This is a genomic window from Aeromonas sp. SCS5 (genome assembly GCF_001887375.1).
GTDB lineage: Bacteria > Pseudomonadota > Gammaproteobacteria > Enterobacterales > Aeromonadaceae > Aeromonas > Aeromonas jandaei.
Genome location: NZ_LFCS01000012.1, coordinates 1 through 115,343, shown reverse-complemented (window position 1 = coordinate 115,343; position 115,343 = coordinate 1). Strand labels below are relative to the sequence as shown.

Genomic DNA, 115,343 nt, shown 5'->3' with positions numbered 1-115,343 from the left:
TGGTTCGGGTAGTCGGAGCGACCGGTGCCCATGATGAGGTCGCTGCGCACCCCGTGGGCCAGCGCCGGCTTGATCTCCGGGTCCGGGTTGGAGCAGGCGAAGATCACCGGATTGGGCGCCATCAGGGCGACCGCCTCGGCGGGCAGCACATCGGGGCCGGAGACACCGACAAACACATCCGCCCCTTCGATGACATCCATCAGGGTGCGCAGCGGGGTCTCGTTGGCGAAGCGCTGCTTGTACTTGTTGAGATCGCTGCGGCCGGTGTGGATAACACCCTGACGATCCAGCATGAAGATGTTGTGCGCTCTGGCGCCACACTTGATCAGCAGGTCCATGCAGGCGGTGGCGGCAGCCCCCGCCCCCATGCAGACGATGCGGCTGTCGCTGATGAGCTTGCCCTGGATCTCCAGTGCATTGAGCAGACCGGCAGCGGTGACGATGGCGGTACCGTGCTGGTCATCATGGAACACCGGAATATCGCAGCGCTCGATCAGCGCCTGCTCGATCTCGAAACACTCCGGCGCCTTGATATCTTCCAGATTGATGCCGCCGAAGGTATCGGCGATAGCCGCCACCGTGTCGATGAACTGCTGGCTGGTCTCGTGCTTCACCTCGATGTCGATGGCGTCGATGCCGGCGAAGCGTTTGAACAGCAGGGCCTTACCCTCCATCACCGGCTTGGAGGCCAGCGGCCCCAGATTGCCCAGACCCAGAATGGCGGTGCCATTGGAGATGACTGCCACCAGATTGCCTTTGCCGGTATAGCGGTAGGCATCGGCCGGGTTGGCGGCGATCTCGCGCACCGGCTCGGCAACACCCGGGCTGTAGGCCAGCGCCAGATCGCGGGCGGTTTCGGCTGGCTTGGTCAGGGCGATGGCAATTTTGCCCGGTACGGGCTGGGCATGGTAATCGAGTGCTTCTTGACGCAGATCGGACATGGGGGACCCCGATGTGGTTGGTGCAAATGAGGTGCCGGCAGGGGGCACGCAGAAGGGCGGGGATCATAAAAGAAAGCGGTGGGCATGCCCAGCAGATCATGCTGCCATTAGCCAGATCAGACCAGTTCGCTTAGCACCATCCCCTAGCCACAGATACCACTTTAGTTATAGATCCTGCACTGCAGGTGCAAAAAATGGCGGCAAGTTGCCCTGCCGCCGTCATGTGACCCTGCGTGCCGATTACTGACCCGAGTAGACCGGCAGCAGGTTCGCCATCGCGAGGAAGTGGAACAGTGCGGTCGCCAGTCCGAACAGGATCAGCAGCCAGGCCACCAGCTTGCCACCCGGGGTGACGAAATGGGGGGCTGCGCTGCCACCGGCAGCCCGGGCGCGGAACTTCAGCACCAGCAGCGCCGGAATGAGACAGGTCCACACTGTGGCCACCGCGCCGGCATAACCGATGGCCAGCAGGAAGCCGAACGGGAAAAGCAGCGAGAGCAGCAGCGGTGGCAGGAAGGTAACAGCCCAGCTCTTGCAGCGACCGGCACGACTGTTGTCGAACTTGAACAGATCCGCCAGATAGTCGAACACCCCGAGCCCCACCCCGATAAAGGAGGAAAGAATGGCCGCCATGGAGAAGCCGTTGATAGCGCTGGCCACCTGCTCCGACTCGATGACACCGGAGAGCGCCTTCAGCAGCACGTTCACATCGCCGCCCTGGGCAATCACGGGGGCGAACTCCTGACGGGGCAGGTTGCCGAAGATCCCCAGCAGCCAGAGCACATAGAGCGCCAGCGCGATCAGGGTTCCCCCCAGAATCGCCCACTTTGCCTGCCGTTCGTTCTGGTAGTAGGCGCGCAGGGAGGCGACCGAGTGGTGATAGCCAAATGAGGTGAGCGCCACCGGCAGCATCGCCATGGCATAGGGGGCGTAGTGACTCTCGCCACCAGCCAGATCGAGCAGGGTCGGCAGCTTGATATGGCCGAGCAGACCGGTCACGCCGAGGGCGAAGCTGATGATCATGAAGGCGATCAGCACCACAGAGATGCGGTCAACGGCGCGGGTCGAGTGCCAGACCACCAGCGAAAAAACTGCCACGAACAGCACGGAAGCGAGCTTGCTGTCGATCCCCAGAATCCCCTGCAGGATGGCGCCGGAGGAGGTGATGTAGGCGTAGAGCAGAATGCCGCCGACAAAGTAGACCGAGAGATTGTTGAAGAAGTTGAGCCGCTCCCCCAGCAGTTCGCGGGTCACGGTATTGAAGGAGACGCGCATGTCGTGGTGCTGGAAGGCTTCCAGCAGCATCCAGCCGGAGAGGGTCATCATCACCATGGTGACGGTCAGTGCCAACACCGACCAGAGGGTCCAGGCCCCCGCCCCCGAACTCGGCAGACCGAGCATGCCAGCCCCCACGCAGACGCTGGCGATAATGCAGGCGCCCCCCAAAATTGACGGTTTTTTCTTCATAATCCCTTCTTTTTCTGACTGGTTATCTATCCGCGGTAAACAAGACCGCGGCATGATGCCAGCCTTTGCCCGGGGAAGCACCTCAATATGGGCCAAAGGGAGGGCCTGACGTGTACAGCCAGCGCCATCCGAGCGAAGAAAGGAGGCTCAATCCATTACGGGGATCCCGGCTTTCGCCTCCGCCTCTCTGGCGATAGCCTCGGTCATCCCCTGAAAGATGAAGAGGTGGAACGGCAGCATGGCGAGCCAGTAAGCCAGCCCCCAGGCGCCCTGCGGATGCCAGTGAGCGGTGACCCGGATGCGGGTCAACCCGGACTCCTCCGGCAGGATGTTGAACTCCAGCCGGCCGACGCCCGGGGCCTTCATGTTGAACAGCAGATCGAGCCTGCGCCCCTCATCCACCCCGAGGATCTGCCAGGAGTCGAGCATGTCACCCTTCACGAAGCGATCGGGATTGGTGCGACCCCGGATGCGTGCCGGGCCGCCGATCAGGTGATCCATCCATTCGCGCACCACCCACAGCTGGTTCATGTAGAAGTAGCGCTTCTCGCCCCCCAGCCGCTGCAACACCTGCCATACCACCTCGGGGGAGGCGAGACAGATGGCATCGCCGCTGGCAGTACGGTCATAGAAGCCATATTCGGGATGGCGCCAGCGCAGGCCGAGCGGCGTCTCCTGCCCCTGCTGCTCGGCCCCCAGCTTCTGCTCCAGCGCCAGACTCTCCGCCAGTGCCTCGTCGAAGCTGAGCAGGGTCTGTGGCAGCAGGGCACGCAGCGGGCCGTCATCGGCCGGAATATCGTGCTTGAGACCGCCCACCAGCGCCTTGGCCACCGGCTGCGGCACCGAGGTGACAAACTGCAGCCACCAGGCGGAGAGACGCGGACTCAGAAACGGGATGGGAATGATGGGACAGCGTTTGCCGATATGGGCGGCGAACTTCTGCAACTGCTGTTGATAGCTGAGCAGTTCTGGGCCGACCGCATTGAAGATGCGACCATCCACCTCGTCGGCTTCCACCAGCCCACCCAGATAGTGCAGCAGGTTGGACAGCGCAATCGGCGGCGTGCGCGAGCGCACCCATTTGGGCGTCACCATCAGCGGCAGGTTGAACACCAGATCCCGCATCACCTCGAACGCCGCCGAGCCCGGGCCGATGATAATGCCTGCGCGCAGCTCCACCGTCGGTACGCCGGATTCACGAAACAGCTCGCCACAGTGGCGGCGGGAGTTGAGATGGCGACTGTTGCACTGCTCCGGCTGGATTGCCCCGAGATAGATGATGCGGCGCACCCCGGCGGCGCGGGCGGCGGCAGCAAAGTTCTTCACTCCCTGCTGCTCCAGCCGGTGAAAATCGGCCCCCGCCCCCATGGCATGCACCAGATAAAAAACGGTATCGATGCCCGCCAGCGCAGGCAGCAGGGTGATGGGCTTGAGGCTGTCGGCGAGGCGAAACTCGACCCCCTCAGGCAAGCGGCAGGGACGGCGCGCCCCGGCAATCACCCTGTAGCCCAACGTTTGCAGGTGAGGCACCAGATAGGAGCCTATATAGCCCGCCGCCCCCATCACCAGACAGTTTCTCATCCTATCTCCCCTTTCCATTGTCGTCCCGGCCACCGGGCTGGCAACCTGAATGCCCATCATCCAGCCTCACCGTCACTTTGCAACATGGAACTAACAATTCTGCCTGTTAGTCCGATTTGGTGTTAATCCCGGTTCATTCTCTGGTCGATAACTGACCAGATGTATAGCGCCGAGGGCGAAGATATGCGCATCGATCACTACGACCTCCAAGGGGAGGTGCAATACCGGCAGCAACAGGCGCAAGCCCGCAAGGTGCGCAGACTGGGACCGGTCACGCCACAGGCCAATGGCGTCAACGGGACGGCCGCCACACCGTCATCCGGCGAGCAGCGAACTACCCTGATGCAAGCCAGTGCCCTGACGCTGCAAGCCAGCAGCCGGAGCAATACCCAGACTCCCCCGCAGACGACAGCCGCACCAGCCAAAGCGGAGGGGAGTAAATATCAGGAGGAGAACGGCGTTCCCAACGACGGGCTCGACAACCACCAGCGGCTTATCAAGCTGATGATCGAGGCGATGCTGGGCCACGAAATCGAGCTGCCGGATCCGATCAAACCGACCGACCAGAGCGCGGAGGGGGTGAACTCCCCGACGGGCGACGGCAGTCAACCCGCCGCCGAACCGGATCAACTGGTGGAAGTAACCGACAGCCTGCTGCAAAAGGAGCAGCTCAACGTAGTCGCCTCGGCCAGCATAGAGACTCAGGATGGCCAGAGCCTGCAACTTGATCTCGGTTTTGTACTGGACTGGCGCCAGCTCGATATCAGCAAGCGCCGCACTACCCTCAATGCCCTCAAGGATCCGCTGGTGCTCAGTCTGGATGGAAAAATCGCCGGCCTGACCGACGCCCGGGTCAAGTTCGACATTGATCAGGATGGCAAAGAGGATAGCCTGCCGGGCTTGAGTGAAGGCAGCGGCTTTGTGGCGCTGGATCGCAACGGCAACGGCACCATAGACGATGGCGGCGAGCTGTTCGGGGCCCGCTCCGGCAACGGTTTTGGCGAGCTGGCAACCCTGGATGAGGATGGCAACGGGGTGCTGGACGAGCGGGATAGCCAGTTCTCGGCGCTGCAGTTCTGGCAGCCGGAGCAATCCCCCATCGCCCTGGTGGAGCTGGGGATCGGCGCCATCCTGCTCCATCCCCTCGACACCCCCTTCAACCATCTGGGGGAAAGCGGCAATCAGGGGGTGCTGCGCCAGTCCGGTCTCTATGTGACCGAGCAGGGCAAGGGAGGCTGGGTGCAGCAGGTCGACCTGCGGGTCTGACCCCTGCACCCGCATGGCAAACCCGGTCGCTGACGAAGCGCGCCAGCGACCGCTTCACCATCAGCGACAAGAGCCTGACTCAGTTCAGCTCGGTGGGGTCGATGTCGAGGCTCCAGCGTACCCGCTTGGTCTCGGGCCACCCCTCCAGCTCCTTCACCGCCCAATCGAGCAGCTGGGCCAGTGGAGCCCGGTTCGGCCCCTGCACCAGCAACTGCATGCGGAACTTGCCCGCCTTGCGCTCCATAAAACCGCTGATGGGCCCGAGCACCTGAACATGGGGATAGCGGGCGCTGCGCAGGGTATCGGCGAGACGAGCGAGGAACAGCTGCACCTCGTCACGGCCGTTGGCCTCGGCCCGAAACAGTCCCTGATAGCTGAAAGGCGGCAGCCCCAGCAGGCGGCGCTCTTTCAGCGCCGTATCGGCGAAGTGGCCGTAACCGTTCTGGGTCAGATCCTGCAGCAGGGCGTGCTCCGGATGGTGGCTCTGCAGCACCACCAACCCGGGTTTGCTGGCACGACCGGCACGGCCCGCCACCTGGGTGTAGAGCTGGGCCAGCTTCTCGGCGGCGCGAAAATCGGCACTGAATAGCGCGCCATCCACATCCAGCAGTCCGACCAGCGTCACATCCGGGAAATGGTGGCCCTTGGCCAGCATCTGGGTACCGATCAGGATCTTGTACTTGCCCGCCTTGATGTCACCGAGGTGGGTCTCCAACTCCCCCTTGCGACGGGTGTTGTCCCGATCGATACGCACCACCGGATATTGCGGGAACACGGTGCTAAGCAGCTGCTCCAGCTGTTCGGTGCCAACCCCGGAGCCGATCAGCTCGTTGCTGCCGCACTCGGGGCAGTGATGGGGCAGCGGGCGCACGCTGTCGCAGTGGTGGCAGTGCAGCCGTCGCCCGGCCTGATGCCAGGTGTACCAGGCATCGCAGCGCTCGCAGGCGGCGCTCCAGCCACACTGGTGGCAGATCAGGGCCGGGGCATAGCCGCGGCGGTTGAGAAACAGCATCACCTGGTTGCCCGCCGCCAGATGCTCCGCCATCAACTGCTCCAGCTGAGGGGAAAGCCCGGCCTGCAGTCGCACGTTCTTGATATCCAGGATCACCTGACGGGCGGTCTGGGCATTGCCGGCGCGGCGAGTCAGGGTGAGATGGTGATACTTGCCGCTGCGGGCGTTGTGCAATGTCTCCAGCGACGGGGTGGCCGAGCCAAGCAGGATGGGGATCCCGGCACGATGAGCCCGCATCACCGCCAGATCCCGCGCGTGGTAGCGAAAACCGTCCTGCTGCTTGAAGGAGCCGTCGTGCTCCTCGTCGATGATGATGATGCCGAGGTTGTGAAACGGGGTGAACACCGCAGAGCGGGTGCCGATCAGGATGGCAGCGCCGCCGTCGCGGCAGGCAAGCCAGGCATCGAGCCGCTCCCGATCGTTCATGGCCGAGTTCATCGCCACCACCGGCACGTTGAAGCGGCGCCGGAAGCGGTTGATGGTCTGCGGGGTGAGGCCGATCTCCGGCACCATCACCAGCGCCTGCTTGCCCGCCTTGAGCAGCGGCTCGAGGATGCTCAGGTAAACTTCGGTCTTGCCGGAACCTGTGATGCCGTCCAGCAGGAAGGCACCGAACTTGTCGCTCTGGCTGGTAACGGCAGAAACGGCCAGCGCCTGCTCGCCGTTGAGGCGCAGCCCCTCCCCCGGTTCAAAACGGGCAGCCCAGTCGCCGTCGTGACTCGGCTCCAGCGAGCGCTTCTCCAGCAGCCCCTTCTTCTCCAGCGCAGTGAGTGCGGCGCTCTGGATCTCCTCCTGCTTGAGGGCGGAGGGGGTCTGCGGCCCCTTGCGCAGCAGAGCGAGCGCCTGCTGCTGCTTGGCTGCCCGCTTGAGTTCATTGAGATCGATGGCCATGCCGGCCTCGGTGGCAAACCAGAACTCCAGCTCGCGATAGGCGGCCGGCTCCCCCTTGCGCACCAGCACCGGCAGGGCGTGCGGCAGCACCTCTCCCAACGGGTGCTGGTAGTAACTGGCGCTCCAGTTCATCAGCGCCAGAATGTCGGGCCCCAGCACGGGGGCGCTATCCAGCACCCGCTTGATGGGTTTGAGCTTGTTACGCGGCACCTGGCTGTCGGCCGGGTGCTCCACCACCAGCCCGACCAGGGTTTGCGGGCCGAAAGGGATCTCGACCCGACAACCGGGAGCAGGTAACGGCAGGGGGGAGAGATAGTCGAAATGACGGCGTAGCGGCACCGGTACAGCCACACGAACCAGATCCAGCGTTTGGGAAGAATTCACCAGAGGTTGCCTATTTTTTCTGCGAAGCCACTTGCCTGATCTCAGGCATTTCCTATATTATTCGCAGCCTTTGAAACTGTGTTCAACAATCGTGTGGTGTCCGACAAGAGATCGGATGGCGACACGGCCTATTACTTTGAGGTTGTCCATGAAAGCTGGTATCCATCCTGACTACGTAGCCATCACCGCCAAGTGCTCTTGCGGTAACGTCATCAACACTTTCTCTACCATCGGTAAAGATCTGAACCTGGACGTGTGCTCCGAGTGCCACCCGTTCTACACCGGCAAGCAGAAAGAAGTTTCTAGCGGCGGCCGCGTAGACAAGTTCAACAAGCGTTTCGGTGCGATGACTTCCAAGAAGTAATTCTACTTCTGACGAATTCTGAAAAAGACGCCTTATGGGCGTCTTTTTTGTTTCTGTGGTCTTCCAATCATTCACGTTTTTCGCCAGTCAGGCTCAGTGCCCACGCTCGCGCACCCTGCGCAGATAGACATATCCCTCCCCCGGACTCCCCCAGCGCGCCTTGCCCGCCAGATCATAAGCCCGATCCAGCAGTCTGACACTGTTGGGACCAATCCAGACATGCTGCACCAGCGTGCTGGCGCCACCGAAATCGGTAGCGCAGTGACCAACCCGGGTATGACCGGCATATTCACCGGATGGCGTGCGGCTCAACCAGATCTCGCAGCCACGACGCAGAGATAGTTGCTGGGGGGTGAGGCTATCGAGCAATTCCGGGTTGTGCCAGGCGCCGGCAAAGTCGGTGGCCCGCGGCATGGTCAGTTCGGCCATCAGAATGCGTCCGTCAGGACTGGGGGAGAAACGATAGATCCGCTGGCGGAAGGGGCGAACGGCCCGCAGGGTCAGATACTGCTCGGCATAGACCCAGCGATAGCCCTGATAGCCACGCCAGATCTCCACCAGACGCAGTTCAGCGCTGGTAAAGCGATCGTCGTATCGCGCCTGCTCCTGGCTCGAAAAATCACCGCTGAACCAGCTGAGCAGCGGCTCCATGCCGGAAATAGTGGCCCGGGACGATACTCCTGCCGATACCAGACAGGAGCAAAATAGCCCGAATACGGCCACCAGCAACTTTGTCATCGAATCCTTCCGAATCATCATAGTGGCGGCGATTATATGAGCGAAGCTGTTCAATAACAGCCATTACGATCAAATCATTGCCACTCTGGTGAAAAAACCTCGCAAGGATGCCCGCCCGATCACTAAACCCGGTATTTCGCGACCGCCTGATTCAGCAGCTTGGCCTGCTCGTTCAGCCCCTGACTGGATCTGGCATTCTCCGCCGCCATGGCGCTCGACTCCTGCGCAATGTCGCGGATGTTGTTGACGTTGCGATTCACCTCGTTGGCAACCAGGCTCTGCTCCTCGATCGCCGCCGCAATCTGGGTGCTCATATCCATGATGTGGGTAACATCCTGGGTGATCTGCTCCAGCAGCGCCCCCGCCACGTTGGCCTGATCGGAACTGCGACTCCCCTGCTCGCGGCAGGTCGCCATCACCTCGACGATACTGCCGGTCTGCTTCTGCAGCGAGCTGATGATGCCGGCGATCTCCTGAGTCGATTTCTGGGTACGGATGGCAAGGCTGCGCACCTCGTCCGCCACCACCGCAAAACCGCGCCCCTGATCCCCCGCCCGTGCCGCCTCGATCGCCGCGTTGAGGGCCAACAGGTTGGTCTGCTCGGCAATGCCGCGGATCACGTCCAGCACCGAGCCGATAGTCTCGCTCTCTCTTTGCAACTGACCAACCTCGCGGGATGAGTGCTCGAGATTGTCAGCCAGCAGACGGATCTGGTCGACGGTGTTCTCCACCGCACTGCGCCCCTCCATCGCCTTGTTGTTGGTCGCCTGGGCATTGTTGGCGGCCTGCTCGGTATTGCGGGCGATCTCCTCTATGGTGGAACCCATCTCGGTCGAGGCGGTGGCCACCATGTCGGTCTCCTGCAGCTGGCGAGCAGCTCCCTCGCTGGTACGTTTAACGTTGTCCGAGAGGTGATCTGCCGCCTCCGTCAGGGTATGCACGCTCTGCTTCACATCGCCAATCAGGTTGCGGAAGCCGCCCAGCATCACATCGAGGTTACCCGCCAGTTGAGCCATTTCATCGGCCCCCTGCAGCTCGATCTTGAGGCGCAGGTCATTATCCTGGCGAATGCGATTGACGGTATCATTTACCCGGCTAATGGGACGATCGATGCTGCGACCCAGCAGTACGCTCATGACTCCTATCAGTACGATGATCACCCCGCCACACATCAACATCAGGGTATTGAGGCGAGCAGTCTGCTGATCCAGCTCACCGGCGATATGCTGGTCGACGGCAGAGAACACCTGCTCGGTCTGATGAACCAGACCCCGCATCTGGTTGCGCAGCCCTTCATCCTCATTCAGCCCCAGCACCTGCATACCCTGCACCAATGCGACAAAGTCCTCCCGATACTGATTGCTGGCCTGCTCCAGCTTGCCGCGGTCGGCTTCCGGCAAGACGGCCAGACTCTGCTGAAAACTCTTGTGCAGAGTTTGGAAACGGTCGAGATACTGGACATCGGATCGCAGCATGAAGTCTTTCTCCGCCCGTCTCAGCTGCAGTATGGTGATGAGCAACCCCTGCTGATCCAGCTTTTTGAGGCCATCTTCCACTTCATGCACGGCAGTCCGCAGCTTACCATAGAGCCCATCCTCCGGCCCCAGACCAATCTTCTGCTGCTGGGCAACCAGCTCCAGAAACGCCTTGCCGTAAGCCGCCATCTGCTGATCCAGCCTGGCCAGATCGGCATGCACCGCAGCCAGGTTGTCGTCACGGCCCAGGGTCTCGTCCAGCTGGTGGAACTGCGTCATGACCTCATTGAAATGGTTAACGAAGCTCAGATCCTTGCGCAGCAGGAAATCCTTCTCGGCCCGCCGCAAATTGAGCATGGCAATCTCCAGCCCGTCCACATTGCGCTGGGCTTGTGTCAGGCTGCGGGTAACCTGGCTCGAATAGATAAAGAGGCCGCTCAGTACCACCATGGCAATCGCAACCAGTACGGTATTCAGAATCAACTTATGACGGATCAGCACGATGCACCTCTCACCTGTACGGATGAACTGCATTGAGCTTATGCGGAAAACGTTATCCCTGTGGCTGTTCAAGGAATATTCATTGAAATGCCGGTCTCACTCCTTATACTGGATCCACCTGTTTCCAGCCGTGGATTTGACACTATGGAATACAATACTTCAGAACTGTGCGACATCTATCAGGACATGGTGGATGTGCTCGAACCCATGCTTTGCTCCTTCGGCGGCCGTGCCTCTTTCGGCGGCGTCATCACCACCGTCAAGTGCTTCGAATCGAACGGTCTCATCCGTGAACTCGTCAAAGAGAACGGCGTTGGCCGGGTGCTGCTGATCGATGGCGGTGGCTCCATGCGCCGCGCCCTGATCGACAGCGAAATCGCCACCACTGCCGCTGAAAACGAGTGGGAAGGAATTGTCTGCTACGGCTGCGTCCGCGAAGTCGATATCCTCGAAGATCTCGACATCGGCATTCAGGCGCTGGCGGCCATTCCGGTCGGCGCCGACAGCAAGGATGTGGGGGAAACGGATCTGCCGGTCAATTTTGGCGGAGTCACCTTCCTGCCTGACGATCATCTCTACGCCGATACCACAGGGGTGATCCTCTCCCCCGAGGCACTCGACATCGAGTAAGCCACAGACAGAGTGACGACGGGAGCCTTGGCTCCCGTTTTTTATGTCTGTAACTTGCTGAAAAATGACAAAAAAAGAGGGCCAGATAAACTGGCCCTTAACTGGAAGCAATGTGAGCAATGTCGTGCCTTCACAAGAAGTCCATCACGTTGGAACGGATGAGGCCTTTCCCGGAAAACAAGTTAACGATAATCATTCTCATTTAATTGAGCAAGCTTTATTTGCCAATCAGGCAAAAAAATTGGCCACCGTTGAGGGTGGCCAATTTCATCAGGCTTGTCGGACTGCGGATTGCAACCCGGGCAATCCTGCCTCTCCAACCAGCTTGCGACTGAGATAGCGCAACAGCACGCCGTAGAGCGGCACGAACAAACCAAGGCTAATCAGCAGCTTGAACACATAGTCCACGGTCGCGATCTCGACCCAGTGCTCCGCCATGAAGGGGTCGCTCGTGCGCCAGAAGGCCACGCTGAAGAAGGCGATGGTATCGACCATGTTGCCAAACAGGGTGGAAGCAGCTGGCGCCACCCACCAGTGCTTGAGCAGGCGCAGGCGGTTGAATACCACCACGTCCATAAACTGACCCACCAGATAGGCCATAAAGCTGGCCAGCGCGATACGTGCCACAAACAGGTTGAATTCAGCCAGATGGCCAACCCCCTGGAAGCTCCCTTCAAAGAAGAGTACGGAGAGCGCATAGGAGATGGCCAGTGCCGGCAGCATCACAGTCTGGATAATCTTGCGCGCCAGACCGGCACCGAAGATCCGCACCGTCAGGTCGGTCGCCAGAAAGATAAACGGGAAGCTGAACGCACCCCAGGTGGTGTGAAAACCGAAGACGGTGATAGGCAGCTGAACCAGATAGTTGCTGCTGGCAATAACGAGGATATGGAACAACGACAGGCGAACGAGCGCCGTTTGGTACTGCTCAGGGGTCAGATTCATCTTGTGACCTTTTTGGTTAATGGGGTTAGGGAACCCATATCGCCACCATTGGCGATAAGCGAAGCGCGAGATTATACGCCCCGCACGCGATAGTTCAATCTTTATGCTGTCTGGCAAGCCAGAGCAGCGCCTCCCGATCTTCAGGGCGCCCCGCCTCCAACCAGCAGCCGCTGTAGTGCTCAAACTCCAGTCTGAACTGGCTCCCCTCGAAATCCAGCAACCAGCTATGGCGATCGGCACCGACATCCCGCTCCAGTGGATGCAGCTCCCACGCCTGCAGCAGCGCCCCGGCCAAGGCCGGAAAAGTGTCCCAATCGAGAGCGGGACACGCCAGCATGACAACTCCGGCATCGCTATCTATCTGCTTGATCTGCCATCTCATTCCAAATCTCTCAGCTGCTGCAGGAGAGCTCGCCACCGCAATACCATGCCGGTTGTGGGGTAGCGAGATCCTCATATTCGGGTTGCTCATCATAGGGGCGTTGCAAAGCGGCAAACAAGCGCTCGAACGGCTGCATATCGCCCGCCTCGGCAGCATCGATCACCTGCTGGGCCAGCGCATTGCGCAGCACATATTTGGGATTGATGGCATCCATCCGCGCCTTGCGCATGGCATCTTCGCTTTCTTCGCGCACCAGCCGCGCCCGATAGTGCTCCAGCCACTGCTGCCACGCAGTGGGGTCGGCTAATAACACCAACAAGGATGCCGGCCATGTCCCCTCTCCCGTCACCTCACCGAGACGGCGCAGGAACAGGTGGTAATCCACCTTGTGGGCCGCCAGCAAACGGAACAGCTCGCGGAACAGCGCCGGGTCATCCTCCTCCCACACTGCCAGCCCGAGTTTGGCCCGCATCAGTTCGGAGTAGTGCAACATCAGCTGCTGTTCGTACTGGGCCAACGCCACAGCCAGCGCATCACCGTCGACATGCCCCGCCAGCGCCTGCGCCAGCTTTTGCAGATTCCAGTAGCCGACCGCAGGCTGCTGATCCAGCGCGTAACGACCCGCCGGATCCGAGTGGTTGCAGACAAAATCGGGCACATAGGCATCGATAAAGCCGTAGGGGCCGTAATCCAGCGTCAGGCCGAGCAGCGACATGTTGTCGGTGTTCATCACCCCGTGACAGAAGCCCGCCGCCTGCCATTTGGCAATCAGCCGCGCGGTGCGTCGCACCACTTCGGCAAACAGTTCGGCACCACTCTCCTGTTCGGGGAAGTGGTGGCGCAGCAGATAGTCGATGAGTGGCGGGATCTTCTCTCCCTGCCCGCTCCAGGCGAAATACTCGATATGGCCGAAGCGCAGATGGCTGGGGGCGGTGCGCAGCACGGTCGCCCCGGTCTCCACCTGTTCGCGGTAAACGGGCTCCTGGCTGCCCACCAGCACCAGCGCCCGGGTGGTCGGTATGCCAAGGGCATGGAGCGCTTCGGAGGCCAGATATTCGCGAATGCTCGAGCGCAATACGGCGCGGCCGTCACCAAAGCGGGAAAACGGCGTCTTTCCTGCCCCCTTCAGATGGAGATCCCAGCGCAAGCCATCGGGCGCCAGCTGCTCACCCAACAGCAGTGCCCGGCCATCGCCAAGCCTTGGGCTATAGCCGCCGAACTGATGGCCGGCATACACCTGCGCCACCGGCTGCATGCCGGGCAGCAATTTTCCCTCACCACAGCAGGCGATCCACTCAGACTCGCTGACGCCTCCCAACCCCAGCTCATCCAGCAAAGCGCGGTTGAGGTGAAGTAGCCGGGGTTGTTGTAGCGGCTGGGGCACCACAGGTTCACAGGCCCAGGGCAGTTCGCTCGCAAAAGTGTTGATCAGCTTCATGGTTGTGCCATTCATCCCTGAGTATGCTCGTGTCAATCTTTATACTGCCGTCAGCAGGCTGTCCGCCAACCGGCAATCCTCATTTGTTCAATTCAAGGAGAAGAAGATGCAAAAGTGGCTTTATGCCCTGCCCCTGCTGGCTCTGGCCTGGGTTCATCAGGTCAAGGCAGCCGATATCGAAGCGGGCAAGACCAAAGCGGCCGTCTGTGCTGCCTGTCACGGCGTGGAAGGCAAGGCGATAATCCCCAACTACCCCCATCTGGCCGGGCAGAATGCCGCCTATCTGGTGAAACAGCTGAAGGCTTTCAAGGATGGCAGCCGCAAAGAGCCCCTGATGGTTCCCTTTATGGCGCCGCTCACCGATGCGGATATGGAGAATCTGGCGGCCTATTACGCCAGCCTCAAGTAATCTGCTGCACCCGGCTGTCGGGCGCCTCCCCGTTGGCGAAGCATCCATTCGGCCGTGCTTCGCCAAGCTTTCTTACCTTCGGCAATAGTCGATGATCAGGTCCATAAAGGCTTCCCCGAAACGCTCCAGCTTGCGGTGACCGACGCCGTTGACCGCTAGCATTTCCTCCTCGGTCATCGGCATCAGCTGTGCCATCTCCACCAGTGTGGCATCGTTGAATACCACGTAGGGCGGCACCTCTTCATCTTCGGCAATCTGCTTGCGCAGGGCGCGCAGCTCCTTGAACAACCGCTTGTCATAGTTGGCATTGTCGAGCAGACCGTTGCGCTTCTCCTTGCGGCTGGAGATAGGCTGCAAGCGGGGCACTGCCAGCTCCAGCTTCACCTCGCCACGCAGTACCGGACGGGCCGCTTCGGTCAACTGCAGCACCAGATTGCGGGTGATGTTCTGGGTCAGCAGCCCCTTGTGGATCAGCTGGCGGATCACGCTCATCCAGTATTCGTGGCTCTGATCCTTGCCGATGCCGTAGGTCGAGAGCTTGTCGTGGCCGTGATCCTTTATGCGCTGGTTCAGCGACCCGCGCAGCACCTCTACCACATAACCCACCCCGAAATTCTGCCCCACCCGCCAGACGCAGGAGAGCGCCTTCTGGGCATCTTCGGTGCCATCATAACTTTTGGGCGGATCGAGACAGATATCGCAGTTGCCACAGGGCTTGTCGTTGTACTCGCCGAAATAGTTGAGCAGCACCTGACGGCGGCAGGTCTGCGCCTCGGCAAAGGCGGCCATCACGTTGAGCTTGTACTGCTCCACCTGCAACTGCTGGGGGTTCTCGATGTTGTCGAGCAGGCGGCGCACCCGGCCGATATCGGCGGGATCGTAGAGCAGCAGCGCCTCGGCGGGAGTGCCATCGCGCCCGGCGCGACCGGTCTCCTGATAGTAGGATTCGATGTTCTTCGGGATGTCGTAGTGCACCACGAAGCGCACATTGGGCTTGTCGATGCCCATACCGAACGCCACCGTCGCCACCACGATCTCGATGTCGTCCTTGAGGAAGGCATCCTGGGTCTGCTGGCGCTGCTCGAGCGGCAGCCCCGCATGATAGGGCGCCGCCTTGCAGCCGTGGCGGGATAACCGCTCGGCCACCTCCTCCACCCGGTTGCGACTGGAGCAGTAGACGATGCCGCAGTTGCCCTTCTGACTCTGCACGTAACGCAGCAGCTGCTCGGCCGCCTTGAACTTCTCCACCAGGCTGTAGCGGATATTGGGACGATCGAAGCTGGCAGTGTGGATAAAGGGAGCGTTGAGTTCCAACCGGTGCAGCATGTCGCTGCGGGTCGCCTCGTCGGCGGTGGCGGTGAGAGCTACCACCGGCACCTGTGGGAACCACTGTTTTAGCCGCCCCAGCGCCGCATACTCAGGCCGGAAATCGTGGCCCCACTGGGAGACGCAGTGCGCCTCGTCGATGGCGAACAGCCCGAGCGGCAGCTCGGCCAGCCGGTCCATAAACTCGTGCTGCAGCAAGCGCTCGGGGGAGACATAGACCAACTTGATCTCGCCACGACGCATGGCAGCGAAGTTCTGGATCATCTCCTCCCGACTGAGGGCCGAGTTGATGTAGACCGCCGCTACGCCGTTGGCGCGCAGGCTGTCGACCTGATCCTTCATCAGCGAAATAAGGGGAGAGACCACCACCCCGAGCCCGGGCCGCAGCAGTGCCGGGATCTGGTAGCAGAGCGACTTGCCACCACCGGTGGGCTTGAGCACCAGCGCATCGCGCCCCGCGACGATCTGCTCGATAATCTCGAGCTGACCCGGCCGAAACTGCTGATAGCCGAAGACCGCCTGCAGCAGGGCAAGCGGACTCTCTGGCTGAGGATCTGGCAGGGTTTCGGCAATCGCGGTCATGGGCTCTCCTTTGGGGTCGCCATTCTAAAGCAGCCGCCGCCCACAATAAACCTGCCATTGCGACTGTTAAAAAACTGTTGCAGACTGGCTGGAGCTTTTACTCGGCTTTGCAAACAGGGATCGGATTCAAGGAATGAAACAGATGCTCAAGAAGATGGCGCTCAGTGGCATTGCCAACCTGTTCGCCGAAAGGATGCCCTTCAACAAGCTGATCGGCATGCAGGTGACCCACTACGACTTCGACCGGGTGGAGCTGCGCATCAAGATGGAGGAGAAGCTGATCGGCAACCCCTTCCACAACATCCTGCACGGTGGCGTCACAGCAGCTCTACTCGACGTGGCGGGCGGCATGATAGTCGCGGCCTCCTGCATCGACGATCTGGAAGATTTCTCCCCCAGTTATCTCAAGGAGCGATTCTCCCGCCTCGGCACCATAGATCTGCGGGTGGACTATCTGCGACCGGGGCGCGGCAACGAGTTTATCGCCACCGCCCACATCATCCGGGCCGGCAGCAAGGTCGCGGTAGCCCGCATGGAGTTGCACAACGAAGAGGGGACCCATATCGCCTTTGGGACCGGCACCTATCTGGTGGGCTAAACGCCATTAATGCATAAAAAGCACTCTGCTAATCCACTTTTAATCATTAGATTCCCTAACCCCTCTGGCTAAAGCAGGTCCATACTCATAGTCGGGATTGTGTGCAGAGGGAGGATTGCAGGTGATGAGTGCGAAACTGGCCATCAAACCATCCAGAGCCTTGTTGACACAGCTCGAGTCCATGCTCGACGAGGTGCAGACACCCGAGTGCCGCCACTGGTTGGAACAGGAGCTTGAGGGGTATTCTCTCTCCTCACCCCTGCCTTGGTATCGCATCGTCCCCTGTCGGCAACGCGGTCACTTTCTGGACCTGAAGACGGGAAAATATTTGACCTGTCACATCAACAGTCAAACGCTAAGCCAACGCGATCTGGCCCAAATTCAGTTCATTTATGCCCGTGAACCCGCCGCCCACTATTTGCTGCAACGCAATTCCGGTATTGAGCCCTGGCCAGAACAGCTGCTGGAAGATTATCAGGAGCAGTTGATCCCAGGCCACCTATGCCTGCAAGCCTGGCATGAGCCCGTGATTTCATTACGTGAACAACTGATGGAGGGAATCGAACATTTTATTTGTGAGTACCCCAAACACGCGGCCTTGCTGCCCCAACACAGTTTAAAGGCCTTGCGGCATCAGCACTGGCATATCTGAACAAGCGCCTAGCGCGCAAGGAGGGCACCATAGACAAGAACCATAACGAGATTGCCACAATCTAGAGTGCCGGAGTCAGAATAGACTCCACCAACGGGCCACCAAGCGGTGGCCCTTTTAATATCTGTGGTTTTACTTCGGCCCCGCATACAACAAGTGAAATCACTCGGCCAATTGGCAGGTCGGCAGGTCGGCAGGTCGGCAGGTCGGCAGGTCGGCAGGTCGGCAGGTCGGCAGGTCGGCAGGTCGGCAGGTCGGCAGGTCGGCAGGTCGGCAGGTCGGCAGGTCGGCAGGTCGGCAGGTCGGCAGGTCGGCAGGTCGGCAGGTCGGCAGGTCGGCAGGTCGGCAGGTCGGCAGGTCGGCAGGTCGGCAGGTCGGCAGGTCGGCAGGTCGGCAGGTCGGCAGGTCGGCAGGTCGGCAGGTCGGCAGGTCGGCAGGTCGGCAGGTCGGCAGGTCGGCAGGTCGGCAGGTCGGCAGGTCGGCAGGTCGGCAGGTCGGCAGGTCGGCAGGTCGGCAGGTCGGCAGGTCGGCAGGTCGGCAGGTCGGCAGGTAAAGTGAATCGAGAAAACAGGAAAGCGAAATGCAAAAAGGCCGCTCTATTGAGCGGCCTTTTCAAATTTGGTCGGTGTGAGAGGATTCGAACCTCCGACCCCTTCGTCCCGAACGAAGTGCGCTACCAAGCTGCGCTACACACCGATGTCTGCGGGACGGGAATTTACCGAAAGGGCCGACCCGACACAAGCCTTTTTTGCATTTAAAGGGAAAAAAAGTGCCGTTCGCTCAACTATTCAGCACTCTTCGCCCCCGTTTACCGAAATGCAGCCGGATGGTGACATTCCACTAACTCTGCCTCAAGGCAAGCGCAGCGACTCGGGCCCCAGCAGACGACGTTGCCAGTCAGCGACGGTGCCGTGCTCCAGCCAATCCGCCGCATGCTGACGCCAATTGGGTGAGAGGGACGAATTCTCCAGCAGCAACAACAGATCCGCTTCGTTGCGCACCTGATTGAACAGGATATCGGCGGTGCGCTTTACCGTCAGCTCAGGGTAAGGCCTGTCCACCAGCTCCATGGTCGCCTCGGGGGCAACCATCCCCTCCTCCAGCACCCGCAGCAGCCAGCCACAACGGCCGCTCAGCTGCATCACCTGCGACATCTGGCCATAACCGAAACGCTGGTTGAGCTTGAAGCAGGGCGATCTCGGCTGACTTATCTGGATCAGTACCTCACCAAGTCGATAGACATCGCCAATACAGGCCTGCGTCTCGGTCAGACCGAGGCCAGAGAGGTTCTCGCCAAAGGCGGCGGGTTGCCAGGGAGTGCGGGGAGCAGGAAGACCCAACGCAGTTTGCCAGGTCTGCCACCAGGGATAATGGTCAGCTGGATAGAAGTGGAGCGCCCGATCCGGGCCGCCGTGATGACGCTGATCGCTCTGCTCGTCCTCTTCCAGACCGGCAAAGGTACAAAGAACCGGCACGGTCACCGGCTGCTTGTGGATGGCAGAGACAAGGCCGGGCACCAGTTCGGTGCCACGGCCGCTAAAAAGGGAGATCCGCATTCTCATCCTCCGGGTTGACGAGAGAGTGCGGATCTTAACACGAGGTCAGGCAACCGCCTGCATCTGGGTGGTCATGGCGATCTCGGCACGGCGACGCTTCTCTGCCTTGGCCATCAGATACCAGCTGCCAAAGGTAAACAGCGATACCGACAACAGGATCAGACTGGCAACCGCGTTGATCTCCGGTTTCACCCCGAGCCGCACCGCCGAGAAGACCTCCATCGGCAGGGTGGTCGAGCCCGGGCCGGAGACGAAGCTGGCCAGCACCAGATCATCGAGCGACAGGGCAAACGACATCATGCCACCCGCAGCCAGCGAGGGGGCTATCATCGGGATGGTGATCAGGAAGAACACCTTCCACGGTTTGGCCCCCAGATCCATGGCAGCCTCCTCGATGGAGAGATCCAGCTCGCGCAGGCGCGCCGACACCACGATCGCCACATAGGCGGTACAGAAGGTGGTGTGAGCAATCCAGATGGTCAGCATGCCGCGCTCGGCAGGCCAGCCCACCAGCTGGGCCATCGCCACGAACAGCAGCAGCAGCGACAGACCGGTGATCACCTCGGGCATCACCAGCGGCGCCGTCACCATGCCGCCGAACAGGGTGCGGCCACGGAAGTGCGGGATCCGGGTCAGCACGAAAGCCGCCACCGTTCCCAGCGCGACTGCCGCAATCGCGGTATAGAAGGCGATCTCCAGCGAGCGCAGCACCGAGCCGATCAGCTGCTTGTTGTCGAGCAGGCCAAAGTACCACTTGAGCGACCAGCCCCCCCATACCGTCACCAGCTTGGAGGCGTTGAAGGAGTAGATCACCATGATGACCATGGGCAGATAGATAAACAGCAGCCCCAGCCAGAGCATCAGCTTGGCAAAACCAAAACGTCTCATCATGCCTTGCCCTCCAGCTCTTTGGCCTGGTTACGGTTGAACAGGATTATGGGGATGATCAGCACCGCCAGCATCACAACCGCCAACGCGGAGGCTACTGGCCAGTCGCGGTTGTTGAAGAACTCCTGCCACAGCACCTTACCGATCATCAGTGTCTCCGGGCCACCCAGCAGTTCCGGGATAACAAACTCCCCCACCACCGGAATGAACACCAGCATGCAGCCGGCGATGATGCCGTTCTTGGAGAGCGGCACCGTGATCTGCCAGAAACGGGTCAGGTTGCGGGCTCCCAGATCGGATGCGGCCTCCAGCAGGCTCTGGTCATGCTTGACCAGATTGGCGTAGAGCGGCAGCACCATGAATGGCAGGTAGGAGTAAACGATGCCGATATAGACCGCCAGGTTGGTGTTGAGGATCTGCAGCGGCTCGTGGATAAGACCGATGCTCAGCAAGAAGCTGTTGAGCAGGCCGTTGTTGCTGAGGATACCCATCCAGGCGTAGACCCGGATCAAAATCGCGGTCCAGGTCGGCATCATGATGAGCAGCAGCAGAACGGTCTGGGTCTCCTTGTTGGCTCGGGCGATGGAGTAGGCCATCGGATAGCCGATCAGCAAACAGAGGATTGTGCTGATAAAGGCCATCTTGAGCGAACCGAGATAGGCGGCGATATAGAGCTCATCCTCCTGCAACATCAGGTAGTTGCCCATGTTGAGCAGGATGGTGAGCTGGTTGTCGGCCCAGCTCACCACGTCGGTGTACGGCGGGATCGCCACATCCGCTTCGGCAAAGCTGATCTTCAGCACGATGATGAAGGGCAGCAGGAAGAAGAGGAACAGCCAGAAGAAGGGGATGCCGATCACCAGCTGGCGACCCCACACATGCTTCAGTCGTCTCAATGCCTTCATGATTGCAGCACCACGCCGCTGTCATCTTCCCAGTAGAGGAACACCTGGTCATCCCAGGTTGGCCGTTTGCCGTGGCGTTCGGCATTGGCGATGAAAGCCTGAACGATTTTGCCCGAGGGCAGTTCGATGTGATAAACCGAGTGGCCGCCCAGATAGGCGATGTCGTAGACCTTTCCCCTGGTCCAGTTGAAGTCCGGATGCTCGATCTCCGCCGGTTTTTGCAGGCTCATCAGCAGCTTCTCCGGGCGCAGGGCGTAGGTCACCTTCTTGTTTTCGGCACGGGAGCTGATGCCGTGGCCCACATAGATGGGCTGCTCCAGATCGGCGCAGGCGATAATGGCGTGGTCCTGCTCATCCTCCACCAGCAGACCGTCGAACAGGTTGACGTTGCCGATGAACTCGCACACCAGCCGGCTGGCCGGGGTTTCGTAGATATCCATCGGGCTGCCGATCTGCTCGATGCAACCGAGGTGCATGATGGCGATCCGCTCGGCCATGGTCATCGCCTCTTCCTGATCGTGGGTCACCATGACGCAGGTAACCCCGACCCGTTCGATGATCTCGACCAGCTCCAGCTGCATCTGGGAGCGCAGCTTCTTGTCGAGCGCCCCCATGGGTTCATCCAGCAGCAGCAGCTTGGGGCGTTTGGCCAGCGAACGGGCCAGCGCCACCCGCTGGCGCTGGCCACCGGAGAGCTGGTGCGGCTTGCGGCGGGCATACTGGGTCATCTGCACCAGCTTGAGCATCTCCTCCACCCGGGCATCGATCTCCGCCTTGGGCAGGCCATCCTGCTTGAGGCCAAAGGCGATGTTTTGCGCCACCGTCATATGGGGGAACAGGGCGTAGGACTGGAACATCATGTTGATGGGACGCTCGTAGGGCGGCATATCGGTGATATCGACACCATCGAGATAGAGCCGCCCCTCGGTCGGACGTTCGAAACCGGCCAGCATCCGCAACAGGGTCGACTTGCCGGAGCCGGAGCCACCGAGCAGGGCGAAGATCTCCCCCTTGTTGATGTTGAGCGATACGTTATCGACAGCCAGCGTTTCATCGAACTGCTTGCTTACCCGATCAATCTTGACCAGCACTTCTTTACGCTGCTGGCTGCCCTCGAGGGCTTTCTTGTAGGCACTGGAGGCTATCGCCATTACCAAACTCCCCAACGTGATATCGACCTCGCGGCCGATCCATAAAAGCAATTTGGCGCCCCCGAACGGGCACCAAGGTTAGGTTCCGGACTTGACCTTGCTCCAACTCCGGGTCATCAGCCGCTGGATTGCACGAGGATGTTCCTGAGAGACATAGAGTCGTGCCAGCACCGGCTGAGGTGGATAAACAGATTGATCATCGCGCACCTTCTCATCCATGAACGCCGCAGCCCTGGCATTGGGATTCGCATAGCCCACATAGTTGCTGACCTTGGCGATCACCTCGGGCTGGAGGACGTAGTTGATGAGGGCGTGCGCCTCTTTGACATTGGTGGCATCGGCCGGGATCGCCATCATGTCGAACCAGAGATTGCCCCCCTCCTTCGGGATGCTGTAGGCAATCTTCACCCCCTTGCCGGCCTCGTTGGCCCGCGCGGCGGCCTGCAGAATGTCGCCGGAAAAACCCGCCGCCACGCAGATGTCGCCGTTGGCGAGATCACCGATGTACTTGGAGGAGTGGAAGTAGGCGACATAGGGGCGCACCTTGAGCAGCTGCTCTTCGGCCCGCTTGATGTCCGCCGGCTCATGGCTGTTGGGATCGAGCCCCAGATAGTTGAGGGCGGCAGGGATCATCTCGTCGGCAGAGTCGAGAAAGGCGACGCCGCAACGGGAGAGCTTCTCCATGTTTTCCGGTTCGAAAATAACCGCCCAGGAGTCGATCTTGTCGACCCCCAGTACAGCCTTGATCTTGTCGACGTTGTAGCCGATACCGTTGGTACCCCAGAGATAGGGCACGGCGTATTGATGGCCCGGATCCACCTTGTCGAGCTGGCTGAGCAGCACCGGATCCAGGTTGGCCATATTGGGCAGCAGGGATTTGTCCAGCTTCTGGAACGCTCCCGCCTTGATCTGTTTGGCCAGAAAGTTGTTGGAGGGCACCACCAGATCATAACCGGTACGCCCCGTCAGCAACTTCCCCTCCAGGGTCTCGTTGGAGTCGAACACGTCATAGACGGTCTTGATCCCGGTCGCCTGCTGGAAATCGCTGAGGGTGGTCTCGCCGATATAATCAGACCAGTTGTAGAAATGGAGTTCAGTTGCGGCCTGAACGCCACTTGCCAACCCCATGGTCAGGGCAATGGTTGCCAATCTGGTTGTATGCACGGTTTCAGTTCTCCTGTGTTTAGTGGTTGACCGTCTGCGCATCCTCTCGCGCGGCCCATCCCGAAAGATGGCATCACTACCCTCCCGGCCGAACTGCGGACCGGGAGGGGCACTCGTCACTTACTTGCCGGACTTGATCTTGGTCCAGCTGCGCGTCATCACACGCTGCACCTTGGCCGGCAGATCCGGGAAGGTGTAAATCTTCTGCATGGTCTCTTCGCTCGGATAGATACCCGGATCGTTACGGATCTCCGCATTGACCAGCGGGGTCGCCGCCTTGTTGCCGTTCGGGAATTTCACCACGTTGGTGATGTTGGCGATCACCTCGGGCTTCATCAGGTAGTTGATAAAGACGTGGGCGGATTCGACGTTCTGGGCATCGGCCGGGATGGCGATCATGTCAAAGAAGCTGCCCGCCCCCTCTTTCGGGATGGTGTAGGTCAGCGACACGCCGTTGTTGGCCTCCGCCGCCCGCGCCTTCGACTGCTGCAAGTCACCGGAGTAACCGACCGCCACACAGAGGTTGCCGTTGGCCAGATCCGAGATGTACTTGGAGGAGTGGAAATAGGCGGTATAGGGACGGATGGAGAGGAACAGTGCCTCGGCCTGCTTCAGCTCGTCCGGCTTCTGGCTATCCGGCTTGAAGCCCAGATATTGCAGAGCGGCCGGCAGCATTTCGGTCGGCGAGTCGAGGAAGGAGACACCGCACTCCTTCAGCTTGGCCATGTTCTCCGGCTTGAACACCAGATCCCAGGAGTTGACCGGCGCATCGGCCCCCAGCACCGCCTTCACCTTCTCGGGGTTGTAGGCATAGCCGATGGTGCCCCACATATAGGGGATGGAGTACTGGTTGCCCGGATCACTCGGCTCGAGCGCCTTGAGCAGGGCAGGATCCATGTTTTGCCAGTTGGGAAGCTTGGACTTGTCCAGTTTCTGGAACACGCCCGCCTTGATCTGCTTGGCCAGGAAGGGGTTGGACGGCACGACGATGTCATAGCCCGATTTGCCGGCCAGCAACTTGGCCTCCAGCACCTCGTTGCTGTCGAACACGTCATACACCACCTTGATGCCCGTCTCTTTCTGGAAGTTATCCAGGGTATCCGGCGCGATGTAGTCGCTCCAGTTGTAGACGTGCAGCACCTTCTCGTCGGCCATTGCTCCGGCACTTGCCATGACCAGAGCCACAGAGGCAGCGATCACTCCCGTTTTGAAAGACATCATCCTTGTCTCCTAAGCAAATTGTATGCGCATGCCAACCTGCCCGGCCGCACCTCAACCCTTCAGCTTGGCGGCTGTCAGATCCAGACTGAGCCTGGCGAGCTTGACCAATTCATCAACCTGTTCCTCGGTGATGACCAAGGGGGGCGATATGATCATGGTATCGCCTACCGCCCTCATCACCAAGCCATTGTTAAAGCAGAACTCCCGGCAGGTCATCCCCGCATTTGCGTGGGCTGGAAAACGCTGGTTGGTCTGTTTGTCCTGCACTATTTCCAGTGCGGCAACCAGTCCGCGGCCACGGGTTTCCCCTACCAGCGGATGGTCGGCCAGCTCCGCCCAGCGGCGCTGCAAATAGGGGCCGATGTTATCATGGACGCGCTTAACTATGCTCTCCTTTTGCATAAGCTGGATATTGGCAACCGCCACCGCACAGGAGACCGGGTGACCCGAATAGGTGAAGCCGTGGTTGAACTCGCCCCCCTCCTCCACCAGCACCCTGGCGACCCGATCGCTCACCATAACGGCGCCGAGCGGCAGGTAGCCCGAGGTGATCCCCTTGGCCAGACACATCAGATCCGGCTTGATGCCAAACCCCTCGCTGGCAAACCAGTGACCGGTGCGACCGAAGCCGCAGATCACTTCGTCGGCGATGAGCAGAATGCCGTATTGATCGCAGATGCGCTGGATCTCGGGCCAGTAGCTGTCAGGCGGAATGATGACGCCGCCCGCACCCTGGATCGGCTCGCCGATAAAGGCAGCCACCTTGTCCACCCCCAGCTCCAGAATCTTCTGCTCCAGCTGGCGAGCCCGCTCCAGTCCGAATTCGTGGGCACTCATCCCCTGCCCTTCACCGAAGTGATAGGGCTGGTCGATATGGACTATGCCGGGAATGGGCAGGTTGCCCTGCTGATGCATCCCCTTCATGCCGCCCAGACTCGCCCCCGCCACGGTGGAGCCGTGGTAGGCGTTGTGGCGGCTGATGATCACCTGCTTCTCCGGCTGCCCCTTGCTGGCCCAGTAGTGGCGCACCATCCGCAGCACAGTGTCGTTGCACTCGGAGCCGGAGCCGGTAAAGAAGACGTGGTTGAGATGTGACGGCGTCACTTCGGCCAGCAGAGTGGCCAGCTCGATCACCGGCGGGTGCGCAGTCTGGAAAAAGAGGTTGTAGTAGGGAAGCTGCTCCATCTGTCTGGCCGCGGCATCCACCAGCTCCTGCCGGCCATAACCCATGTTGACGCACCAGAGCCCCGCCATGCCGTCCAGAATGCGCTTGCCCTCGGAGTCTTCCAGATAGACGCCACTGGCCTTGGTGATGATACGGCTGCCCTTCTTGTTCAGGGCCTGAAAGTCGGTAAAGGGGTGCAGGTGGTGGCTGGCATCCTGTTGCTGCCACTCACGGGTAGTCTGTTGCATTGTTAGCTCCTCGGTTCCTTCGATTTAGCTGGTTCTGTTCGTCAATCATCAGGAGGGCTGCCACTCCCGCAGTCACGGCCACTTTCGGGCGGCCTGCGGCTGCGGCACGGCTTGCTCCTCGCGTTCTTAATTCGAGCCAAAAACTGTTATCAACCATGCAACCAGAGCGGTGGCGAGCCAACTTTCGCTCACAACCATCCGCGGGGGGAAGCACTCCTCCATCCCGTATTACCGGTTACAGGCAGGGGAGGCAGCCTGCCTCCCCGATTCGGACGATGCGTGGCCGGCACGCATCCGGGTCAGACGTTCAGCAGCAGGAACTCGCGCTCCCAGCGGCTGATCACCCCGAAGTAGGTCTCGTACTCTTTGCGTTTGACCGCTACAAAGGCACGGGTAAAGCGCTCGCCCAGCATCTCCTTGATGGGATCGCACTGCTCCAGATGGCTGAGGGCCTCCTCCAGCGAACGGGGCAGACTGTAGGGCAGCTCGTAGGCGCTCGATTTCATCTCCGGCAGCGGCTCCAGCTTCTCCATCATGCCGAGATAGCCGCACGCCAGAGTGGCGGCCAGCGCCAGATAGGGGTTGGCATCGGCACCGGCGAAGCGGTTCTCCACCCGGCGGGCACTGGGGTCGGAGAAGGGCACTCGCAGGCCGCAGGTGCGGTTTTCCACCCCCCACTGGACGTTGCGCGGCGCGCTCTCGCCGAAGGTGAGGCGGCGGTAGGAGTTGACGTTGGGAGCCAGCAGGGCGGTCACCGCGGGGGTGTACTTCTGCAGACCGGCGATGAAGTGCATGAACAGCTCGGAGTTGCCACCATCAGGGGTACCGAACAGGTTGCGGCCGTTCATATCCTCCAGACTCTGGTGGATGTGCATGGCGGAGCCCGGCTCGTTGCTCATCGGCTTGGCCATGAAGGTAGCGTAGATGCCGTGGCGATGGGCGGCCTCGCGCATGGTGCGCTTGAACAGGAACACCTGATCGGCCAGATCGATGGCATCCCCGTGCAGGAAGTTGATCTCCATCTGGGCGGCGCCGGATTCGTGGATCAGGGTATCCACCTCCAGCTCCTGCGCCTCGCAGTAGTCATACATGTCTTCGAAGATGGGGTCGAATTCGTTGACCGCATCGATACTGAACGACTGGCGGGCGGTCTCCGGGCGACCGTTGCGGCCGACCGGCGGCATCAGCGGATAGTCGGGGTCTTCATTGCGGGTGACCAGATAGAACTCCAGCTCGGGCGCCACCACCGGTTTCCACCCCTGCTTCTCGTAAAATGACAAAACGCGACGCAGCACGGAGCGCGGCGCGATATCGATCAGCTTGCCGTTGACGTCGAAACAGTCGTGGATCACCTGGGCAGTCGGCTCCAGCGCCCAGGGGACAAAGCGGATGGTGTTGGGGTCGGGGTAGAGCTGCATGTCCCGCTCCAGCGGGTCGATCATGCTGTCGTCATCCGGATACTCACCTGTCACTGTCTGGGTGAAGATCACCTCGGGCAGTCGCATGCCCCCTTCGCGCAAAAACTTGTTGGCTGGAATGATCTTGCCCCGGGCGTTGCCGGTGAAATCCGGGAACAGACACTCCACTTCCGTGATGCGATTGCTCTCCATCCAGCCCTTGATACTGTCCATGTTAAACCCCGACTCTACGGTTGCCATTGGCAAGGGTGTCTAATATATGGAACACCCTTGTTATAAAATTGTAATCAACACCACCATAAAAGCCCGCCATGAAGGGCAATGTCAAGGGTGTGTGTTTAAAAAACTATAAATAACGGCGCATATAATGACCAATGCGGCACCAAATACTAAACACTCGTGGCCTCGCCTCTCACCAGTGCAAAGCCGGTGCCAACCGGCCAGAACCAGATGTCAGATCCCGTCAGATCAGCCGCTAAAGAGGCCATTTTTTTGCAAAGGCGCACAATCCGTATCCTATTTGCTTTGCTTGGCTGCTTTTTTTTGGTACAAGGCCCGCCCTGATTTGCACTCTCTTGCATGAAAACGGTGCAAATCGGGATACAAGGGCTTGGTCTGCAGGCAGACAGCCCCCATAAACAGGGATAATTGGGTTAGTAAACTGACTGGTAGTAAATCGTATGTGTGATTTCATGACTGAAGACCAACTGGCCTTTTACAAGGGACAGATCGAGCGCCAGATCCTCGAACTCGAAGATCGCCTCAACTCCCAGGCCAGCCAGGCCATCGCCACCGACACCAACGAGATGGCCGATGAAATTGACCGTGCCAGCATCGAGGAAGCCCGCCGTCTGGAGCTGAACCGCATCGAGCACGACAAGCTGCATCTGCGCAAACTGCGCGGCGCGCTGAAGCGCATCAGCGAAGGGGATTTCGGTTACTGCGAATCTTGCGGCGACGAGATCTCTCTCAAGCGTCTGCATGCCCGTCCGGAGTCCCGTTTCTGCGTCGAGTGCCAGAGCACCAAGGAATTCAACGATACCCACGTGTTCCGCCGCGTCGCCTGATCCCTCTCCGGGAAATCACTCTCCTCTGGCAGCAATAGGCGGTCGGCAGACAAGGGCCAACGCCCGAATCTTGCACACCGCGCCGCAGCAAGAGGGTGAAAAGTTCTGTTAGACTCCGGGCACGTCCCGGACTCTACAGGAGAACAGAGAGTGAAATGGCTCATCAAACTGTGTTTGTGCCTGCCGCTGCTGGCACAAGCACAGGTTCTGACGGTCAAGGTGCCCAGTCGCCCCGTCAACAATCTCGATCAGGAGTACCAGTACAAGCTGCTGGAACTGGCCCTGACCCACTCCGGCACCCCCTTTCGCATCCAGCCCGTCGAGCTCGATCTCAACCAGTTCACCCTCCAGCAGCAGCTGAGCAAGGGCAAGACCATCAATGTTTTCTGGATGGGTACCTCCAGCGCGCTCGAGTCCTCCCTGCTGGCCGTCCCCATTCCGCTGTTTCGCGGGCTGGAAGGGCTGCGCCTCTCCTTCATCCACGCTGATGCCCAGGAGAAGTTCAACCAGATCAATACTCTGGCTGATTTGAGGCAGATGAAAGCGGCGCAAGGAGTCGGCTGGGCCGACAACAAGATTCTGGAAAGTGCCGGCATCCCGACCTACTCCGGTCGCTTCAGCACCCTGTTTCGCCTGATCAACGACGGCGACAAGGTCGATTTCTTTCCACGCGCCATGGTGGAGATCTTCGCCGAGCGCAGCGAGCTGGTGGCGCAATACCCCAACCTCGCCATCGAGCAGCACCTGCTGATCCGCTACCCCTTCGCCCAGTTCTTCTTCGTCAGCCCCGAGTACCCCGAGCTGGCCAAGGCGATCCAGACCGGCCTTGAGCGGGCCTATGCCGACGGCAGCTTCATGCAGTTCTTCCGTGAAAACCCGAAGATCCGCGAAGCGCTGGCCAGCGCCAATCTCGACCAGCGGGTCACCATCCAGCTGCCCAACCCCGATATGACGCCGTTGCTCAAGAGCATTCCGGCACAATATTGGGAATACCCTCCGCAGGGATAAGCTGCCAGCCGCCCCGTCAGGGGCGGTGCTGTTTTTGCCCCTATCAATGCTGATGCAGCCGGACTCCCCGCTTGGGATCGGGCAAGCACTTGTGACAGCCGCTGACGGGCGCAGAGCTGCGCCTATGGCGGGATCTGGCTCGCTATAAGTTAAAATTGGGCCATAAAGGGAAAACCCATAAATTAAATTTATAGCGATGCCAAAGCCCGCCGGGCAGGCGGTCAGCACGGGCCACAGGCCCGCCAGAGCCATCGCCCGACCCACACCATCTCACTTGCCTCCCCCCTTGCCGCTATCTGATCAGAACGCGGCATGAGCCGGCGTTGCCATCTGGCATTGGTCGCGCGCTTCCGCCATCATGCTTGCGATGCCGCGCCCGTTTACCGGGGGTGGCCAGAGCAGCAAAACCAGAGCGTGCGCCAGGGAGGTGCCATGAAGGGAGTCGAAGAGTGGTTTGAGGAGTACGGCCAGAGCCATCGCCATCCGATCAACGTCGCCATCCACAAGCTGGCGGTGCCGGGCATCTATCTCTGCTCGCTGGGGCTGCTCTGGAGCCTGCCTGCCGGGCCGCTGCCAGCGGGGCTCAACTGGGCGGCGGTGGCCGCCATTCCGGTGCTGGCCTTCTACCTGCAGCTGTCGTTTGCCCTGTTCGTCGGGATGGCGGGGCTGACCGCGCTCGGGCTGGCCTTCTGCCACCAGTGGCAGGGGCCGCTGCTGTGGCCCGCGCTGTTTATCTTCATGTTGCTCTGGATAGCCCAGTTTGTCGGCCACAGGATCGAGGGCAAACGCCCCTCCTTCCTTGCCGACCTGCAATTTCTGCTGATAGGCCCCGCCTGGGTGCTTGCCAGCCTCTATCGTCGCCTGGGCATACCCTATTGAGGGATGCCGGGCCAACAGGAGAGACCATGTCATACCGCCACACTCTGAATTCACCTCTGCGCCGCGCCCTGCCCCTGCTGCTGGGCGCCCTGTTCGCCGGCCCGGTGCTGGCCGACAAGGCTGATACCGTCGGCGAGGTGAGCACCGCCTTCAAGCTGTTCGGCCCCAACCACAAGATCCTGGTGGAGGCGTTCGACGATCCCCGCATCGACGGCGTCGCCTGCTATCTGGCGCGCCCCAAGACCGGTGGTGTCAAGGGCGGGCTCGGGCTGGCGGAAGATCCCTCCCACGCCTCCCTCTCGTGCCACCAGATCGGTCCCATCACCCTGCCGGCGAAGCTGAAAGCGGGGGAAGAGGTGTTCGACGTCAGCACCTCGCTGGTGTTCAAGGAGCAGAAGGTGGTGCGCTTTTACGACCAGAAGCGCAATGCGCTGGTTTACCTGACCTACAGCACCAAGCTGGTGGATGGTTCGTACAAGAGTGCAGTCAGCGCCGTACCCATCATGCCGTGGGGGCAATAACCAGCCGGTTTGTCCGGTGATAGTTGACTCGCTTTGTTGTAATTTAACTACAAATCATCTGCGGAGAGCACACCATGAAAGTCGCCGTATTCAGCACCAAGAGCTATGACAAAGAGCATTTCACCCAGGCCAACAGCCGCTTCGGCTTTGAACTGGAGTTCTTCGATGTGCGGCTGGAGGCCAAGACGGCCCGACTGGCCCACGGCTTCCCGGTGGTGTGCCTGTTCGTTAATGACGACGCCGACCGCGAGGTGCTGACCGAGCTGGCGGCCAACGGCACCCAGGTGATCGCCCTGCGCTGTGCCGGTTACAACAACGTGGATCTGGCCGCCGCCAGGGAGCTGGGCATGAAGGTGGTGCGAGTGCCCGCCTACTCCCCCGAGGCAGTGGCCGAGCACGCGGTCGGCATGATGATGTGCCTCAACCGCCGCATCCACAAAGCCTATCAGCGCACCCGCGACGCCAACTTCTCGCTGGAGGGGCTGGTCGGCTTCAACATGCACGGCCGCACCGCCGGCATCATCGGCACCGGCAAGATCGGCATCGCCACCCTGCGTATCCTCAAGGGGTTCGGCATGCGCCTGCTGGTGAACGACCCTTACCAGAATCCGGCTGCCATCGAGCTGGGGGCCGAGTATGTGGATCTCGACACCCTGTTCCGCCAGTCCGACGTCATCAGCCTGCACTGCCCGCTGTTCAAAGAGAACTACCACCTGCTCAATCAGGAGGCGTTCGCCAAGATGAAGGACGGGGTGATGATCATCAACACCAGCCGCGGCGGCCTGCTCGACTCCAACGCCGCCATCGAGTCGCTCAAGACTTCCCGCATCGGCGCGCTGGGGCTGGACGTCTACGAAGAGGAGGAGGATCTCTTCTTCTCCGACAAGTCCAACGAGGTGATCACCGATGATGTGTTCCGCCGCCTGTCAGCCTGCCACAACGTGCTGTTCACCGGTCATCAGGCCTTCCTGACCCGCGAGGCGCTGCACGCCATCGCCGACACCACCCTCGGCAACATTCAGGCTATCGAGAGTCAGGGCCGCAGCGACAACGAGGTCGAGTAACCCCCCGCGCGCTATTGCAGCGCCTCATCTCTGCACGCCGGGTTGTGAGACCCGGCGCCATCGGGTAGGCTAGCTCCCCTTTTTTCCAAGGAGCTGACTGCCCATGTTTATCGGATTTGATTACGGTACCTCCAACTGTGCCGTGGCCGTGATGGAACAGGGCAGCCCGCGGCTGCTCAATCTCGGCCCCTCCCGCTACCTCCCCTCCACCCTGCACGCGCCGCACCGGGATGCCATCGCCGGTCTGCTGGCCGAAGGGCTGGCCGACAGCCAGCAGGCGGCCTATCTCAAGCTGCGCGGCCCCGTGGTGACCCGGGCCCAGGCGGTGCGCCGTCAGATGCGCGAAGAGGGGCTGATCGACGAGCTGAGCTTTGGCTCCGCCGCGCTGGAGCGCTATCTGGAGGAGCCGGACGAGGGCTACTACATCAAGTCGCCGAAATCCTTCCTCGGCGCCTACGGCCTCAAGGCCCCCCAGATTGCCCTGTTCGAAGATATCGTCTGCGCCATGATGCTCCACGTCCGCCAGCAGGCGGAGCAGCAGCTCGGCGCCCCGATCCGTCAGGCGGTGATCGGCCGTCCGGTCAACTTTCAGGGCTTGGCTGGCGAAGAGAGCAACCGTCAGGCCATCGCCATTCTGAGCGAAGCGGCCCGCATCGCCGGCTTCGAGCAGGTGGAGTTTCTCTACGAACCGGTGGCGGCCGGTTTTGAATTCGAGGCCCGCCTCACCGAAGACGCCGTGGTGCTGGTGGTGGATATCGGCGGCGGTACCACCGACTGCTCCATGCTGCGGATGGGCCCGAGCTACCGTGACCGGCTCGATCGCACCGACGATCTGCTCGGCCACAGCGGTCAGCGGATCGGCGGCAACGACTTCGACATCCGCCTGACGGTGGAGGGGATGATGCCGCTACTCGGGATGCACGAGGTGCTCAAAACCGGCAAACCGCTGCCCCACCCGCTGTTCTGGGATGCAGCCGCCATCAACGATGTCAGCGCCCAGAGCCGTTTTTACAGTCTCGATACCGCCCGCCAGCTGCAGGATCTGCAGCTCGACAGCCAGCCCGGCAGCAAGCTGAGCCGCCTTGCCAACCTGCGGGTCCACAAGCTGAGCCACCAGCTGGTCTGGCGCGCCGAGCAGGGCAAGATAGTCCTCTCGGAGCAGGAGAGCAGCCGCCACTCCCTGAGCGAGCTGGAAAAAGGGCTGGAGGCGGAGCTGACCCGCGAGCAGCTGGCCGGTGCCTCGGCCCTGCTGCTGGAGAAGATTGGCGAGCTGATGGATGAGGCGATCGCCGCCGCCGGCGTACAACCCGACCGCATCTTCGTCACCGGCGGTAGCGCCCGCTCGCCGCTGATCGCCAGCTTTATCCGCCAGAAGCTGCCGGCTATCCCGCTCGAGGGGGGTGATGACTTCGGCTCGGTGGCCGCCGGTCTGGCCCGTTATGCCGAGCGGATCTTCGCAGCCAAGTCCTGAATGGGGCCAAATCGCCAGAGTGTTGCCATTTAGAGACACTCTGGCGGCAAAGGGGCGACAGAAGCGGTCGGTCGCCCCAGCTTCCGCCCTGCTACGGGGCAAGCAAACAGGCTATGCTTGCGGCTCCCATCAACCGGAGCCCCGCCATGTCCAGATTGTCACTCCTGCTCATCCCCCTCTTCCTGCTCGCCGGCTGCAGTTCAGCCACCTTTGTCCGGCAGGATCTGCAACATCACCACTGGGTATTGAGCAAGCTGGATGGCGAACCGGTTGCCGCCTTGCGCGACAATCCGCCCGACTTCGAGATCGGCGAGCACTTCACCGTCAACGGCATCGCCGGCTGCAACCGCTACTTCGGCCAGGGCCATATGAAAGGGGACAAGTTCTGGGTCACCAGTCTGGGCAGCACCGAGATGGCCTGCATGCCCCCCCTCAACACCATAGAGCAGGCCGTGTTGACCACGCTGACCGAGGGGGCGACCCTGAGCGGCTCCAGCCAAGACCTGGTACTGCAGGGTAAACAGCACCGTTTGGAATACACCCTGCGCGACTGGGTGCTCTAGGGCTCACAAACCGGCATTACAAACAGGAACATGTTGCCCGGCTGTGGCACAATATGAGGCAGTGTTCGCAATGGAGGCTGCCTCAGCCATGTCGATGGATCGTCTGTTTGACAAGATCAAACAACTCCCCACCATTCCCAAGCTGCTGCACGAGTTGATGCAGAGCTTCAACGACGAGAATGCCCGCATCGACGAGATTGCGGCCAAGATCGCCATGGATCAGGTGATCAGCGTCAAGGTGCTGCGGATGGCCAACTCGGCCGCCCTGCGCCGTGGCAACGAAGTGACCTCCATCGATCAGGCGGTGATCCGCCTCGGCTTCAACCGGTTGCGCTCCATCGTGGTTGCCTCCGGCATCATCGGCAGCTTCAAGGCGCCCCCCAGCTTCGACAAGAACAAGTTCTGGACCGAGACCTTTCAGGTCGCCACCATCGCCAAGACGCTGGCGCAGGAGGCCAGGGTGCTCGACCCCGAGACCGCCTTTACCTGCGCCCTCATCCACAACATCGGCGAGCTGCTGATCCAGAGCACCTTGCCGGAAGAGGCGGAGCTCATCAATCTGGCGATCCAGAAGGGGAGCAGCCGGGTCGAGGCCCAGCGCGAGATGCTGGGCTATGACTATGCCCAGCTCGGTGCCGAACTGGCGCGGCGCTGGAACCTGTCGGAGAGCTTCGTTGACGCCATCTCCCAGCAGCTGGATCCCCTCTCCCACGATCCGGTCAGCAAGGAGGCGGTACTGATCCGTCTGGCAGTCTTCATCTCCTTCGCCTGGAACGCCGGGGTGCCTGCCCAGGCCATCATCGCCCGCTTCCCCAAACCGCTCGCCGACCAGTTGGGACTGGATCCCAAATCGCTGGCCGGCCAGCTCGAAACACTGCATGAACAGGGTAATGCCCTCGCCGATCTTCTGACTCAATAAGCATCATGACCCATCCGTTTCTGTTTCATCCCCAGGTGGCGCCCTGGTTCAAAGAGAGCGCCGATGCCCTGCAACTGACCCTTTTCAGCGAGCTGGATGCCCCCATCCGCGAGGTGTGGCTGCGCCACGAGCCAGACAACGAGGAGTACCTGATCCCGATGACGGCGATCTCGACCCGCGACCGACTGCAGGTATGGCAGGTGAACCTGCCGCTTGGCAAGGGGCAGGATATCCACCTTTACTGCTTCAAGTGCCTCACCGACGAGGAGCAGTGGTGGCTGCACGGCGCTGGCGTCAGTTCCACCATGCCGCCGCGCGAGCAGCATTTTCGCTTCAACAGCCTGCACCAGCCACCGGCCTGGGTGCAGGATCAGGTGTTCTACCAGATCTTCCCCGACCGCTTCTGCAACGGCGATCCGTCCCTCAGCGTCAAGCATCACGAGTACGAGTACCGCGGCAAGGCAGTCATCAGCAAGGCGTGGGGCGAGCCGGTCAGTCGTCACGAAGAGGGGCACGGTGCCTGCGAATTCTATGGCGGCGATCTGGCGGGGATCGATGCCAAGCTGCACTATCTGCAATCCCTCGGGGTGACGGCGCTCTACCTCAACCCCATCTTCGATTCGCCGAGCAACCACAAGTACGACACCCAGGACTACTTCAAGGTGGATGCCCACCTCGGCAGCAACGAGCAGTTCGCCGAGCTGACCCGCAATCTGCACCAGCGCGGCATGAAGATCATTCTCGATGCAGTGGTCAATCACACCTCGACCCAGCACCCCTGGTTCTGCCCGCCACTCGGCGCCCAGAGCAACCCGGATTCGCCGTGGCGCAGCTTCTACACCTTTGACAACGAAGGGGATTACGTCAGCTGGAAGGGCATTCGCAGCCTGCCCAAGCTCGACTTCTCCTGCGAGAAGGTGCAGGACGCCGTCTATCGGGCTGACGACGCCATCCTGCGCTACTGGATGCGCGCCCCCTACCAGATCGACGGCTGGCGTTTCGACGTCATCCACATGCTGGGTGAGCGCGGCACCGCCGAAGGCAACAGCGGCCACGTGCGCGCCATTCGCGGCGCGGTGAAGCAGGAGAACCCGGACGCCTACGTGCTCGGCGAGCACTTCTTCGAGGCGAGCCAGTGGCTGCAGGGGGATCAGGAGGACGGCGCCATGAACTACTACGGCTTCGCCCATCCGATCCGCGCCTTCCTGGCCGGTAAGGACATCGCCTACCACCCCATCAAGATCAGCGCCGAAGAGCTGGATCGCTGGCTCAAGCTGGCGCGGGCCCACATCCCGTTCAAGAACCAGCTGGCCCAGTTCAATCTGCTGGACAGCCACGATACCGCCCGCTTCCTCCACCTGCTGGGCGAGGACAAGCAGCGGATGCGTCTCGCGGCCACCCTGCTGCTCACCTATATCGGCGTGCCCTCCATCTACTACGGCGATGAAGTGGGGCTCTCTGGCGGCAACGACCCTGACTGCCGCCGCTGCTTCCCGTGGGAGACCACCGCCTGGGATCACGTGCTGCACGACCACTATCGCCGGCTGATCCAGATCCGCCGCCAGCGCCCCTCCCTGCGCCGTGGCGATATCCAGACCCTCTATGCCGGCCCCCACAGCTATGTGTTTGCCCGCACCCTGCAAAGCGATCAAGTGGTGGTGGCCTGCAACCGCCACCCGAGCGAGCCGCGCACCATCAGCCTGCCCCTGTGGCAGACCGCGAGCCCCGCCAGCCGCTTCACCGACGCCTTCAACGGCGAGAAGTTCGAAGTGGTGCAGGGGGAGCTGCAGCTGACCATTCCGGCCAACTCGGCCCGGGTGCTGCTCTCCAGTTGAGGGGCGTTATCTCGCCAATAAAAAAACCGGAGCCTGTGGCTCCGGTTTTTTTATATGCCATAGCTGGCCGGCAGTGGCCTTGTGCAGAGCACCTGCGAACCAGGCTGAGCGTCAGTAGTTGATGCTGACGTAGGGCACTTCCGGCACCTGCCACAGCTGTTTGAGATAGACGGTGAGCACGAAGAAGAAGTTGGCCAGCAGGTTGGCGAAGCGGTAGAGGATGGGGTCGAAGCTGACGCCACTCTCCTCGAGGCGCACCAGCAGTCGCACCACCTTCTTGCTGCCACAGCGGCAAAGATGCAGGGTCGGGATCGGCTGCGGCCCTTGCGGCAGCACAAAACCGGTGACCCGACCCCGGCTCGCCTCGTTGTAGTGGTCGTAACGGGCCTTGAGCCACTCAAGGTCTGTATCGAAGATCCCCAGCTTGCCGCGCACCGAACCGTTGAGGTTGTAAATGAGGCGCTGCAACGCCGCGAGATCCACCAACATGGGCGCAATATCGGCATCCGGCGCAAGGTGTGACAGCACGGCACCGACCTGGCAGCAGAGCTCGTCGGTGGCGATTTCAAAATCACACTTGAGCGAGGTTTCGAAGATGAAGGGGTAGCAAAGCTCGCGCTTGTCTCGGGGCTTTTTCGGGTTCATTGGCTGGTCGCATCGGGAAAAAGGCCAGTTTGCCAGCCCCCGCAGGAGCTGGCAAACGGCCGGTCAGGAGTTAATCAATCCCGATGGCAAGCACTCAGGCACTCTTGCCGCTGCTGGCAGGGTCGGTCGCGGGCTGGAACTGGCTCAGCATCCGCAATGCCTGCAGCATGCGTTCGTTGAAGCTGGTGAAGCTGCTGACCTGCGCCGGATCAGTCTGACCACGCGCAGCCAGCACGGCCGGGGTCAGCGCCTGCTGCTGGGACTCCGGCAGCACGGCATCGGCCTGCTTCTGCACCTCGTCCAGCTTGGGCAGATAATCGGCAAACGGCTTGAGCAGATCCTGCAGGGAGCTGGCTCCCTGATAGGTCTGGCTCAGCTTGACGCTCTGCTTGAGCTTGAGCGAATAGGACGCCAGCTGGGTGTCATCCAGCTTCAGGTCGCCCGCCTTCTTCAGCACATCGTCCAGATTACCGGAGAAAAAGTCGCCGGCCAGACCGTCGATCCCCTTGACCAGCTTGCCGATGGAGTCCATCTCCTCCTTGCTGAGATCACCCTCCAGCGAAAAGCTGAAGCTCTGGCTCGATTTGAGACTGAACTGGCTGCCGCTGTCGCTCTTCTGGGAGCGGGTCTGCCAGTTGTCGTTAAAGCGCAGCACCACCTTGTCGCCATCCTTGGTCTGGATCTCCAGCGAACCCTGCTGGCGACTGGCCATCTCGGCCTGCCCCATATCGGTAGTGGAGACCTTGCCAAAGAACTCCTTCTCGAACTCGTCGAGCCCTTTCTGGATCAGCTTGTAGCTCTGATCCATGCCGGTCTTGATATCGCCGTTGTCAGCCCAGTCACCCAGCAGCTTGCGCGCGTCACCAAAGCCCTTGTCCACCCCTTTGCGGGCCTGCTCCATCATGCCGGTCAGGGCATCATCCGACTTGCCGTCGGCGCGGGCCGCACCCAGCCGTCCGGTGACAAACTGCAGCACGTTGTCCGCCACCGACTGGAAGTCGAACAGGGTATCCGGGGTAACCTCTTCCGGCTGCTCCTGGGTCTTGGGCGCCTGATAACTCTGCCCGTTGATCTCCAGCGCAAACTGCAGCGCCTGCTGGATCAGCACCTGTGCCCATTTCGGGGGCTTGTGCAAGGAGACCTCATCCTCGCGGTTGAGCTGTTTTGACTCCGCCTGTTGCGGCGATTTGGGAGAAACACCCACTCCCTTGGGTTGGGCTGCGCCCACGCCGTCGATATGCATAATGTGTCCTCCCACCATGCCTGTAGATCCGGTATCGGCCTGACTGAACACTTCTTGACCACAAAATGCTGGACAATCTGCGGCTGGCTTTTAAAATCGGGCCCCTTTGGGTGGTCTGTTGCCATCCCGCGATTTCGACCCGGCCCGGCCGGTGTGCACATGAGGTATCTATGACCCAGTCCCAACAGCCTTCTGCGGATGCTCCGGCGCCAAGAACCCCGGCCGACTATCAGGCCCAGCTCGATGAGAAGAGCGCGCGCCTCACCGGGCTGTTTGCCAGCTTCAACCCTCCCGCGCTGGAGGTGCACAGCTCACCGGCGGAGTACTACCGGATGCGCGCCGAATTTCGCATCTGGCACGAGGGGGACGACCTCTTCCACTGCATGTATGCCCCGGCGACCAAAGAGATTATCCGGGTCGACCACTTCCCCACTGCCAGCCGCCTCATCAACCAGCTGATGCCGGTGCTGCTGGAGGGGCTGCGCCCCCATCAGGTGCTGCGCCGCAAGCTGTTCCAGATTGACTACCTCTCCACCCAGTCCGGCCAGATCATCGTCAGCCTGCTCTACCATCGCAAGCTGGAAAACGAGTGGCAGCAGGCCGCCGAGGCGCTGCAGGCCGATCTGCGCGCCAAAGGTTTCGAACTGCAGCTGATTGGCCGCGCCCACAAGCAGAAGATTTGTCTGGGCGATGATTTTGTCATCGAGCAGCTCAACGTGGCCGATCGCCAGCTCATCTACAAGCAGGTGGAGAACAGCTTCACCCAGCCCAACGCCGCCATCAACGAGCAGATGCTGGGCTGGGCGCTGGAAGTCACCAAGGGGAGCGAAGGGGATCTGCTGGAGCTCTACTGCGGCAACGGCAACTTCTCCATTGCGCTGGCGCAGAACTTCCGCAAGGTGCTGGCCACCGAGATCGCCAAGCCGAGCGTGGACTCCGCCCAGTTCAATATCGCGGCCAACGGCGTCGACAACCTGATCATCCTGCGCATGTCGGCCGAGGAGTTCACTATGGCGATGCGCGGCGAGCGGGAGTTCAACCGCCTCAAGGGGGTCGATCTCGGCGCTTACCAGTGCAACACCATCTTCGTCGACCCGCCCCGCGCCGGTCTCGACGATGCCACCGTCAAGCTGGTGCAGGAGTACGACAACATCCTCTACATCTCCTGCAACCCCGAGACTCTGCAAGCCAACATGGCCGTGCTGGGCGAAACCCACGAGATCGCCCGCTTCGCCCTGTTCGACCAGTTCCCCTGGACCCATCACATGGAAGCCGGGGTCTATCTGCGCCGCAAGGCTGGTTGATTCCAAGGGATAAAAAAAACAGGGCCGGATGGCCCTGTTTTTTTATGGCGTATCCGGCCATTACCGCAGCCGGAAGTGGCTCACTATCTCCCTGAGCCGGTCGTAGGTCTGCTGCATCGAACCTGAACTGGCGACCGTCGCCTCCCCGTTGTGGGTCAGCTGGCGGATCACCTCGGCGATGGCGCTCATGTTGCGGTTGATCTCCTCCGCCACTGCGCTCTGCTGTTCGGCCGCCGTGGCGATGTGACTGATGAGATCGTTGATCTCCACCACCTCTCCCGCCATCAGATCCAGCGATTCGTTGACCCTGGTAGTGTTCTCGGCCGCCCCCTGACAGCTCTGCTTGGTGTTCTCCATCGCCTCCACCACGGTGCGGCTGCCCCGTTGCAGGCTGGCCAGCATGGTCTGGATCTCCGCCGTGCTCTGCTGGGTGCGGGCGGCAAGGGAGCGTACCTCGTCGGCCACCACCGCAAAGCCACGCCCCTGCTCGCCGGCACGAGCCGCCTCGATAGCAGCGTTGAGGGCCAACAGGTTGGTCTGCTCGGCAATGCTGCCGATCACCCCCAGCACGGAGCCTATCTGCTGCACATCCTGCTGCATCGCCTCGATGGAGCGGGCCGTCTCCTCCACCTCGTCCACCAGCGCCATCACGCTGGCCATCGCCTGATCCACCACTTGCCGGGACTGGCTCGCCAGTTGCTGGCTCTGGCCGGTGAGTTGGGCGGTGCTGGCTGCACTTTCCGACACCGAGACTGCGGTGCGGCTCATCTCGTTGATGGCAGTCACCACCTGTTCGGTCTCGCGCACATGATCCGCCAGCAGGGACTGGGCTGCGCCAGTCTGGCTGGCCAATCCGGCAATGCCGCTATTGAGCTGACCGCTCGCCTCCTGCACCTCGCCCATCATCTCCTGCAGCCGCTCGATAAAGCGGTTGATGCCGGCTGAAATCTGGCCCAGATCATCGGTACTGGTCACCGCCAGCCGGCGGGTGAGATCACCACTGCCGCGAGAGAGCTCCAGTACCAGATCCCGCAGCGAGAGGATGGGGCGATAAGCCACGTTGAGCGCCAGTATGGCGAGCACCATCACCACCACGGCGACACCGAGCAGCGCCATGATGATCTGGCCGTTGAGTGCCCGGGTCATCGCCTGGATGTAGTCGAGGTCGATGTAGCCGGTCAGGGTCCAGCTGTTGCCGCGAATATCCAGCTGATTGGGGCGCGCTTCGCTCTCCCCCTGCGGTTTGCTGCTGTAGAGCTCATTGCCCTGGCCGTCGGCCAGCGAGAAGTAGCGCCCCTCGCCGCTCATCTTCGCCAGCAGGCTCTTGAACTCGCTCATGTCGAGGTAGTAGAGATAGGCCGAATCGGCACCACGCGGTACCAGTATGGTGACAACCGGCTTGCCATCCACCTGTTGCAGCGGACTAACGGTGATCTGGTTGTTGGCGGCGGGGATCAGCTTGCGCAGCGCATCGACCTTGGCCGTATCGTTGATGACACCGCTCACATCGAAGGCCATGTCGCCGATCACCTTGACGATGTTGTGAAAGCCGGTCTCTTGCAGGGTCTTCTTGACGTTGGTCACCCCGAAGTTGAGGTTGGCTGCCAGCAGGATTTTTTGATTGATGTCGCTGGCCAGCTTCTCTTTGACCAGAGTGATCTGTTCATTGATGTTCTTGGTCGCCTGGGTGCGGATGTAGGCGCTGATGAAGTGATTGACGCTGAACCAGGCGGTACCGATGGTGACCAGAATGGCCAGCAGCAACAGGACGTAAATCTTGACCTTGAATGGCATGGGATCCCTCCAGAAGAGAGGGCTGGCACTGCCAACCCTCCCTGCCAATCGTTATTTCTTCTTGGCGTACTTCATGGAGTCCAATGCCACCGCCAGAATGATGATGCCGCCCTTGATGATGAACTGCCAGTAAGGGCTGACGCCGATATAGGTCAAACCATAGTTGATCAGGGTGAAGATAAGTACGCCGGTGATCACACCTGCGACAGTTCCCACCCCGCCGGCAAACGACACCCCGCCCACCACGCAGGCGGCGATGGCGTCCAGCTCGTACATGAAGCCGAGGTTGTTGGTGGCACTACCGATCCGGCCCGCTTCCAGCATGCCGCCGAAGGCGTAGAAGACCCCCGCCAACGCATAGATCATCACCAGATTGACTGCCACATTGACGCCGGATACCTTGGCCGCTTCCGGGTTGCCGCCGATGGCGAAGATGTTCTTGCCAAAGCGGGTCTTGTTCCACAGCACCCAGACAAAGACGCTGGCGATGGCCGCGTAGAAGGTGAGGTACGAGAGTTTGAAGCCGCCGATCCGGATAAAGCCCTGGGCGAAGCTGGAGAAGCGGGGGTCAAAACCGGCCACCGGCGAAGCGCCCACCGAGTCAAAGTAGAGGGAGTTGATACCGTAGACGATGATCATGGTCCCCAAGGTGGTGATAAAGGGGGTCACGTTCAGATAGGCGACGATAAGACCGTTGACCAGACCAATCAGGGCACCCACCACGCACACCAGCAGGATCACCGCAGGAATGGGCACCTCCCCCAGCGTCGGGAACACCTTGTTGACGTTGGTCAGCGCCTGCAGCATGGTCGCCGCAATCAGCGCTGCCAGACCGACCTGACGACCGGCCGACAGATCCGTACCCTGGGTGATGATGATGCCTGCCACCCCCAGCGCGATGATGACCCGCACCGAGGACTGGGTCAGGATGTTACTGAAGTTGGTGAGACTCAGGAAGGAGGGTTCCTTGATCACGATGATCATGAGCAGCACCAGCAGCACCACGTAGATGCCGTTCTCCTTGAGCGCCCGCATCAGATTGAAATTTTTAGCCGACTCCATAAATGTCTTCCTGTCTCTAGAGGTACAGAGATGCCAGGCGCAGTATCTCGCTCTGGTCAGTTTCTTTGGTGTTGACGATCCCGGCGACCCGGCCATTGCTCATGACCATGATGCGGTCGGTGATGCCGAGCAGTTCGGGCATTTCAGAGGAGATGATGATGATCCCCTTCTCCTTCTTCGCCAGCTCCAGAATGAGCTGATAGATCTCGAACTTGGCCCCCACGTCGATGCCGCGGGTCGGTTCGTCCAGCATCAGGATCTCCGGCTGGGTCAACAGCCAGCGGCCGATGATCACCTTCTGCTGGTTGCCCCCGGAGAGGGAGCCGATCTGGGTCTGCTGGGTCGGCGTCTTGACCCGCATGGAGTCGATGACCCACTGGGTATCGCTCTTCATCTTGTTGTCGCTGAGCAGCCCCATGGAGCCCTTGTAGTTGTCCATGTTGGCGATCAGGGAGTTGAAGGCGATGTCGAGCCGCGAATAGATACCGGTAGAGCGGCGCTCCTCGGTCACCAGCGCAAAGCCGTTGCGGATCGCTTCGTGGGCGTTGTGGTTGGCCACCTCTTTGCCATGCAGCTTGATGCTGCCCTGGCTGCGATCGCGAATGCCGAACAGGGTCTCGACGATGTCGGTGCGCTTGGCCCCGACCAACCCGGCGACACCGAGGATCTCACCCTTGTGCAGGTTGAAGGTGATGTCCTGAATGGAGGGCTGGTTCTTCGCCGTCAGATGCTCAACCTCGAGGATCACCTCTTTCGGCTGGTTGGTTTTTTCCGGGAAGCGCTGGGTTAGCTCGCGACCGACCATCATGCCGATGATCTGATCCATAGTCATGCCCTTGAGCGGCTGGGTTGCCACCCACTGGCCATCCCGCAATATGGTGATCTCGTCACAGAGCTGGAAGATCTCTTCCATCTTGTGGGAGATGTAGACGATGCCGCACCCCTTGTCCTTCAGCTTGTTGATGATCTTGAAGAGGTGACTCACCTCTTTCTCGGTCAGCGAGGAGGTAGGCTCGTCCATGATGACGATCTTGGCATCGTAGGAGAACGCCTTGGCGATCTCGACCATCTGCATCTGGGAGACGGAGAGGGTCGCCACCTTGACCCGCGGGTCGATGTCGATATCCAGCTCCTCGAAGATGCGTTTGGTGTCTTCGTACATCTTGCCGTGGTCGATGAACCACCCTTTGGTCGGGTAGCGGCCGAGCCACATGTTGTCCATTACCGAGCGCTGCAGCACCAGGTTGAGCTCCTGATGCACCATGGAAACGCCGTTCTCCAGCGCCTCTTTGGAGGAGGTAAAGTTGATCTCCTGCCCCTTGAAGAAGATCTTGCCCTGATCCTTCTCGTAGATGCCGAACAGGCACTTGAGCAGTGTCGATTTTCCCGCTCCGTTCTCGCCCATCAACGCATGCACAGAATGAGGACGGACCCGTAAATTGACATTATCGAGTGCCTTGACGCCAGGAAAGCTCTTACTGACGTCAATCATCTCCAACAGCCATTCTGATTGTTGCTGTGTTGTCATATCAGCCATCACATCTGGTTGAAAAAAGGGCAAGGGGATCTCCCTTGCCCTGGAGGAGGGAATTATTCGAATTGGGACAGGTTGTCTTTATCTACGCCGACGTAGGGAACACGCACGACCTTGTTGACGATGTTCCACTTGGTGCCTTCGCCAGCCGCTTTGCCTTCAGCCAGGTTCTTGGTCAACTCGTAGGTCGCCTTGGCCTGGTTGGCCGCATCGTTCAGCACGGTACCGGCCATGGCACCGCTCTTCACCAGCGCCAGCGCTTCAGGCAGCGCATCGACACCGAATACCGGAATGGCAGTCTTGCCCTGTGCTTTCAGTGACTCGACAGCGCCCATCGCCATGCCGTCGTTGTTGGCAATGACCACTTCGATCTTGTTGGCGTTGGGGCCGGAGATCCAGGCGTCCATCTTGTCCTTGGCCATGGCGGTATCCCACATACCGGTATCCATGTGCAGCTGCTGGGTCTTGATGCCGCCATCGTTCAGGGTCTTGATGACGTAAGTGGTGCGCGCTTCGGCATCCGGGTGGCCCGGCTCCCCTTTCAGCAACACATACTGGATGACGCCATCCTTGTTCAGATCCCAGGCCGGATTGGCTTTCCAGTGTTTGGCAATCAGGTGACCCTGGATGATGCCTGACTCCTTGGAGTCGGTACCTACGTAGTAGGCCTTGTCGTAGCTGGCCAGATCGGCAGCACTCGGTTCCTTGTTGTAGAAGACCACCGGAATATCTTCGCCACGGGCCTTTTCAATCACCACGGGAGCGGCAGCCGGGTCAACCAGGTTGATGGCCAGCGCCTTCACGCCCTTGGCCAGCAGCACGTCGATCTGGTCGTTCTGCTTGGACTGGTCGTTCTGGGAGTCGTTCATCAGCAGCTCAACCCCGGGGTTGGCAGCCGCTTCCTTCTCGATCGCCTTGCGTACCACCGCCATGAAGTTGTCGTCATATTTGTAGACGGTCACCCCGATGCGGGTTTCAGCGTGGGCAGCAGTGGCACCAGCCATCAGGCCCAGCAGCAGGGCAGCAACGGTCGTCATTTTTTTCATTGTGTGTGCTCCGATGTATCTATCCATGAGTTGTAGGGTGGCGAGCTATTGAGCAATCGCCCTTCAATGTAATCAATTTGTTGTCATTTCTTCTGTGATCATGACGACAAAATGAAAACGATTACACTCTGTTACATTGAATCTTTTTCTTATTTTTCAAAAACATAAATTCGAGCGTTAATTTTTGGACTCAATCTATTCCGCAGCATTGAGGCTAGTCGCTAACAGGCTGTTGTCAAAAAGCTCAGCCAAGGGTGCAGTGCCAGCGATAGCGACGGGCAGTCAGCTGATACTCGGGGCGCACGCTCTGGCTCCAGGAGTCATCCCCGCCCACTCCCATGTGAGCACCATCGAGGCAGACCCACAGCCCCTCCTCTGCCACCAGATCGCTCTGGTGACGGGCAGTGGCCAGTTGCTGCTGGCTAAAGCGACTGACGCTGAAATGGAAGGCACCACTCACACACAGTCCACCCAGCTGCAGCTCGCGGGTATCGCAGCGCAAGCCGTTGTCGGTCGGGAAGACGTAAGGGGTGTGCATGGCCTCCAGCGGCAAGCTCCAGCGACCCAGATCGGCGCCCAGCAGGCGATCCGGATAGTTTTCGTGGGGGCCGCGTCCCAGCCACTGAACCTGCTCAACCGGCTGCGCCAGATGGATTAGCAGACCGATCCGCGGCAGCGAAGGCAGCGCCTGCGCCAGCTCGCACTCGATGTCGAGACTCATGGTGCCATCGTCAGCAAAACGGTGGTGCCAATGACTCAGCAGTTGCAACTGCTCCTGATGGAAATAGCCGTGAGTCACCCTCAGCTCACTGCCGCCAATCACCACGCCCAGACAGCGGTGCTGCCACTGCTCGAGGCCACAGACCTGCCAGCGGGCAATCCAGGAGTTGGGGTCGGCGTGATCTGCTTCGCTGGTGCCGATGTCGTTGTCGAGCGGCGCGCGGTAGAAGTGATCCGTGATCGGCGTCAGCAGCTTCTCCTGCCCCGATTTCAGCCAGCTGGTGATGCGGCCGCTCTGCTTATCGAGCCGCCACTGACTGTTAGCAGTGGTGACCAGCCAGCAGTCGGCCTGCTCCACCATAGCCGCAGGTCTGACTGGTGCAGGTAGCGCCAGCGGTGACGGCAGCATGAATTGCTGGCGCGCCACCTCGTGCCCGGCCGCAGACCAGGGGGTGGCATCCGACTGGAAGATGGCCAGATCGAGCCAGGCCAGCGAGCCCGCCGCAAAGGCGGGCAGCGTCCCGGTCAGGGTCAACTCGACCGCCTCTTGCGCTGCCAGCGCGAGAGACACCTCCCCCTCCAGCACCACTTGGCCGTTTTCGCGCAGCTGCCAGCCGAGCCGCTCGTTGTCGGTGCTACGGAACAGGTATTCGCTCTCGATCCGCACTCGCAGCGGGGTGTGCTCAAGCAGAGTGAAGCGGAACGGCTGCTGGGCGCGCTTTGCCTCGAACAGCGCGGGATGGGGAGTGCGATCCGGGAACAGCAGGCCGTTGCAGCAGAACTGGCGATCGTTTTGCACATCGCCGAAGTCACCGCCATAGCCCCAGTAGTGGCGACCATCGGCGGTGTATTTGTCGAGCCCCTGATCGACCCAATCCCAGACAAAGCCCCCCTGCAATCTCGGATGATCGCGAAACGCCTGCCAGTAGTGGCCGTAGCCTCCCAGACTGTTGCCCATGGCATGAGCATATTCGCAGAGGATCAGCGGCCGATGCTCCTCGGGCAGGCCGATCCACTTGGCCAGCGCCCACTTGGGCACCGCCGGGAAGGGTTGATCCTGATGGGTTCTGGCATACATGGGGCAGATGATGTCGGTCGCCGGGGTATCGGCCCCGCCCCCCTCATACTGCACCGGACGGCTCGGGTCGCTGCGCTTGATCCAGCCATACATGGCATCGTGGGCCGGACCGTAACCCGACTCGTTGCCGAGCGACCAGATGATGATGGAGGGGTGGTTGAAATCCCGTGCCACCATGCGGGTCGCCCGCTCCAGAAAGGCGTTGCTCCAGGCGGGATCCCGCGCCAGCCGCCCCATGGGGGTCATGCCGTGGGTCTCCAGATTCGCCTCGTCCACCACATAGAGGCCGAGCCGATCGCAGAGGCGATAGAAGTCGGGATGGTTGGGATAGTGGGAGCAGCGCACCGCGTTGAAGTTGTGCCGCTTCATCAGCAGCAGATCCCGCTCCATGGTGGCGCGATCGATGGCATAGCCTTTGGCGGGGTGGTGTTCGTGACGGTTGGCACCGCGAATAAGCAGCGGCTGACCATTGACCCGCAGCAGGCCGCCACGGACCTCCACTGTCCGAAAGCCCACATCATAGGCTTCGCTCTCGATAGGCTCGCCCTGCTCGTCGAGCAGGGTCAGGGTCAGGCGATAGAGGTGAGGCGTCTCGGCGCTCCACTGGTGCGGCGCAGCCATATCGAGCCACAGCTCGGCGCGATCGTCATATGCCCCTTTTTCATCAATAGGTTGGGTACCGATCGGCTGGCGCAGGGTCGCAACCCGTTCGCTGCCATCATAGAGATTGGCCTCCACCGAGAGGCCAGCCGCATTGGCCACCTGCAGTGCAATCTTGAGGCGGCCATCGCGATAGCAGGCATCCAGCTCGGGGGTGACCCGGATATCCATCAGATGACGGGCCGGCTTGTGCAAAAGGCTGACGGAGCGGAAGATCCCCGACAGCCACCACATATCCTGATCTTCCAGATAGGAGCCGTCGGACCAGCGCAACACCAGCACCGCCAGCCGGTTGTGACCGGCCTGCAGATATGGGGTCAGATCGAATTCGGCGGGAAGGCGACTGTCCTGAGAGTAACCGACCCAGCGACCGTTGCAGAACAGGTGGAAAGCGCTGCTCACCCCGTCGAAGATGATCCGGCTCTGGCCGCTGGCCAGCCAGTCGGCAGGAAGTTCGAACTCGCGGGAGTAGCAACCGGTGGGGTTCTCTGCCGGCACTCGCGGTGGATCGCAGGGAAAGGGGTACTTGATGTTGGTGTAGATGGGGCCATCGGTAAGCGGCCGTGCTGCCGGATAGGCGGCATCCAGCTGCCAGTTGCCCGGCACCGTAATGGGGCAGGCATCCACCAGATCCTGCGTCAGCCAGCTCTCGGGCACCAGCTCGGGAGCGGCAAAGAAGGAGAAGCGCCACTCGCCATCCAGTGAACGGCGTGAGGGTGAAAGGAGATCGTCTCTGGCATCCGCTTCACTGCGCCAGCTGAACATGGGGGTATGGGCAGCCAGACGGCTTACCGAAGTAATCGCCTGAGTCTGCCAATCCTGACGCGCCACTATCTCCCTGAGCATTCCCCTTCTCCCTGATGACTGGAAAACGTATTCCAGTCTAGAGAAGTGTGGCCAGGGGATCGGCGATCTCGCTCACATAGATGTAAACGATTACACTAATTTTGTTAAGTAAAGCGGAGTAAAAACCATTAAAAACAGGTAAAACAATAAAAGCTCGGGAAATGAGCTGCAAACGGCCCCTATCCAGCGCGAACTGGCGCTACCGAGTGACGATTGATCAAGGTCGGTGTATAGATGCGGTTCTGCTGTGCCTCGCTCTCCCCTGCCGCCAGCTGCAACGCCAGCTTGGCTGCCTGGCTCGCCATCAACTCGATGGGGTACCGCATGGTGGAGAGCTTGGGCCTCAGGTATCTGGCGTAGATGATGTCATCGAAGCCCACCACCGAGACCTCCTCCGGCACCCGCAGCCCATTGTCAGCCAGCACAGAGATGGCGCCAGCCGCCATGGCATCGTTATAGGCAACCACGGCGGTCACCTTGAGCCCCTTGGCCAGCAGGTTGAGCATGGCGCGCTCGCCCCCCTCCTCATTCGGCGTGCCGCTCTCGATAAGCTCCGGATCGGCCGCCAGACCAGCCTCTGCCAACCCATCCTGATACCCCTGCAGCCGCAAGGTGGCATCCTCGATGGCGTGATCCGAGCTGATAAAGGCGATGTGGCGGTGGCCCAGCTCGATCAGATGACGGGTTGCGGTTGCTGCCCCCAGCCGGTTGTTGAGGGCGATGCAGCGCCCCTTGATGGCAGGAATATCGCGATTGATAAGCACCATGCCGGGCACCCGCATGGCGTAGTCGCAGAGCTCCTCGTCGCTGAGCGCCTTGCTGTGTACCACCAGCGCCTCGCAACGCTTGCCGATCAGCAGCTCGATCGCCTCGCGCTCCTGACGCGCCTTGTGAAAACCGTTACCCATCAGCAGGTGGAGATTCTGCTCGACGGCCACGCCGGAGACCCCCTTCACCAGAGCCCCGAAGAAGGGATCGGCCACGTCACCCACCACGACGCCCATGGTATCGCAGGTCTGGCTGACCAGCGCCCGCGCGTTGGCGTTGGGGGTATAGCCCAGCTCCGCCATCGCCTTCTGGACAGCAGCGCGGGAGGCGGCACTGGCCTTGGGCGAGTTGTTCATCACCCGTGAAACCGTTGCCACCGATACATTGGCCAAACGGGCGACATCCTTGATGGTACTCATGCTGTTTTCACTTATTTCACTCTGCGACAGATGGACCATTATACCGACCAACCCCATTGAAAACAGGGGATAACGCACGATCTGCCAGAGAAGCGATCACAAAAACAGTGTAATCGTTTACACCGTTTTGCAAGCAAGTTCACAGTTTGTAAGCCAACCCCTCGGCTAGACTGCTTGCAGCGTCATTTTCAGTGGAGAGCAAGATGAAGGTTCTGGTCACCGGCGGCTGCGGATATATCGGCAGCCACACCTCTCTGGCCCTGCAAGCCGCAGGCATGACCCCGGTCGTGGTGGACAACCTCTGCAACAGCAAGCGCAGCGTGTTGACTCGAGTCGCGGCTATCAGCAGCCAGCAACCCGTGTTTTATCAAGGGGATATTCGCGATGCAGCCCTGCTGGACCGGATCTTCGCCGAACAGCAGATCGATGTGGTGATCCACTTTGCCGCCCTCAAGGCAGTCGGCGAGTCGACCCGCATTCCACTGGATTACTACGAGAACAACCTCGGCGGCACCCTCACCCTGCTGCAGGCGATGAAGCGGGCCAGGGTGCACAATCTGGTGTTCAGCTCCTCGGCGACCGTCTACGGCGATCCCGCCACTCTGCCGATCCGTGAGGATTTCCCCCGCAGCGCAACCAACCCCTACGGTCGCTCCAAGCTGATCATCGAGGAGATCCTCGAGGATCTGCAGCTGGCCGAGCCGCAATGGAGCATGACCCTGCTGCGCTACTTCAACCCGGTCGGCGCTCACGAGTCGGGCACTATGGGGGAAGATCCCCAAGGCATTCCCAACAATCTGATGCCCTATATCACTCAGGTCGCCATCGGCCGTCGCGACTGCCTGTCGGTCTTTGGAAACGATTACCCAACTGTTGATGGCACCGGCGTGCGCGACTACATCCACGTGATGGATCTCGCCGAGGGGCACGTCAAGGCACTGCAACACTGCGCCGGCAAGGGTGGCGTGCACACCTACAACCTGGGCACAGGCCAGGGCCAGAGCGTATTGCAGCTGGTCGCCGCCTTCTCCAATGCCTGCGGCAAGCCGCTGCCCTTTCGCATCGAACCGCGCCGCCCGGGCGACATCGCCGCCTGCTGGGCCGATCCGGCCAAAGCCGAGCGCGAGCTGGGCTGGCAGGCAACCCGGGACATAGACGCCATGTGCGCCGACAGCTGGCGCTGGCAGTCCGCCAACCCGAACGGTTACGAGGAGTAGGCCTGCCTGCTCCCTGTTAATAGACGACCTTATTTTTCAATACCTTATTCAGGAGAGATGATGTTCAACCCCGTCGATCATCCCCATCGCCGCTTCAACCCGCTGACCGGCCAGTATGTGCTGGTCTCCCCCCATCGGGCCAAACGCCCCTGGCAGGGACAGGTGGAGAAGGTGAGTCAGGCCCCCAAACAGGCACATGATCCCGACTGCTTCCTCTGCGCAGGCAACACCCGGGTCACCGGCGACATCAACCCCGACTACAAGGGCACCTTCGTCTTTACCAACGACTTCGCCGCCCTGATGCAGGATACCCCGGCCGCCGATAGCGCCAGCGATCCCCTGCTGAAACTGGAAGCCGCCCGCGGCACCAGCCGGGTCATCTGCTTCTCGCCGGATCACGGCAAGACCCTGCCCGAGCTGCCACTGCCCGCCATCGAAGGGGTGATCACCACCTGGATGGATCAGGTCGCCGAGCTGTCAGCCCAGTGGGAATGGGTGCAGGTCTTTGAAAACAAAGGGGCCGTCATGGGCTGCTCCAACCCGCACCCCCACGGCCAGATCTGGGGCAGCGACTTCCTGCCCAACGAGATCGCCCGTGAAGAACAACACCAGCGTGACTGGCTGGCCAAGCATGGCCGCCCCATGCTGCTGGAGTATGTGGAGCGGGAGCTGGCGGATTGCTCGCGCGTCGTGGTGGAGACCGAACACTGGCTCGCCGTAGTTCCCTTCTGGGCCGCCTGGCCGTTCGAAACCCTGCTGCTGCCCAAGGCGCACGTTCCCTCCATGCTCAACCTGACCAAGGCCCTGCAACAGGATCTCGCGGTGGCGCTCAAGGAGCTCACCAGCCGCTACGACAACCTGTTCGAGTGCAGCTTCCCCTACTCCATGGGCTGGCACTTCGCGCCGCCCAAATCGGAGTGCCCCGAAGCGTGGCAGCTACATGCCCACTTCTATCCGCCCCTGCTGCGCTCCGCCACGGTGCGCAAATTCATGGTCGGCTTCGAGATGCTGGCCGAAACCCAGCGCGACCTGACTCCGGAGCAGGCCGCCGAGCGGCTGCGCGCCCTGAGCCCCATTCACTACAACCAGACCAGCCACACCAATGAGGAGGCCCTATGACCCCCAGCCAACGCGTCAGCGCCGTTTTTGCCGAGCAATTTGCCAAAGCGCCCGATCTGCTGGTGCGCGCCCCCGGCCGCGTCAACCTCATCGGTGAACATACCGACTACAACGATGGCTTCGTGCTGCCCTGCGCCATCGACTACGAGACCTGCGTCGCAATCGGCCTGCGCGATGACCGGCAAGTACAGGTGATCGCCGCCGACTACGACAACCAGCGCGACCAGTTCGACCTCGACCAGCCCATCGAGCACCACCCCAGCCAGCGCTGGAGTGACTACATCCGCGGCGTGGTGAAATATTTGCAGGAGCGCGGTTATGCCCTGCGCGGCCTCGATCTGGTGGTCTCCGGCAACGTGCCGCAGGGGGCGGGGCTCTCCTCCTCCGCCTCACTGGAAGTGGCCATTGGTCAGGCCTTCAAGGAGGCGCTGGGGCTCGCCATCAGTCAGGCCGAGATCGCCCTCAACGGTCAGCAGGCGGAGAACCTGTTCGTCGGCTGCAACTGCGGCATCATGGATCAGATGATCTCCGCCAGCGGCAAAACCGACCACGCCCTGCTGCTCGACTGCCGCTCGCTGGAGACCCGCCTCATCCCCATGCCCACCGATCTGGCGGTACTGATCGTCAACTCCAATGTGCGCCGTGGTCTGGTGGACAGCGAATACAACACCCGTCGCCAGCAGTGCGAAGCGGCCGCCCGCCACTACGGAGTCAAGGCACTGCGCGATCTCGATCTGGCGGCTCTCGAAGCGGGCAAGGCCGGACTGGATGAGGTCTGCTACCGCCGTGCCCGCCACGTGGTAGGCGACAATACCCGCACCCTGGCCGCCGCCGATGCGCTGGCGCAAGGGGATCTGGTTCGTCTCGGCGAGCTGATGGCCGATTCACACGCCGCCATGCGCGATGACTTCGAAATCACAGTGCCCGCCATCGACGGTCTGGTGGAGATCATCAAGGCCAGGCTCGGCACCGAAGGCGGCGTACGGATGACTGGCGGCGGCTTCGGCGGCTGCGTGGTCGCCCTGCTGCGCCCCGAGAAGGTGGCCGAGGTGATCGCCGCGGTTGAAGGCGAGTATCCGACCCGCTTCGGCCTCAAGGCTGACTGCTACGTCTGCTCTGCCAGCGCCGGAGCAGGCAAGCTATGAGCAGCGCCATGACGCCATTCGAACTGGAAAACGAGGAGGGGCTGCGCCTGCGCGGCCTCGACTTCGGCGCCACCCTCACCTCCCTCACCCTGCCGGTGGCGGGCAAACGGCGCGAAGTGCTGCTGGGTTGTGCCGACGACACCTATCCCAACCAACAGGTGTGGCTGGGCGCGGTGGCGGGACGTTTTGCCAACCGCATCGGCGGCGCCGAACTGCTACGCGATGGCGAGCGCTGGTCGCTGGATGCCAATCAGGCACCCAACTGCCTGCATGGCGGGCAGGCGGGGTTTCATCGCCAGCAGTGGCACATCAAGGAGCTGGAAGCGGATCGGGTCAAGCTGGCGTTGCTCTCCCGAGCGGGGGATCAGGGCTTTCCCGGCAATCTGCGGGTAACCCTGGAGTACCGGCTGGAGCAGAGCGATCTGGTGGTGGATTTTATCGCCTGCACGGATGCCGCTACGCCGGTCAGCCTCACCAGCCATGCCTACTTCAATCTCGATGACGACCCTGACGGCGGCGATGTGCGTGACCACCTCATCAGCATCAATGCCGACCACTTCCTGCCGACCGACCCAAGCGGTTTGCCGATCGCCATCACCCCGGTGGAGGGGCCATTCGATCTGCGCCAAGAGCGCCTTGTCGGGCTGGATTGGCTGAGCCATCCCCAGCAGCAACAGGCCAAGGGATACGACCACGCCTTTGTGCTCAACGGCCCGGCGCAGGAGTGGGCTGCTCGCGTGGTATCGGGTGACAGACAGCTGGCGATGGAGGTCTACACCAACCAGCCCTCGCTGCAGTTATACAGCGGCAACTGGCTGGCCAATACCCCGAATCGCCAGGGTCTGGCGCACCGGGATCACGACGGCTTCTGTCTGGAGGCGCAGCAACTACCCGACAGTCCGAACCGGCCCGAGCTGGGCGACCCCTGGCTGGTGCCGGGCGAGCGCTATCATCACCAGACTCGCTACCGCTTTATCCGCGACTGACTTAAAGGTTTCATAATTTTTCCGTAGCAGCGCCAGCCACATTCGAGCAAGATAAGCCGCCCCGAGACCCTTCCGGGGCGTTTTTGCATCAACGTAGCAAGGATTCTGTTCGATGACTGACACCTATAGCCTGCTGGTCGCCTTTATTCTGGGCGTTGTCGAGGGGCTGACCGAGTTCCTCCCCGTCTCTTCAACCGGCCACATGATCATCGTCGGCCATCTGCTGGGCTTTGAAGGGCCCAAGGCCGCTACCTTCGAAGTGGTGATCCAGCTTGGTTCGATTCTCGCGGTGGTTGCCGTCTTCTGGCGCCGCCTGTTTGGTTTGATTGGCATCCACTTCGGCCAGAAGCCGGAACCGGGCCACGCCACCCTGTCGCTGATCCACGTCATCCTCGGCATGATGCCCGCCATCGTGGTCGGTCTGGCCATCCACAGCTGGATCAAGGCCAACCTGTTTGGCCCGCAGACCGTGATGTATGCGCTGGTAGCAGGCGGTATCCTGCTGATCATCGCCGAGAAGTTCCGCCCGGCAGTTCGCTCCGAAACCCTGGATGACATCAGCTACAAGCAGGCATTCGGTATCGGCCTGTTCCAGTGTCTGGCGCTGTGGCCCGGCTTCTCACGCTCCGGCGCCACCATCAGCGGCGGCATGCTGATGGGGATCAGCCGCCATGCAGCGGCCGAGTTCTCCTTCATCATGGCGGTACCCATGATGATGGCGGCCAGTACGCTCGATCTCTACAAGAGCCGCGACTTCCTCTCCATGGCCGACTTCCCGATGTTTGCGGTGGGCTTTATCACCGCCTTCGTGGTCGCCATGATCGCCATCAAGAGCTTCCTGGCGCTGATCCGCCGCCTCGACTTCATCCCGTTCGCCATCTACCGCTTTATCGTGGCATTCGCCGTCTACCTGCTGTTTGTCGCCTGACCCGCAGCCAGCAATCAAATGACAAAAGGGACCGCAAGGTCCCTTTTTTATTGTCCAAGCCCCTCAGTAGAGGTGCTGGCTGATGCCATTGAGCAGCCGCGACAACCCCTTGGTGAACTGCACCGGCGCATCCTGCACCGTGTAGCAGAGGCAGCCATCCGGCGTGTGCGGGCTGTGGGCGTGGCTGGCATCGCGCCAGATAAAATCCCCGGCCTGATAGAGGGTGTCGCCATCCTGAATATTGCCCGCCAGCAGCAGGGTCAGTTCATAACCCTGATGGGTGTGCTCGGGGATGCGACCACCCGCATCGATATGGAGCAGGCTGGCGCGAGCCCCCATCTCATCCAGCGGCAAACTCTGCTGACGAATGGCCCCGATATGGCGCCACTTGGGCGAGCGGTAGCGGGCCAGCACCCGCGGCAAGCGGTAAGCGTGACCGGCCACTTCGAGCTCCGCAGGCTGGGCTCTGGGCAGATCGGTAACGGGTGCGGCAACCGGTTCGGGCTGCGCCAGAATATCCGCCAGCATGGCGTCAAACCCGACGTCCAGCGCCATGCCATCGCGGGAGGCCAGCTCGGGCTCTGCCGGCGAGGCAAGATATTGCTGCGCCAGCTCCTCTTCGAATGCCTTCAGTCGGGCAGCACAATCAGGGCAGAGTTCACAGTGGGCGGAGAGTCCCACCGCCAGCGGCAGAGGGAGCTCGTCGGCGGCGAAGGCGCGCAGCATAGGGTCGGTTGGATGGGCTTTAATCATGGCCTTGCTCCACTTGCTCTTTCAATTTCTGTAGCGCCAGCCGGAGGCGGGACTTGATGGTACCGAGCGGCACGCCAAGTCGCTCCGCCAGCTCCTGCTGGGAGAACTCCTGCAGATAGATGCCACGCACCACCTGCTGTTGCGGCTCAGGCAGGGTGCCGAGGTAGTGGGCCATCTGGCGGGTCAGCACCGCATCTTCCCCGCCGCTCAGATGCTCCTCTTCGGCCTGAAACTCCAGCACCGGCCACAGCTCTTCGGCACAGAGATCCTCCTTGCTGGCACGGCGACGGCGCAGCAGATCGAAGCACTGGTTGCGCATCACTGTGTAGATCCAGGTGGTTGGCGCCCCCTTCTCCGGGTGATAGAGACGCGCTTTCTGCCACACCAGCAGCATGGTCTCCTGCACCAGCTCCATGGCGTTGGCCTCGCTGCCGAGATGGCGCAGCCCGTAGCTGCGAATACGCGGCGCAAAGTGTTGGAACAGGCGGGCAAACGCGGCCTTGTCGGCTTGCTCTGCCACCCTGATCAGCAGAGATTTGAGGTCGCCATCCGGGTTATCCATCACGGGTGAAGTCCTGCGTATGGTCGAGTGTGGTTGGCCAGTATATGCCATTGCGCCATCCCTTTGGTGTGCTGTCGAACATGCTGTGGTAATGACTGGTACGGCGCTGCGCCACTGGCGGATCAGCAAGTCAGGAAAAATCAGTGGCTGGCCACCAGCACCCCCTTGAGCAGGGCGATGGCAGGCTGATTGTCGGCAGCGGCCAGCAGCAGCTGCTTATGCTCGGGCGGGATCGGCAGCACCTCCAGCCAGCGCTGGGCCACCCAGTTGCCATCGTCCCAGCGGGGCGCGAGATAGAGGGCGGCATAGTCGGGATAGTCGGCAAACACCTCCCTAAGCGCCTCAGCCAGTGGTTGCTGATCGGGATGGAGCCGCCGGGGTGGCCATGCCGGCAGCGAGGTTACCTCGCCGATGCGCAGGCCATCCTGCTCCTGCCACAGATCCTCTATCTGCACCCGCTCCATACCCTGCACCGTGATCCCCAGCATGCCGTCCGGCAGCCGGTCGAAGTCGATGACCTTGACCCGGGTGGCGATGGGCAGCATGTTGCGCAGGGCATCGGGCTGGCGCCGATCCACCATGCAGAGGGCAAAGCCCGCCTCCCCCGCTTCGGCCACCATCCGCAGATATCTGGGCTCGAAGATCCGCAGCGGCATGATGCCGCCGGGCAGCAGGTGGGCTGATAGGGGAAACAGTGCCAGTCGCATCACAAACTCCTTGCCGGGTTACGACTCTAGGTACGTGCAACAGCCAGCGGGAGATCAGTGTCGGGAAAAACCCTTAACAATCAGGGGAAATAGCCTGGACAAGGCGCTTCGATATGCAGTAGAAATGGATAAGCACCGTAATTTCCGTCCAATATTCTGGAATATGGCGCCAAACGCAGTGAAATATCCGCCCGACAGCGAGCGGCGGGTCATCCCTATAGTTTTCTCGAGCCGATGCGGGTAAAATTCACGCCCTTATATATCAGTCATTTTTCGACGCGCAACCTTGGTGGTCAGTTATGAAAGAGCATATTCATCATCTACTTGAACAAACGGTAGCCAATCTCAAGTCAGCAGGCGTCCTGCCGGCGGACCTGGAAGCCCGCGTGCAAGTAGACCGATGCAAGGAAAAAGCTCACGGTGACCTGGCCACCAACCTGGCCATGCTGCTGGCCAAGCCGGCCCGCAAGAATCCCCGTGAGCTGGCGGCTGCCATCATCGAGCACCTGCCTGCCTCCGACCTGATCGCCAAGGTCGAGATCGCCGGCCCCGGCTTCATCAACTTCTTCTTCGACCAGCGCTGGCTGGCCGGTCAGGTCGAGGCCATGGTGACCTCTGCCAACGCCAACGTGAAGTTGCCGACCCCGCAGACCGTGGTGGTGGACTACTCCGCCCCCAACGTGGCCAAAGAGATGGCCGTGCACCATATCCGCTCCACCGTACTCGGTGACGTAGCCGCTCGTGCGCTGGAGTTCCTCGGCCACAAGGTGGTGCGTGCCAACCACATCGGTGACTGGGGTACCCAGTTCGGCATGCTGATCGCCTATCTGGAGAAGATGGCCAACGAGAACGCCTCCGACATGGAGCTGCGCGACCTGGAAGCCTTCTACACCCAGGCCAAGCGTTGCTACGACGAAGACGAAGCCTTCGCCGAGCGCGCCCGTAACTACGTGGTGAAACTGCAGGGTGGCGACGAGTACTGCCGTACCATGTGGAAGAAGCTGGTCGACATGACCATGGAGCAGAACCAGCGCAACTACGACCGCCTGAATGTCTCCCTGACCAACAAGGACATCATGGGCGAGTCCATGTACAACGACATGCTGCCGGAGATCGTTGCCGACCTGAAAGCCAAGGGGCTGGCGGTCGAGAGCGAAGGTGCCACCGTTGTCTTCCTGGACGAGTTCAAGAACAAGGATGGCGAGGCCATGGGCGTCATCATTCAGAAGAGCGATGGCGGTTTCCTCTACACCACCACCGACATCGCCTGTGCCAAATACCGTTACGAAACTCTGGGCGCCGACCGGGTGATGTACTTCATCGACTCCCGTCAGCACCAGCACCTGATGCAGGCCTGGACCATCACCCGCAAGGCGGGTTATGTGCCGGAATCCGTGCCGCTCGAGCACCACGCCTTCGGCATGATGCTGGGCAAGGATGGTCGTCCCTACAAGACCCGCTCCGGTGGCACCGTCAAGCTGGTTGACCTGCTGAACGAAGCGGAAGAGCGTGCCGCCGCCCTGCTGGAGAGCCGCAACAGCGACCTCTCCGCCGAAGAGAAGGCCGAAGTGGTGCACGCCATCGCCATGGGTGCGGTCAAGTATGCGGATCTCTCCAAGAACCGCACCACCGACTACATCTTCGACTGGGATCTGATGCTCTCCTTTGAAGGCAACACAGCTCCTTACCTGCAATACGCCTACACCCGTATTCAGTCCATCTTCCGCAAGGCCGGCGTCGATGCCGCTACCCTGACCGGCAATGTGACTCTGAACGAGGAAGCGGAAGAGACCCTGGCCCAGAAGCTGATCCAGTTCTCCGACGCGGTCAACGGCGTGGCGGACAAGGGAATGCCGCACCTGCTCTGTACCTATCTGTACGAGCTCTCCGGCAACTTCATGACCTTCTACGAAGCCTGCCCGATCAATAAGGATGGCGTGGACGAAGCGACCCGTCAGAGCCGTCTGCTGCTGTGTGCTGCCACCGCCAAGGTGCTCAAGCTGGGCCTCGGCGTACTGGGTATCTACACCCTGGAGCGCATGTAATAGATGGCGACTCGGGATTATGTCGGCAACCGTCCGCGACGTCGCGCGGGCGGTCGCAACACCAAGAAAGCGGCTCCGCGCCGCTTTCCTGTTATCCCGGCCCTGCTGGCCGGGGCGCTGCTGGCAGGCTTTGGCGGCTTCCTCTACATGATCAATGGCAAGGGCCACGATGCCCCCACCATTGAAGAACAGGTCAAAGCCAACAAGCCAAAACCGCAGAACAACGGGTTGCCTCAGGAGAAGTGGAGCTACATCGAACGGCTTGAGAACAAGCAGGTCGATATCATAGAGCCGCCGACCCAGCCGGGCGTTCTGCCGCCGCCTCCTGCCGATACCATGACCCTGCAGCCGGAGAAGCTGCCGCAGCCGGTGCCGACCGACATTCCCCAGCCGGGAACACCGATCGGCCAGCCCAAGCCCTATCAGCCCAATCCGGCGACCACCCCCTCCACCTCCGGTGCGCCGGTTGCCAGCGCCCAGGAGCAGGTGATCGACCGCAAGGCCGAGCGTGAGCGGATGGAGCGGGAGATCCGTGCCGAGCTGGAGCGTGAGCGAGCCGCTGCCGCCAAAGCGCAACCGGCAGCCCAACAGCCTGCCCAAACCGCAGCTGCCGACAGTGGCCGCTATATGATGCAGTGTGCCGCCCTGCGCTCGCAGGATTCTGCGGAGTCGCTCAAGGCACGCATCGCCTTCACTGCCGGCCTCTCTTCCAGCCTGCAGGTGATCAATGGCGCCAACGGCACCGTCTACAAGGTGATGGTCGGCCCCTTCAACGGCAAGGCCGCCGCCGACGCGGCCAACCGCAAGCTGCAGAGCTCGGGCATCAGTGGCTGCATCCCCAAGAAAGGGTAAGCGCCCGTTTTACCATGAGGGGCCGGGTGGCAACACCCGGCCCCTCTTCTTTGGGCTTCCTTCGCACCCATAGCCCCATCTCGCGCTTATCCCGGCCGATTGCAGGCTTGAAAAGCCGTTTTGCCATCCCCATCTTTTCTCCCATGCACAGTCAGGCCGTCATTCGGCTCAAGCGAGGTAAGTAAAGTGACTACCATAGTTTCAGTTCGCCGCAACGGTCAGGTCGTCATCGGTGGCGATGGCCAGGTTTCTCTTGGCAACACCGTCATGAAGGGCAACGCCCGCAAGGTTCATCGCCTCTACAACGGCAAGGTGCTGGCAGGTTTTGCCGGTGGCACCGCCGACGCCTTCACCCTGCTCGAACGCTTTGAAGCCAAACTGCAGGCCCATCAGGGTAATCTGGAGCGCGCCGCCGTGGCGCTGGCCAAAGATTGGCGCACCGATCGTGCCCTGCGCCGCCTCGAAGCACTGCTGGCCGTCGCCGACGAGCAAAAATCCTTCATCATCACCGGTAACGGTGACGTGGTGCAGCCGGAGCACGATCTCATCGCCATCGGCAGCGGCGGCAACTTCGCCCAGTCCGCGGCCATCGCCCTGCTGGAAAACACCGATCTGGATGCCAGGAGCATCGTCGAGAAGGCGCTCAAGATCGCCGGCGACATCTGCGTCTTCACCAACCAGCACCACACCGTCGAAGTGCTGGACTATTCGGCCAAATAAGCTGGCTACATAGCAACCAATTCTCCAAGGGGTGGGCACTGCCCGCCCCTGATACAGGAACTCCATCATGTCCGAGATGACCCCGAGAGAAATCGTCCACGAACTGGATCGTCACATCATTGGTCAGGCCGATGCCAAGCGTGCGGTGGCCGTCGCCCTGCGCAACCGCTGGCGCCGGATGCAGCTCAACGAAGAGATGCGCCATGAAGTGACCCCGAAGAACATCCTGATGATCGGCCCGACCGGTGTCGGCAAAACCGAGATCGCCCGTCGTCTGGCCAAACTGGCCAACGCCCCCTTCATCAAGGTGGAAGCGACCAAGTTCACCGAAGTGGGCTATGTCGGCAAGGAAGTGGACAGCATCATTCGCGATCTGACCGATGTCGCCATCAAGCTGGTGCGCGAGACCGAGATGGAGAAGATGAAATACCGCGCCGAGGAAGCCGCCGAAGAGCGCATTCTCGATGCGCTGCTGCCCAACCCGCGCAACACCTGGGGCGAGGAAGAGAAAGCCGACAACTCCAACACCCGCCAGATCTTCCGCAAGAAACTGCGCGAAGGTCAGCTGGATGACAAGGAGATCGAGCTGGATCTGGCCGCCTCCCCGATGGGCGTCGAAATCATGACCCCGCCGGGCATGGAAGAGATGGCCAACCAGCTGCAGGGGCTGTTCCAGAATCTGGGCCAGAACCAGAAGAAGAAGCGCAAGATCAAGGTCAAAGAGGCCATGAAGGCGCTGATCGAAGAGGAAGCGGCCAAGCTGGTCAACCCGGAAGAGCTGAAGCAGAAAGCCATCGCTGCGGTCGAGAACAACGGCATCGTCTTCCTCGACGAGATCGACAAGATCTGCAAGCGCGGCGAGAGCTCCGGCCCCGATGTCTCCCGTGAAGGGGTTCAGCGCGACCTGCTGCCGCTGGTCGAGGGCTGCACCGTCAACACCAAGCACGGCATGGTCAAGACCGACCATATCCTGTTTGTCGCCTCCGGTGCCTTCCAGATCGCCAAGCCGTCCGACCTCATCCCCGAGCTGCAGGGTCGTCTGCCGATCCGGGTCGAGCTGACCGCGCTGACTACTGAAGATTTCGAGCGGATCCTGACCGAGCCGAACGCCTCCCTGACCGATCAGTACAAGGCGCTGATGGCCACCGAAGGGGTCAACATCGAGTTCACTCAGGATGGTATCCGCCGTCTGGCCGAAGCGGCCTGGCAGGTCAACGAGCGTACCGAGAACATCGGTGCCCGCCGTCTGCACACCGTGATGGAACGCCTGATGGAAGATATCTCCTACGACGCCTCCGAGAAGTCCGGCGAGACCTTCGTCATCAACACCGACTACGTCAACGCCCACCTCGGCAAGCTGATTGAAGACGAGGATCTGAGCCGCTTTATTCTGTAAGCGCGAGTGATCTGAAAACGCCTCCCTTGTGGAGGCGTTTTTTTTCCATGTCACCTCGTTCATTTCACACTACATCGTCCGGATTCAGGCCCACACCTGCGGCAACCCGTTCAATCCCAAGCCGTTTCCAAACCTCTCCTTGCCAACGCCCGCCGTTTTTTCATCCCCGCTGAAATCTGCTCAAAAAAAGATCTTTCCTATTCTCGGTGACTGATTTATACATACGTATAAATCAGAACAAAATCTGTTCAGCAGGAACCAGAACGATGAATCCAACCCGGCAGAAACTGCTCGATACCGGCCTCGCCATCGCCACCGAGAAGGGGCTGCGCGGCCTGACGGTGCGCGAGCTGGCGGCGGCGGCAGAGGTGAACCTCGGCTCCTTCGTCTACCACTTCGGCAACCGCGACGCCTTTATCGACGAGCTGGTCGAGCTCTGGTATGCCCCCCTCTATGACGAGCTCAAGGCGGTGGCAGCCAAAGGCTCCTACCCCTCTGCCATCGCCATGTTCGAGGCCACCATGGAGGCGCTGATCGGGCTGGTGGCGCGCCAGCGCGGCTTCATCAACCACCTGTTTGGCGATGCGCTGGCAGGTGAAGGGGCGGCCCAGCGCTTTCTGCTCAGCCTGCCGCGCCGTCATCCCCTGCTGCTGATCGAGCAGGTACGGATGGCACAGGCGGAAGGGTCGCTGGTCGCGGGTCACCCGCTCCAGCTGATGATCTTCATCATGGGGTCGGTCGGCCTGCCGCTGGTGATCGCAGGCAGCGGTCGTCAGCTCGGCTGGCTGCCTGAACAGGCCGCCCCCTTTCTCAGCCAGATAGACAGCCCCGAGGCCGCCAGACAGCGGCTGGTATGGGCCCTGAGCGGCCTGCGCCCCACCGACATGAAAGAAGGAGAAGCGGCATGAAACAACGCATCGCGATGGTAGCTCTGCTGCTGGCCGTTCTCAGTGGTTACCTCTGGTTGCAGAGCCATCCTCAAGGAGAAGCGGTATGAAGCAACGCATTGCAATCGTAGCCCTGCTGCTAACCGTTATCGGTGGCTACCTCTGGTGGCAGGGGCGCCCGGCTGACGGCTCCATCCTCTACGGCAACGTCGATATTCGCGACGTCAATCTGGCCTTTCGGGTCGGCGGCCGCGTCGATCAGGTGCTGGTTGATGAGGGGGATAGGGTAAAAGCCGGTCAACTGCTGGCCCGCCTCGATCCGGTTCCCCTCACCCACAGCCGCGACAGCGCCCGCGCCAATCTGGCTGCGCTCACTGCCGCCAACACCTTGATCCACAAAGGCTATCGCAGCGAAGAGACCGATCGCGCCCGGGCCGTACTGGCCGCCGCCGAAGCCGCTGCACTGGAAGCCGACCAGCAGTGGCGCCGCCAGAGCGCATTGGCCGCCACCGGCGCCATCTCCCGCGGTCAGCTCGATACCGCCCGCTCCCAGCGGGATCAGACCCAGGCGCAGGTACGCTCGGCACGCGAACAGCTCGCCCAGCTCGAAACCGGCTACCGCCCGGAGGAAATCGCCCAGTCCGATGCCCAGCTGGAAGGGGCCAAAGCGGTGCTCGCCAGTGCCGAACTGGCGCTGGCAGATGCCAACCTGACCGCCCCCAGCGACGGCATCATCATCAGTCGCGCCATCGAGAACGGCAGCATGGTGCAGAGCGGAGCGACCGCCTTCAACCTCTCCCTGACCGCGCCAGTCTGGGTGCGCGCCTATGTGGAGGAGCCCTGGCTCGGCCACTTCCCGAGCGGCGCCAAAGTGACCCTCACCACCGACTCGCGGCCTGATCAGCCCTATCACGGGGTGGTGGGCTTTGTCTCGCCGACCGCCGAGTTCACCCCGAAATCGGTGGAGACGCCTGACTTGCGCACTCACCTCGTCTACCGGCTGCGCATCGTGGTGCAGGATCCCGACCCGGCCCTGCGCCAGGGGATGCCGGTCACTGTCAGGCTGGCGCCATGAGCTGCGCCATCTCCCTCGAGGGGCTCACCAAACGCTTTGGCGAGCGGGTCGCCCTCAACGCCATCTCGGCCACCATTCCGGCTGGCGGCATCACCGGGCTGGTCGGCCCCGACGGCGCCGGCAAGAGCACTTTGCTACGCCTTCTGGCCGGTCTGCTGATCCCCGAAGCGGGCACCATCCGGGTGCTGGGGCTGGATCCGGTGAGCGAGGGGGATCTGCTGCGTCAGCGCCTCGGCTACATGCCCCAGCAGTTTGGCCTCTACGAGGATCTCAGCGTGCTGGAGAACCTCACCCTCTACGCTGACTTGCGCGGCGTACTGGAGCCCGAACGCACGCCCACCTTCGCGCGGCTGCTCGCCTTCACCGATCTCGCCCGCTTCACCGCACGACCGGCGGGCAAGCTCTCTGGCGGGATGAAGCAGAAGCTCGGGCTGGCCTGCGCTCTGCTCGGCACCCCGGATGTGCTGCTGCTCGACGAACCGGGAGTCGGGGTCGATCCCATCTCCCGCCGCGCCCTCTGGCAGATGGTGCGCGAGCTGGCAAAAGGGGGGATGACGGTGCTCTGGAGTACCGCCTATCTCGATGAGGCGGAGCTGTGCGACCACGTGCTGCTGATGGCGGATGGCGAGGTGCGCACCAGCGGCACGCCGGCCGATCTGATGGGGGTCATGGCCAGCCGCTGCTGGCTGCTGGAGGCGGGGCAACTGGATGGCCGCGAGCGACGCGCTCTGCTGCGCCGGGCACTGGCGCACCCCGCGGTGATGGATGGCGCCGTGGCGGGGGAGCGGGTTCGCCTGCTGCTGCACCCGGGCATGACGCCCCCGCCGCTGGCGGAGCTGCATCTCGCCAACGGCACCTTTCAACCGGCCCTGCCCCGGCTGGAGGATGCCTTTATCGACCTGCTCGGCGGCGGCCCCGGCGGAGAGTCGAGTCTGGCAGCCGGGATGCGCGAAGCGGAACTGCCGCAGGGGGTCTCCCCCGAGGCGGTGATCGAGGCGCGCCACCTCACCAAGCGCTTCGGCGATTTTGCCGCCACCGATGATGTCAGCTTTGCGGTGCGCCGCGGCGAGATCTTCGGCCTGCTCGGCCCCAACGGGGCGGGCAAGTCCACCACCTTCAAGATGGAGTGCGGCCTGCTGCGCCCGAGCGAGGGACAGGCGCTGGTGACCGGCATCGATCTGGCTCACAGCCCCTCGGCGGCGCGCCAGCGCCTCGGCTACATGGCGCAGAAGTTCTCCCTCTACAAGCAGCTCACCGTGGCCCAGAACCTCTCCTTCTTCGCCGGTATCTACGGCCTGTTCGGCCACCACCAGCAGACGCGGATCGATGCCATGGTGACTGCCTTTGCCCTCGCCCCCTGGCTCGATCAGAAGGCGGAATCCCTGCCGCTCGGCCTGCGCCAGCGCTTATCGCTGGCCTGCGCCCTGCTGCACGAGCCGCCGCTGCTGTTTCTCGACGAGCCCACCTCCGGGGTCGATCCGGTGACCCGGCGCGAGTTCTGGTCGCACATCAACGCGCTGGCCGACCACGGCGTCACCGTGCTGGTCACCACCCACTTTATGGACGAGGCGGAGTATTGCGACCGCATTGCCCTCATCTATCGCGGCAAGCTGCTGGCGCTCGGCACTCCGGACGATCTCAAGGGGCTGGCCGCCAAAGAGGCGGCGACTTCTCTGCCAACCGGCTCCTTGCCGACCTGTTCTTTGCCAACAATGGAAGAGGCCTTTATCACCCTGGTCGAGCGGGCCAGCGAGGAGGAAGCATGAGCATCAACCGTCGGCGACTGCTGGCCCTCTGCCGCAAAGAGACGCTGCAAATCGTCCGTGACCCGAGCAGCATCCTCATCGCCTTCATCATGCCGGTGGTACTGCTGGTGGTAATGGGTTACGCCATCAATCTGGATGTGGACCACCTGCGCCTCGGCATCTGGCGTACCGATAGCGGCGCCCCGGCGGTGCGGCTGGAGCAGGCCCTGCGCGGCTCAACCGCGCTGGAGATCCACAGCGGCCCGAGCAGGGAGTCCCTGCTCGCCACTCTGGCCCGTGGCGAGATCCGCGGCCTGCTGGTGATCGATGACGGCTTCTCCCGCGCCATGGCCGGTCAGAGCAATGGCACGCCGCAGGCGCTGCTGCTGACTGACGGCTCCGAGCCCAACACCGCCAACTTCGTCACCAACTATGTGCAGGGGATCTGGCAGGGGTGGCTCGCCGGCGAGGGGGTTGCCATGCCGGTGTCGATAGAGAGCCGCGCCTGGTTCAACCCGGCGCTGGTGAGCCGCAACTTTCTGGTGCCGGGCTCCATTGCGGTGGTGATGACCATCATAGGGGCCCTGCTTACCTCGCTGGTGGTGGCGCGGGAGTGGGAGCGCGGCACCATGGAGGCGCTGCTCGCCACCCCGGTCACCAAGGGGGAGCTGCTGCTCTCCAAGCTGCTGCCCTACTATGGCCTTGGCCTCATTGCCATGCTGCTCTGCCTGCTCTTCTCGGTGGCGGTGATGGCGGTGCCGTGGCGCGGCTCCCTGCTGCAGCTCTTTCTGGTCACCAGCGTCTTTCTCGGCAGCGCCCTCGGGCTCGGGCTGTTCCTCTCCACCGTGATGCGCAGCCAGTTCAACGCCGCGCAGGCAGCGCTGATCGCCGCCTTTCTGCCCGCCGTGATGCTGTCGGGCTTCGTGTTCGAGATCGCCAGCATGCCGCCGCTGCTGCGGGCCATCACTCACCTCATTCCGGCCCGCTACTTCGCGAGCTCCCTGCAGACCCTCTATCAGGCGGGCAGCGTCTTCTCGATCCTGTTGGTCAACGGTTTCTGTCTGCTGCTACTGGCCGGTTTCTGGCTGGTCCTGACCGCCCGCAAGACGCGGCGCACTCTGGAGTAACCCATGCTGATCCGACTCTGGTGGCTGATCCGAAAAGAGCTGCAGGCCCTGATGGGCAATACTCAGGGGCGCTTTCTGCTCATCATGCCGGTGCTGTTGCAAACCGCCCTCTTCCCGTTCGCCGCCACTCTGGAGGTGACCGGCAACACGCTGGCCATCTACAACCAGGATGGCGGTGCCCAGAGCCGCGAGCTGCTGGAGCGCCTCACCCATATGCCCGCCTTTACCACCATCATCCCGGTGCAGGGCGAGGCGGGCATGACCGAGGCCATCACCGGGCAGCAGGCGCTGCTCGGGCTGATTATTCCGGGGGATTTCTCCCGCCGGCTGGCGCGCGGCGAACCGGCCAAGGTGCAGCTGATCATCGACGGCCGCCGCTCCAACGGCGGTCAGGTGGCGGCGGGCTACATCAGTCAGGTGATCGCCCGCTGGCAAAGTGAGGGCAAGGGGCAACCCGAGCTGGCGGTACGCAACCTCTACAACCCCAACGTCGAGTTCCACTGGCATATCCTGCCAGCGCTGGTGGCCATCATCACCACCACCGGCTGTCTGATTGTCACCGCCCTCTCGGTCGCGCGGGAGCGGGAGGAGGGCACCTTCGATCAGCTGCTGGTCTCCCCCCTCACCGCAGGCTGGATCATGGCGGGCAAGGCGGTGCCCGGCATCATGGTGGCGGTGGGACAAGGGTGCATAGTCGCGCTGGCCGCCCGTTTTGTCTTCCATCTCCCCTTTGCCGGCAGCCTCAGCCTGCTGATGGCGGGCATGGTCTGCTACGGGCTGGCGCTGGCCGGGATCGGGCTCTTCATCTCCTCGTTCTGCTCGACCCAGCAGCAAGCCTTTCTCGGGGTCTTCTCCTTCACCGTACCGGCGGTGATCCTCTCGGGCTACATCTCGCCGGTGGAGAACATGCCGCAGGTGTTCCAGTGGCTGGCGGCCATCGACCCCCTCACCCACTTCATCGTGCTGCTCAAGGGGGTCTTCCTCAAGGGGTTTGACTGGTCGGCCGCCTGGCCCCTGCTCTGGCCGCTGCTCGCCATCGCCGGCGTCACCCTGTCGCTGGCGCTCGCCATGTTCCGCCGCCATATCGCCTGACGCGCAGCCTTGCTCGGCTGATACCCATTGATGCCGGTCTCGCCCAGCGCGAGACCGGCCTTTTCCACCAGAAGTTTTCACTCCCCGGCAGTTGTTAAACTAGGTTTTCCCTCCACCATCCCTCACCCCAAGCCAGCGCAGAAATCATCAACTGGTATACCTATTTTTGTATATCTTTGAATTTTATCGAATTACCCCTGACGAGATATATAAATAGACACTTGATTTGCATCAATTGCCCGCCCCTGCCGACTGGGTAGCCTAGCCCCAGAATGATGTTTTATTACTCCAAACTAGAGGCAATCATGAGCAAAGTCAGACTGGTCGTTGTGGGCAACGGCATGGTGGGGCACCGCTTCATCGAAGAGTTGATCGAGCGGGCCGACCCGGGCCGCTACGAGATCACCGTCTTCGGTGCAGAACCCCGTCCCGCCTACGATCGCGTCCATCTCTCCTCCTACTTCTCCCATCACACCAGTGAAGATCTCTCCCTCGTCAAACCCGGCTTCTACGACAAGCACGGCATCCGCCTGCTGCTCGGCGAAGCGGTGAAAAAAATCGACAGGGCCAACCGCGAAGTGCACTCCAACAAGGGCACTGTGGTCGGGTACGACAAACTGGTGCTGGCCACCGGCTCCTACCCCTGGGTGCCGCCCATTGCGGGCAGCCAGCACCACGAGTGCTTCGTCTATCGCACCATCGAGGATCTGAAAGCCATCCGCAGCGCCGCCAGGAGTGGCAAGAGCGGGGTGGTGATCGGTGGCGGCCTGCTTGGCCTCGAAGCCGCCGGCGCCCTCAAGGCACTGGGTCTCGAAACCCATGTGGTGGAGTTTGCTCCGGTACTGATGGCCGAGCAGCTCGACGGTCAGGGCGGCCAGCTGCTGCGCCGCAAGATTGAATCCATGGGCGTGCAGGTACACACCAGCAAGAGCACCAGCGAGATCCTGATGCATGGCGGCGAGCAGGCGAAACACCGCCTCGCTTTCGCCGACGGCAGCCAGCTTGAAGTGGACGTGGTGGTCTTCTCCACCGGCATTCGCCCGCAAGATACCCTCGGCCGTTACGGTGATCTCGCCATCGCCGAGCGCGGCGGCATCGTCATCGACGATCACTGCCTCACCTCCGACCCCGACATCTATGCCATCGGCGAGTGCGCCGCCTGGCAGGGCCGCTTCTTCGGGCTGGTGGCACCGGGCTACAAGATGGCCCAGATCACCGTCGACCATCTGCTCGGCGGCGACAGCCGTTTCGAGGGGGCAGACATGAGCGCCAAGCTCAAGCTGCTCGGCGTCTCCGTCGGCTCCATCGGTGATGCTCACGGCCGCACCCCGGGCAGCCACAGCTATGTGTTTCAGGACGATCAGGCTGGCGTCTACAAGAAGATCGTGGTGAGCGAAGACAACAGCCGCCTGCTCGGCGCCGTGCTGGTGGGTGACGTGGAAGATTACGGCAACCTGCTGCAGATGATGCTCAACGCCCTGCCGCTGCCGAGCCACCCGGACACCCTGATCCTGCCCGCCTACGCCGGCGCCAAGCCGACGCTGGGGGTGGATGCCCTGCCGGAGAGCGCCCAGATCTGCTCCTGCTTCGACGTCTCCAAGGGCGACATCGCCAAGGCGGTGGCCGAGGGTCACACCACGCTGGCCGCCATCAAGCAGCACACCAAGGCCGGTACCGGCTGCGGCGGCTGTGTGCCGCTCATCAGTCAGGTGCTCAACGCCGAACTGGTGAAGCAGGGCATCGAGGTCAACAACCACCTCTGCGCCCACTTCTCCCACTCCCGTCAGGAGCTGTTCCATCTGGTCAAGGTGGAGGGGATCAAGAGCTTCGACGAACTGCTGGCCAAACATGGCCAAGGCTATGGCTGCGAGGTGTGCAAACCGACTGTCGGCTCCATCCTCGCCTCCTGCTGGAACGAGCATGTGCTGAGCCCGCGCAACATCCCGCTGCAGGACACCAACGATATCTTCCTCGGCAACATGCAGAAGGACGGCAGCTACTCCGTCATCCCGCGCATGGCCGGTGGCGAAGTGACTCCGGAAGGGCTGCTGGCGGTGGCCGAAGTGGCCCGCGACTACAAGCTCTATACCAAGATCACCGGCGCCCAGCGCATCGGTCTGTTCGGGGCCCAGAAGGATGATCTGCCCGCCATCTGGCGCAAGCTGCTGGCGGCCGGATTCGAGACAGGTCAGGCCTACGCCAAGGCACTGCGCATGGCCAAAACCTGCGTCGGCAGCACCTGGTGCCGCTTCGGCGTGCAGGACAGCGTCGGCCTCGGGGTCTTCCTCGAGAACCGCTACAAGGGGATTCGCACCCCGCACAAGATGAAGTTCGGCGTCTCCGGCTGTACCCGCGAATGTGCAGAAGCGCAGGGCAAGGACGTTGGCATCATCGCCACCGACGCGGGCTGGAACCTCTATGTAGGCGGCAACGGCGGCATGAAACCGCGCCACGCAGATCTGCTGGCTTCTGACCTCGACCGCGAGACCCTCATCAAGCTGATCGACCGCTTTATGATGTTCTACGTCACCAGCGCCGACAAACTGCAGCGCACCTCGGTCTGGCTCGGCAATCTGGAAGGGGGCGTCGACTACCTGCGCGAGGTGATCGTCGACGACAAGCTGGGACTGGCCGAGACGCTGGAGCGCGATATCCAGACCCTGATCGACAGCTACGAGTGCGAATGGTCGCGCACCCTCAACGAAGAGGAGGCGCTCAAGCGCTTCAGCCACTTCATCAACAGCGACAAGCGCGATCCGGACGTTCAGTTCGTCAGCGAACGCGACCAGCATCGACCGGCGACCCCGGCCGAGCGCATCCCCGTCTACCAGATCGAGGTGGAAACCAAATGATGAAATTCGCCTGCCAACTCAACGATATCCTGCCGGGAACCGGTGTGTGCGCACTCATTGAAGGTCGCCAGATCGCTCTGTTCCGCCCGAGCGCGGCGGCCGAGGTGTTCGCCATCGACAACCGGGATCCCTTCTTCGCCGCCAACGTGCTGTCGCGGGGCTTAATCTGCGAACACGACGGCGAACTCTGGGTCGCCAGTCCGCTCAAGAAGCAGCGCTTTCGCCTGAGCGATGGCCACTGCTTCGACAACCCCGCGATGTCGGTTCAAAGCTACCCCGTTGAAGTACGCGACCAGCAGATCTGGGTCGCCGTCTAACGCCGATTTCACTCTCTTTCGGGCTGCCTGTGGGCAGCCCTTTCAAGGACTCACAAGATGTACACGGAAACCATCAACAAGTGCGCCGCCAACGCGGCCCGCATCAACCGCTTCGAGCGCAGCGACAAGCTCGGCTTCTGGCTCAGCTCCGCCATGGCGGGGGCCTATGTGGGCCTCGGCATCATCCTCATCTTCACCCTCGGCAATCTGGTGGATCCCGCCATCCGGCCGCTGGTGATGGGGGCCACCTTCGGCATCGCCCTGACCCTGGTCATCATCGCCGGCTCCGAGCTGTTTACCGGCCACACCATGTTCCTCACCTTCGGGGTGAAGACGGGCAAGATCACCATGGCCGACCTGCTGCGCATCCTGCCGCAGACCTGGGCCGGCAACCTGATTGGCTCCATCGTGGTAGCGCTCATCTACTCCTACGGCGGCAGCCTGCTGCCGGATGCGGGCAGCCTAGCCCACAAGGTGGCGCTGGCCAAAACCCAGGCTCCGGCCCTGACCCTGTTTATGAAGGGGATCCTCTGCAACTGGCTGGTCTGCCTCGCCATCTGGATGGCGCTGCGCACCGAAGGGGCTGCCCGCTTCATCGCCATCTGGTGGTGTCTGCTGGCCTTTATCGCCTCCGGCTACGAGCACTCCATCGCCAACATGACCCTGTTCGCCCTCTCCTGGTTCGGTGCCCATTCCGATGCCTACACCCTGGGCGGCATCGGCCACAACCTGCTGTGGGTGACCCTGGGCAACACCGTCTCCGGCGCCCTCTTTATGGGCCTCGGCTACTGGTATGCCACCCCCAAGGCTGAGCGCCCGCTCGCGGTGAGCGAAACCACCAGCACCGCCAACCAGACCCGAACCGCCTGATCCGGAGGCCCCATGGACTACTTGCCCATCTTTTGCCGACTCGACAACAAACCCGTGCTGCTGGTCGGCGGCGGCGACGTGGCAGAGCGCAAGGCGCGCCTGCTGCTGGATGCCGGTGCCCAGCTCACAGTGGTCGCACCCGAGCTCGACCCCGAGCTGGCGGAACTGGTTGCCAACGGGAGCATCGAGTGGCTGGCCGGTGAATTTGTGCCGGAACAACTGGCGGGCAAGTGGCTGGTGGTGGCCGCTACCGATCGGCGCGAGGTGAACGCACTGGTCTACCAGAGCGCCAATCAGGCGCGGATCTTTGCCAACGTGGTGGATGACCCGAAACGCTCCAGCTTCATCATGCCGTCGATCATCGACCGCTCGCCGCTGATGGTAGCCATCTCCTCCGGCGGCAAGGCGCCGGTGCTGGCCCGGCTGCTGCGGGAAAAACTGGAAGCCCTGCTGCCGCAACATCTGGGGGCCGTGGCGACCTTTGCCGGTAGCCTGCGGGAGCGGGTCAAGGCCCGCTTCGCCAGCATGGGGGAGCGGCGTCGCTTCTGGGAGCGGATGCTCGGAGCGGATCGGCTCGGTCAAGCGCTGGCCCGCGGTGATAGCGCCTCTGCCAACCAGCTGGCCGACAACCTGTTTGCCGACGGGAGCCAGACCGGAGGCGAGGTGGTACTGGTGGGAGCCGGCCCCGGCGATCCGGGTCTGCTCACCCTGCACGCCCTGCGCCAGATGCAGCAGGCCGACGTGGTGGTCTATGACCGGCTGGTCTCCGACGAGGTGATGGCGCTGGTGCGCCGCGACGCCAAACGCATCTTCGTCGGCAAGCAGGCGGGCAACCACTGCGTGCCGCAGGAGGGGATCAACCAGCTCTTGCTGGAGGAGGCGAAGAAGGGGCAACGGGTGGTGCGTCTCAAGGGGGGCGATCCCTTTATCTTCGGCCGTGGCGGCGAGGAGCTGGAGACGCTGGTCGGCACAGGCATCGGCTTTCAGGTGGTGCCCGGCATCACCGCGGCCAGCGGCTGCGCCGCCTACGCCGGCATTCCGCTCACGCACCGCGACCACGCCCAGAGCGTGCGCTTCGTCACCGCCCACGGCAAGGGTGGCGCCCGGGATCTCGACTGGCCGCTGCTGGCCAAAGACAAGCAGACGCTGGTGTTCTACATGGGGCTCTCATCCTGCGCCACCATCCGCGAGCAGCTGCTGGCCCACGGCAAGGGGGGCGACACCCCGGTGGCGCTGATCGAGCGCGGCACCCAGCCCTGCCAGCGGGTCATTCGCGGCACCCTTGATGAGCTGCCCGCGCTGGCGGTGGGGGTCGAGAGTCCTGCCCTCATCATGGTGGGCTCGGTGGTGACCCTGGCCGACCGGCTCGCCTGGTTTGGCGCGGCACCACAGCCTCAGCGAGCCCTCGCCTGAACCCTGCCAACGCCTCTCTTAAGAGGCGTTTTCTCTGCCCCGCAACCTGACCCGACAATGCGCCCAATAGTGTTAAAATCAGGCTGAATTCCTGACAGCCCGCTGCACTGGACAACCTCTATCATCAAGCCCCCATGTAAAGAGCAAACATCCACGGGTAATGATGATGACAATCACCTCCATCAGCCAATCGCAGCATACCAGCGGCACCTCAATATCAGCCCCCATCAGCCCAACAAACATCCCCAAGCACGATGGTCCATTAGCCAAACGTGACCTGCAATCCATAACCGAACGCCCCGGGCTGCTGGCCCGCTTCTCCGCCGCCGTGCAGCACAACCTGCCTGGTCGCTCTCTGCTGGATCGCCAGCTGACCAGCGACGGCAAACCCAACCCGACCAGCGCCTTCCGCTTCAGCATGATCAAAGATCGCCTGATACACCTCGGCGTTCGCCTATTCCTCGGCACAGTCCGTGACTCGGTACCCCAGCATGGCGGCAGCGTCACCTTCAAGTTCGCTCAGACCAAGGGGGCCTTCCTCGGTGAGATCATGAAACACGGGGACACTTCGGGCGGCGTGTGCGAGTCGATCTCCGCCCACTGGATCAGTAGCCATGCCAAGGGTGATAGCCTGTTCAACCAGCTCTATACCGGCGGCCAGAAAGGTCAGTTTCAAATTGACACGCTGGTCTCCATCAAGCAGTTGCAGATGGACGGCATGCAAGAACACGTCGATCAGGCTCAGGTCACAAGCAACTGGCTCACCGACCACAACCTCGTACCGCGAATGAGCAAATCCGGTTATCCAATGCCCCCTGTTTCTGGCCAGACAGGTTCACAAGGCCCGGAGCAGCTGGTTGCAGCGATTCTGGATACCCGAGGTGAAAGTGCCGAGTACAAGAAGATCAGTTTCTCGGGCAAGATGGCCGGCCACACAGTGGCAGCCCATGTGGATGAACAACAGGGAGTTACCTTCTTCGATCCCAACTTTGGCGAGTTCCATTTCCCTGACAAGGAACAGTTCAAAAACTGGTTTACCAACGCCTTCTGGCCAGGCTCCAAATACAATCTTGAGATCGGACTTGGGCAGGAGTTCGAGGTTTACAACTTCAAGGGGGCTGACGCATGAGCCATTCCACCTATCGGGAACTGGTAGAGGGGCTGTTCAACCGGCTGGGGATAACTCCTCTTCCCTCCGAAGAGGGGGTTTATACCCTGCTGGTCGACGAGCGCCTGCGGGTGATGATCGGCTGTTATCAGGAACAATGGCTGCAACTCTACTGTGAACTGGGCCCCCTCCAGCCCCCCAGCGACAACCTGTTCGGTGCCCAGTGGCCAGCCCATGTACAGGGTACGCTGGATGGGCAGACGATCCTCTGGTCACAATATCCTCTGGCACTGCTGGATCAGACGAGTCTTGAAGCTTGGCTAGAACGATTTATCGACGATGCCGAGGCCCGGCTTGCCCCGCCAGACTGCCACGGCTCGTTGCGAGCAAGCCCCCACCTGCTGAGAATTTGAACCACCTCAGCCCGGGGTCGCCCCCCGTCACCCGATCCCGGCCGAGCAACCGTCTCACCGAGATCGGGCGATGGCCATGGCTGGCAATCTGTGAGCATTGAAACGGGCTGAAGGGATCAACCCTCTCGTCATAAGTTAAAGTTGGGCCATTCAGGGAAAATCCATAAATTAAATTTATACATAGTCATTTTCACCTCGAAACCGCCCTCCTCCTGTCACTCCACCTGCGCCAAGCCCCCGCCCGATCTCTGCCGGATAAATCTCTGCACCACTGCGCGCCGTCATAACCTGTTGTTTTAAGTCTGGTATCCTATGGCTATTCGGCCCTATGGCCACCAGCTCAGGAACCTCTTCATGTCTCTTCCCATCAAAAACAGCGCCAGGCAACGTGCGGAAGACAGATCCCGCATTCTCACCCTGCTGCTGCGCGATGACGCCCTCACCGACAGCCTGCTCGATCCGCAGGCGGTGCAGGATGCCGAACAGCGCGACCAGACCAGCGAGCTGACCCGGCTGGTCAACAGCCTGCCCGCCGCCGACGTCGCCGATGCGCTGGAGTCGCTGCCGCCGGATGAGCGCCATGTATTGTGGGCGCTGGTGAGTGAAGAGAAGCGCGGCCAGACCCTAGTCGAAGCGTCGGAGACGGTGTGGGACAGCCTCATCAGCGGCATGAGCGACAAAGAGCTGCTCGATGCCCTGCGCACCCTCGATATCGACGATCAGATCTATCTGGGCCAATACCTGCCCCGCAACCTGATGGGACGGCTGCTCACCTACATGGCCCCCGCCGACCGGGATCGGGTGCGCGAGGTGATCCGCTACGGCAAGCACACCGTCGGCGCCATGATGGATTTCGAGATCATCACCATCCGCCCCGAGGTGACGCTCGCCACCGTGCAGCGCTATCTGCGTCTGCGCGGCAAGATCCCCGCCAACACCGACAAGCTGTTCGTCATCGACCGGCGCAACCACCTGCTGGGGGAGCTGCCGCTCACCACGGTGCTGCTGCACAAGCCGGATACCCGGGTGAATGCGGTGATGGAGCAGGACCCGGTCACCTTCGATCCGGAGGATAACGACGAAGCGGCCGCCCGCACCTTCGAGCGGGATGACCTGCTCTCCGCCGCCGTGGTGGATGGCAAGGGCAAGCTGATGGGCCGCCTCACCGTCGAAGAGGTGGTGGATCTGGTCTATGAGGAGAGCGACACCGACCTGCGCCGGATGGGGGGTATCAGTGAAGAGGAGGATGTATTCGCTCCTGTCTCCAAGGCGGTCAAGACCCGTTGGGCCTGGCTTGCCATCAATCTCTGCACCGCCTTTGTCGCCTCGCGGGTGATCGGCCTGTTCGAGCACACCATCTCCCAGCTGGTGGCGCTGGCGGCCCTGATGCCCATCGTGGCGGGGATCGGCGGCAACACCGGCAACCAGACCATCACCATGATAGTGCGGGCGCTGGCGCTGCAGCACATTCAGGCGGGCAACCTCTCCTTCCTGCTGCTACGGGAACTCGGGGTGGCGCTGATCAACGGGCTGGTATGGGGCGGCACCATGGGGGTAGCCACCTTCCTGCTCTATCAGGATGCGGCGCTGGGCGCCGTGATGACGCTTGCCATGGTGCTCAACCTGCTGGTGGCGGCGCTGATGGGGGTGATTATCCCCATGACCATGAACCGGCTCGGCCGCGATCCGGCCGTGGGTGCCAGCGTGATGATCACCGCCATCACCGACACCGGCGGCTTCTTTATCTTCCTCGGCCTCGCCACCCTGTTCCTGCTCTAAACCCGCGCAAGAAAATCCCCTCCTCTTCATATAAAAAACCCCGGCATAGCCGGGGTGAAAACGGAGAGGAAAACATGTGGAAGTCATTACGGCTGCTTGTCAGCCATCAGCACAAAACCATTCATCTCGGGGAAGCCGATCACCAGAGTCTCTTTGCTGGTTTGCGGGTGCTTGATCACTGTGGAGTAGGCAATCTCACCATTTTTGGCTGCCTTCAGCCCCTTGAGCCACTTATCAGCAATATAGCCAGCACCGACCATCTCTCTGTTGAAGTTGCACTTGGGATCCGCAAATCCGGTAAACGTCAGCGCACTCAGTCCTGCGCTCGCGGTACCTGTGCCCACCAGAGTGCAACCATGGTAGGGGAATTGAATTTCAACGGTCAATGCACCGCTGTTGTTGCTGGTCTTGATATCCCCGACCATAGCGTCTGTCTCGCCTTTATAGTCCGCCTCGCTCCAACGGGCACCATTTTCAATCGAGAGTGAAGCCAGTTTCCGAGTGGAGATCTGGCCACGCCACCCAGCAAAAATTTCGGTATTGTCGCCAAATTTGAGACCGTTGGTGGCAAAGTCAAACGCTCTGAGCTTTTCGGTCTGCCCCTTGAGGTTGACTACCTCCTGCTCCTTGAAGGAGATCAGATGATAATTGCTTTCCGAGCTGCCGGAATGCGTGAGACCTCGCTCGGAGTCACGAATAACCGAAATGGGGTAGATGCCATCTTTATCGGCATCTTTACCGGTTTTGCCCAGCCATTGGGAAGCCGTGTCATTCTTTTCCATCTCGGCCCAAACGCCCCAGCGTTGCTCTTTGTTTCGCTCGGGATAGACCAGAGCAAATCCCTCGGCGCCGGCAATCATCTTCAATGGGGCGCCATCTTTGTCCCGACCCAGCAGGTTGGCTTCGTGAACACCAACCTCCGGCAGATCCAGCGGCAGGCGCTTGGCAATACTGTTGGCGGCTTTTTCGCCATCACAGGCAGACAGTGCTGCAGTGCAGGCCAGAGCCAGCAGCGCCTTGTTACACATTCTCATGGTTGTTGTTCCTTGCGATTGCTTTGTAATTAGAGGTGCAATAAATCGGCGCTGAATTTAATTGAGAGGTCACTCGGCAGTCGAATGGAGATCTGTAACCAACCATTACAGACGAGCAAAAAGGCCCCAAAAAAATCCAATTACCCCACCCTTTTTTAGCGAAACCGCAGCAATACAAGGCGCCACGCATGGCGAGCCAAAATTGGAAAAAACCGCCAAATCAGACCCATAGCTCTATTGATAGGAGCCATCTTAGCCGGGAGTGTTAGCAGGCTCACAGCCACCCTCTTTGGTCGCCGATAAAATGCCCGGTGCTGGCAATTCCCATAACAAAGAGAACCCTACCCATGAAAACCACTCTCAAATTGAGCGCAGTGGCCGTTATTCTTTTGCTATCCGGCTGCAACGACAACAACTCCCAGGCTCCCGGTGACGTCAACCTGAGGCTGATAGAGACCTCGGATATCCACTCCAACCTGCTGGGTTATGACTACTACCAGAACAAGCCGGATGCCTCGCTCGGCTTCTCCCGTACTGCAGTGCTGATCCGCAAGGCGCGCGAGGAAAACGCCAACAACCTGCTGATCGATAACGGCGATCTGATTCAGGGCACCCCACTGGCCGACTACATCCACGACCAGCAGGTCAAGCAGCAGTGGCTGAGCAAGCAGACCCACCCCGCCATCAAGGCGCTGAACACCCTGAACTATGATGTCGGCAACCTGGGTAACCACGAATTCAATTTCGGGCTCGACTTCCTCGCCGCGACGCTCAAGGGGGCCAACTACCCCTATATCAATGCCAACGTCTTCGAGGCCGATGCCTTCAGTCGCGATGGCAAGGGCACCATCGACTGGAGCCAGCAAAAGTTCAAACCCTACGTGCTGCTTGATCGTCAGGTGAAAGATGCCAACGGCAACAACCAGACCATCAAGGTTGGCGTACTCGGCCTGACGCCGCCCCAGATCACCCAGTGGGACAAGCGCAATCTGGAGGGCAAGGTGGTGGTGGCCGATATGGTCGAGACCGCCGAGCACTATGTGCCCGAGATGCAGGCCAAAGGCGCCGACATCGTAGTGGTGGTCGCCCACACCGGCATTATTGGTGACCCGCGCGAGCCACTGATGGAGAACGCCGCGCTGCCGCTGGCCAAGGTGAAAGGGGTCAACGCCCTGCTGCTGGGCCACGCCCACCGCACCTTCCCGGGTGATTACCCCAACATGACCGACGTGGATAACGACAAGGGCACCCTGGCGGGCGTACCGGCTGTCATGCCCGGCGTATGGGGTAACCACCTCGGCATCATTGACCTGCATATGACCTGGCAGGATGGTCGCTGGCAGGTCAGCTCCAGCCAGGCACAGCTGCGCAAGATCGACAGCAGCGCCACCAGCGTGGAAGATCAGGCGGTGGTCGATCAGGTCATCACCGAGCACGAGCAAGCCAACCAGTGGCTGGACGAGCCCCTCAGCAAGATTACCCAACCCATCCACAGCTTCTTTGCGCTGGTACAGGATGACCCCTCCATCCAGATCGTCAGCGATGCCCAGCTCTGGCACGCCAAGAAGTTGCAGCAGGATGGTCAGCTCAAGGAGAAGTGGCCTATCCTCTCCGCCGCCGCACCGTTCCGCGGGGGCCGCAATGGCCCGACCGATTTCACCTATGTGCCAGCGGGCAATATCTCCCTGCGCAATGTGGCCGACCTCTATGTCTACCCCAACACCCTGCAGGTCGTGGCCATCAACGGTGCCACCGTCAAGGAGTGGCTGGAGAAGAGCGCTGTCCAGTTCAACAAGATCGACCCCGCGAATACAGCAACCCAGTGGCTGGTCAACGAGAAGTACCGTACCTACAACTTCGATGTCATCGACGGGGTCAACTACAAGGTTGATGTGACCAAGGCAGCCCGCTACGACGTGGATGGCAACAAGGTGAGCGACAGCTACCGCATCACCGACCTTACCTATCAGGGGCAACCGGTCGATCCGGCCCAGATGTTCTATGTGGTGACCAACAACTACCGCGCCAGCGGCGGTGGCAACTTCCCGGGCATCAACAGCAAGGTGATCGTCCATGAAGATCCTTTCGAAACGCGCGAAGTGCTCTCCGAGTATCTGAAGCTGCTGGCCACCAACTACCCGGGCGGCTTTACGCCGGCGGCAGACAACAACTGGCAGCTGGCCCCTCTGCCCGGCACGCTGGATCTGCGTATCTACAGCTCCCCACGCAGCGAGGCGCAAGCCCTGACCGGCGGCAAGCTGAACTATGTGGAGACCCTACCCGCCAGCGATCCCAAGCACCCCGGCTTTGGTGTCTACAAGCTGGTTCCCTGAGTCAGAAACCAGCCACCCAGCCAAGCCCCCTCCCATATGAGGGGGCTTTTTTATTTCCAGCCCGCCCGACAAGACAGCCGCTATATCCACGCGGTAGCCATAAAAAAACAGGCCCACCGAAGTGGGCCTGCTGTTATCTGTGTGATCGGGAATATCGCACTTAAGAGCGTTACTCCCGCTCCTTCACATAGGGGGTACCAAGCGCCTTGGGTGCCACCGCACGGCCGATAAAACCGGCCAGCAGGAACACGGTCAGGATGTAGGGCAGTGCCTCGATGGCCTGCACCGGAATGGCGAAGCCGCCGATGCTGACCCCTTGCAGGCGGATGGCGACCGCATCGAGGAAGCCGAACAGCAGGCAGGCTGCCATGGCATTCCAGGGACGCCACTTGCCGAACACCAGCGCCGCCAGCGCCATAAAGCCCTTGCCCGCACTCATGTTGGGGATGAACTGGGCCGTCTGGGCCACCGCCAGATAGGTGCCACCGATACCGGCCAGCAGGCCGCCGATGAGGAGCGCGGTGTAGCGCATCCGCACCACAGAGATACCGGCGGTATCGACCGCTGCAGGCGCCTCGCCCACCGCCCGCAGCCGCAGACCGAAGCGGGTACGGAACATCACCCACCAGGCCAGCGGCACGCAGGCGAACGCCACGTACTCCAGCAGGGAGTGGCCGCTCAAGAGCTCGCTGTAGAGCTGGCCAATCACCGGCACATCGTAGAGCTCCTTGGCATAGGGGAAGTCGATGGGAGCAAAACGGGCATCGCCGGAGAGCGCCGGCGTCTGGCCACCCTGATCGAACCAGTAACGACCCAGCGTCACGGTCAGACCGGCCGCCAGAATGTTGATGGCCATCCCGCTCACCACCTGATCACCGCGGTGGGTGATGGTGGCAAAGCCGTGCATCAGGGCAAACAGCACCGAGATGGCAACCCCGGCACCCAGTCCCACCCAGGCGGAACCGGAGACCGCCGCCGCAGCACCACTGGCGAACGCCGCCGCCAGCAGTTTGCCTTCCAGTGCGATGTTGACCACCCCGGAGCGCTCGCAGAACATGCCGGCCATGGCGGCCAGAATAAGGGGCGGCGCGGTACGGATGGTGGCATCCAGCATCAGGATCAGAATTTCAAACATGATCAGGCCCCCTTGACTTGCGCAGAGCGGTTGGCAAACGCCAGATAGAGCTGCTCGATGCGCGGACGCATCATGTGCTCAAGGGCGCCACAGAACAGGATCACCAGCCCCTGCAACACCACGACGATGTTGCGGTCGACACCGAACTCGAAGCTGAGCTCGGCGCCCCCCTGATAGAGGAAACCGAACAGCAGGCTGGCGATGATGACGCCGACCGGATGGTTGCGCCCCATCAGCGCCACCGCGATACCGGTGAAGCCGAATCCTTCCACGAAGTTGAGCTTGATCTGGTGCAGCTCACCCTGCAGCACGTTGAGGGCGAAGAAGCCCGACAGCATGCCGGAGATGACCATGGCCAGGATCACTACCTTGGGATAGGAGATACCGGCGTAGGCGGAGGCACTCTGGCTGGCGCCGACCGAGCGGATCTCGTAGCCCCAGCGGGTGTGCCAGATAAAGACCCACACCAGCGCCGCACAGATCAGCGCCCAGAAGAAGCTGATGTTGAGCGGGCTGTTCGGCATCTCGACGCCAAACAGGCTCGCCAGCCCGGTCATCTTGGGCAGCCAGCTCGCTTCGGCGAAGACCCGGCTCTCGGTCGCCATCGAACCGGGCGGCTTGAACACCTCCACCAGCAGATAGGCCATCAGCGAGGCGGCGATGAAGTTGAACATGATGGTGGTGATAACGATGTGGCTGCCGCGCTTGGCTTGCAGCCAGGCCGGAATAAAGGCCCAGGCCGCACCGAACAGACCACCGGCAACGATGGAGAGCGGCAACAGCAGGGAGAACGGCAGCACATCGCCGAGGGTCAGACAGACCAGACCGACCCCCAGACCACCGATATAGGCCTGACCTTCACCGCCGATGTTGAACAGACCGGCGTGGAAGGCGACCGCTACCGACAGACCGGTGAAGATAAAGCCGGTTGCGTAGTAGAGGGTGAAACCAAACCCTTCACCGGTGCCGAACGCGCCGTACCACATAATCTTGGCGGCATCGACCGGGTTGATCTCGAGGTAGTAGAACAGGATGGCCGACACCAGGAAGGCCAGCAGGATGTTGACCGCAGACACGACGCCCACGGAGACCCAGGCAGGAATACGTACTTGGCTCATCAGTGGGCCTCCTTGGCAACTTCATCCGGCACTATGTTGGCCATCATCAGGCCGATAGTGCGCTCGTCCGCTTTGGCGGCATCCAGCTCGCCGACGATGCGACCGTCGGCAATAACCAGAATGCGGTCAGAGAGACTCATGATCTCGTCCAGCTCCACCGAGACCAGCAGCACCGCCTTGCCCTTGTCGCGCATGGCGATGATCTGCTGGTGGATATACTCGATAGCACCGATGTCGACCCCGCGGGTCGGCTGGCCGATCAACAGCACATCCGGGTCCTGCTCCACTTCACGGGCGATCACCAGCTTCTGCTGGTTGCCACCGGAGAAGTTGGCTGTCTTGTGGTCGGGATGGGGCGGGCGCACGTCCCACTTCTCCATCTTGGCCTGGCAATCCTGCTGGATCGCCTCTTTGTTCTGCAGCCACCCCTTGTTGTACTGCGGACGGCGGTGATAACCGAGGATAAAGGCCTCTTTCGCCTCGAAGCGGTTGATGAGACCCATCTTGTGGCGATCTTCCGGCACATGGCCGAGGCCGAAGTTGCGCACCATCTCGGGATCGGCTGCCTGCTCGGCGCTCACCTTGTGCACGCCGCTGCGGCTGCTGATGGTAAAGCCGCCCTTGCTCGGCTTGATGATGCCGCCAAGCAGGCTCAGCAGCTCGGACTGGCCGTTGCCGGAGACCCCGGCGATGCCAACCACTTCACCGGCGCGCACCTCGAAGCTGACCGACTTGACCCGCTCCACCTTGCTGGCGTCGAAGTAGCTGAGCCCCTCGACCTTCAGCTTGGCTTCGCCCGGCTGGGTCGGCCCCTTGTCGACCTTGAGGCGCACCTTGCGGCCCACCATCAGTTCGGCCAGCTGCTCCTTGTCGGTATCCTTGGTGGCAACGTGCGCCACCATCTCGCCGCGGCGCATGATGGAGACCTGATCCGTGATGGCCAGGATCTCGCGCAGCTTGTGAGTGATGAGGATGATGGTCGCCCCCTGATCCCGCAGCTTCTCCAGCACCTTGAACAGGTGATCCGCCTCTTGCGGGGTGAGTACCCCGGTCGGCTCGTCGAGGATCAGGATGCGGGCACCGCGATAGAGCGCCTTGAGAATTTCGACCCGCTGTTGCAGGCCCACCGGCAGATCTTCCACCTTCTCGTGCAGCGGCACTTCGAGACCATAGTCCCGCGCCAACTCGCCGAGCAGCTTCTCTGCCGACGCCACGCTCTGCTGAAGGTGCCAGCCATTTTCAGCGCCGAGGATGACGTTTTCCAAAACCGTAAAGTTGTTCACCAGCATGAAGTGCTGGTGCACCATGCCCACGCCTGCGGCAATCGCATCTTGTGAACCGTGGGGTTTGAAAGGATTCCCGTCGATGAACATCTCGCCTTTATCGGCATGGTAGAAGCCGTAAATGATGCTCATCAGGGTGGATTTACCGGCGCCGTTTTCGCCAACGATGCCGTGAATACTGCCTTTCCGAACCTTAAGGTCGATCAGCTTGTTGGCGTACACTTCGCCGAACCGCTTATCGATACCTCTTAATTCGATGGCATAGCGATCTGTCTGGTCCATGATGCAGCCCTGCGTTTCATGAAATAAGACTGTAAAAACCGGCCCGTGCGGGCCGGTCGGTGCGTTGAGAGTCGTAGCAGCAACTATCTAATTAGTATTTGCAGGTATTGTCGCTCATGTAGTCATGAACCTTGACCTTGCCTGAAATAATTTCGGCCTTGATGGCATCCACCTTGGCTTTCATCTCCGGAGTGATCAGCTTCTCGTTGTCCTTGTCGAGCGCCCAATCCACACCGCCTTCGGCCAGACCCAGGTTCTTGATACCCGGTTTCCACTGGCCTTTGGCCGCGTCATCCCAGGTTTGGTAGGCAGCCAGACCCACAGACTTGACCATGGAGGTCAGCATGGTGCCCGGTTGCAGGTGGTTCTGGTTGGAGTCTACGCCGATGGCAAACTTGCCGCTGTCCTTGGCTGCCTGATAGACACCGATACCGGTACCGCCGGCTGCGGCGTAAACCACGTCAGCGCCCTTGGCGAACTGGGACTTGGCCAGCTCGGCACCTTTGGCCGGGTCAGCAAACGCGGCCGGGGTGGAGCCTGCCATGTTCTGGAACACTTCGATCTTCGGATTGACGTACTTGGCGCCCTGCTCGTAGCCGCACTCGAACTTGCGGATCAGCGGGATGTCCATGCCGCCCACGAAACCGACCTTGCCGGTTTTGGAGGCGATGGCAGCCAGTGCGCCCACCAGGAAGGAACCTTCATGCTCCTTGAAGATGACTGACTGGACGTTCGGCTTGTCGACCACCATGTCGATGATGGTGAACTGGGTTTTCGGGAATTCAGTCGCAACCTTCTCTACCGCAGAACCCATGTTGAAGCCGACAGCCACGATCGGGCCGTTGCCACGGCTGGCCAGACGACGCAGACCCTGCTCGCGCTGGGCTTCGTTCTGGGGCTCAAACTCTTTGACCTTTACCCCTTTGTCCTTGTTGTAAAGCTCGACGCCGTTACGGAACACGGCTTCGTTGAATGATTTGTCGTACTTGCCCGCGGTGTCATAGATCACGGCCGGCTCGGAAGCAGCCTGAGCAGAGAGAGCAGCGAGAGTGAGGGAGGCCACGGTGGCCAGTTTGAGCACTTTAGTCACGATCGTATCCTTGATTGTTATTAAGTGAGGGAACTTGCTTGCCCGCCGAAGCGGGTCATCTAGCACGCAGGGTTACTCTAAGTCAGCCCCGGTGCGGGTCAAGCAAATGATAAGGGAAAAACGTTTGCGTTAACGGTTTGAATTATAAGCAAATAACCTTATAAGCAGTTGTTTTTTAGCTGCTTTTCAGTTGTTTATGCTACAAACAAAAAGACCCAAACGACATTTCTCTTATTGTTCAATTGGTTACTCTAAACCGTTTTCCCCGGTTGGGCATCCGCCCCACCCATCGCCCCGTGATCCGGCTCGCAAAATAACCGCACGGCGCGCCATCCGGCTGCTGGCTACAGCTGGAAACCATCCCCTCTCCGCAACCATTTTGCCAACCAGAAACCGCCGCAGCCGCCCTGCCCGACTCCCCTCACCTGCCCGCCATGCGGAGTTTGCAGTTGGTCTGACGGGGGGATGGCCGTATAATCGCCGCCTGTATAAATAAACAGGAGTGGTGATGGACGTTTCAACCCTGCTCGACGGGCTCAACGACAAGCAAAGAGATGCCGTTGCGGCGCCCCGCAGCAACCTGCTGGTGCTGGCCGGTGCCGGTTCGGGCAAGACCCGGGTACTGGTGCACCGTATCGCCTGGCTGATGCAGGTGGAACGCTGTTCACCCTTCTCCATCATCGCGGTCACCTTTACCAACAAGGCGGCGGCCGAGATGCGCGGCCGGGTCGAAAAAGTGATCGGCGACGGCGTGCGCGGCATGTGGATCGGCACCTTCCACGGCATCGCCCACCGATTGCTGCGCGCCCACCATCTGGATGCGGGCCTGCCGCAGGATTTCCAGATCCTCGACTCCGACGACCAGTACCGCCTCATCCGCCGGGTGCTCAAGGCGCTCAACCTCGACGAGAAGCACTGGGCCCCGCGCGCCGTGATGGGCTACATCAACGGCAAGAAGGACGAAGGACTGCGCCCCGGTGACATCGACCTCTACGGCGATCCCGTCACCCGCACCTATCAGCAGATCTACAAGACCTATCAGGAGACCTGTGATCGCTCCGGACTGGTGGATTTCGCCGAGCTGCTGCTGCGCGCCCACGAGCTGTGGCTGAACAAACCGCACATCCTCGAGCACTACCGCGACCGCTTCCAGAACATCCTGGTGGACGAGTTTCAGGATACCAACGGCATCCAGTACGCCTGGCTGCGGATGCTGGCGGGCAACAGCGGCAAGGTGATGATCGTCGGCGACGATGACCAGTCCATCTACGGCTGGCGCGGCGCCAAGATCGAGAACATCCAGCGCTTCCTGACCGACTATCAGGGCGCCGAGACCATCCGCCTCGAACAGAACTACCGCTCCACCGCCAATATCCTCAAGGCCGCCAACAGCGTCATCGCCAACAACGCCGAGCGTCTTGGCAAGGAGCTGTGGACCGAAGGGGCCGAGGGTGAGCCGATTTCGCTCTACGCCGCCTTCAACGAGGTGGACGAAGCGCGCTTCGTGGTCGGCCGCCTCAAGGATTGGAAGGAAAAGGGCGGCCTGTTGGCCGACTGCGCCATCCTCTATCGCTCCAACGCCCAGTCGCGGGTGCTGGAAGAGGCGCTGATGCAGGATGCCATGCCCTACCGCATCTACGGCGGCCTGCGCTTCTTCGAGCGGCAAGAGATCAAGGACGCCATGGCCTACCTGCGGCTTATCAACAACCGTGGCGACGACGCCAGCTTCGAGCGGGTGGTCAACACCCCAACCCGCGGCATCGGCGATCGCACCCTCGAGATCCTGCGCGGCAACGCCCGCGATCAGGGGCTCAACCTGTGGCAATCGGCCAAGGCCCTGCTCAACGACAAGGTGCTGACCGGTCGCGCCGGCAATGCGGTGCGCGGCTTTGTCGAGCTGATCGACGCGCTGGAGGAGCAGGTCTCCCTGCTGCCGCTGCACCAGCAGGCGGATATCGCCATCCAGAACTCCGGCCTCAAGGCGATGTATCTGGCGGAAAAGGGCGAGAAATCCCAGGCGCGGGTAGAGAACCTGGACGAACTGGTCACCGCCTGCCGCCAGTACCAGCGCCCGGACGAGCTGGAGGATATGAGCGATCTCTCCGCCTTCCTCGCCCACGCGGCGCTGGAATCCGGCGAGAATCAGGCGGACGAATATGCCGACGCGGTGCAGCTGATGACATTGCACAGCGCCAAAGGCTTGGAGTTCCCGCTGGTGCTGTTGGTCGGGGTGGAAGAAGGCATGTTCCCCAGCCAGCAATCGACCGAGGAGTCGGGCCGGCTGGAGGAGGAGCGCCGCCTCTGTTACGTCGGCATGACCCGCGCCATGGAGAAGCTCTACATCTGTTATGCCGAGAGCCGCCGCATCTACGGCCGCGAGATGTTCCACAAGCCGAGCCGCTTTATCCGCGAGATGCCCGCCGAATGTCTGGAAGAGATCCGGCTGCGCACTCAGGTCAGCCGCCCCACCCAGTACGGCCGCTTCAGCCAGAACGAGGTGCAGCAGAGCTTCGACGCCAGCGGCATCAAGCTCGGCCAACGGGTGCTCCATCCGAAATTCGGCGAAGGGGTGGTACTCAACTTCGAAGGGGTCGGCCAGCAGAGCCGGGTGCAGATCCAGTTCGACGACGTCGGCGCCAAGTGGCTGGTGACGGCGTATGCCAGATTGGAAGCGCTCTGATTTTTCCTGCCTTTTGAAAAAACCAACCCGGCTTAGGCCGGGTTGGTTTTTATATCATCATCGCAACAACCTTAAATATGAGGCTATCCGAATACACCTTGTAGTCAAAAACTGAGAACGGGATGAAAATTAATTGATTAGAATTTTACTAGCTACATCTGGCGGCATTACTGCTGCGAGAAGAACAGGCATAGATTCCAAATTAACAGTACCATCGCCGACTTTTCTTTTTATGTAAGCTGGATATTTCTCAGGTAAATAAATATTTTGAAACCATGCCCTGAACTCAGATAATGCACTTATTGGATATGCATTAATCTCAGGATCTAGCTGGCGATATGACTCGGGATATTTGTGATGTATTTTAATCCTCTCACCATAAACTGCTGCTAGTTGACTGGCTTTCCAATGTTTTGCCCAATGGATACCTAAACTACCATCGGGCATAATTGAATCATCAACTGCAATATTATTTCGAATCAAGGATGCTATAATAGTTGTAGCCTCATCAAACATAGTAAAAAATCCCTTTGGAGACTCATTACTAAGAACTCTCTCTTGAAACAGTTTCCAACTTTCAGCAAATACGTCCTTTTCATTATAACCCAGTCGCTCATGTATATACTTTCTCAGACCTAACTTTGCAGCTTTCCTATAATTCTGGACTGCTTCCAACTTGGTTGTTTGAGCGTAATGGGCATAATAATCAGTAATTGCCATCACTATCTGTTCTGGCACAGCATGAATTACACCAGTTATAGAGTTATGACTATCAATTTCAACATATAAGCTATCGGGGACTGAATCAGATTCGGTCCACTCTTTAATCAGTTCTGTTAACTGCTGCCCTCGAGTTCTGCCTTGTGCATCACCAGCCGCCCAATCTTGAGCTAGTTGTATCACTGAACTGGGAGCCAACCCACAGAACCTTGCCAAACCTTGAAGAGAAAGGAATGTTTCACCATTAGGTAAAACCCCCATGCTAATACTATCAATTTCTTGAATTTTAACCGGTACTAAAGATAAGTGTTGTTGAATCACATTATGCCCCATCTAGTTTAAAGCAGACGATCAATGTATTTTTATATCGTTCTACATTATGAATTTAATGTTTATGACTCTTTGTACTTTTGTACTGTAATGAAATTAACAATCGAACAATATATGATAGGCTTCCCTGTTGAAGGGGCATAATGTACCTGCCCAGCGACTAATACATATGCGCCTTGCAAATCATCCAGGTTTTTCAAGTGGAAAGAAGATATGAATTTTTCTTTTATATCTTTGAATATCTTTATACTAACCCCTTTCCGTGACTCACTTGCGTTAAGCCATAGACCACCATCAAGAGTTTCATCTTGGGCATCAACAACAACGCCCCAGAATAGACGATATCTATCGTCATCCATAGAATCATTTACCTCATCAAATGAAACCGCGAGGTCTTTTATTTTTCCATCAACCTTTAGTCTACCTGTCTCAGAAAACAATCTAACTTGCTTATCTGACTTTCTAAACTCAGGGAACCTTTTTAAATAAGATAATAGTTGACGTAAGCTTTTACTTGCCTCAGTTTCATTTTTAATGCCGGCACCTTTTCCTATTGCACCGCCACTCGGATTAACTACAAATTCATTTTCAGGTATTTGCTCGTATGATATGTCAGCTAGAACGCCACCAACCTTATCATCTAGATTAATAACATACTCTGCGACCAATGGGATTTTATGTGTAGTGGAGAGATCTCCATCTGTTTCATCTTCGACTAAAGCGTATGATGTTCTATATAGGCAATCAGCATGGTGATGATGAGAGTTGAAATGAGCAGCTCTTTTCACTTTCGCAAGAGGGTTAGTTGCAGAGCGGAACCAGGCAACATCACCACATCCTATACACACAAGACTATTCTTTAGTCTTTTTTGTTCCTCAGGCGAGAATCCAGAAAATTCAATAGCTGAATATGTCACACCACTTTTTTGGCACAATGCATAATCCATAGTTCCCTCTAACGCAGCATTGAAAATATAAAATCATGCTAAAGGAAGTTATTCCTCATTTGAAACAGCACCTATTAAATATGTGATCACTAACAATTTAATACTAAGAACATCCAATTATTTGTCGCTAATCAAACCTATAAGTCCCTTTTACTTCGAGCCATTCCCGTTATCTCAAATCGGCCATTGCCCTTCAGAGCCCCGCTGGCAGCCAGATGGGAGCTTATGGCTTGCCACCTGTAGGCATAAGACAAAACGATGGCATTTTCGCAAAACCTATAAATTAAATTTATACCAACCGTTTTGGCTGCCATTCAGACTCGGGGCAGCCATCACAGGTGCCAACAAGGGGTTGGCCGATTTACAGGGTGGTGAGATGGGATGGGTTAGCGGGCGGATGATAGCGGCGGCCAGCTCGTGACAACCAATGCCCTCACCCCAGCCCTCTCCCGCAGGGCGAGGGAGCAACCCCGGTCAGTTGGTGACAACCAATTCCCTCACCCCGCCCCTCTCCCGCAAGGCGAGAAAGCGACACAAGCAAGCGACAGACGGGCGGCATGCGGTGCGCAGCGGCAGAGAGAGTAGCCAAACGAGATTGCGGTAGTAGAGGAAGGGAGATCAGAAACCCGGCCGTCAGGCGAGGCGGCCGGGTGAATTGTAAAGAGTAGGGTGACAGGGAAAGGGATCAGCCTAGTCTAATCAACTCGATGGGGGCGTAGCGCTCACCGGAGTTTGCCAGCAGCACGCACTTCTCGTGCTCCGCCTGATAGGGAGTCATGTTGTCGGTATGAGCCTCTTTCAGGAAGTCGACGGCGCCGGTGGCGGCAATCATGACGCGCTGACCCTGGTTCAGCACATTTCGGTTCCGGTCATAGATCTTCATTACACTCTCCTTTTCTTGTACCCGGGTGGGTGCTCCGGGCAGCGGGATCAGCCTACGCCTCTGAAAAAAGGTGATTTATGTCACAGATCAAAAAAGGGGCAGAGAGGGACTCATGGGGCGAAAAAGTCAGCGTTGCAGCGGCCCGCCCCTAGGTTGGCCCGGCTGGCTATCACTCGCGTGGATATCGCTCGCCACCCCGTCGTGCCAAGCTGAGGGAACTGGGTGTGACGGCGCCACCGGAGGGGATGATGTCACTGCTGCAACTGCTCGACGACCTGCTCGACCTTGTCGATTTCATTACCGACTTCCCGCGCTTCTGGCGGGTCTATGTGGGGCTCCTCTGCACCTTTGGCGCCTGTGCGCTGGTTGCCAGCACCCGGGATTCGCCCGACGGGCTGGAGTTCGTGTTCGGCGTCATTGTGGTGCTTGGCATCGGCCTGACCCTGCTCTGGCAGCGCGCCGCCCGCTGATCGCCACCTCCTGTCGTATCACTGGCCCCTGCCCCGCGCTTTTGTGCGCGCCGGGCTCGAACCCGGCAGCGGTTGGGGTATATTGGTGGCCGATTAGCCAGTCTCATTCACCGTGGCCGCGCACGCGGGCCGCTGTTTCAACAAGATGGAGAGTGCTCATGAATCGCGATATCACCGCCCAGTTCATCAAGATGCTGACCAATCTGGATCACTGTCTGGCCAAGGCCGAGGCACATGCCGCGGCGAAGCAGTTCAACGTGGACAACTTCTTCGGCGATCGGCTGATCGTCGATATGCTGCCTTTCAGCAAGCAGGTGCTGATCTGCTGCGATGCAGCCCGCAGCGTGGTGGCCACCGCCAGCCACAGCGAGCTGCCGGCCATGGGCGATGAGCCCAAAACCATCGCCGATCTGCGCGCCCATATCGGTAAGACCATCACCTATCTGCAAGGCAAGCTGGACGCGGACTACAGCCAGTATGCCAGCGGCCGTTACGTGCCCCACTGGGCGGGCGGCAAGGGGATGGATGGCCATACCTGCGTCCATGAGTACGGCATTCCCAACTTCTACTTCCACCTCACCATGGCCTACGCCCTGCTGCGCCGCGCCGGGGTCGATCTCGGCAAGCGCGACTATCTGGGCGGGCTCAATATGCAATAAGGTCGCCCCGACCAGAATGAGGAGAGCCTGCCATCTGGCAGGCTCTTTTTATTGCAAGCAGCTGGCGAGCGGGGTGAATGCCCGGCCCGCCACCGGCCATTAGCCGGGGATATCCGGCTCCACCAGCGCCACCAGCTGGGCCAGCGACTCCTGCCAGCCGAGATAGCACATCTCCAGCGGGATGGCGGCGGGGATCCCCTCCTGCACCACCGCCAGCTCGCTGCCGCAGCTCACCGCGGTCAGGATGATGGAGACATGGATCACCCCGGCGAGACCGGGTTCATCGAAGCGATCGGTGTAGCGAATCCGCTCGCCCGGCACCAGCTCCAGATATTCGCCACCGAAGGTCTGGCTATGGCCGCTGGCAAAGTTGGTGAAGGACATCCGGAACGAGCCGCCAACCCGGGCATCCAGATGCTCCACCTGACAGGTAAAACCGTGGGGCGGCAGCCATTTGGCCAGCGCCTGCGCCTCGGTAAAGGCCCGATAGACCCGCATCGGCGGCGCCTTGATGACGCGATGAAGTCGCACTGTTCCTGTTGTCATGTTCACCTCCTTGCTGGATTGAGTCCCAAAGGATAGTCGCCAGAGCGAAAAGCCACCCCATCGGGCGGCCATCACTCTGCGCTAGAAGGGGCCGTTGCTCTCGCGCAGCTTGTCGGGCAGACCGTCGTGATCCCCCAGCTCGCGCGCGGGCACGTCGTCCCAGTTCAGCTTGCCGAGGGTGATGTTGCGCTCGGGGTGGACGGCGTAGTGGATGCGGTTGTCCTCCCGTTCGGTATCGCCGATGCAGAGCAGGCGGACAATCTCTTCGGTGTTGTTGATAAAGGCGTGGGCCAGCCCGTCACCGGCCTTGAAGCCGACCGAGTCGCCCGGTTGCAACCGATAGAGCACGCCATCGAGCCAGACATCGGGGGTGCCTTCCAGCACGTGGACGAACTCGTCTTCGGTCTTTTCGGCGTGGGGCCAGCTGGTGCGGTGGCCGGGCTCGACGATCTCGTGGTGGATGCCGATGCGGCTGAAGCCAAAGTGCTTGCCGAGGGCGCAACCGCGCGACAGGGGCTCCTGACTGCCGGAGTAGTAGCGCGGCTCCTGCTCTTGCAGCTCGCTCCAGTGTTTGATGCAGGGGTGGCGGTTCATAGTGGTTCCTTATGATGCTATGAGGGGCAGTTAGAAAGGGCCGTTGCGCTCGCGCAGCCGGTCAGGCAGACCATCGTGAGCACCCAGCTCCCGCTCGGGCACGTCATCCCAATGGCGTGCACCAATCTGGCGGTTGTACTCGGGGTGCAGGGCATAGTGGATGCGGTTGTCGGCGCGATCCCGATCACCTACGCAGAGCAGTCGTACCGGTTCATCGGTATTGTTGATAAAGGTGTGGGCCAGCCCGTCACCGGCCTTAAAGCCGACCGAGTCGCCCGGTTGCAGCCGATAGAGCACGCCGTCGAGCCAGACATCGGGAGTGCCTTCCAGCACGTGGACGAACTCGTCCTCGGTCTTTTCGGCGTGGGGCCAGCTGGTGCGGTGGCCGGGCGCCACCAGCTCGTGGTGAATACCGATGCGGCTAAAGCCAAAGTGCCTGCCCAGTGCGCTGCCGAGGGACATCTGTTCCTGACTACCGGGATAGCATCCCGGCTCCGGCTCTTGCAGCTCGCGCCAGTGTTTGATGTTGGGGTGACGGGTCATAGCGATTCCTTTTCTATGAGGGGGTGGTCACGGAAGGGTCATCCTAACTGCCAAAATGTGGGGGAGAAAAGCAGAAATCGGTCGGCCCGTTGCACAGCGGATGGTGTGGTGGCGGACTCGGCAACGGGCTGAGCGCCCGACTGGCAAGGGCTGCGAGCCATGGCGGCGGCCCGCCAGCGGGCCAAAAAAAGAGGGAGCCACTGGCTCCCCTCTCGATGATGTCGGTGCTTACTTGCCGAACTTACTTGCCAAGATTGTCGGCCAGCTGTTTGGCGCGGTTGGCCGCCCACTGGTCGATCATCTTCTCCATCTCCTCGGCGGTGATGGGCGAATCCTTGTGAGTGGTATCCGGGGTCTCGCGGGCATCCATCACCCGCACCAGCAACTTGCCGCTCTGGGAGTCGAGCAACTGGGCCATACTGCCCACCTTGAGCAGGTAGGGCTCCTTGCCGATCACTTCGCGGGTAACGTTGATGGCGATCTTGGCCGGCATCAGGTCACGCAGTTTCGGGTCGGGGCGGGTCAGGTCGAAGTTGGTGACGGCAGCCTGGATCCGCATCACTTTCGGGCCGGGGGCGGTGGCGATCTTGACGCCGTGCTTGATCAGTTCGCTCTGGAACTTGTCATGGTAGTAACGGCCAATCTGGTTCTGTTCGTTGGCGGTCAGCAGATACCACTGGCCATTCTCCTGCCGGATAAACTGGAGCGGATCGAGCAGCACCTCATTGTACTGGCGCAGATCAACGCCCGGCTCCTTGTAGACTCGCTGGTTGGGGTTGCTCTCGTTCGGCTGGAAGGCGCTGAAGGGGACAGTTTGCAGCGACTGCAAGCTGTAGGAGACCTGATTTTTTACGGCGCAGCCGCCCAGAAGGGCCGCCGCCATGGCAACCATCACGACCTTTTTCATATTTGCTCCTGCATTGACCGATTGTTTTTACTGTGGATTTTGCTCCACACGGCGGGCGATCCCGTGCTGGTTGCCTCCGATTCACCCAGAGAAATACCCTATTTCCCCCCTCTCTCACAAGCGCCATCTACCGAATGTTCAGGCGCCATCCAAGTTGTCATACGGAACGGGGGAAAATGTCCGCAATCGGTGCAGGGAGACGGGGGACGGATCCCCCACCTCCTCTCTGTCAGGCGATCAGCTCGACGCCCATGCTGGCCAGAATGGAGAGGCTCACCGTCGCAAACAACACGCCGGTGACCAGGTTGAGTGGTCGCTGCACCCGTTGCAGCAACTGCTGGGCGCGGGAGGTGGAGAGGCTCCAGGCCAGCATGCCGAACCAACAGACCGAGATGATAAAGAGCTCGACCACCAGCAGGCTGCGGGTCACTCCATCCACCTCTGGTGACACCATGGCCGCCAGCATGCCGATAAAGAACACCAGCGCCTTGGGGTTGAGCAGGTTGGTGGCAATACCGGCGCGCACGCCCTTGCCCCAACCGGATAGCTCGCTGGCGGCGCTCTGCATCACGGTACTGCCCTGCTGGCGAGCCGCCATCAGGGCGCCCCAGCCCAGCCAGCCCAGATAGAGGGCACCGCCGCACTTGATCACCATAAACAGCATGGGGTTGTTGGCGATCAGCATGCTGATGCCGGTCAGGCTCAGAGTGGCGTGCACCATGATAGCGAGCGAGATGCCAAGCGCCGCGCCAAGGGCAGTCGGCCGGTGCAGGCTGGTGCGCAGGATCAGGGCAAAATCGGGGCCGGGGCTGGCCAGCCCAATCAGGTGCATAAGGCCAAGGGTAAGGAAAAGACTGGTCAGCATAGCAACTCTCAAAAAAGTGATATGCCGCCAGCATGGCGGATCAGCGGGGCGTCCGGCTTGTAAAAGATTGCATCTGGGCACGAAATTCGGCGGGGGTCAGGCCAAAAGCCTGGCGAAAACCGTGGTGGAAGTGGCTCTGGTCGAAGAAACCGACCGCCAGCGCCACCTCGCTTACCGCCATGCCGCTCGCCAGCAGCCGCTTGCCCTGCTCCAGCCGCAGCCGCTTGAGCCAGGCGTAGGGTGTCATGCCGCTACGCTTCTTGAACTGGCGCAAAAAGGCGAAACGATCGAGCCCGACCAGTCCCGCCAGCTCCTCCAGCGAGTGAGGTTCATCGAGCCGGGCCAGCAGATAGTCGCGCAGATAGCGCAGTTGGGGATCGGCCAGCTGGTGCACTTCGGGTGCCAGTTGCAACAATTCCCCGAGCAGGGCGAGCAGCTGCCCCTCGATCAGCAGGCCATCAGCCTGCGGATTGTCGAGGTAGCTGTGCAACTGGGCAAAGCCCTGATAGAGGTCGGGTCGGCTCTGCAATCCCTTGTCGAAGAAGGGCTCCGGCTGATCGGGCAGCCAGAGGGAGAGCTGCTTGGGATCGATGGCGAAGACCCGCACCTCGTACCCTTCCGGCAGCAGGCTGAGGCCGTCATGCACCTCGTCCGGGTTGACGGTAGACAGCTCGCCGCGCACCAGGGTGTGGCTGTTTCCCTTGTGGATAAACTTCTGGCCACCCCGCTGCACCAGCCCGATATGGTAGTCGAGATGGACATGGCGGCCATAGCTGAACGCCCGGTGATGGGAGTGTGACAGCTCGACCCCCGGCAGGTGCGGGGATTGCCAGTAGCGGATAAGGGAATCAGTGGTACTCATGGGCTATAGATACACCGCAAGCAAGCAGGAGAGCTTGTAGATTATTGCATTCCGGCCGCGCGGTTGCAGCAGGCTCAACGACCACCCAAACGAGCCGGCGGATCCACCAGCGAGACGAGGGGGTGCTGCTCGAACACATGTTGCAACGCCTGCGCCAACGCGGGCTGCCGCGCCGCCAACGTTTTGGCCAGCGCCATGTGCACTTCCAGCGGGGTAACCGGCAGATAGATGAGGCGGGTCGCCACCGACTGCTGGGCCCGGAAGTAGTTGGCCGAGATATCGTTGGAAAAGAGCGCGGCATCGATCCGCCCACGCACCAGCTTCTGCATGTTGCCATGCTCCCAGTTACGCTGGGAGAGAGCATCAATCCGGATCTGAGGATGCTGCAGCAGTGGCGGCACGATCGCCTGACTCGACCAGCCAATCGCGGCGCCGAAGAGATCCTCCTGCCGCTCGACCGACCGCAACCGTGATGGCGCCAGCACCACCAGCACAGGCCGCAGCAACAACAGATGAGGCTCGACATAGTGGATATGCTTTGCCCGCTCGGGGGTATAGCTCAACAACGGCGTCAGTTCGCATTCACCACTTTCTAGATTACTGAGCAAGCGCGCGACATTGAGACCCTGCCATGCGATCGGCCGCCCCAGCACGGGCTCTACATGAAGTCTGAAATAGTCGATCACCGGCCCGGAGACCTTGCCCTGCGGATCGATGGAAACCAGTGGAGCCAGCTGGAAAACACATCCCCGCAGGGGCGCACTGGCCGCGACAGATGGGTTGAACATGATAGAGGGAAGAACAAGTGCCGAGAGCACTGACAGCAAACGCATACCTGAAAGAGAAATGCCCATAAGTGCCGACCCGATACCCTGATAGCCATCAGCATGGCACAAGGCAGTAGGGCGGGCTATCTCCCCCCTTGCCCCCAACTTGCCGCCGGATATCACCAACCGGTTCTATTGCGATAAAAATCAATAAACCCTTTGTTTTGATAGACTTTTTATCATTGCGTATATTGCCTTCAAAATTCACGCCCATCTCTTAAGTGGTACTTTTATGAGACTATTACTGATTGCTTTATCCTTTTTTGCTGCAACTGCAAGCGCCAGTGAACAACTGTCCGTGCCTTACTACGACTGGGGCAGTTGCCCGTTTGAAGGGTGTACCTATCAACAGTGGACAACCAAGCAGGAAGTGATTGCCAGAGCCGAGCCCTCTCTGACCGCCAAAACTCTGTTCAAGGTACCGCGTGGTAAAAAGGTCGAGGGATTGACCGGCGTGGTCATCGTCGAAAAGCCCGGGACAGTCAAGATTTTGAAACCGGTCAAGCTCGGCTATAACGACAAGGGTGAGGGCCCGCTACTCAACCTGAAAGCGGGCGAACAGCTGTATACGCTGGCCAGCATCGGGGAAGGGGCGTTGCGCTTCTGGTACAAGGGCAAGACCTATACGCTGGACTATGACTACGGGCGCCCCCAGATCCAATATGGCGCAGCCCCGAAAAGCCAGTGGTGGGTAAAAATTCGCGACCAGCAAGGACGTGAGGGATGGGTTGCCGAAGCCAAAAACTTCGCCCATATGGATCGTTTCGAGTAATAACGGCAGCCTGCCCCAAGCTCGGGGGCAGGCTGTTGATAAGAGTTACTGCCCGGGTCGCAGCTTCATCTCCTGCAGATACTCCTGCACCTGCAGCTTGTAGTCCGCCTGATAGGAGAACTTGGTGCTGTCGCTCGCCGCAATCAGGTTGACTGCGGTGCAGAACAGGGCGGCCGCCAGCAGCCCCTTGCCAACCCACTGTGGATAACGACGGCTCCAGCGCACCAGCAGCAGCAGGATCGGGAACAATGCGTAGGGGAAGATCAGCATCAGGTGCCAGTAGTTGAAGATGATGGGCGACAGCGCCGCACTCACCAGCACCGCCAGCACCGCCGCCAGTGCATAGAGGCCGAGCCAGCTCTCGCCATCCACTGGCGCACGGTCGCTGCGCAGCAGACGCGGCTTGAGTTCGCGCCACAGCTGCCAGTTGGCCTTGGCCGCCAGCAGCACAGTCGCCGAGCCTACCCCGTAAATCACGATGCGCCACACCCAGATCGCTGCCATCTGCAGGTATTCGTGCCCCGCCAGCCAGATAAACTGGGTGTCGTTGACCAGCTTGCTGGCAAACAGCCAGGAGCCGTAGCGCAGCCAGTAGAGCACTGATTTCAGCACCGGATAGACGTGCACCAGCCCCCAGCCGATATAGCGTTGGCGTGCCTCGGGATCGACGTTCTGGGTGATGTGGCTATTGCTCATCACTTCCATCGCGTAAGGGATCAGGGAGGCACAGATCAACAGGGCAGCCACCACCACCCCGCTCCAGCTCACCTTGAGAATGCGGCGCCAGAAGAGGTAGGTGGACATCACCGCCAGCAGCGGCCAGGAGTAGTGCAGCTGCATCGCCATGCCGATGGCCAGCAGGTGCACGATCATGTGCCAGAAGGAGGCTCGCTCGCGCATATGCCAAGCCGACCAGCAGTGCATGGCCGAGAAGAGGAACAGATAGGAGGGGTTGTAGAGCAGACTCTCGTACTGGAACCAGGGGTTGAGCCAGCAGAGCACTAGAAACAGCAGGCGCACCCTGTCATCAAATACCTGACGGATCACCGCATCAAACAGCAGGAACCCGACCAGCCGCATCGCCAGCAGCAGCACCATGGGGGCATAGGGAGAGTCCCACAGCAGCAGCGGCCCACCGATCAGCCAGGCCGACAAGCTACCCGGCACATTGCCCACCGCACTCGCCGCATTGCCATAGCTGAGCCAGACCCCCTCATAAGCCCCTAGGTAACCCTTGTAGAGCATCTGGGTCTGATCGCCGGTGAGGAGTTGCAACTGGAAGAAAATCAGGGAGATCAGCAGCCCCCCGCCAAGGCCCAGATAAAACAACCCTTTGGATCCGCTCCTCTTTTGTAATTCGTTCAATCCCTGTGGCTCCTGTTATGTAGGGTTCTTGCAATTCATCGAGGCAATCCATCTGACGAAGGTCTGCTCGAACTCGTTCATATCCAGCGAATTGATATCCTGACTGGTCAGTGACTTGGAAAAAAGCGTCATGGCATCCCGGGTATTGGGGTGCCACTCAGCGTAGTTTTCACCTCCCCCGCCCAGATCCGGGTTATAGAGTCCCAGGATCGGCAAGTTCAGCCCCGCCGCAATATGCACGGTGGCGGTATCTACCGACACCAAAGCAACCGAGTGACGCAGCTGGGTAAAGAGCCCGCCGAGCGATGGTGCCTCTGGCGACAGCAGGATCCGTGCTGGCTCGCTGGCTTTATCGCGCAATGTGGCGACCTCCTGCTCCATCCCTGGCGGGAAAAGCAGGCAGAGGGGTTGCTGGCAATGGGCCAGCATCAGCTCCAGCATGCGGGCAATCATCTCCGGTCGCAGACGGCGGGCGCCACCGCTGCCATACGGGTTGAAAGCGATCACCTGTTGCGCGGCAGGCCACCATGCTGCCAGATTTTGCTCCCACTCGGGACTATGGGGGATCACATATCGGGTATCGGGGTCGCGAATCCCCATGCTGTCCAGCAGCGCCGCAAACTTGTCGGCAAAGTGGCGTCCGGCCGTGCGTTCGCCAAGCTTGATATCAATGGAAGCCAGCGCATCATCCATGCCCGCAATGTGGCAGGCATCGACCTGATTCAAAAAGTAGATATCTTTCATCTTCAGTGACTTGCCAAGATGAACCAGATATCCGACCCGCCCCAGAGAGTGGGCAAGCGCCTTGAGCTCACCATAACCCGGGCGCTTGGGCACCTCGATGACCCGATCTGCTCCCAGATGATCGCGAAATAGCGGAGCCATGGCTCGGGTCGTCACAACCCACACTTCCCGCCTGGGCTGGACCCGGCGAATCTCCCGTGCAACCCAGGAGGAGACGATGGCATCACCCAGCTTGGCATCCCAACGAAGCAGCACCACCTTGCCACTGCCATCGTCAGCCGGACGACTGCGCGCCCGGTCAAACAACCAGCGACCCAACCGGCGACGCAATACATCGCGCGCCAGTTGCAGGTTATTTATGTATGACATTAAGCCCTTTACTCTCGGAATAGAACATTGCGATTAAAAAGAATAGCATCGATGTTTGATATTCAATATAATTCGCATAAAACATGCCCATAATAAGAAACGAACTGACCAGCCCAACTCCTGGAAATGCCTTTCCACTCTGGATAAAAGACCAGGCTATATACACGATGAAAAAATAAAAAATCACTGTATACAACACACCCATTTTATTCCCTGAATCTATATATGCGTTATGTAAATCACGAAGCGAATAATTTCCCAATGTCTGCTCAATTAATTTTTTAGAACCAACTTCAGATTCAGAGTCCAAGTATGAAACATATTCTTTTTCGAAGTTTTTAAATCCAATGCCAAATAAAAATTGCATAGGTTCTTCTGACGCATTAAAAGAAATCCATTTTAGACCATTTTTCCACATCAATAATCTACTATAGTTTGAGTAATCACGCTCTGTCGTTTCAGTCACAGACAACGCTCGATTGATAACTACTTCTATTTTTTCTGGTTGTATTTTATAAATAGAAAAAGTGAATGCACTGAACAACACAACGAAAACTACCAAGTATTTTCTATTGAAAAACAACATATAGATAGCTGAAACAATTATCACAGCGATCCAACCAGATCTACCACCGGAAAGAATCAAGCTAATAAATGTCAATGCCATACATATGCCGAGCATAAGTTTTTTAGATAAAACTACTTCATCAGAAATTTTCGCTAACAAGAAAATGAAAACAAAGGTTGTAATTTCAGTCCAGCGCAGCACATCCCATAATCCAGCGACTCTTTGTCCACTCCACCCACCTTCCTGTAATATGAAAGCTTGCACAAATGACCAGAATACTGATATCGCAAAACCTGACATTGATAAAATTAAGGCCATTTTTCTGCTTTCTTTATCACGCAGAGCCAATACTAGCGCGGGAAATGCCAATAGGAAAAGTCCCTTGTAAAAAAAATAGCCTACATCACCAATATATCCAGGAGATAATACCCTTGACAACACTCCAATTAAAAATAAAAAAACCGCACTAAAAATAACCTTATCACCTTTTAATTCGCCATAATAACTTTCATCAACAATACAACGGTAGATAAAGAACAAAACCAATAATGCCGTAGATATAGTAATCGCTGGCTTACTGACAAATATACTTGCCGAAAAAATATAGAGTAATATTTTCTCTATCTTTTGAAAATTCATATCACTTTGCTCTGTTTATTTTCTGAACATATAATTCCCGCGGATTTTGCGCCACAGCCCAAACACATCCGTGCGGGGGAAGATGGCGATCCGGCGGATCTGGTAGGGGTCCTGGTGCATCGCTTTGGGGCCACTGTTGGTGGCAACCGCAAAACGATACCCTGCGGCGATGGCCTGCTCCTTGGCACTGTCGTTGATGTCTCCGTAAGGATAGGCAAACGAGAGCAGCGGCTGGCCAAGCAAGGCCTCCAGCTGGCGTTTGTTTTCCTGAATTTCATGGGCTTGTTGCTCTGGCGGGAGTTTGCTCAGACGAGGATGGGTCAGGGTGTGACCCCCAATCTCCACATGGCCACTCGCCGCCAATGCCTTGACCTGCTCGCCATTCATCAGGGGAACAGATGTATCGGGATTGGTCGGATGCTCCACATCCCAACGGTTATAACCTTCGCCAGTCACCACGTACACCACTGCTTTGTAACCATATTTTTCCAGCAGTGGCAACATGCGGGTCAAATTGTCCTGATAGCCGTCATCGGCGGTGATCATCAGGTACTTCTTGCCGTATTGCAGACGGTGGATAAAGCCTTTGTCCGCCAGATCGCGGAAAGTCAGGGTCTCGTACCCGAGCCACTTCATCAGGCGCAGATGCTTCTCGAACATGGTGATCGGCATCCAGGTACCGTGCACCCCTTTCTCGCTCTCGTGTTCGATAAAACGGTGGTACATGATGACCGGCATCTCGCGGCACAGGGTTTCAACCACAGCATCCTGATAGATGGTTTCGAGGCCGGATACTACCCCCTGCAAGCCGTACTCGTCCTGAATCCGCTGGCGAATGGCTTCCGGCACCACCTTGCTGGCCAGGGCGGATTTGATTTCGCCCTTCAGCGCAGCAAAATCGATAGCCAGATCCTTGGGACCGATATCGCCGAAGTTGCTGGCCAGCGCTTCATCCAGATTCTGTTCAGTCACCAGACCAATTGCCTTGGCTTCGCCGATAGCGAAGGCGGGCCGGCCGCAGAGCAGCGCTTCCATGGCTACCCGACCGGCACCAATGACCAGGTCGCAACCCGCCAGCAGAGCAGGCACATCATCGACATAACCGACAAACTCGGCACGATCCTGAAAACGGGCAAAACGCTCGGGCACGCGGGTACCGCTGACAACCCGCACCTTGCAGGTCTCCAGATCGAGCACTTCATCGAGCAAGCGGTAGCAGAGTTCCCCTTTGGGACCACTCAAGCGGCCAATGATGGCGATCACCGGCTTGTCATTATCCGGCGCCGGCACGGACTGGAACTTGTCGGTTTCGATACCGTTGCGCAGCACCTGCACAATGGCGGGATCCACGCCAAGGTTGTCGATGATCTGCCGGGCGATGTCCTCGCAAACGGCAACCGCCCTGAACCCAAGGGCATGGAACGCTTTGCGGGATGCGTGTACCGGCTGGCGGCCATGTACCGTGGTGATCATCGGGGTACCGGTCAGTTTGCAAGCGACATAGCTGCTCCAGCCGGAGGCACGGGAGTGAGCATGTACCAACTGGATATGGTGCTTCTTGATCAGATAGATAAGGTAAAAGACGTGCCAGAAACGGCGCAGGATACTGCGCTTGTTGAATCGAAGCTTGAAGACGGGACCAAGGGTTGGCTTGGTCAGCGTATCCGACACATAAAAGACGTTGTGACCACGCCGGGTCAGTTCGTTGCCGACCGTGGTGGCATAAACCTCGGCGCCCGTCACTTCGAGCTGGGAGAGTGCCATCAATATGTTCATTGCGTGGTTACCCGGTAGAAACTGAGAAAAACAGTGACAAACAACAGAGCCGGAAACAGGTATGGCCTGCTTCCGGCTTGTCTACATAGGCAGTGTAAAACTCACCCGTTAGCGGTTGAGCCACGCCATGTAATCTGCAACCCCTTCGGCCACAGTCTTGAACTCGGCGTCATAACCTGCGTTGCGCAGCTTGGTCATGTCGGCCTGGGTAAAGCTCTGGTAGCGACCCTTGAGGTGATCCGGGAAGGGGATGTATTCGATAGAACCCTTCTGATGATGCTTGATCACCGCTTCGGCCACGTTCTGGAACGGCTCGGCGCGACCGGTACCACAGTTGAAGATGCCGGAGTGCTGCGGGTTCTGCCAGAACCACAGGTTTACCTTGCAGACGTCGTCGATATAGATGAAGTCACGCATCTGACCACCGTTGGGGAAACCGTCGCAACCTTCGAACAGCTTGGGATTCTCGCCCTTCTTCACCTGGGTATTGAGGTGGAAGGCAACAGAGGCCATGGAGCCTTTGTGCTGCTCGCGCGGGCCGTAGACGTTGAAGTACTTGAGACCAACGACCTGAGAGTTGATCTCCGGCATCCAGCGGCGCACGTACTGGTCGAACAGCTGCTTGGAGTAGCCATAGACGTTGAGCGGCTGCTCGAACTTGGGATCTTCAATGAAGTTGTCGTTGCGACCGCCGTAAGTGGCGGCAGAAGAGGCGTAAATGAAGGGAATTTCACGCTCGATGCAGTAGTGGAACAGGTCCTTGGAGTACTCGTAGTTGACCTCCATGATGAACTTGCCGTTCCACTCGGTCGTCGCCGAGCAGGCACCTTCGTGGAAGATAACCTCAATGCCGTCCCACTCTTCGAATTCGTCGCCGGAAACGATACGCGCCTGGAACTCGTCTTTGTCCATGTAGTCAGCGATGGTCAGATCGACCAGATTGACGAACTTGGTGCCGTCGGTCAGGTCATCAATGACCACGATATCGGTCCGTCCTTGAGCGTTCAGCTGCTTGACCAGATTGCTGCCGATAAAGCCAGCACCGCCAGTTACTACGATCATGGAGTTTGCCTCTCGTACGTTGATGGCTACATGTGACTGCTTGTTAAAGCTGTGTATAGTGAGCCAATTTGAAATTGCCGAAAAGTTTATCACGGGCAGTCTGGGGATTCGACCTTGTTCCATTTGCCCCGGACGGAACCCGTTGGAGGAATGAGTGATGAAGACCAGAGACAGGATCATTCACAGCGCCACCGAGCTGTTCAACGATCAGGGTGAGCGTAACATCACCACCAACCATATTGCGGCGCACATGGGCATCAGTCCGGGCAACCTCTATTACCACTTCCGTAATAAAGAGGACATCATCCACTCCATCTTCGATCAGTATGCCCGCCACCTGAGCGAAAGCTTCATCCCGACCCGCAACCGTGAAATCACCCTGCAGGATTTGATGGGCTATCTGGATGCCATCTTCTATCTGATGTGGCAGTTCCGCTTCTTCTACGCCAACCTGCCGGACATCCTGAGCCGGGACGAGCCACTGCAGCAGAAATACCTCAAGGCGCAGGAGCAGATGAGAGCCTCGGTCGTGACCCTGCTCAAGAGCCTGCGCGAAGGGGGCATTATCGATGTCAGCGATGAAGACCTGCCGGATCTCGGTCAGACCATCAAGATGGTGGTCACCTGCTGGATCCCGTTCCAGATTGCCCAGGCACCCAATACCCGCATCACCAAGCCACTGCTCTATCAGGGAGTGCTGAAGGTGCTGTTTCTACTGCGCCCCTACGTGCAACCGCAAGTCGCCGAACAGATCCGGCAGCTGGAGCAACACTACCGCCAACTGGCCCAACCAGCCGGGTGAGATCTGTTTCACAATTGTTTAATTGCAGAACAATAATTTGAATTAACCGCAACAAACTGAAGTAAAATGTGGCCCTCTGTTGATACTCAGCTGAAATAGCCAATAAGGATCGAGGATGTCTAACGGATTCTATCGTCACCTGACCGAGCAACTGCATCAGGTGCAAGCTGAAGGGTTGTACAAGCAGGAACGCATCATCACCTCCGCCCAGCAGGCAAGCATCGCCGTGGGTGGGGAGCAGGTACTGAACTTCTGTGCCAACAACTATCTGGGATTGGCCAACCACCCGGATCTGATCGCCGCTGCCCATCAAGGCCTCGACAGCCACGGCTTCGGCATGGCCTCGGTTCGCTTCATCTGTGGCACCCAGGATCAGCACAAGGAGCTGGAGCAGAAGATGTCTGCCTTCCTGGGCACTGAAGACACCATCCTCTACTCCTCCTGCTTCGATGCCAACGGAGGTCTGTTCGAGACCCTGCTCGGCGCCGAAGACGCTATCATCTCCGATGCACTCAACCACGCCTCCATCATCGATGGTGTGCGCCTGTGCAAGGCCAAGCGTTATCGCTACGCCAACAACGACATGGCCGAGCTGGAAGCCCAGCTGAAACAGGCTGACGCCGATGGCGCCCGCTTCAAGCTGATCGCCACCGATGGCGTCTTCTCCATGGATGGCGTTATCGCCGACCTCAAATCTATCTGCGATCTGGCCGACAAATACGATGCGCTGGTGATGGTGGATGACTCCCACGCCGTCGGCTTTATCGGTGAAAACGGTCGTGGCACCCACGAATATTGCGGTGTGATGGATCGGGTCGATATCATCACCGGCACTCTGGGCAAGGCGCTCGGTGGCGCCTCCGGCGGTTATACCTCGGGCAAGAAAGAGGTGATCGACTGGCTGCGCCAGCGCTCCCGCCCCTACCTCTTCTCCAACTCGCTGGCCCCCTCCATCGTTGCAGCCACCATCAAGGTGATCGACATGCTGGCCGAAGGTCACGACCTGCGCGCCCGCCTGCAAGAGAACAGCCGCTATTTCCGCGAGCGCATGAGTGCTGCCGGCTTTACCCTGGCTGGGGCCGATCACGCCATCATTCCGGTGATGCTGGGCGATGCCAAGCTGGCTGCCGAGATGGCCAGCCGCATGCTGGCGGCCGGTATCTACGTGGTAGGTTTCTCCTTCCCGGTAGTGCCGAAAGGTCAGGCGCGCATTCGTACCCAGATGTCCGCCGCTCACACCCGCGAGCAGCTGGACAAGGCGATCGACGCCTTCATCCGCATTGGCCGCGAACTCGCCATCATCTGATTTGCATCGAGGGGCCCTGTGCCCCTCCCTTCTTTCTGCATTCATAGCAAAGGATCCGCCATGAAAGCCCTGTCCAAACTCAAGCCCGAGATCGGCATCTGGATGACCGACGTTCCCACACCGGAGCTGGGCCACAACGACCTGCTGATCAAAATTCGCAAAACCGCCATCTGCGGCACCGACATCCATATCTACAACTGGGATGAGTGGTCGCAGAAGACCATTCCGGTTCCTATGGTGGTAGGCCACGAATATGTCGGCGAAGTCGTCGCTATCGGCCAAGAAGTTCGAGGCTTCGCCATCGGTGATCGCGTTTCCGGTGAAGGCCACATCACCTGTGGCCACTGCCGCAACTGCCGCGCCGGCCGCACCCACCTCTGTCGCAACACCACGGGGGTGGGCGTCAACCGGCCCGGGGCCTTCGCCGAATATCTGGTGATCCCCGCCTTCAATGCCTTCAAGCTGCCGGACAACATCCCGGACGAACTGGCCGCCATTTTCGACCCGTTTGGCAATGCAGTGCATACTGCCCTCTCCTTCGATCTGGTGGGTGAAGATGTACTCATCACCGGTGCCGGCCCTATCGGCATCATGGCTGCCGCCGTCTGCCGTCATGTTGGTGCCCGCCACGTGGTGATCACCGACGTCAACGAATACCGGCTGGAACTGGCACGCAAGATGGGCGCCACCCGTACCGTCAACATCGGCAAGGAGAAGCTCGCCGACGTGATGAGCGAGCTGGGAATGACGGAAGGGTTTGACGTGGGGCTGGAGATGTCCGGCGTACCGAGCGCCTTCCAGGAAATGCTCGACAAGATGAACCATGGCGGCAAGATCGCCATGCTCGGCATCCCCCCCTCGACCATGGCCATCGACTGGAACAAGGTGATCTTCAAGGGGCTGTTTATCAAAGGGATCTATGGCCGCGAGATGTTCGAAACCTGGTACAAGATGGCCAGCCTGATCCAGTCAGGACTGGATCTCTCCCCCATCATCACCCACCGCTTCCACATCGACGAGTTCCAGCAAGGCTTTGATGCCATGCGCTCCGGCCACTCCGGCAAGGTGATTCTGAGCTGGGATAAATAACCTGTTGCCCTTAACTTGTTAAAACCCGGCATCCGCCGGGTTTCTTTTTCAGAAGCACATCGTCAGACAGCGTGATACGGGCCAAAAGTTTACTTGCAGAGTGTTTAACACTTCACACACAAGCGTTTAAATGGCTGTAACTATTCGGTTATAATCCGTCCGGTTCACAGGGATAATAAGAGAGTGCTGGGAGTATATGAGCGTGCTGAAAAAACTGAGCTATCTGCTGGCTGTCGGTATGACCGCTGTCAGCCTGTCCGGAGCAGCATTTGCTGCTGACGATATGTCACCGGATGCCATTGCCGAACGGATCAAACCGGTCGGTCAGGTCTATACCGCCAAGGATCTGGAAGGTATTGCCGGTGCGGGCGCAGCGCCTGCGGCAGCCGCTTCTTCCGGCCCGCGCGATGGCGAAACCGTGTTCAAGGGCGCCTGCTTCGCCTGTCACGACACCGGTGCAGCCGGCGCGCCCAAACGTGGCGACAAAGCGGCTTGGGAGCCCCGTATCGCCCAGGGCATTGAAACGCTCAAGAAGCATGCCATTGGTGGCTTTACCGGCAAATCCGGCATGATGCCCCCGCGCGGCACCTGCGCAACGTGTAGTGACGAAGAGATTGAGAACGCCATCCACTACATGATCGACAAGCTCTAAGTATTTGAAAGGGCCGCATATGCGGCCCTTTCAATCTATCGCCTTCCAGCTACTCTTGTATGGTAGACATACTCGGGAGTTGCTCATCTCATGTCGTCCCAATCCATCGAATCCCACTATTCAACTCCTCTGCTGGCGTTGGTCTCGGCCATTATGGACTTTCCCGCGCCACACACAGCAACGACCGACAACTACAACGCCCTGATCCAGCAGATTGACCAACTCTGCCCTCTGCAACATTTTGGCATGCTTGGCCTCTCCGATACCGGATTGAACTGGGTATATGCCCACAAGATCAGTGACTCGTTCAAACAGCAACTGGGACGGGAACAGTCCCGGATCACCGATCAACTGACCCAGCTGGATGAGGCCGATGGCTGGTGCGTTTTTCCTATCGAACATGGCCAGGTACAGTGGTTGCTGGCACGCAGCACACCAACAGATCTCCCGACCCTGCGCCTGCTGCTCGAATGTCTGGCCAAACGGCTGACCGAAACCCAGGCAGGCTCCCATCTGGCAGAGCCCCCCTCTCCACTGATCCGCAAAGACCCCAACTGGCAGAAGAAAATCGAGAGCATCAGCCGCATCATGCGACTGGCCAATACCCTTCCCAGTCAAGCGCTCTTCTCCCAGCTGGAAGCTGTGCTGCGCCAGATGCTGGCTATTGAGGACATGCTGCTGGTTAGGCTCAATACTCACAAGCTGGAAAAGGTCTACCCAGCGACCCCGCATCAGAGCGATGAATTCATCAGCGGTCTGTGTCATAGCACCAGCAATATCGAGGTCAGCAAAGAGTCGCTGTTCTGGCACAGCATGCCGCTGCGCCTGCAACAACAGTATTTCGCTCATTTCATCATCAGCACGTCCACCCCATTGGAGGCAGATGACAAACTCTTCCTCGACTTTTTGCGTGGCCAGCTCACGCTGCTGCTTGAGCTGAAGCGGATCCGTCAGCAGCTTAACGACATCAATACCGAAGACTCCATCAACCAGCGCCTCCAGCAGCTGCGCCAGACCAACCTCAGATTGCAAAAGCAGCTCAAACAGCATCAGGAGCTGGAACGCAGACTGCAATTTGACGCCCTGCACGACCCTCTAACCCAGCTGCCCAACCGGGCTTTGCTGATGAATCACCTCAACCACGCAATGACCCACTACAACCGCTACAAATCGCCCGGGTTTGCCGTGATTTTTATCGATGTGGATCACTTCAAGCAGATCAACGATACCCTGGGCCACAGCGCCGGGGATCAGTTGCTCAAGGAGATAAGCCGCCGCCTGCAAACCTGCATTCGGCAAAATGATCTGGTAGCAAGACTGGGGGGAGACGAGTTCGTCATCTATCTGGACAGCAGCAAGAACGATGACGACATCAGCCCGGTTTTGAACCGGATCATCAGCCGGCTCTCCTACCCTTTCAGGCTGCTCGGCAACGAGCTGAGCATCACCGTCAGCCTGGGCGTCTCCATCGCATCCGAACAAACAACGGATATAAGCCAGTTGCTTCATCAGGCCGATCTCGCCATGTATCAGGCCAAGCGCAATGGCCGAAGCCGCATCGTCAGCTACTCGGAGGATTGCATCAACCAGAACTGGAACTCGCCGGAAGAGATGCTGGCCAGAGCACTGCGCGAAGGGCGTATCGTCCCCTACTTCCAGCCTGTGATCCGACTGCAGGACAGCCGACTGACCGGCCTTGAGGTGATGGCTCGCTGGCTGACGGAAGAAGGTGTGCTGAAAGATGCCTTTGATTTCATCCCGCTGGCGGAACAGTGCGGCCTTATTCTCGATCTGGATTACCAGATCCTGCGCCACACCTGCCAGCAGCTGAAAAACTGGTTGCCACTGTCGGGACAGAGCAAATTCAAGGTGGCTATCAATCTCTCCGGTAAGCATCTGGTCAACCACGACCATATCATGCGGCTGATAACCATCCTGGAAGAGGAGGGGGTCTCCCCCAGCTACCTGATATTTGAATTCAACGAGCGGGAGCTGTCACGGCAGGATTCCGATGCCCTGGCCTCGCTGCACGAGCTACGCGCCAAGGGCATCCAGATCAGCCTCGACGATTTTGGGACCGGCTTCTCCTCCCTCAACGCTCTGTTCCACTTCCCGGTGGACTACATCAAGGTGGATGACAGCTTTACCCAGCGCATGTTGCAGTCCCCCAAAGACCTCGCGCTAATCCGCGCCATGCGCGACATCTGTCAGGATCTGGATTACACCCTTGTAGTGGAAGGCATAGAGAACCAGCAGCAATTGCAGAAGCTAATCGATATTGGCTGCCGGATGGGACAGGGGCGTTATATCTCACCGCCCATGCCAGGCACCGACATAGTCCCGCTGCTTACCCCGGCCAGCCTTTAGGGTTAATCCTTCTTGAACATGGCTCGCAGATTGGCCACCGCCATCTGCCCCTTCTGCTGGCGCTCCTCGGCCGTCACCTTCTTCTGGTTTTCCCACTCCAGATCATCCTGTGGCAGCTCCAGCAGGAAGCGGCTCGGCTCCGGACGCACCGACTCGCCGTACTGACGCCGCTCCTTGCAAAGAGTAAAGGTCAGCTCGGTCTGGGCCCGGGTAATGCCCACATAGGCGAGACGCCGCTCCTCCTCGACATTATCTTCATCGATGCTGGTCTGGTGGGGCAGCAAGCCCTCTTCCATCCCCACCATGTAGACATAGGGAAACTCCAGCCCCTTGGAGGCGTGCAGCGTCATCAACTGCACCTGATCAGCGTCATCCTCCCCCTCGTTGCGCTCCATCATGTCACGCAGGGTGAGGCGAGTGACCACCTGTGCCAGCGTCATCGACTCCTCCAGCTCATCCCCCTCCAGCATCTCGGTGATCCAGCGATAGAGGGTAGAGACGTTCTGCATCCGCATCTCGGCTGCTTTCGGGCTGGGCGAGGTCTCGTAGAGCCACTCTTCGTAGTGGATCTCCTTGATCATGTCCCGCACCGCCTCCACTGGATTGCCGCGCAACGCCTCATCGCCAAGGCGTACCAACCAGTTGGTGAATGCCTGCAGGGCCACGAGGCCACGCCCGGAGAGGTGCTGTTCCAGCCCCAGCTCGAAGCTGGCGGCAAACAGGCTCTTGCCGCGCTGATTGGCGTATTGGCCAAGCTTTTCGAGGGTAGTGGGGCCAATCTCGCGGCGCGGCAGGTTGACCACCCGCAGGAAGGCGGTGTCCTCATCCGGATTCACCAGCAGCTTGAGATAGGCCATGATGTCCTTGATTTCGGTGCGGGAGAAAAACGAGGTGCCGCCGGAGATGCGATAGGGAATCCGGTTGGTCATCAGCGCCTTCTCGAAGATGCGCGACTGATGGTTGCCCCGATAGAGGATGGCGTAATCTTTGAACCGGGTGCGGTTCATAAATTTGTGGCCCATCATTTCGGCGGCGATGCGCTCCGCCTCGTGCTCCTCGTTCTTGGCAAACAGCACCTTGACCGGCACCCCGTAATCGAGCTCGGAGAAGAGCGCCTTGTCGAACACATGGGGGTTGTTGGCAATCAGGATGTTGGCGCACTTGAGGATGCGCCCCTTGGAACGGTAGTTCTGCTCCAGTTTGATGAGCCGCAGATTCGGAAAGTCTTCGTTCAGCAGCACCAGGTTCTGCGGCTTGGCGCCGCGCCAGGAGTAGATGGACTGGTCATCGTCCCCCACCACGGTGAAGCGGGCGCGCTCGCCGACGATCTGCTTCACCAGCTCGTACTGGCTGGTGTTGGTGTCCTGATACTCGTCGACCAGCAGGTAGCGGATCTTGTTCTGCCAACGCTCACGCACCTCCTGATTGCTCTTGAGCAGCAGGGTCGGCATCACGATGAGGTCGTCAAAATCCAGCGCGTTATAGGCCACCATCTGGCGGTGATAACGCTCGTAGAGCTGGGCCATCAACACCTCTTCCGGCCCGCGAGCAATACGCATGGCGCGGGCGGGCAGGATAAGATCGTTCTTCCAGTTGGAGATCTGGGTAATGAGGGCCGAGAGCTTGTCCTTGTCGTTGTCGAGCTCGTCTTCAGTCAATTCTTTCAGCAGCGCCAGCTGGTCGGTGTCGTCAAACAGGGAGAAGTTCGCCTTGAGATTCAGGCTCTTGTGCTCCCGACGAATGATATCGAGCCCTAGGGTATGGAAGGTGGAGACCATCAGCCCCCGCGCTTCCTTGCGACCCAGGGTCTGGCCGACCCGCTCCTTCATCTCCCGCGCCGCCTTGTTGGTAAAGGTGACCGCAGCGATGTTGCGCGCACTGTAGCCGCACTGCTGCACCAGATAGGCAATCTTGTTGGTGATGACGCGGGTCTTGCCCGATCCGGCACCCGCCAGCACCAGGCAAGGGCCGGAGACATACTTGACCGCTTCGTTCTGATTGGGGTTGAGCTTCATGGGCCGGATCTCTTGGCTTATGATGAGGGGCGGCATTGTACCAGAAATCACCCGACGAGCCGTACCTGCTGCACGGCAGGCAACCGCCAATCGGGCTTATCGCGCCTTGTGTTCGGGCGCTATTTTCAGGATCATGGCCGACCTTTCGAGATGATGACTTTTTCCAGATGATGAGGGGAGCATGAATCAGCAACAGCACGACCAGCTGCGCAGCCAGTTTCCGGCCTTGACGCAGGAGGTAAACAGCCACCCTCTGGTCTATCTGGACAACGCCGCCACTACCCAGAAGCCGCACGCTGTACTGGATGCCATCGCTCACTACTATGGGGTCGACAACGCCAACGTGCACCGTGCCGCCCACGCCCTGAGTGGCCGCGCGACCCGCGCCTTCGAAACTGCCCGCGAGACGGTCGCCCGCTTTATCAATACACCCCGCAGCCAAGAGGTGATCTGGACCCGCGGCACCACGGAAGCGATCAATCTGGTGGCCCAGAGCTGGGGGATGAGCGAGCTCAAGGCAGGGGACGAAATCATCCTCAGCACGCTGGAGCACCACGCCAATATCGTCCCGTGGCAGCTGGTCGCCCAGCGTACCGGCGCAGTCATCCGGATTATTCCCCTCGATGAGCGGTGCGATCTCGATCTGGCCGCCTATCACGCCATGTTGGGGCCACGCACCCGGCTGGTAAGCGTGGCCCACGTCTCAAATGCCCTCGGTACCGTCAATCCGGTCAAAGAGATAGTGGCGGCCGCCAAAGCGGTTGGCGCCGTGACGTTGATCGACGGTGCCCAAGCGGTGGCTCATCTCGAGGTGGATATGCAAGCTATCGGTTGCGACTTCTACGCCTTCTCCGGCCACAAGCTCTATGGCCCGACCGGCATCGGTGTGTTGTGGGGCCGCACCGAGCTATTGGAGCGGATGCCGCCCTGGCAAGCCGGTGGCGAGATGATCGATCGGGTCAGTTTCAGCGGCACCACCTTCAATACCCTGCCTTTCAAATTCGAGGCGGGCACCCCCCATATTGCTGGCGCTATCGGCCTCGCCGCCGCCATCGACTTTGTGATGGCGCAAGATCGGCAATGGCTCGCCCAACATGAGCAGGCACTGACCGACTATCTGGTAGCTGGCCTGCAACAGGTGCCGGGGTTGCGTCTGGTCGGCGAACCCGGCCAACGCGCCGGTGCTGTCTCTTTCTTGCTCGACGACATCCACCCGCAAGATGCTGCTACCCTGCTCGACATGCAGGGTATCGCCCTGCGAGTCGGCCATCACTGCGCCATGCCACTGATGGAATCCCTCGGGATCGGCGGCACCATGCGCGCCTCGCTGGCCTGCTACAACAATCGGGATGATGTCGACGCTCTGCTGGCCGCCCTGCACAAACTCAGTGACTTCTTCTAAGGCAGATAACCGAATGAGTGACCTCGCAAGCTATACCCAGATTGGCCTTGAGCCCAACGCCGACACCATCCGCCAGCAGTTTGCCGCCGCTCACGGCTGGGAGAACCAGTACCGGCTCATCATCCAGCTCGGTAAACAGCTGCCGGAGCTACCCAGCGAATGGCAGCAGGAGGAGTCCCGCCTCAAGGGGTGTGAAAGCCAGGCCTGGCTGAAGGGAGAACAAAGCGAGGATGGCTGCTGGCATTTTGCCTGTGATTCCGATGCCCGCATCGTGCGGGGCCTTATCGTCATCGTACTGGCAGCGCTCAACCACCAATCGTCTGCGGCGATCCAGGCTTTTGATATGGAGGGATATTTTACCGAACTGGGGCTTGAGAAACACTTGAGCCCGTCACGAGGTAACGGGCTCAGAGCGATCGTGCTGGCGATCCGGGAGCAGGCTGTCTAACCCGCTTTGTGCAGAGGTCGATTAGGCTTCGCCAATCGACCCTACTTCTTCATTCCCGGCCTCTTTCTCGGCGCGGGCCCCCCGCTCGGCAATCTTCTTTAATACCCGGGATGCGGCAACCAGTCCAAAGGTTGCCGTCACCGGCGTCACGGCGCCAAAGCCGGAGGCGCAATCCATCTTCATGGTGCCATCGCTGGCCGCCTTGGCCTGACAGGTGCCACCATTGCCATCCGGATAGCTCAGCTGCTCGGTTGAGAAGACACACTCCACCCCGAATTTGCGCGCCGGATTCTTGCTGAAGTTGTGCAATCGGCGCAGATCGGAGCGCACCTTGGCCGCCAACGGGTCTTGAATAGTCTTGGCCAGATCGGCCACAGTGATCTGGGTCGGATCCATCTGCCCGCCAGCACCACCCGCCACAATCACCGGGATCTTGTTGCGCTTGCAGAAGGCAATCAGCGCCACCTTGGCCTTGACCGAATCGATGGCATCCACCACATAGTCAAACTCCCGCTTGATATGCTCGGCCAGGTTATCAGCGGTGACGAAATCGTCCACCTCGATCACTTCGCAATCAGGATTGATGGCGCGAATACGCTCGGCCATCACCTCGGTTTTGAGGCGACCAACCGTACCCTGCATGGCGTGGATCTGGCGATTGGTGTTGGTGATGCAGATATCGTCCATGTCGATCAGGGTGATCTGGTTGATACCAGCGCGGGCCAGCGCCTCTGCTGCCCAGGAGCCCACGCCACCGATACCCACCACACAGACCTTGGCCTGGCTAAAGGAACGCAGTGCGCTCTGACCATAAAGACGGGCAATGCCCCCGAATCGCTGTAGATATTCTGCTTTCATACCACCACCTTGCTTGAGGGCGGCCATTATAGCGACAAGCACAGCCAGCGGCGATGGCATAACCGGAGAAAATCGGGGAGGAAAAACAGAGAAAACGGCGGAGAAGAGAGAATGATCGGTCAATTATCAGGCGATTTGCTGATTTTCAG

At 60.1% G+C, this 115,343-nt stretch carries 101 protein-coding genes and 1 tRNA gene (1 of these 102 running past the window's edge); 49 read left to right on the top strand and 53 right to left on the bottom strand.

All coding sequences use genetic code 11. The features are described from left to right. From BS300_RS16190 to BS300_RS16180, 3 genes are all read right to left on the bottom strand, one after another. A protein-coding gene (locus BS300_RS16190; RefSeq protein ID WP_071913998.1) for a malic enzyme-like NAD(P)-binding protein crosses the window boundary here: on the bottom strand, nucleotides 1-941 show its 5' portion. The gene continues 301 nt to the left of window position 1, outside the view; the window shows 941 of its 1,242 coding nt (coding positions 1-941); its start codon is at nucleotides 939-941; its stop codon lies off the left edge, out of view. 240 nt (nucleotides 942-1,181) lie between these two features. After that, the gene (locus tag BS300_RS16185) at nucleotides 1,182-2,408 is read right to left on the bottom strand and encodes an aromatic amino acid transporter (RefSeq protein ID WP_071913996.1); all 1,227 of its coding nucleotides are present in this window, start codon (nucleotides 2,406-2,408) and stop codon (nucleotides 1,182-1,184) included. Between the two features lie 147 nt (nucleotides 2,409-2,555). Continuing rightward, nucleotides 2,556-3,989 (bottom strand): DUF2867 domain-containing protein, encoded by a 1,434-nt coding sequence (locus BS300_RS16180; RefSeq protein WP_071913994.1) that lies wholly within the window; start codon nucleotides 3,987-3,989, stop codon nucleotides 2,556-2,558. Nucleotides 3,990-4,148: 159 nt separating this feature from the next. Here BS300_RS16180 and BS300_RS16175 point away from each other — a divergent pair, with 159 nt between their 5' ends. Next, nucleotides 4,149-5,255, top strand: coding sequence for a hypothetical protein (locus tag BS300_RS16175; RefSeq protein ID WP_071913992.1), 1,107 nt, complete (start codon nucleotides 4,149-4,151; stop codon nucleotides 5,253-5,255). Between the two features lie 79 nt (nucleotides 5,256-5,334). Here the strand turns inward: BS300_RS16175 and priA are convergent, their stop codons facing one another. After that, nucleotides 5,335-7,542 carry a primosomal protein N' gene (gene priA / locus BS300_RS16170; protein WP_083593507.1) on the bottom strand — a complete coding sequence of 736 codons (2,208 nt, stop codon included), beginning with the start codon at nucleotides 7,540-7,542 and terminating at the stop codon, nucleotides 5,335-5,337. A gap of 148 nt (nucleotides 7,543-7,690) precedes the next feature. On the opposite strand from priA, the gene rpmE reads away from it, so the two are divergent. Continuing rightward, the gene (gene rpmE / locus BS300_RS16165; RefSeq protein WP_033115620.1) at nucleotides 7,691-7,906 is read left to right on the top strand and encodes a 50S ribosomal protein L31; all 216 of its coding nucleotides are present in this window, start codon (nucleotides 7,691-7,693) and stop codon (nucleotides 7,904-7,906) included. Between the two features lie 93 nt (nucleotides 7,907-7,999). On the opposite strand, the gene BS300_RS16160 is transcribed toward rpmE, so the two are convergent. Both BS300_RS16160 and BS300_RS16155 read right to left on the bottom strand, forming a co-directional pair. Then, nucleotides 8,000-8,644 (bottom strand): chromophore lyase CpcT/CpeT, encoded by a 645-nt coding sequence (locus BS300_RS16160; protein WP_071913991.1) that lies wholly within the window; start codon nucleotides 8,642-8,644, stop codon nucleotides 8,000-8,002. 122 nt (nucleotides 8,645-8,766) lie between these two features. Next, entirely contained in the window at nucleotides 8,767-10,620 is a 1,854-nt protein-coding gene (locus BS300_RS16155) for a methyl-accepting chemotaxis protein (RefSeq protein ID WP_071914043.1), read from the bottom strand. Between the two features lie 144 nt (nucleotides 10,621-10,764). Between BS300_RS16155 and rraA the strand changes: the two genes are divergently transcribed. Beyond that, nucleotides 10,765-11,250: a ribonuclease E activity regulator RraA gene (gene rraA / locus BS300_RS16150; protein WP_021138460.1), complete on the top strand. Its 486-nt coding sequence runs from the start codon at nucleotides 10,765-10,767 to the stop codon at nucleotides 11,248-11,250. A gap of 270 nt (nucleotides 11,251-11,520) precedes the next feature. Here the strand turns inward: rraA and BS300_RS16145 are convergent, their stop codons facing one another. The 3 genes from BS300_RS16145 to BS300_RS16135 all read right to left on the bottom strand — a co-directional run bounded on the left by BS300_RS16145 (nucleotide 11,521) and on the right by BS300_RS16135 (nucleotide 14,015). Continuing rightward, on the bottom strand, nucleotides 11,521-12,195 hold the full coding sequence (locus tag BS300_RS16145; protein ID WP_071913989.1) for a 7-cyano-7-deazaguanine/7-aminomethyl-7-deazaguanine transporter: 675 nt from the start codon (nucleotides 12,193-12,195) through the stop codon (nucleotides 11,521-11,523). Nucleotides 12,196-12,289: 94 nt separating this feature from the next. Next, on the bottom strand, nucleotides 12,290-12,577 hold the full coding sequence (locus BS300_RS16140) for a DUF3630 family protein (protein ID WP_071913987.1): 288 nt from the start codon (nucleotides 12,575-12,577) through the stop codon (nucleotides 12,290-12,292). 10 nt (nucleotides 12,578-12,587) lie between these two features. Beyond that, nucleotides 12,588-14,015, bottom strand: coding sequence for a YdiU family protein (locus BS300_RS16135; protein WP_071914041.1), 1,428 nt, complete (start codon nucleotides 14,013-14,015; stop codon nucleotides 12,588-12,590). 106 nt (nucleotides 14,016-14,121) lie between these two features. Between BS300_RS16135 and BS300_RS16130 the strand changes: the two genes are divergently transcribed. After that, a complete protein-coding gene (locus BS300_RS16130; protein WP_071913985.1) occupies nucleotides 14,122-14,424 on the top strand; it encodes a cytochrome c in 303 nt (100 codons plus the stop codon). A gap of 72 nt (nucleotides 14,425-14,496) precedes the next feature. Here BS300_RS16130 and recQ read toward each other — a convergent pair whose 3' ends face one another. After that, a complete protein-coding gene (gene recQ / locus BS300_RS16125) occupies nucleotides 14,497-16,332 on the bottom strand; it encodes an ATP-dependent DNA helicase RecQ (protein WP_071913983.1) in 1,836 nt (611 codons plus the stop codon). Between the two features lie 133 nt (nucleotides 16,333-16,465). Between recQ and BS300_RS16120 the strand changes: the two genes are divergently transcribed. Both BS300_RS16120 and BS300_RS16115 read left to right on the top strand, forming a co-directional pair. After that, entirely contained in the window at nucleotides 16,466-16,930 is a 465-nt protein-coding gene (locus BS300_RS16120) for a thioesterase family protein (protein WP_071913980.1), read from the top strand. 124 nt (nucleotides 16,931-17,054) lie between these two features. After that, nucleotides 17,055-17,582, top strand: coding sequence for a hypothetical protein (locus BS300_RS16115; RefSeq protein WP_033115627.1), 528 nt, complete (start codon nucleotides 17,055-17,057; stop codon nucleotides 17,580-17,582). Between the two features lie 61 nt (nucleotides 17,583-17,643). Here the strand turns inward: BS300_RS16115 and BS300_RS21175 are convergent, their stop codons facing one another. The 10 genes from BS300_RS21175 to BS300_RS16070 all read right to left on the bottom strand — a co-directional run bounded on the left by BS300_RS21175 (nucleotide 17,644) and on the right by BS300_RS16070 (nucleotide 27,511). Beyond that, nucleotides 17,644-18,168 carry an AAA family ATPase gene (locus tag BS300_RS21175; RefSeq protein WP_143241815.1) on the bottom strand — a complete coding sequence of 175 codons (525 nt, stop codon included), beginning with the start codon at nucleotides 18,166-18,168 and terminating at the stop codon, nucleotides 17,644-17,646. A 33-nt stretch (nucleotides 18,169-18,201) separates the two neighbouring features. Then, nucleotides 18,202-18,278 (bottom strand) — tRNA-Pro (locus BS300_RS16110). Nucleotides 18,279-18,433: 155 nt separating this feature from the next. Then, nucleotides 18,434-19,138, bottom strand: coding sequence for an MOSC domain-containing protein (locus BS300_RS16105; RefSeq protein ID WP_071913978.1), 705 nt, complete (start codon nucleotides 19,136-19,138; stop codon nucleotides 18,434-18,436). A gap of 45 nt (nucleotides 19,139-19,183) precedes the next feature. Continuing rightward, nucleotides 19,184-20,026 (bottom strand): ABC transporter permease subunit, encoded by an 843-nt coding sequence (locus BS300_RS16100; RefSeq protein ID WP_041209795.1) that lies wholly within the window; start codon nucleotides 20,024-20,026, stop codon nucleotides 19,184-19,186. Then, the gene (locus tag BS300_RS16095) at nucleotides 20,026-20,931 is read right to left on the bottom strand and encodes an ABC transporter permease subunit (RefSeq protein WP_042029512.1); all 906 of its coding nucleotides are present in this window, start codon (nucleotides 20,929-20,931) and stop codon (nucleotides 20,026-20,028) included. Before BS300_RS16095 ends, BS300_RS16100 begins: the two co-directional genes overlap by 1 nt. Further along, nucleotides 20,928-22,082 carry a polyamine ABC transporter ATP-binding protein gene (potA, locus tag BS300_RS16090; RefSeq protein ID WP_041209744.1) on the bottom strand — a complete coding sequence of 385 codons (1,155 nt, stop codon included), beginning with the start codon at nucleotides 22,080-22,082 and terminating at the stop codon, nucleotides 20,928-20,930. The genes BS300_RS16095 and potA overlap by 4 nt, the downstream gene beginning before the upstream one ends. A 78-nt stretch (nucleotides 22,083-22,160) precedes the next feature. Next, a complete protein-coding gene (locus BS300_RS16085) occupies nucleotides 22,161-23,246 on the bottom strand; it encodes a polyamine ABC transporter substrate-binding protein (protein WP_042029516.1) in 1,086 nt (361 codons plus the stop codon). 120 nt (nucleotides 23,247-23,366) lie between these two features. Beyond that, a complete protein-coding gene (locus tag BS300_RS16080; protein ID WP_083593511.1) occupies nucleotides 23,367-24,464 on the bottom strand; it encodes a polyamine ABC transporter substrate-binding protein in 1,098 nt (365 codons plus the stop codon). 54 nt (nucleotides 24,465-24,518) lie between these two features. Next, nucleotides 24,519-25,880 carry an aspartate aminotransferase family protein gene (locus BS300_RS16075; RefSeq protein ID WP_071913974.1) on the bottom strand — a complete coding sequence of 454 codons (1,362 nt, stop codon included), beginning with the start codon at nucleotides 25,878-25,880 and terminating at the stop codon, nucleotides 24,519-24,521. A 299-nt stretch (nucleotides 25,881-26,179) separates the two neighbouring features. Then, a complete protein-coding gene (locus tag BS300_RS16070; RefSeq protein WP_041209747.1) occupies nucleotides 26,180-27,511 on the bottom strand; it encodes a glutamine synthetase family protein in 1,332 nt (443 codons plus the stop codon). Nucleotides 27,512-27,978: 467 nt separating this feature from the next. Between BS300_RS16070 and BS300_RS16065 the strand changes: the two genes are divergently transcribed. The 9 genes from BS300_RS16065 to malZ all read left to right on the top strand — a co-directional run bounded on the left by BS300_RS16065 (nucleotide 27,979) and on the right by malZ (nucleotide 36,625). Then, a complete protein-coding gene (locus BS300_RS16065) occupies nucleotides 27,979-28,365 on the top strand; it encodes a TraR/DksA C4-type zinc finger protein (RefSeq protein ID WP_033115635.1) in 387 nt (128 codons plus the stop codon). A 150-nt stretch (nucleotides 28,366-28,515) separates the two neighbouring features. After that, nucleotides 28,516-29,373 carry a hypothetical protein gene (locus BS300_RS16060; RefSeq protein WP_071913972.1) on the top strand — a complete coding sequence of 286 codons (858 nt, stop codon included), beginning with the start codon at nucleotides 28,516-28,518 and terminating at the stop codon, nucleotides 29,371-29,373. Nucleotides 29,374-29,805: 432 nt separating this feature from the next. After that, nucleotides 29,806-30,252, top strand: a complete 447-nt coding sequence (locus tag BS300_RS16055) for an Mpo1-like protein (protein ID WP_071913970.1) — start codon at nucleotides 29,806-29,808, stop codon at nucleotides 30,250-30,252. Nucleotides 30,253-30,278: 26 nt separating this feature from the next. Next, complete coding sequence (locus tag BS300_RS16050; protein ID WP_071913968.1) at nucleotides 30,279-30,773, top strand: CreA family protein; 495 nt, start codon at nucleotides 30,279-30,281, stop codon at nucleotides 30,771-30,773. A 74-nt stretch (nucleotides 30,774-30,847) separates the two neighbouring features. Continuing rightward, the gene (locus BS300_RS16045) at nucleotides 30,848-31,837 is read left to right on the top strand and encodes a 2-hydroxyacid dehydrogenase (protein WP_071913966.1); all 990 of its coding nucleotides are present in this window, start codon (nucleotides 30,848-30,850) and stop codon (nucleotides 31,835-31,837) included. 103 nt (nucleotides 31,838-31,940) lie between these two features. Then, complete coding sequence (gene yegD, locus BS300_RS16040) at nucleotides 31,941-33,308, top strand: molecular chaperone (RefSeq protein ID WP_071913964.1); 1,368 nt, start codon at nucleotides 31,941-31,943, stop codon at nucleotides 33,306-33,308. Nucleotides 33,309-33,454: 146 nt separating this feature from the next. After that, on the top strand, nucleotides 33,455-33,871 hold the full coding sequence (locus BS300_RS16035) for an META domain-containing protein (RefSeq protein WP_071914038.1): 417 nt from the start codon (nucleotides 33,455-33,457) through the stop codon (nucleotides 33,869-33,871). A 70-nt stretch (nucleotides 33,872-33,941) separates the two neighbouring features. Beyond that, nucleotides 33,942-34,790, top strand: a complete 849-nt coding sequence (locus tag BS300_RS16030; RefSeq protein ID WP_040069699.1) for an HDOD domain-containing protein — start codon at nucleotides 33,942-33,944, stop codon at nucleotides 34,788-34,790. A 5-nt stretch (nucleotides 34,791-34,795) separates the two neighbouring features. Continuing rightward, the gene (gene malZ / locus BS300_RS16025) at nucleotides 34,796-36,625 is read left to right on the top strand and encodes a maltodextrin glucosidase (protein WP_071913962.1); all 1,830 of its coding nucleotides are present in this window, start codon (nucleotides 34,796-34,798) and stop codon (nucleotides 36,623-36,625) included. A 111-nt stretch (nucleotides 36,626-36,736) separates the two neighbouring features. Here malZ and BS300_RS16020 read toward each other — a convergent pair whose 3' ends face one another. Both BS300_RS16020 and BS300_RS16015 read right to left on the bottom strand, forming a co-directional pair. After that, nucleotides 36,737-37,270: an ATP--cob(I)alamin adenosyltransferase gene (locus BS300_RS16020; protein WP_071913960.1), complete on the bottom strand. Its 534-nt coding sequence runs from the start codon at nucleotides 37,268-37,270 to the stop codon at nucleotides 36,737-36,739. A 94-nt stretch (nucleotides 37,271-37,364) separates the two neighbouring features. Then, nucleotides 37,365-38,513 carry a DUF5610 domain-containing protein gene (locus tag BS300_RS16015; RefSeq protein ID WP_071913958.1) on the bottom strand — a complete coding sequence of 383 codons (1,149 nt, stop codon included), beginning with the start codon at nucleotides 38,511-38,513 and terminating at the stop codon, nucleotides 37,365-37,367. Nucleotides 38,514-38,683: 170 nt separating this feature from the next. Between BS300_RS16015 and trmA the strand changes: the two genes are divergently transcribed. After that, the gene (trmA, locus tag BS300_RS16010) at nucleotides 38,684-39,817 is read left to right on the top strand and encodes a tRNA (uridine(54)-C5)-methyltransferase TrmA (protein WP_071913956.1); all 1,134 of its coding nucleotides are present in this window, start codon (nucleotides 38,684-38,686) and stop codon (nucleotides 39,815-39,817) included. Between the two features lie 60 nt (nucleotides 39,818-39,877). Here the strand turns inward: trmA and BS300_RS16005 are convergent, their stop codons facing one another. The 6 genes from BS300_RS16005 to BS300_RS15980 form a co-directional block, all read right to left on the bottom strand. Further along, the gene (locus BS300_RS16005; RefSeq protein ID WP_071913954.1) at nucleotides 39,878-41,611 is read right to left on the bottom strand and encodes a methyl-accepting chemotaxis protein; all 1,734 of its coding nucleotides are present in this window, start codon (nucleotides 41,609-41,611) and stop codon (nucleotides 39,878-39,880) included. Between the two features lie 51 nt (nucleotides 41,612-41,662). After that, the gene (mglC, locus tag BS300_RS16000; RefSeq protein WP_040069707.1) at nucleotides 41,663-42,673 is read right to left on the bottom strand and encodes a galactose/methyl galactoside ABC transporter permease MglC; all 1,011 of its coding nucleotides are present in this window, start codon (nucleotides 42,671-42,673) and stop codon (nucleotides 41,663-41,665) included. A 16-nt stretch (nucleotides 42,674-42,689) separates the two neighbouring features. Next, nucleotides 42,690-44,210, bottom strand: a complete 1,521-nt coding sequence (mglA, locus tag BS300_RS15995; RefSeq protein WP_071913952.1) for a galactose/methyl galactoside ABC transporter ATP-binding protein MglA — start codon at nucleotides 44,208-44,210, stop codon at nucleotides 42,690-42,692. A 53-nt stretch (nucleotides 44,211-44,263) separates the two neighbouring features. Further along, entirely contained in the window at nucleotides 44,264-45,253 is a 990-nt protein-coding gene (gene mglB / locus BS300_RS15990) for a galactose/glucose ABC transporter substrate-binding protein MglB (RefSeq protein WP_041209758.1), read from the bottom strand. A gap of 244 nt (nucleotides 45,254-45,497) precedes the next feature. After that, nucleotides 45,498-48,557, bottom strand: coding sequence for a beta-galactosidase (locus BS300_RS15985; RefSeq protein ID WP_071913950.1), 3,060 nt, complete (start codon nucleotides 48,555-48,557; stop codon nucleotides 45,498-45,500). Nucleotides 48,558-48,736: 179 nt separating this feature from the next. Continuing rightward, nucleotides 48,737-49,744, bottom strand: coding sequence for a substrate-binding domain-containing protein (locus tag BS300_RS15980; protein ID WP_071913947.1), 1,008 nt, complete (start codon nucleotides 49,742-49,744; stop codon nucleotides 48,737-48,739). A 203-nt stretch (nucleotides 49,745-49,947) separates the two neighbouring features. On the opposite strand from BS300_RS15980, the gene galE reads away from it, so the two are divergent. From galE to bacA, 5 genes are all read left to right on the top strand, one after another. Next, a complete protein-coding gene (galE, locus tag BS300_RS15975; RefSeq protein WP_071913945.1) occupies nucleotides 49,948-50,961 on the top strand; it encodes a UDP-glucose 4-epimerase GalE in 1,014 nt (337 codons plus the stop codon). Between the two features lie 60 nt (nucleotides 50,962-51,021). Continuing rightward, complete coding sequence (locus BS300_RS15970; protein ID WP_071913944.1) at nucleotides 51,022-52,080, top strand: UDP-glucose--hexose-1-phosphate uridylyltransferase; 1,059 nt, start codon at nucleotides 51,022-51,024, stop codon at nucleotides 52,078-52,080. Continuing rightward, nucleotides 52,077-53,225 (top strand): galactokinase, encoded by a 1,149-nt coding sequence (gene galK, locus BS300_RS15965; RefSeq protein WP_071913941.1) that lies wholly within the window; start codon nucleotides 52,077-52,079, stop codon nucleotides 53,223-53,225. Before BS300_RS15970 ends, galK begins: the two co-directional genes overlap by 4 nt. Then, nucleotides 53,222-54,211: a galactose-1-epimerase gene (gene galM, locus BS300_RS15960; protein WP_071913939.1), complete on the top strand. Its 990-nt coding sequence runs from the start codon at nucleotides 53,222-53,224 to the stop codon at nucleotides 54,209-54,211. The genes galK and galM overlap by 4 nt, the downstream gene beginning before the upstream one ends. Before the next feature lie 112 nt (nucleotides 54,212-54,323). Beyond that, a complete protein-coding gene (gene bacA / locus BS300_RS15955; RefSeq protein ID WP_071913937.1) occupies nucleotides 54,324-55,139 on the top strand; it encodes an undecaprenyl-diphosphate phosphatase in 816 nt (271 codons plus the stop codon). Nucleotides 55,140-55,202: 63 nt separating this feature from the next. On the opposite strand, the gene BS300_RS15950 is transcribed toward bacA, so the two are convergent. From BS300_RS15950 to BS300_RS15940, 3 genes are all read right to left on the bottom strand, one after another. Next, nucleotides 55,203-55,892, bottom strand: a complete 690-nt coding sequence (locus BS300_RS15950; protein WP_071913934.1) for a ChrR family anti-sigma-E factor — start codon at nucleotides 55,890-55,892, stop codon at nucleotides 55,203-55,205. Continuing rightward, complete coding sequence (locus BS300_RS15945) at nucleotides 55,885-56,454, bottom strand: sigma-70 family RNA polymerase sigma factor (protein ID WP_041209767.1); 570 nt, start codon at nucleotides 56,452-56,454, stop codon at nucleotides 55,885-55,887. The genes BS300_RS15950 and BS300_RS15945 overlap by 8 nt, the downstream gene beginning before the upstream one ends. Before the next feature lie 140 nt (nucleotides 56,455-56,594). Continuing rightward, a complete protein-coding gene (locus BS300_RS15940) occupies nucleotides 56,595-57,161 on the bottom strand; it encodes an LON peptidase substrate-binding domain-containing protein (RefSeq protein WP_071913932.1) in 567 nt (188 codons plus the stop codon). Between the two features lie 299 nt (nucleotides 57,162-57,460). On the opposite strand from BS300_RS15940, the gene argS reads away from it, so the two are divergent. The 16 genes from argS (at nucleotide 57,461) to mgtE (ending at nucleotide 76,852) form a co-directional block, all read left to right on the top strand. Then, nucleotides 57,461-59,206 carry an arginine--tRNA ligase gene (gene argS / locus BS300_RS15935; RefSeq protein ID WP_042029550.1) on the top strand — a complete coding sequence of 582 codons (1,746 nt, stop codon included), beginning with the start codon at nucleotides 57,461-57,463 and terminating at the stop codon, nucleotides 59,204-59,206. Nucleotides 59,207-59,209: 3 nt separating this feature from the next. Continuing rightward, nucleotides 59,210-60,058: an SPOR domain-containing protein gene (locus tag BS300_RS15930; protein ID WP_071913930.1), complete on the top strand. Its 849-nt coding sequence runs from the start codon at nucleotides 59,210-59,212 to the stop codon at nucleotides 60,056-60,058. Nucleotides 60,059-60,244: 186 nt separating this feature from the next. Next, nucleotides 60,245-60,778, top strand: a complete 534-nt coding sequence (gene hslV, locus BS300_RS15925; protein WP_043850608.1) for an ATP-dependent protease subunit HslV — start codon at nucleotides 60,245-60,247, stop codon at nucleotides 60,776-60,778. A 67-nt stretch (nucleotides 60,779-60,845) separates the two neighbouring features. Beyond that, entirely contained in the window at nucleotides 60,846-62,174 is a 1,329-nt protein-coding gene (hslU, locus tag BS300_RS15920; RefSeq protein WP_033115662.1) for an HslU--HslV peptidase ATPase subunit, read from the top strand. Nucleotides 62,175-62,440: 266 nt separating this feature from the next. Further along, a complete protein-coding gene (locus BS300_RS15915) occupies nucleotides 62,441-63,082 on the top strand; it encodes a TetR/AcrR family transcriptional regulator (RefSeq protein WP_071913928.1) in 642 nt (213 codons plus the stop codon). Nucleotides 63,083-63,167: 85 nt separating this feature from the next. Continuing rightward, complete coding sequence (hlyD, locus tag BS300_RS15910) at nucleotides 63,168-64,136, top strand: secretion protein HlyD (RefSeq protein ID WP_071913926.1); 969 nt, start codon at nucleotides 63,168-63,170, stop codon at nucleotides 64,134-64,136. Further along, nucleotides 64,133-65,902 carry an ATP-binding cassette domain-containing protein gene (locus BS300_RS15905; RefSeq protein WP_071913924.1) on the top strand — a complete coding sequence of 590 codons (1,770 nt, stop codon included), beginning with the start codon at nucleotides 64,133-64,135 and terminating at the stop codon, nucleotides 65,900-65,902. Before hlyD ends, BS300_RS15905 begins: the two co-directional genes overlap by 4 nt. Continuing rightward, nucleotides 65,899-67,008, top strand: coding sequence for an ABC transporter permease (locus BS300_RS15900; RefSeq protein WP_071913922.1), 1,110 nt, complete (start codon nucleotides 65,899-65,901; stop codon nucleotides 67,006-67,008). Before BS300_RS15905 ends, BS300_RS15900 begins: the two co-directional genes overlap by 4 nt. Nucleotides 67,009-67,011: 3 nt before the next feature. Continuing rightward, nucleotides 67,012-68,100, top strand: coding sequence for an ABC transporter permease (locus tag BS300_RS15895; protein WP_005355575.1), 1,089 nt, complete (start codon nucleotides 67,012-67,014; stop codon nucleotides 68,098-68,100). Between the two features lie 305 nt (nucleotides 68,101-68,405). Next, nucleotides 68,406-70,952 carry a nitrite reductase large subunit NirB gene (nirB, locus tag BS300_RS15890; RefSeq protein WP_071913920.1) on the top strand — a complete coding sequence of 849 codons (2,547 nt, stop codon included), beginning with the start codon at nucleotides 68,406-68,408 and terminating at the stop codon, nucleotides 70,950-70,952. After that, nucleotides 70,952-71,269: a nitrite reductase small subunit NirD gene (nirD, locus tag BS300_RS15885; protein WP_071914036.1), complete on the top strand. Its 318-nt coding sequence runs from the start codon at nucleotides 70,952-70,954 to the stop codon at nucleotides 71,267-71,269. The genes nirB and nirD overlap by 1 nt, the downstream gene beginning before the upstream one ends. A 57-nt stretch (nucleotides 71,270-71,326) precedes the next feature. Then, nucleotides 71,327-72,139 carry a nitrite transporter NirC gene (gene nirC / locus BS300_RS15880; RefSeq protein ID WP_071913918.1) on the top strand — a complete coding sequence of 271 codons (813 nt, stop codon included), beginning with the start codon at nucleotides 71,327-71,329 and terminating at the stop codon, nucleotides 72,137-72,139. Nucleotides 72,140-72,151: 12 nt separating this feature from the next. Beyond that, nucleotides 72,152-73,552, top strand: coding sequence for a siroheme synthase CysG (gene cysG, locus BS300_RS15875; RefSeq protein ID WP_071913916.1), 1,401 nt, complete (start codon nucleotides 72,152-72,154; stop codon nucleotides 73,550-73,552). Nucleotides 73,553-73,718: 166 nt separating this feature from the next. Further along, a complete protein-coding gene (locus BS300_RS15870; RefSeq protein WP_071914033.1) occupies nucleotides 73,719-74,681 on the top strand; it encodes a YopT-type cysteine protease domain-containing protein in 963 nt (320 codons plus the stop codon). Beyond that, on the top strand, nucleotides 74,678-75,073 hold the full coding sequence (locus tag BS300_RS15865; protein WP_041209779.1) for a CesT family type III secretion system chaperone: 396 nt from the start codon (nucleotides 74,678-74,680) through the stop codon (nucleotides 75,071-75,073). Before BS300_RS15870 ends, BS300_RS15865 begins: the two co-directional genes overlap by 4 nt. 354 nt (nucleotides 75,074-75,427) lie before the next feature. Then, nucleotides 75,428-76,852, top strand: a complete 1,425-nt coding sequence (gene mgtE / locus BS300_RS15860; protein WP_041209780.1) for a magnesium transporter — start codon at nucleotides 75,428-75,430, stop codon at nucleotides 76,850-76,852. Nucleotides 76,853-76,938: 86 nt separating this feature from the next. Here mgtE and BS300_RS15855 read toward each other — a convergent pair whose 3' ends face one another. Then, the gene (locus BS300_RS15855; protein WP_042029566.1) at nucleotides 76,939-77,886 is read right to left on the bottom strand and encodes a hypothetical protein; all 948 of its coding nucleotides are present in this window, start codon (nucleotides 77,884-77,886) and stop codon (nucleotides 76,939-76,941) included. Nucleotides 77,887-78,233: 347 nt separating this feature from the next. On the opposite strand from BS300_RS15855, the gene BS300_RS15850 reads away from it, so the two are divergent. Next, nucleotides 78,234-80,219, top strand: a complete 1,986-nt coding sequence (locus BS300_RS15850) for a bifunctional 2',3'-cyclic-nucleotide 2'-phosphodiesterase/3'-nucleotidase (protein WP_071913914.1) — start codon at nucleotides 78,234-78,236, stop codon at nucleotides 80,217-80,219. A 169-nt stretch (nucleotides 80,220-80,388) separates the two neighbouring features. Here the strand turns inward: BS300_RS15850 and BS300_RS15845 are convergent, their stop codons facing one another. The 4 genes from BS300_RS15845 to BS300_RS15830 all read right to left on the bottom strand — a co-directional run bounded on the left by BS300_RS15845 (nucleotide 80,389) and on the right by BS300_RS15830 (nucleotide 85,127). After that, nucleotides 80,389-81,354 (bottom strand): ABC transporter permease, encoded by a 966-nt coding sequence (locus BS300_RS15845; protein ID WP_071913912.1) that lies wholly within the window; start codon nucleotides 81,352-81,354, stop codon nucleotides 80,389-80,391. Nucleotides 81,355-81,356: 2 nt separating this feature from the next. Next, the gene (locus BS300_RS15840) at nucleotides 81,357-82,472 is read right to left on the bottom strand and encodes an ABC transporter permease (protein WP_041209784.1); all 1,116 of its coding nucleotides are present in this window, start codon (nucleotides 82,470-82,472) and stop codon (nucleotides 81,357-81,359) included. Beyond that, complete coding sequence (locus tag BS300_RS15835; protein ID WP_071913910.1) at nucleotides 82,472-84,037, bottom strand: ABC transporter ATP-binding protein; 1,566 nt, start codon at nucleotides 84,035-84,037, stop codon at nucleotides 82,472-82,474. The genes BS300_RS15840 and BS300_RS15835 overlap by 1 nt, the downstream gene beginning before the upstream one ends. Before the next feature lie 91 nt (nucleotides 84,038-84,128). Next, nucleotides 84,129-85,127: a BMP family ABC transporter substrate-binding protein gene (locus BS300_RS15830; RefSeq protein ID WP_033115676.1), complete on the bottom strand. Its 999-nt coding sequence runs from the start codon at nucleotides 85,125-85,127 to the stop codon at nucleotides 84,129-84,131. 508 nt (nucleotides 85,128-85,635) lie between these two features. Here BS300_RS15830 and uvrD point away from each other — a divergent pair. Further along, the gene (uvrD, locus tag BS300_RS15825) at nucleotides 85,636-87,807 is read left to right on the top strand and encodes a DNA helicase II (protein WP_005340805.1); all 2,172 of its coding nucleotides are present in this window, start codon (nucleotides 85,636-85,638) and stop codon (nucleotides 87,805-87,807) included. 129 nt (nucleotides 87,808-87,936) lie between these two features. Here the strand turns inward: uvrD and BS300_RS21170 are convergent, their stop codons facing one another. The 3 genes from BS300_RS21170 to ydfZ all read right to left on the bottom strand — a co-directional run bounded on the left by BS300_RS21170 (nucleotide 87,937) and on the right by ydfZ (nucleotide 90,687). Next, a complete protein-coding gene (locus tag BS300_RS21170; protein ID WP_143241813.1) occupies nucleotides 87,937-88,848 on the bottom strand; it encodes a hypothetical protein in 912 nt (303 codons plus the stop codon). Nucleotides 88,849-88,919: 71 nt separating this feature from the next. Further along, nucleotides 88,920-89,804 (bottom strand): hypothetical protein, encoded by an 885-nt coding sequence (locus BS300_RS21165; protein WP_143241812.1) that lies wholly within the window; start codon nucleotides 89,802-89,804, stop codon nucleotides 88,920-88,922. A 685-nt stretch (nucleotides 89,805-90,489) separates the two neighbouring features. Further along, nucleotides 90,490-90,687 carry a putative selenium delivery protein YdfZ gene (gene ydfZ, locus BS300_RS15820; RefSeq protein ID WP_005357022.1) on the bottom strand — a complete coding sequence of 66 codons (198 nt, stop codon included), beginning with the start codon at nucleotides 90,685-90,687 and terminating at the stop codon, nucleotides 90,490-90,492. 224 nt (nucleotides 90,688-90,911) lie between these two features. Between ydfZ and BS300_RS15815 the strand changes: the two genes are divergently transcribed. Then, nucleotides 90,912-91,157 (top strand): hypothetical protein, encoded by a 246-nt coding sequence (locus BS300_RS15815; RefSeq protein WP_143241811.1) that lies wholly within the window; start codon nucleotides 90,912-90,914, stop codon nucleotides 91,155-91,157. 158 nt (nucleotides 91,158-91,315) lie between these two features. After that, complete coding sequence (locus BS300_RS15810) at nucleotides 91,316-91,816, top strand: DUF1993 domain-containing protein (RefSeq protein WP_041209789.1); 501 nt, start codon at nucleotides 91,316-91,318, stop codon at nucleotides 91,814-91,816. A gap of 99 nt (nucleotides 91,817-91,915) precedes the next feature. Here BS300_RS15810 and BS300_RS15805 read toward each other — a convergent pair whose 3' ends face one another. From BS300_RS15805 to BS300_RS15775, 7 genes are all read right to left on the bottom strand, one after another. Beyond that, nucleotides 91,916-92,362: an SRPBCC family protein gene (locus tag BS300_RS15805; RefSeq protein ID WP_071913905.1), complete on the bottom strand. Its 447-nt coding sequence runs from the start codon at nucleotides 92,360-92,362 to the stop codon at nucleotides 91,916-91,918. Nucleotides 92,363-92,443: 81 nt separating this feature from the next. After that, a complete protein-coding gene (locus BS300_RS15800) occupies nucleotides 92,444-92,956 on the bottom strand; it encodes a cupin domain-containing protein (protein ID WP_071913904.1) in 513 nt (170 codons plus the stop codon). A 30-nt stretch (nucleotides 92,957-92,986) separates the two neighbouring features. After that, the gene (locus tag BS300_RS15795; RefSeq protein WP_071913902.1) at nucleotides 92,987-93,499 is read right to left on the bottom strand and encodes a cupin domain-containing protein; all 513 of its coding nucleotides are present in this window, start codon (nucleotides 93,497-93,499) and stop codon (nucleotides 92,987-92,989) included. 241 nt (nucleotides 93,500-93,740) lie between these two features. Continuing rightward, nucleotides 93,741-94,406 (bottom strand): DUF3313 domain-containing protein, encoded by a 666-nt coding sequence (locus BS300_RS15790; RefSeq protein ID WP_042029579.1) that lies wholly within the window; start codon nucleotides 94,404-94,406, stop codon nucleotides 93,741-93,743. 229 nt (nucleotides 94,407-94,635) lie between these two features. Beyond that, entirely contained in the window at nucleotides 94,636-95,271 is a 636-nt protein-coding gene (locus BS300_RS15785) for a LysE family transporter (RefSeq protein WP_071913900.1), read from the bottom strand. Nucleotides 95,272-95,311: 40 nt separating this feature from the next. Further along, entirely contained in the window at nucleotides 95,312-96,133 is an 822-nt protein-coding gene (locus BS300_RS15780) for an AraC family transcriptional regulator (protein ID WP_071913899.1), read from the bottom strand. A gap of 74 nt (nucleotides 96,134-96,207) precedes the next feature. Then, nucleotides 96,208-96,921 carry a transporter substrate-binding domain-containing protein gene (locus BS300_RS15775; RefSeq protein ID WP_071913897.1) on the bottom strand — a complete coding sequence of 238 codons (714 nt, stop codon included), beginning with the start codon at nucleotides 96,919-96,921 and terminating at the stop codon, nucleotides 96,208-96,210. Nucleotides 96,922-97,192: 271 nt separating this feature from the next. Here BS300_RS15775 and BS300_RS15770 point away from each other — a divergent pair, with 271 nt between their 5' ends. After that, on the top strand, nucleotides 97,193-97,732 hold the full coding sequence (locus BS300_RS15770) for a hypothetical protein (protein WP_071913895.1): 540 nt from the start codon (nucleotides 97,193-97,195) through the stop codon (nucleotides 97,730-97,732). Between the two features lie 45 nt (nucleotides 97,733-97,777). Here the strand turns inward: BS300_RS15770 and BS300_RS15765 are convergent, their stop codons facing one another. The 5 genes from BS300_RS15765 to rfaD form a co-directional block, all read right to left on the bottom strand. After that, nucleotides 97,778-98,977, bottom strand: a complete 1,200-nt coding sequence (locus BS300_RS15765; RefSeq protein ID WP_083593509.1) for a 3-deoxy-D-manno-octulosonic acid transferase — start codon at nucleotides 98,975-98,977, stop codon at nucleotides 97,778-97,780. 135 nt (nucleotides 98,978-99,112) lie between these two features. Next, complete coding sequence (locus BS300_RS15760) at nucleotides 99,113-100,210, bottom strand: glycosyltransferase family 9 protein (RefSeq protein ID WP_071913891.1); 1,098 nt, start codon at nucleotides 100,208-100,210, stop codon at nucleotides 99,113-99,115. Beyond that, nucleotides 100,194-101,417, bottom strand: coding sequence for an O-antigen ligase family protein (locus tag BS300_RS15755; protein ID WP_071913889.1), 1,224 nt, complete (start codon nucleotides 101,415-101,417; stop codon nucleotides 100,194-100,196). Before BS300_RS15755 ends, BS300_RS15760 begins: the two co-directional genes overlap by 17 nt. 15 nt (nucleotides 101,418-101,432) lie before the next feature. Continuing rightward, nucleotides 101,433-103,193 carry a polysaccharide deacetylase family protein gene (locus BS300_RS15750; RefSeq protein ID WP_071913887.1) on the bottom strand — a complete coding sequence of 587 codons (1,761 nt, stop codon included), beginning with the start codon at nucleotides 103,191-103,193 and terminating at the stop codon, nucleotides 101,433-101,435. A gap of 108 nt (nucleotides 103,194-103,301) precedes the next feature. Then, nucleotides 103,302-104,255 carry an ADP-glyceromanno-heptose 6-epimerase gene (rfaD, locus tag BS300_RS15745; protein WP_042029589.1) on the bottom strand — a complete coding sequence of 318 codons (954 nt, stop codon included), beginning with the start codon at nucleotides 104,253-104,255 and terminating at the stop codon, nucleotides 103,302-103,304. Nucleotides 104,256-104,412: 157 nt separating this feature from the next. On the opposite strand from rfaD, the gene BS300_RS15740 reads away from it, so the two are divergent. The 5 genes from BS300_RS15740 (at nucleotide 104,413) to BS300_RS15720 (ending at nucleotide 110,471) form a co-directional block, all read left to right on the top strand. Next, the gene (locus BS300_RS15740) at nucleotides 104,413-105,057 is read left to right on the top strand and encodes a TetR/AcrR family transcriptional regulator (protein WP_071913885.1); all 645 of its coding nucleotides are present in this window, start codon (nucleotides 104,413-104,415) and stop codon (nucleotides 105,055-105,057) included. Between the two features lie 115 nt (nucleotides 105,058-105,172). After that, the gene (locus BS300_RS15735; RefSeq protein WP_071913883.1) at nucleotides 105,173-106,363 is read left to right on the top strand and encodes a glycine C-acetyltransferase; all 1,191 of its coding nucleotides are present in this window, start codon (nucleotides 105,173-105,175) and stop codon (nucleotides 106,361-106,363) included. A 60-nt stretch (nucleotides 106,364-106,423) separates the two neighbouring features. Beyond that, nucleotides 106,424-107,452: an L-threonine 3-dehydrogenase gene (tdh, locus tag BS300_RS15730; RefSeq protein ID WP_071913880.1), complete on the top strand. Its 1,029-nt coding sequence runs from the start codon at nucleotides 106,424-106,426 to the stop codon at nucleotides 107,450-107,452. A 196-nt stretch (nucleotides 107,453-107,648) separates the two neighbouring features. Continuing rightward, nucleotides 107,649-108,104 carry a c-type cytochrome gene (locus BS300_RS15725; RefSeq protein WP_041209812.1) on the top strand — a complete coding sequence of 152 codons (456 nt, stop codon included), beginning with the start codon at nucleotides 107,649-107,651 and terminating at the stop codon, nucleotides 108,102-108,104. A gap of 90 nt (nucleotides 108,105-108,194) precedes the next feature. Beyond that, nucleotides 108,195-110,471 carry an EAL domain-containing protein gene (locus BS300_RS15720; protein ID WP_071913878.1) on the top strand — a complete coding sequence of 759 codons (2,277 nt, stop codon included), beginning with the start codon at nucleotides 108,195-108,197 and terminating at the stop codon, nucleotides 110,469-110,471. 2 nt (nucleotides 110,472-110,473) lie between these two features. On the opposite strand, the gene rep is transcribed toward BS300_RS15720, so the two are convergent. Beyond that, nucleotides 110,474-112,486: a DNA helicase Rep gene (gene rep, locus BS300_RS15715; RefSeq protein ID WP_071913876.1), complete on the bottom strand. Its 2,013-nt coding sequence runs from the start codon at nucleotides 112,484-112,486 to the stop codon at nucleotides 110,474-110,476. Between the two features lie 181 nt (nucleotides 112,487-112,667). Here rep and BS300_RS15710 point away from each other — a divergent pair, with 181 nt between their 5' ends. Continuing rightward, nucleotides 112,668-113,888 (top strand): cysteine desulfurase, encoded by a 1,221-nt coding sequence (locus tag BS300_RS15710; protein WP_071913874.1) that lies wholly within the window; start codon nucleotides 112,668-112,670, stop codon nucleotides 113,886-113,888. Nucleotides 113,889-113,901: 13 nt separating this feature from the next. Beyond that, the gene (locus BS300_RS15705; RefSeq protein WP_071913872.1) at nucleotides 113,902-114,336 is read left to right on the top strand and encodes a SufE family protein; all 435 of its coding nucleotides are present in this window, start codon (nucleotides 113,902-113,904) and stop codon (nucleotides 114,334-114,336) included. 21 nt (nucleotides 114,337-114,357) lie between these two features. Here BS300_RS15705 and tcdA read toward each other — a convergent pair whose 3' ends face one another. Further along, a complete protein-coding gene (gene tcdA / locus BS300_RS15700; RefSeq protein ID WP_071913869.1) occupies nucleotides 114,358-115,194 on the bottom strand; it encodes a tRNA cyclic N6-threonylcarbamoyladenosine(37) synthase TcdA in 837 nt (278 codons plus the stop codon). Nucleotides 115,195-115,343 lie beyond the last annotated feature (149 nt).

Bases quoted from the DNA above. Each gene is read 5' to 3' on its own strand.
- BS300_RS15905 (WP_071913924.1), top strand. From the start codon at position 64,133: ATGAGCTGCGCCATCTCCCTCGAGGGGCTCACCAAACGCTTTGGCGAG.
- BS300_RS15765 (WP_083593509.1), bottom strand. From the start codon at position 98,977: ATGCTCTACAAGGGTTACCTAGGGGCTTATGAGGGGGTCTGGCTCAGC.
- BS300_RS16015 (WP_071913958.1), bottom strand. From the start codon at position 38,513: ATGCATATCGACGGCGTGGGCGCAGCCCAACCCAAGGGAGTGGGTGTT.
- BS300_RS15940 (WP_071913932.1), bottom strand. From the start codon at position 57,161: ATGCGACTGGCACTGTTTCCCCTATCAGCCCACCTGCTGCCCGGCGGC.
- BS300_RS15840 (WP_041209784.1), bottom strand. From the start codon at position 82,472: ATGAGCCAAGTACGTATTCCTGCCTGGGTCTCCGTGGGCGTCGTGTCT.
- BS300_RS16095 (WP_042029512.1), bottom strand. From the start codon at position 20,931: ATGAAGGCATTGAGACGACTGAAGCATGTGTGGGGTCGCCAGCTGGTG.
- BS300_RS16185 (WP_071913996.1), bottom strand. From the start codon at position 2,408: ATGAAGAAAAAACCGTCAATTTTGGGGGGCGCCTGCATTATCGCCAGC.
- BS300_RS15760 (WP_071913891.1), bottom strand. From the start codon at position 100,210: ATGTCATACATAAATAACCTGCAACTGGCGCGCGATGTATTGCGTCGC.
- BS300_RS16180 (WP_071913994.1), bottom strand. From the start codon at position 3,989: ATGAGAAACTGTCTGGTGATGGGGGCGGCGGGCTATATAGGCTCCTAT.
- trmA (WP_071913956.1), top strand. From the start codon at position 38,684: ATGACCCAGTCCCAACAGCCTTCTGCGGATGCTCCGGCGCCAAGAACC.
- BS300_RS16140 (WP_071913987.1), bottom strand. From the start codon at position 12,577: ATGAGATGGCAGATCAAGCAGATAGATAGCGATGCCGGAGTTGTCATG.
- BS300_RS16160 (WP_071913991.1), bottom strand. From the start codon at position 8,644: ATGACAAAGTTGCTGGTGGCCGTATTCGGGCTATTTTGCTCCTGTCTG.
- BS300_RS21165 (WP_143241812.1), bottom strand. From the start codon at position 89,804: ATGGATTATGCATTGTGCCAAAAAAGTGGTGTGACATATTCAGCTATT.
- BS300_RS16105 (WP_071913978.1), bottom strand. From the start codon at position 19,138: ATGCGGATCTCCCTTTTTAGCGGCCGTGGCACCGAACTGGTGCCCGGC.
- BS300_RS16100 (WP_041209795.1), bottom strand. From the start codon at position 20,026: ATGAGACGTTTTGGTTTTGCCAAGCTGATGCTCTGGCTGGGGCTGCTG.
- cysG (WP_071913916.1), top strand. From the start codon at position 72,152: ATGGACTACTTGCCCATCTTTTGCCGACTCGACAACAAACCCGTGCTG.
- BS300_RS16075 (WP_071913974.1), bottom strand. From the start codon at position 25,880: ATGCAACAGACTACCCGTGAGTGGCAGCAACAGGATGCCAGCCACCAC.
- recQ (WP_071913983.1), bottom strand. From the start codon at position 16,332: ATGACCGCGATTGCCGAAACCCTGCCAGATCCTCAGCCAGAGAGTCCG.
- BS300_RS16070 (WP_041209747.1), bottom strand. From the start codon at position 27,511: ATGGACAGTATCAAGGGCTGGATGGAGAGCAATCGCATCACGGAAGTG.
- BS300_RS15845 (WP_071913912.1), bottom strand. From the start codon at position 81,354: ATGTTTGAAATTCTGATCCTGATGCTGGATGCCACCATCCGTACCGCG.
- BS300_RS16035 (WP_071914038.1), top strand. From the start codon at position 33,455: ATGTCCAGATTGTCACTCCTGCTCATCCCCCTCTTCCTGCTCGCCGGC.
- BS300_RS16030 (WP_040069699.1), top strand. From the start codon at position 33,942: ATGGAGGCTGCCTCAGCCATGTCGATGGATCGTCTGTTTGACAAGATC.
- BS300_RS15900 (WP_071913922.1), top strand. From the start codon at position 65,899: ATGAGCATCAACCGTCGGCGACTGCTGGCCCTCTGCCGCAAAGAGACG.
- BS300_RS15980 (WP_071913947.1), bottom strand. From the start codon at position 49,744: ATGAGTACCATCAAGGATGTCGCCCGTTTGGCCAATGTATCGGTGGCA.
- BS300_RS16115 (WP_033115627.1), top strand. From the start codon at position 17,055: ATGAGTGCGAAACTGGCCATCAAACCATCCAGAGCCTTGTTGACACAG.
- mglA (WP_071913952.1), bottom strand. From the start codon at position 44,210: ATGGCTGATATGACAACACAGCAACAATCAGAATGGCTGTTGGAGATG.
- BS300_RS16120 (WP_071913980.1), top strand. From the start codon at position 16,466: ATGAAACAGATGCTCAAGAAGATGGCGCTCAGTGGCATTGCCAACCTG.
- BS300_RS15895 (WP_005355575.1), top strand. From the start codon at position 67,012: ATGCTGATCCGACTCTGGTGGCTGATCCGAAAAGAGCTGCAGGCCCTG.
- galK (WP_071913941.1), top strand. From the start codon at position 52,077: ATGACCCCCAGCCAACGCGTCAGCGCCGTTTTTGCCGAGCAATTTGCC.
- BS300_RS16020 (WP_071913960.1), bottom strand. From the start codon at position 37,270: ATGAACCCGAAAAAGCCCCGAGACAAGCGCGAGCTTTGCTACCCCTTC.
- bacA (WP_071913937.1), top strand. From the start codon at position 54,324: ATGACTGACACCTATAGCCTGCTGGTCGCCTTTATTCTGGGCGTTGTC.
- nirB (WP_071913920.1), top strand. From the start codon at position 68,406: ATGAGCAAAGTCAGACTGGTCGTTGTGGGCAACGGCATGGTGGGGCAC.
- BS300_RS15850 (WP_071913914.1), top strand. From the start codon at position 78,234: ATGAAAACCACTCTCAAATTGAGCGCAGTGGCCGTTATTCTTTTGCTA.
- rraA (WP_021138460.1), top strand. From the start codon at position 10,765: ATGGAATACAATACTTCAGAACTGTGCGACATCTATCAGGACATGGTG.
- BS300_RS15970 (WP_071913944.1), top strand. From the start codon at position 51,022: ATGTTCAACCCCGTCGATCATCCCCATCGCCGCTTCAACCCGCTGACC.
- BS300_RS15720 (WP_071913878.1), top strand. From the start codon at position 108,195: ATGTCGTCCCAATCCATCGAATCCCACTATTCAACTCCTCTGCTGGCG.
- malZ (WP_071913962.1), top strand. From the start codon at position 34,796: ATGACCCATCCGTTTCTGTTTCATCCCCAGGTGGCGCCCTGGTTCAAA.
- BS300_RS15750 (WP_071913887.1), bottom strand. From the start codon at position 103,193: ATGAACATATTGATGGCACTCTCCCAGCTCGAAGTGACGGGCGCCGAG.
- BS300_RS15805 (WP_071913905.1), bottom strand. From the start codon at position 92,362: ATGACAACAGGAACAGTGCGACTTCATCGCGTCATCAAGGCGCCGCCG.
- BS300_RS15790 (WP_042029579.1), bottom strand. From the start codon at position 94,406: ATGAAAAAGGTCGTGATGGTTGCCATGGCGGCGGCCCTTCTGGGCGGC.
- tcdA (WP_071913869.1), bottom strand. From the start codon at position 115,194: ATGAAAGCAGAATATCTACAGCGATTCGGGGGCATTGCCCGTCTTTAT.
- yegD (WP_071913964.1), top strand. From the start codon at position 31,941: ATGTTTATCGGATTTGATTACGGTACCTCCAACTGTGCCGTGGCCGTG.
- BS300_RS15985 (WP_071913950.1), bottom strand. From the start codon at position 48,557: ATGCTCAGGGAGATAGTGGCGCGTCAGGATTGGCAGACTCAGGCGATT.
- hlyD (WP_071913926.1), top strand. From the start codon at position 63,168: ATGAAGCAACGCATTGCAATCGTAGCCCTGCTGCTAACCGTTATCGGT.
- mglC (WP_040069707.1), bottom strand. From the start codon at position 42,673: ATGGAGTCGGCTAAAAATTTCAATCTGATGCGGGCGCTCAAGGAGAAC.
- uvrD (WP_005340805.1), top strand. From the start codon at position 85,636: ATGGACGTTTCAACCCTGCTCGACGGGCTCAACGACAAGCAAAGAGAT.
- BS300_RS15800 (WP_071913904.1), bottom strand. From the start codon at position 92,956: ATGAACCGCCACCCCTGCATCAAACACTGGAGCGAGCTGCAAGAGCAG.
- galE (WP_071913945.1), top strand. From the start codon at position 49,948: ATGAAGGTTCTGGTCACCGGCGGCTGCGGATATATCGGCAGCCACACC.
- ydfZ (WP_005357022.1), bottom strand. From the start codon at position 90,687: ATGAAGATCTATGACCGGAACCGAAATGTGCTGAACCAGGGTCAGCGC.
- galM (WP_071913939.1), top strand. From the start codon at position 53,222: ATGAGCAGCGCCATGACGCCATTCGAACTGGAAAACGAGGAGGGGCTG.
- BS300_RS16175 (WP_071913992.1), top strand. From the start codon at position 4,149: ATGTATAGCGCCGAGGGCGAAGATATGCGCATCGATCACTACGACCTC.
- BS300_RS15725 (WP_041209812.1), top strand. From the start codon at position 107,649: ATGAGCGTGCTGAAAAAACTGAGCTATCTGCTGGCTGTCGGTATGACC.
- BS300_RS15865 (WP_041209779.1), top strand. From the start codon at position 74,678: ATGAGCCATTCCACCTATCGGGAACTGGTAGAGGGGCTGTTCAACCGG.
- BS300_RS15785 (WP_071913900.1), bottom strand. From the start codon at position 95,271: ATGCTGACCAGTCTTTTCCTTACCCTTGGCCTTATGCACCTGATTGGG.
- BS300_RS16145 (WP_071913989.1), bottom strand. From the start codon at position 12,195: ATGAATCTGACCCCTGAGCAGTACCAAACGGCGCTCGTTCGCCTGTCG.
- BS300_RS15945 (WP_041209767.1), bottom strand. From the start codon at position 56,454: ATGGATAACCCGGATGGCGACCTCAAATCTCTGCTGATCAGGGTGGCA.
- tdh (WP_071913880.1), top strand. From the start codon at position 106,424: ATGAAAGCCCTGTCCAAACTCAAGCCCGAGATCGGCATCTGGATGACC.
- BS300_RS15835 (WP_071913910.1), bottom strand. From the start codon at position 84,037: ATGGACCAGACAGATCGCTATGCCATCGAATTAAGAGGTATCGATAAG.
- BS300_RS16005 (WP_071913954.1), bottom strand. From the start codon at position 41,611: ATGCCATTCAAGGTCAAGATTTACGTCCTGTTGCTGCTGGCCATTCTG.
- BS300_RS15755 (WP_071913889.1), bottom strand. From the start codon at position 101,417: ATGAATTTTCAAAAGATAGAGAAAATATTACTCTATATTTTTTCGGCA.
- BS300_RS15710 (WP_071913874.1), top strand. From the start codon at position 112,668: ATGAATCAGCAACAGCACGACCAGCTGCGCAGCCAGTTTCCGGCCTTG.
- BS300_RS15780 (WP_071913899.1), bottom strand. From the start codon at position 96,133: ATGAGTACCACTGATTCCCTTATCCGCTACTGGCAATCCCCGCACCTG.
- BS300_RS15770 (WP_071913895.1), top strand. From the start codon at position 97,193: ATGAGACTATTACTGATTGCTTTATCCTTTTTTGCTGCAACTGCAAGC.
- BS300_RS15735 (WP_071913883.1), top strand. From the start codon at position 105,173: ATGTCTAACGGATTCTATCGTCACCTGACCGAGCAACTGCATCAGGTG.
- rep (WP_071913876.1), bottom strand. From the start codon at position 112,486: ATGAAGCTCAACCCCAATCAGAACGAAGCGGTCAAGTATGTCTCCGGC.
- nirC (WP_071913918.1), top strand. From the start codon at position 71,327: ATGTACACGGAAACCATCAACAAGTGCGCCGCCAACGCGGCCCGCATC.
- mgtE (WP_041209780.1), top strand. From the start codon at position 75,428: ATGTCTCTTCCCATCAAAAACAGCGCCAGGCAACGTGCGGAAGACAGA.
- potA (WP_041209744.1), bottom strand. From the start codon at position 22,082: ATGGCGATAGCCTCCAGTGCCTACAAGAAAGCCCTCGAGGGCAGCCAG.
- BS300_RS16135 (WP_071914041.1), bottom strand. From the start codon at position 14,015: ATGAAGCTGATCAACACTTTTGCGAGCGAACTGCCCTGGGCCTGTGAA.
- BS300_RS15855 (WP_042029566.1), bottom strand. From the start codon at position 77,886: ATGAGAATGTGTAACAAGGCGCTGCTGGCTCTGGCCTGCACTGCAGCA.
- BS300_RS16055 (WP_071913970.1), top strand. From the start codon at position 29,806: ATGAAGGGAGTCGAAGAGTGGTTTGAGGAGTACGGCCAGAGCCATCGC.
- BS300_RS16080 (WP_083593511.1), bottom strand. From the start codon at position 24,464: ATGTCTTTCAAAACGGGAGTGATCGCTGCCTCTGTGGCTCTGGTCATG.
- BS300_RS15740 (WP_071913885.1), top strand. From the start codon at position 104,413: ATGAAGACCAGAGACAGGATCATTCACAGCGCCACCGAGCTGTTCAAC.
- nirD (WP_071914036.1), top strand. From the start codon at position 70,952: ATGAAATTCGCCTGCCAACTCAACGATATCCTGCCGGGAACCGGTGTG.
- BS300_RS15915 (WP_071913928.1), top strand. From the start codon at position 62,441: ATGAATCCAACCCGGCAGAAACTGCTCGATACCGGCCTCGCCATCGCC.
- rpmE (WP_033115620.1), top strand. From the start codon at position 7,691: ATGAAAGCTGGTATCCATCCTGACTACGTAGCCATCACCGCCAAGTGC.
- BS300_RS15870 (WP_071914033.1), top strand. From the start codon at position 73,719: ATGACAATCACCTCCATCAGCCAATCGCAGCATACCAGCGGCACCTCA.
- BS300_RS15705 (WP_071913872.1), top strand. From the start codon at position 113,902: ATGAGTGACCTCGCAAGCTATACCCAGATTGGCCTTGAGCCCAACGCC.
- BS300_RS15810 (WP_041209789.1), top strand. From the start codon at position 91,316: ATGAATCGCGATATCACCGCCCAGTTCATCAAGATGCTGACCAATCTG.
- argS (WP_042029550.1), top strand. From the start codon at position 57,461: ATGAAAGAGCATATTCATCATCTACTTGAACAAACGGTAGCCAATCTC.
- BS300_RS16065 (WP_033115635.1), top strand. From the start codon at position 27,979: ATGTGTGATTTCATGACTGAAGACCAACTGGCCTTTTACAAGGGACAG.
- BS300_RS15950 (WP_071913934.1), bottom strand. From the start codon at position 55,892: ATGATTAAAGCCCATCCAACCGACCCTATGCTGCGCGCCTTCGCCGCC.
- hslU (WP_033115662.1), top strand. From the start codon at position 60,846: ATGTCCGAGATGACCCCGAGAGAAATCGTCCACGAACTGGATCGTCAC.
- BS300_RS16130 (WP_071913985.1), top strand. From the start codon at position 14,122: ATGCAAAAGTGGCTTTATGCCCTGCCCCTGCTGGCTCTGGCCTGGGTT.
- rfaD (WP_042029589.1), bottom strand. From the start codon at position 104,255: ATGATCGTAGTAACTGGCGGTGCTGGCTTTATCGGCAGCAATCTGGTC.
- BS300_RS16050 (WP_071913968.1), top strand. From the start codon at position 30,279: ATGTCATACCGCCACACTCTGAATTCACCTCTGCGCCGCGCCCTGCCC.
- BS300_RS15775 (WP_071913897.1), bottom strand. From the start codon at position 96,921: ATGTTCAACCCATCTGTCGCGGCCAGTGCGCCCCTGCGGGGATGTGTT.
- BS300_RS16045 (WP_071913966.1), top strand. From the start codon at position 30,848: ATGAAAGTCGCCGTATTCAGCACCAAGAGCTATGACAAAGAGCATTTC.
- BS300_RS15930 (WP_071913930.1), top strand. From the start codon at position 59,210: ATGGCGACTCGGGATTATGTCGGCAACCGTCCGCGACGTCGCGCGGGC.
- BS300_RS15795 (WP_071913902.1), bottom strand. From the start codon at position 93,499: ATGACCCGTCACCCCAACATCAAACACTGGCGCGAGCTGCAAGAGCCG.
- mglB (WP_041209758.1), bottom strand. From the start codon at position 45,253: ATGAAAAAAATGACGACCGTTGCTGCCCTGCTGCTGGGCCTGATGGCT.